Genomic DNA, 84,708 nt, shown 5'->3' with positions numbered 1-84,708 from the left:
TTGCTGCAGACGATTAAGAGGTAGTGTACGAAGGTCTTGCCGAGGTAGGTCGCTATGTCTTTCGGGTGCTGGCCGCTAATGTCGATCCCGATTTCCTGCATGGCTTTGAAGGCAAGAGGATGAACGGCATCGGCGGGCTGGGTGCCGGCACTGAGGACCTCGAAACGGTCTCCTGCCATGTTGCGGAGGAGCCCTTCAGCCATCTGGCTGCGGGCAGTGTTTTCAGTGCAAAGGATGAGAACGGTCTTCTTCTTGTCCATGCTCGTCGGTAGGTTGGTTTCAAGGAAATTTTGAAAAAAATAAGATACCGCTCCCGTTCAACACCATCTGCTGATCTTGCAAGAATGTAACAATTGCTTCGGTTCAGGGATGCAAGCCAGCGGAGCTCCTGCGGCTTCATGGCAGGCCCTGGTGCGTAGTATCAGCAATGGCAACCGATATGCAGCTTTTTGAACGATGGCGCTGGTTCCCCCACTGTATCTGCACCCTTCCGGTTATCTCTCCCCCTGATCAAAACCACATCTGATCAGCGTGGCAGCTCGGTGCCTTCATTCATAATTCGGATGTATTCCACATAGGAATAGATGCGGTTTCTCTTCTGCCCGGTCACCTCTTTGACAATGCCAAGCTGCTCCAATTCACGCAGGCACGCATTGACAGTTGCCGGTGAGAGCCGGGTCTTTTCCTGTATCCAGTTTGGCGAAGCCATCGGTCGTTCCAGCATCGCTTTGTGAATCAGGTGTGCCGAGCCGGAAATACGCTTCAGCCTGTTGATACGCTGACCATCCTCGGCAGAAAGCTTCATCAATTGTTGAGCTGTATCCACAGCCTGTGTCGCGGTGTGAATCACTGCATCGGCAAAGAAATGCAGCCATGCTTCCCAGTCGCCGGTCAGGCGTACTTCATTCAGCAGTTCGTAGTACCGTTGCCGATGAGTCTTGAAATATAAACTCAGGTAGAGCATCGGTTCCTTCAATACCTTCTCAGAACAAAGCAGCAAGGTAATGACCAGACGACCAAGACGCCCGTTGCCATCGAGAAACGGGTGGATCGTTTCAAATTGCACATGCGCCAGCGCCGCTTTGATCAGAACCGAGGTCTTTTCCGGCTGGTCGTGTAAAAACAGCTCCAGCTTGCCCATGCACTCCTGAACATTTTCCGGAGGCGGAGGGACGAACGCCGCCATACCGGGACGGCTGCCACCAATCCAGTTCTGGCTTCTGCGAAACTCCCCCGGATCACATTCCTTGCCGCGACCCGTTGAGAGCAGCACGCTGTGAATCTCTTTCAGCAAGCGAAGTGAAAGCGGAAAATCCTCATTCAACCGGTTCAAACCATGATTCAACGCTGCTACATAATTGCTAACCTCCTGCACATCATCAAGCGGCACTCCGGGTTGATGTTCAAATTCAAACAGCAGCAGATCAGAAAGGGAGGACTGAGTTCCCTCGATCATTGAGGAAAGCACCGCTTCTTTGCGCACATACATGTAAAGGAAGAGCGAAGTGTCCGGCAGCAATACCGAAACGCTGTCCAGACGACCAAGAGCCAACAATGCCTGATCAAACTTTTCCCGAAGTTCTGATGACCACTCAATTGGCGGCGTAGGTGGTAACGGTGCGGGAACAAAGGCTTTCGCCTTTTCCCCGACGGTCGAAATGGTTATGTAATGGCCTTGTAGATTCCGGTTCATGCTCTTATTTCACTTTTTGAATTAACAGTTTTTTTATTTCAATTTATAGCGTAAAGCAAAATAACACTATGGCGCAAAACTGTCAAGGCCGTGTTCAGGAATGCTCTTCAGACTCGGGTTGAAAAAAGATGTAGAATAAAGGTGGGGAGAATGGAGAGAATCAGGTGGCTGGAGAGAGGTTCCGGAACGATGTCAAAACAGCCGAAACCCTTTAAAAACAAGGGGAAAAAGAAAACCCGCCTAACCAGAGAATCACTCTGGAGAGACGGGTTTTCATTTTCAAAATGGTGGAGATGTCATCCAGATCCGGGTACTGCTCTTTCAACCAGTCTTCGACCTGTGCCGCGCTGCAGTCCGGGCACTGCCTGATACGACCCCGGAAAAACTCCTCGTAGTCTTCCAGCTTCCGGTGACGACAAGTCATACTGGAGAGATGATCCTGGAACTCCTGGCTGTTCATTTGAAGGTACTTGCGCACCGTTTTGCGATCAAGACCGGTGCTGCGGCTGATCTGATTGATACGCAACCCTTTTTCGAAAAGATTCTTAACTTTATTGTACATGGTTAAGCGCTTTAACTGTGATTCCATAGCTCTTCCTGTTTGATTGGGTGGAACCTTCAAACATAGGGCTATGGGTGTTTTTTTACGCCAACCCGGGGAATCTTATTTTCCGAAAAATGGGGATTGTTAATTTCCGATTACAGATGTATACATGGGTTCCTCAACAATCATGGGATCACGAGTGGACGGATGAACAGCTCTATAAGAAGTACAAGCTCACCAAGGAAGAGATCGATTACATTGAAACGGTGATGCGCCCGATGGAGATACAGGGGAGTTTTTTAGATGAGTAAGCCCATCGAGCAAATTCTGAAATTGAAGCCATAGAGAGGGACTGCCCATGCCGAAAAAAAAATCACCGAACAGCGTGCGCCTCCGCAACAGCACGGCGGAGTTTTTGACCTTTGCTTATCAGACCGGCGGCGACGGGGTGGAGGTGCGGGTGCAGGACGCGACGATCTGGCTGTCGCAGAAAAACATGGGGTTTCTTTTTGAGACAACGCCGGAAAACGTGTTGATGCACCTGAAGAACATTTACGCCGAACACGAACTGACCGAGGATGCAACTGCTAAGGATTTCTTAGCAGTTCAAACCGAAGGGAAACGCCAGGTTCAGCGCAATATCCTGCACTACAATCTGGATGCGATCATCGCGGTGGGCTACCGGGTGAACTCCAATCGCGCTACGGCCTTCCGGCAGTGGGCCACGGGGGTTTTGCGGGACTATACGCTCCGGGGCTATGTGATGGATCGGAAGCGCATGGAAAACGGGGCATTCCTTGATGAGGACTACTTTGAACGCCTGTTGGAGGAAATCCGGGAAATCCGCCTGTCCGAACGGCGTTTTTATCAAAAGATCGCCGACATCTATGCTACAGCGATGGATTACGACAAGGACGCATCGATCACTCAGGAGTTTTTTGCCAAGGTGCAGAATAAGATGCATTACGCCGTTCACGGTCATACCGCTGCCGAGTTGATCTTCAGGCGGGCAGACCACACGAAAGAACGGATGGGCTTGACCACCAGGGCCAAAGCCCCCGCCGGCAAGATTCTGAAAAGCGATGTCGTGTGGCAAAGAACTACCTTTCAGCGGCGGAACTGGAAGATTTGGGGCGCATCGCAAACTTATTTTCTCTCGATAGCTGCCCTATAGATGGGGAGTACTTCACACGAAGAGAAAAGGTGGCACACGGAGGAAAGAGCAGGAACGAGAAAAACCCCAAGACGCCTATTAAATAAGGTGTCTTGGGGGTTTGTCGGTAAAGCCAGGGACATGTAACGGGTGGAGATGCCGGGAGTCGAACCCGGGTCCAGAACAATGCTTGATACAATCACCACACTCATCTCCGGTGCTCATGGTTTCGTGGTCCGGAACTGCACCGGTAAAGGCCGTGCCACTAGCCCGAATGAATACCCGCCTGCCCCTTCGGGCGAAAGCAGACGGGGCTTACTTGCGCGAACCGAAGCTCAAGCGCGAATTATGCCATCCTGCGGTTTTTGAGTAAGCGCATCCGCCTCAGGACGATGGCTGATTAATTAACTTGTGCTAATCAGGCAGCCATTGCATACGAATAATCGTCTGCATCTATTGTTTGCATAGACTTCTTTAACGAGTCCATCCATGCTGAAACTCGGAGTGCAATCATATCTCACACCTGCCCTGTCGAAAGCCTGTCATCCCCAGTAAAATCAAAGAACCTTTGTTGCCTCAATGCAATTGTATATATACTTTTCAACAGTAAAGAACAACAACATTCATTATTGAACCGTTCCCCATGCTGAAAAACCTCAGTACCAGAAAAGTCCTCATATGGGGCGTCATTTCATGGCTTGCGCTTATCGTCCTGCTGATGGTGATTGGCTGAAAAAGAGATCAGTTCAAACCCGGCAGTTCGGGTGAATTGGCTATGAGCTGGTACTCTCCTCCCTTGGAGCGCACGGTCCTGCTCCACATCCATTCATAGGCGTCGCTGAAAACAAGCTCGCGGGTTGCGTCGGTGGTGTACCAGGAGCCAACTTCAAACTCTTCCTCAAGCTGGCCTGCGTTCCAACCGGAATAGCCGAGAAAAAAGCGCACCTCCGAAGGTGGTAGAACGCCGGTGTTGAGCAGGTAACTCAGTTCTTCCTGCTCTCCCCCCCAGAAAAGTCCCGGAAGAATCTCTTCAGAGGCCTCAACAAGATCTCCACGCGTGTGCATAAAGTATACCCTGTCTGCCTGAACGGGACCGCCCATGAGAAGTGGCTCTTCAACATCACCAAATCCGGCAATGGCCTCACTGACCTTGAACTCCATGGGTCTGTTGAGAATGAATGCAACTGAACCCTCACTGCTGTGTTCACACATCAAAAGAACCGTTCTCTTGAAGGTTCCCTCCATGAGGTTTGCTGAAGCTATCAGAAGTTTGCCGGCCGCAAGCCGCTCGAATTCATTAACCATACTGTTGCGTCATTTGTTGTCCTGCAGCCATCCGAGAACCTCTTCGGGATGTACTGCGGGTTTTACTTTCGGCCATACTTTGGCTATAAGGCCGTCCTCGTCTATCATATAGGAAACGCGGCTGGTTCCCATATACTCCTTTCCCATGAATTTTTTAGGGCCCCATACACCGTAGGCCTGAACAATCACTTTATCGCTGTCCGCCACAAGCCTGAACGGCAGGCTGTACTTGTCGGCGAACTTCCGATGCTTCGCTTCAGGGTCTGTGCTGACGCCCAGCACGGTAACACCCAGTTTGTTGAAGTTAGGTAAATTGTCGCGAAAAGCACAAGCTTCCGCCGTACATCCGGGAGTATCGTCCTTGGGATAAAAATAAATGAGTACCTTGCTTCCGCGGTACTCTGAAAGTGATACACTCTTGCCGTCCTGATCGATTCCGGTAAAGTCTGGTGCAGTTCCGCCCTCTTTAAGCAATGCCATGGCTATGATGAAATAAGTGGTAAAAACAATTACAGCTTTCTACCTTTTAATAATATGACAGCAGCGCAAAAAGTTTCGCTGTCCATTGATGAACCCTGACTGATGAAGCCTTTTATATTCTGCCCGATATGCTCCCAAAAACTTGAACCCGCTGTTCTTGAAGAACGGAACAGGATGCTCTGCCCGAAATGCGGATGGGTGCACTATAGCAATCCTCTTCCGGTAGCCATCGCCTTCACTCGAAACACCAATGGCGAAGTTCTGCTGATACGGCGGGCACATGAACCGGCGTTCAATCAGTGGGCGCTTCCGGGAGGTTTTATTGAGTCAAGCGAAGAGCCTCATGAAGGATGCCTGCGTGAACTCTGGGAGGAGACCTCGATAGAAGGAAGCATTGAGAGCCTCGTCGGGGTCTACCACCGTGAAAGCACCATGTATGGATCGCTGATTGCCATAGCTTACAGGGTGCTTGCCTGCCACGAGAACATCTGCATCAACCATGAGGTCTTTGAAGCGGGATTCTACCCTGCCGACAGCCTGCCTGAGGTCACCATTCCCCTGCACCGGCAGATTATTGAAGAGAGCCTCGCCAACAGCTGAAGAGGCCGGTTATTCCATCGGCACTGCCGAGTCCGTGCGGGTGGTGCGGCCACCGAGCGATTCAGCGAAATAGCGTCCGGCATGGTTTATGTCAAACCCGCCGGGGCTCTGGAACACGCGCAGATCAAACCATGGAAGAACGGAGAGGACATGGTCCATGATGTCTGCCTGCACCTGCTCATACTTCGCCCACTCGGTATCGCGGCTGAAGAGGTAGATTTCCAGAGGAATACCTTCCGCTGTTGGCTGCAGATGTCGGATGATGAGCGTCATGGAGGAATTGACTTTCGGGTGGCTGCCAAGATAGGCGGCCAGATAGGCACGGAATGTTCCGAAATTCGTCAGACGGCGGGCATTGACGGGAGAGTTTTCGCCTGCACCCATCTCTGCATTCCATTCCGCCAGTTCGCGCTCCTTCTGCGCCAGATACTCTTTGAGCAAACGAACCTCTCTGAGTTCAGCGAGCATCTTCTGGTCACAGAACCGGACGCTGGTCATGTCGATGTTGACCGATCTCTTCATGCGCCGCCCTCCGGCCTCACTCATCCCCCGCCAGTTTTTGAACCCTTCTGAAATCAGCGCATAGGCGGGAATGGTGCTGATGGTCTTGTCCCAGTTCTGGACAGAAACCGTCACCAGCGAAATATCAATCACATCTCCATCAGCTCCGTATTTGGGCATTTCAATCCAGTCGCCGACCCGGACAAGGTTGTTTGCGGAAAGCTGAATGCCGGCAACAAGACCGAGTATGGAATCTTTGAACACCAGAAGAAGCACTGCGGTAAAGGCGCCAAGTCCGCTGAGAAAGACAATGGGTGAAGTTCCCAGCAGTTTTGAAATCACCACAATGAGACCAATGCCGATTGCCAGGGACTTTATGACCTGAATAAAGCTCTTGACAGGAAGGCGGGAAAACGAGGGGTGAGTTGATGAGTATTCCAGAAGAGCATCAAGCGCTGAAAACGAAACCAGAATGACTCCTCCTGTCAACCAGAGAACCGATACATCTTTGACAATGGGAATAAGATCAGGGAAGAACTGCAGCACAGGATCTGAGAGCAGGTGAAGAAGAACAGGCGGAACAAGACGGGCAAGCCCTGAAAACACATTATGATGAACCAGTATGTCATCAAGACGGGTTGCAGTTTTTGCGGCGAAACGGCTGATGAAACCAAGGAGCACCCTTTTGGTGCTGACCTCAAGGGCAACAATGACAACAAGAGCCAGAAGTGCTGCGAAAATGGTGGCCAGAAGGGAGGCGTTGGCTGAAGAGAACCCGTAGGAGAGAAAAAAATCCAGCAGTGTTTTCATAATACTCTATGTTTTATTGTCCAGGGGATGCTGATCAGCCACCGGAAGCGTGAGGGTGAATGCTGTTCCCCGGTTCAAACGGGACCGCACTTTGATGTCGCCCTTGTGGGCAAGAACAATGTGCTTGACAATCGAGAGACCCAGACCGGTTCCGCCCAGCTGTCGGGAGCGGGCCTTGTCAACCCGGTAAAATCGTTCAAAGATACGATCAAGATCTTTCTGCGCAATACCGATGCCGTTGTCTTCGACCTCAAGCCTCACAAAGCCATCTCCTTTTGCCGCACTCAGCCGTATCCGGCCATTGTGCTCATCAACATATTTAACAGCGTTGTCAAGCAGGTTGCGGACAACAATTTCAAGATATGAAGCATCGCCCTTCACCAGAGGAAGGTCTGCGGGAATGCTGACATCAAGCTTCACATCTTTTTTTGCAAACTGGGGAGCAAGCGTGCTCATTGAACGCCTCACCACCTCCGTAAGGGAAACCGGCGCAAACGAATACTCAATGCGACCTGATTCAATTTTGGAAAGATCAAGCACATCATTGACAAGGGCTGTCAACTGTTCGCTTTCCTGATGAATGATGCGGAGAAACGCTTCGGTATGTTCAGCGTCGTGCATTGCCCCGTCCAACAGGGTTTCCGTGTAACCCCTTATGCTTGTAAGCGGTGTTCGCAGTTCATGGGAAACACTTGAGACAAAGTCTCTTCGAATCCGCTCAAGATTACGCAGACGGGTAATGTCATTGAGAACGAACACCGTCCCGTCGAACACCCCCTCCCGCATGACTGGCATGGAACTGATCTGGAGAATTCGCTTTCCCTTCAGGGTTGTCACCAGCATTTCATCCTTCACAATTGCCTTCTTTGAGCCATGCACCCTGTCCAAAAGAACCCGGAGCCCCTCATCGCTGACAAGCGCTGTTGAGCGGGACTGGAACATGGCTCCTTCAAGGCGGAAAAGCCTTGAAGCTGAAGGGTTGACAAGAATAATGTCGCCGGCGGCGTCAGTCACAAGAATAGCCTCGCGGATACCTGAAAAAACCGCCCGGTACCACTCCTCACTCCGTCTTTTTTTCTTTATCTCTTCCGACATATAATTGCAGGCGCGCGCAAGCAGGCCTATTTCATCACCGCGATTTGTTGGAATAGAGCCGGAAAAGTCCCCATGAGTCCGCCTCAGGGCGGTATCTGCAATTCGCTTAAGAGGCCGGGAGATCAGATATGCACTCACCACGCCTACGCCGAGAGAAAAGAGAAGAGCAAAAAACAGCCCCTGCTCTATACCCTTGCGAACGCCGGCCTCAAAAACGGAAATATCATACAGAGGTTTGGCAAAACGAAGAACGGCGAAGGGCTGTGGCGACCCTAACGGAACTGCCATATAGAGCATCTGTTCCTTGACGGTCTGGCTGTACCGGGAATTTTCACCGAAACTTGCCGACAGAGCTGCTTTCACTTCCGGCCTATCAGCATGGTTTTCAACAGAGGAAAGCCGGTTGCGCTCAATATAACTGTCGCCTGTTACCCGGCCGTCAGGAGCAATTACTGTCACCCTGACTTCAAGAATCCCTCCGATTCTGTCGGCCCATCCATCAGGATCCTGCAGAAAAGCTTTTCGCCCCATGCTCGTCTCAAGCAGCTCCCTGTTGAGCATGAGTTCACGGCGAAGTTCATGGGTAATGCTTTTCATGAGGAGCAGCTGGAGCTGGTGACCCAGCGACAGGTAACTGGCAAGAACTGTCAGGAAAACAATCAGGCCGAAAACAGCACCAAGCCGGAAGGAAACCCTAGACTGCATGAACATCCTCTCCCTCTTCATCAAACTTGTAGCCAAGTCCGCGAACAGTCTTTATCTGCCTGCCGGATTCGCCTAATTTTTCGCGGAGCCTTGTAATGTGGGTATCAATGGTTCGGGTATTGATGCTGCGGTCAACATCCCATACATCACTCAAAAGCATTTCGCGCGACTGGGCCTGCCCTTTTCTCTTGAGAAGCGCAACCAGAAGTTTGAACTCCATCAGGGTCAGCACCAGCTCCTGCCCATCAAGCGTCACGCTGTGTCGAGCTATATCAACCTCCAGGCCTCCAGCCTTGAGCGCCTCACGGAACACACCGCCCTGCCGACGGTCGCGCTTGAGAACCGCCCGTATTCTCAAAGTCAGCTCCCGGGGACTGAAAGGCTTGACCACATAGTCATCGATGCCGAGCTCAAAACCAAGAATCTTGTCGATCTCTTCGCCTTTGGCGGTGAGCATGATAATGGGAATATCCTTGTAAATCTGATGCTGGCGAATCTTGCGGCAGACCTCAAAGCCGTCAATGCCGGGAAGCATCACATCAAGCAGAACAAGATCAAAACTGCGTCGTGAAAGCTGGTCGAAAGCATCTTCTCCATTTTCTGAAAACAGGCACTTATAACCGGCCTTCTCAAGATTGAACCCTACAAGTTTTGCAAGGTTCCGGTCATCCTCAACAACAAGAAGTAATGGATCTGACATATGCGCTGGGGGGGATAGTTTTAGACAATTTTATCCTAACTGGAAATGTAACGCAATATTTCAGGGTTTCCGCAAAAAGGGGTCATTCGTCACAGAACTGTCACAAACCGGCGAATTCAGCCGGCTTTCCAGCAGGCTGCCTCATGCCCCGCTTCATAGGCCACAAGTTCCGGTTCGATGCTGCGGCACCGCGAGTCTGCAAGCGGGCAGCGATCGCTGAACCGGCATCCCACAGGCTCTCTCAGCGCACTGGGAACACTACCCTCAATAACATGGAGCCGCTCTTTTGGGACACCCATTCTCGGGATGGACTCCAAGAGACCACGGGTATAGGGATGGAGAGGGTTGCTGAAAATCTGGCGGACCTCCCCTTTTTCCACAACTCTTGAGGCATACATCACCAGCACCTCTTCACACAGCTCGGCAACAACACCAAAATCATGCGTTATCAGGAGCACGCTCATACCGGTATCGGCCTGAAGCGTCCCTATCAGGTCAAGAATCTGTGCCTGAACAGTCACATCAAGCGCAGTGGTCGGTTCATCAGCAATCAACAGGGCCGGGTTGCAGGAAAGTGCCATGGCAATCATGACCCTTTGGCGCATGCCCCCTGAAAGCTCATGCGGCCAGGCTGAAAAACGCTCGCCGGGATTGGCAATGCCGACAAGGTGAAGCAACTCCACAGAGCGCTCTCTGGCTTCAACAGCAGCCATCTCAGGGTGATGAACCCGAATCTGCTCCATAATCTGGCTGCCACAGGTAAAGACCGGGTTCAGCGAGCTCATAGGCTCCTGAAAAATCATTGCAATATCATTGCCCCGCAACCGCCGCATCTCATCATCTTGTAATGAGAGAAGATTCCGCCCCTTCCAGAAAATCTCACCCCCGGCAAAATAGCCCGGCGGCATCGGAAGCAGACGCATAATACTCAGAGCAGTCACCGATTTGCCACTACCCGACTCCCCAACAACTCCGACCGTCCGGTTCCGGCCAAGCGAAAAACTCACCCCATCAACAGCTCTGGCAACGCCACCATCAGTAGCAAAGTAGGTTTTGAGATTTTTCAGTTCAAGAATTTTTTCCATATAGTAAGGGACTTATTCCACTGGTGCAGGTTTCGCGCCACACTGCCGGCAGTCTCTGACTGGCCGCGGATGCATGCATGAAAATATAGTTTACCGCCCTCTTATGAAAACAATATCGGATACGGACCTTCACAGTGCCCCGCTGAAAAGAAAGAATGCGGGATTCCTTATTGAAACCCTCCGTCAGTCAGAGCCCTTCAGGAAACTTCTTTCAGCACTCAAGACCCCTGCCTCTCCCCGACAGAAAGCAATAGATATTGCCGGCATCCACGGCTCGCTTGCGCCACTCCTCTCAGCTGCCATTCATGCAGCCACCGATGAAGTTGTTGTGATACTGGCGGCGCAGAGCAGCTTTGAGCTCTATCTTCACGACCTGCCCTCACTTGTTTCAGGCAACGCAACCTTCAATACATCCGATGAACTCCCGGCTGCCATTGAGGCCCTCCGGAAAAAAAGCCGCCCCCTCATCCTGTCGCTGCAGAGCGAACTCCTGGCGCCACTCTGCAGCCCACCCGAATCAGAAAACCGCATGTTCCCCATTGCTGTTGACATGGAGTGCGGATATGAGCGTATCAGGCAGTTCCTTACAGCGAACAGTTTCGAGCAGAGAGACTTTGTTGAGAATGAAGGCGAGTTTTCACTGCGCGGCGCAATCATGGATATATTTTCCTTCGGAGCATCCGAGCCGCTGAGGGTTGAGTTTTTTGGCGACACAATCACCTCTCTGCGCCAGTTCGACATCAACAGCCAGCTCTCAGGCAAAACCCTTTCATCCGCCACCATCACTGCCGCATTCACACCCGGCGAAACAGACGCAGCCGAAACAGCAACAATTCTTGACTATCTGCCCCCCTCGGCCATCATTCTCATTGACGACCATACGGAATTTCTTGCAATGGAAAACCACGAGGAACTTGCCGGGGCGCTTAAAGAGTTCACCACTGTTCGCCGCGGCGCCGCCTCAGGAGAAGCCATTGATTTTCATGCAGCCAGCCAGCAGAAAATCAACGCGAATTTCCGCCTCTTCGCCACCCTGCTGCACCAGAAAGCAGCAACTGCGGGCACTCCAGTCTTTGCTGCCTCGTCTCAGCGGGAAATCAGGGAGCTGAATGACTTTCTTGCCGAAGAGATGGCTGAAACCGGCAAAGGAAGTGCAGCCGAACCGATCTGGGTTCCCCTCAACCTCCACAGCGGGTTCAGCTTCGGACCGCTCGACCTCTATACCGAATCCGACATCTTCGGAAAACTCCACTCCCACAGAAGCAGCCGGAAACGCAAAATCAGGGGCATTTCCCTGGGAGACCTGCAGAAGCTCAAAGTCGGCGACTTCGTGGTACATGAAGACTACGGCATAGGCCGCTTCAAGGCACTTGAAACCATAACTGCAGGAAACTCCGAACAGGAGTGTGTACTGGTGGAATATGAGGGCGGCGACCAGCTTTTTGTCAATGTCCAGAACATCAACCTCCTCTCAAAGTATGCCGCTTCAGAAAGCTCCACACCGGTGCTCTCCAAGCTCGGCAGCTCAAAATGGGCGGCACGGAAAGAGAAAGTCCGCAACAAACTGCGCGACATAGCCATCAACCTCATAAAGCTCTACGCCCAGAGAAAAATGCAGCCGGGATTTGCTTTCGGCCCCGACTCCATTTTCATGCGTGAATTCGAGGCTTCCTTCATTTTTGATGAGACCCCCGACCAGCACAAGGCGATTGAAGAGCTGAAAAAAGACATGCAGGCACCCCACCCGATGGATCGGCTCATCTGCGGCGACGCCGGGTTCGGGAAAACGGAAATTGCCATGCGGGCAGCCTTCAAGGCGGTGGAATCAAAAAAACAGGCGGCAATTCTCACCCCCACAACCATTCTTGCCCACCAGCATGCCGAAACCTTTGCCCGAAGGTTTGAAAACTTCCCCATCACCATAGCAGTACTGAGCCGGTTTGTGCCAAGGGCGGAGCAAAAAGAAACCCTTAAAAAAATTGCGGCCGGAACGGTGGATATTGTCATCGGCACCCACCGGCTCGTCTCAAAAGATGTGCACTTCAATGACCTCGGCCTTCTCGTCATTGACGAAGAGCAGCACTTCGGGGTTGAAGTCAAGGAGAAGCTGCGCGAACAGTTCCCCGGAGTCGACACCCTCACCATGTCGGCCACACCCATTCCCAGAACCCTCCAGTTCTCGATGCTCGGCGCCCGCGACCTTTCCATTGTCTCCACACCTCCAAAAAACCGTCAGCCTGTCGAAACCCTCATCACCGACTACGACGCAGAGCTTATTGAAACCGCTATCCGCAGGGAAATCAACCGTGACGGGCAGGTTTTTTTCCTCCACAACCGGGTTGCCGGCCTTGAGGAGATGCAGCGAACCATCAGAGAGCTGGTACCTTCAGCACGCATTGTCTACGCCCATGGGCAGATGCCCGCGCGCGAACTTGAAAAAATAATGATGGATGTCATGCAGAAAGAGGTCGATGTTCTGATTTCAACCACCATCATCGGCTCAGGGCTCGACATATCAAACGCCAACACCATCATCATCAACCGCGCCGACATGTTCGGCCTGTCGGACCTTTATCAGCTTCGCGGGCGGGTAGGAAGAAGCGAGAGAAAGGCATACTGCTACCTCATCACCCCACCCCTTCACACCCTCAAGCGGGAAGCAGTCCAGCGCCTTGCAGTCATAGAAAGCTTCACCGAACTCGGCTCAGGCTTCAGCATAGCGCTTCGCGACCTCGACATCCGTGGCGCAGGCAACCTTTTAGGAGCAGAACAGTCCGGCTACATTCATGAGCTCGGATTCGACCTCTACCAGAAAATGCTTGAAGAAACAGTTGCCGGTCTGAAATCAACAGAGTTCAGCCACCTGTTTTCCGGTGACGCCAAACCTCCAGCCCCTACCGGCACCTGTGACCTTGTTTTCTTCTGTGATGCCCTCATCCCCGAACACTTCATTACAGCAACCCATGAGCGGTTCGGCTTCTATGAAAAAATATCGAAAGCACGCAAGGCAGAGAACCTCGACACCCTCCACAAAGAGCTCAGAGACCGGTTCGGCCCACTTCCCGAAGAGGTAGAACACCTGCTGCTGCTCGCAAAACTGAAAATAACCGCCTCACCGCTCGGCATTGAAAAAATAGAACTGCAGGCAAAAACCATCACCTTCGTCCTGCCGGGAGAAGAAAGCGGGGAACCCCTGAACCGGGAATTCCTGCAGCACCTGTTCACCGCAGTACAGCAGCCTGAAATGCAGCCATACAACCCCGGGTTCAGCTTTGATAAAAAAATGAAACTCACCCTTCACCACCCCAAATCCGACGCATCCTCTTCCCCCTCAGCGCTCATTGAGCACTACACCAACCTTCTTCATCAGCTTGCAGATTCCGCAAAGGAAGAGCAGGCCGAAGCTCTTTGATTTTGTGTTCATGCACATCTATCCGGCAACTATTTACCCCCCGTCGGCGGTTACACGGATATGAGAAAAAACAACTGCATGAACACAAAACCATAAAACGATGAAGGTCACAATAAATTCTATAGAATACAACGCCAACGAGGGCGACAGGCTTCTTGACATTGCACGCCGGAACCATGCACATATTGGCTACTTCTGCGGCGGAAACGCACTCTGTCAGACCTGTTATTCCAGAATAACCGAAGGGGCCGAACTTCTCAGCCCCCTTAATGAGATTGAGCTGGAGATTCTTTCACCCAACCTCATTCAGGCAGGCACCCGGCTTGCATGTCAGGCAACCATTGAAAAACCCGGAACCATAGCAATGGTTTCAGCAATTGAAGAGGTCAAACAGATGACACAAACCACGCCACTGCAGCTTCCTCTCTACATGGGCATCATGGGCTGGGAAGCGGCAGTCATGCTGCCCCGGACCATAGCCATGCAGATAGGCAGAATCTTTGAAGGAAAACTCAATCTCGAGGAACTCGGCAGGGATATGACAGAAGCGCTCACGGAGGTGGTTGCATCAGTATTCCAGCTCCTACTCCCCGGACCGGAGGAAAGCCCTGAAGAGAAGAAATCAGAGGCTCAACAGTAAGACGCGGACAATGCAATTTTATCTATATTCATAGGAGCAGTGATACGAAAGCAAGCGATCCGACATTTACATAATGACATCCGGAGACAACCATGATCATCTACATCAACGACAAAGCGTGCGAAGCTCAAAAAGGCGACATACTCCTTGAGGTGGCACGCCGCAACAAATGCCATATCGGATACATCTGCGGTGGAAACGGCATATGCCAAAGCTGTTTTGTGACAGTATCGGAAGGAATGGAGCATCTTTCCAAACCGGGAAGCGATGAAAAAGCCTTCATTTCCGACAGACTGTTCGAGGCGGGTGGACGGCTTGCCTGCCGAACCCGGGTCACCGGAGAAAAAGGCACCATCAGACTGCTTTCGCGAACAGAAAACCTCAAAAGGATTGTTCTCGGCCTGAATGTACCCGGCTTCATCACTTACGCCCAGACCATTGGATACAATGTTCTCAAAAAACTCCCGGAAGGAGCAGGCAGCGTCGTTGAAAGAGTACGGGACGGAAGAATCAACCCGGGAGAGGCCCTCTCAAAAATCGGCAGCGGAATAGGAGACGCATCACAGCTGGCCGCCTCAAACTTCATGGAAGCCTTCTCATTCCTTCAGTACCCGGTTTCCATGGTAACCGAAGGAGCAAAAACAGTCTATGGCGGGGCATCGGGTGCGCTCTGCAGCATTTCAGGCGGCGCTCTTCATCTGCCGGGAACACAATGCACCCTCCACAGACCTCAAGAACCCGAGAGCAGACAGAATGTCACCATTACATCCAGGTAACAGGACCCTTTTCCCGATGAAGGGAAAGGGACAAAAGAGAAGGGGCTGCTGATGGGGTATGCGTCGGATATAGACAGTCTGGAGTTTGAGCTCGGAGCCAAAACGCTTGAACGGTGGCTTATCAAGCCAGGGAAAAACCTCAATATAGTCCTGGGCATTCCCAAGGAGCGTGCTCAGGACGAAAGACGGGTAGCTCTTTCACCTGCCGGGGTGCAGATTCTCGTTGAAAACGGCATAAAGGTTGTGGTGGAAACCGCTGCCGGAAGGTTCTGCAATTTCTCCGATACCGACTATGCCGAAGCTGGCGCTGCCATTGCTGAATCCCCCGAAGAGCTCTTCAGTCAGTCAAGCATCATTGTCAAGGTTTCTCCTCCTCAACCCGAAGAACACCAGCTGTTCAAACCCGGACAGATTCTTCTCTCAGCCCTGCATCTTGCATCACTCAGCGCCAGCCTTCTGAAAACGCTGCTCGAAAAAAACATCACGGCGCTTGGCTTCGAGTTCATTGAAACCCGTGACGGCGAACTGCCAATCGTCAGAACCCTCAGCGAAATAGCCGGTTCACTGGCCATTCAGACCGCCGCAAAATACCTTGAAACAGGATACGGAGGGAGCGGCATTCTCCTGGGAGGAATAGCCGGAGTTCCACCGGCCCATGTCACCATCATCGGGGCAGGAACCGTAGGGCTCTTTGCCGCACAGGACGCGCTGGGACTTGGCGCACAGGTTACAGTCATCGACAGGGAAATCAACAGGCTCCGCCGGTTCGAAGCATTCTTCAACCGCCATCTGGTAACGGCGATAGCAAACGACCATTACATTGCCGAAATCGCCAAAACATCGGATGTCATGATAGGGGCGCTGAGTCCGAAACAGAAAATCAACAAACCGCTTGTAACTGAACAGGTTGTCAGAACCATGAAGCCCGGCTCGGTCATTATCGATGTGTCGATAGACCAGGGGGCTTGTTTCGCCACCAGCCGCAGGACATCGCACACCAACCCAATTTATGTCACCCACGGGGTCACCCACTACTGCGTACCCAACATCCCTTCGGCCGTTGCCAAAACCGCATCGTTCGCACTGACCAATACGCTTCTCCCCTTTCTCCTGAAAATCAACGCACACGAAACCATTCAGGAGATGCTCTGGAAAAGCCACAGCCTCAGAAAAGGAACCTATGTCTACCGGGGCTATGTCACAAAAAAAATTCTTTCGGAAATAACCGACTGCCCCTACCGCGAAATTGACATGCTGCTGGCTGCATCCTGACCTTCCGGGGCTGAGCCCAGAGGCTCCATCGGCCTGCCGAATTTTGCCGCAATGAAGGATGCGCAGGAGACGCCCGAATAGGTAACCGCAATAACCCCCTGACCGGGGAAAGTACTGTCTCCGGTCGCAAACAGGTTCTTGACCGGTGTTGTATTCTGCGGCTTCAAGAGAATATTCTGACCGGGCCTCAGAAGAGGGCCATAGGAACCATTATGCCGGTTCAAATAGCGCTGGTGGGTAAGAGGAGTGGCTGAAATCGTCAGCTCACACCCCGCGGAAATCCCCGGCATCAGAGACTCAAGGCGCTCCAGCAGTTCACGGGTACGCTCATCCTTCCTGGCCCTGTACTCAGCGCTGCCCGGCTCCAACCCGGCCCACTCATCAGCCCTGTCGGTCACAAACGCATGCACGCAGTGCCGGCCGGAAGGGGCAAGCGATGGGTCAAGCAGAGAAGGCACCGAACAGTAAAGGGTTCCGCCCGAATCACTGAACCTGCTCCAGTCATCAACAAGGACATGGTGCACATCCATCCCCTCCGGAACAACAGAACCCTCAACACCGAGATAGAGCTGGAACCAACTTGGCGCCTCAATGAACCGATCCATTGGAATCCGGTAACGGTTGTCATCAACGAGACGGTTGAAAGTATCCCAGACAGTCGCATTGCTTACAACCGCCCGGGCACGAACAACCGAACCATCAGCCAGCCTCACGCCCATTGCCGAACCCTTGTCTACCAGTATTTCAGAAACCTCCGTCCCATACCGCATTTCTCCTCCGCACGCCTGAAACCCCTCAACAAGACCTCTGGCAATAGAACCCGATCCCCCGAGAGGATAATTGATTCCACCGTGATGACGGTCGGCAAGACAAATCCCGGCATTGACAAGAGGGGTTGAAACCGCGTCCTGCAGCGCCCATGAATAGGCCTCGATGTCAATAAAATGGAGAAGCGCAGGATCACTGATATGCTGACGGGCCCTCTTTCCCATAGACTGAAATGTTTTCACGGCAAGCGCTGCCGTTTTCAGTGGAAAAGAACCGCCCACCCTCAGCAGATGGCGGATATCCTCAAGTGAACCGGCAGGCAGTGAGCTGAGAATGTCATACACATCTTCAAGCTCGGCATAAAATTTCAGGATTCCCTCCCGTTCATGGGGAAAAGCCGCCTGAAGGCGTTCAAGAAACAGAGTGCGGTCATAACATGCCGCAAGACTGAACCCTCCGGGAAGATGATAGTGTATCTGCACAGGATCAGGCACCGTTGGAACAGTGACCCCGAGTTTCCTGAAAATCTTTTCATGAAGGTTCAGGGTGCCGCTTTGCCCATCCCCGGCAAACCCGTAAAAGACAGATGCTCCGGCATCAAAGGTATATCCCGAACGGCTGAATGACGAACAACTCCCCCCCGGAAACCGATTCTTCTCAAAAACAGCGACTCGAAACCCCTGCTGCTGCAGAAGAGCGGCTGTAGTCAGTCCACCGATTCCAGACCCGACAACAAGAACATCAAGCAATTCATCCTGAATGGGCATTGCACTACTGTTTTTAGCATTGTATTGAAACTCATGAATAAGAATAAAACCATTTAATTCCTTATTTTATAATGAAGCTGTTCCGCATGACGACCGAACCTACATCTGAACCACGACGCACCAAATCTCATGAGCAGACCCGATCCGATTCGCAAAAGCTCCCCTGACACAAAAAAAAACCCACTCTCAACTGAAGAGCAGCTGAAACAGCGAGAATTTCAGGACGAAGCGATAGTCCACATCAACGCCCTCTATAATTACGCCCTGCATCTGACCCTTAACCCGCACGACGCCAACGACCTGGTTCAGGAGACCTATCTGAAAGCCTATAAATTCTTCGGCTCATTTGAAAAGGGAACAAACTGCAAGGCATGGCTGTTCAAAATCCTGAAGAACAATTATATCAATCGGTACAGAAAAAACGCCAGAGAACCAGGCAAGGTTGATTACGACCTCATCAAGGACTTTTATCATACCATAAAGGACACAAGACGCGACAGCACTGAAACTGAAACTGATTACTTTCATTCACTGTTGCATGAAGAGGTGTATATGGCCATGCAGTCCCTTCCAGAAGAGTTCAGAGAGGTCATTCAGCTTTGTGACATTGAAGGGTTTACCTATGAAGAGATTGCCAATATGGTTGAAAGCCCTATAGGAACTGTTCGTTCAAGGCTGTACCGCGGACGGAAGCTGCTACGGGTGCAGCTGGAAGAGTATGCAAAGAAATTCGGATTCAATACCGAAAAAGACCGGTAACAGGACGACGAACAAATCTTTTTAGTTTATGAAGTGCGATAAAGCCCGCGAACTTATGAGTGCCGCTGTTGATGGCGAGCTGACCAACCGTGAAAATCAGGCGTTTACGCTGCATCTGCAGGAATGCCCGGCGTGCACGGCGGAATTTGAAGAGGCTAAAAAAACAAAACAGATCATACAGGAAAAGATTGTCCGCTTCAAAGCCCCCCAGTCTCTGATCAACTCCATCATGGAACTCTCCCTGTCCGGCACGAAAGAGCCCTCAGACTCACCGATGATAGACTGAATCCCTTCAAGGGCACTTCCAGATACCCAAGCAAGGAACAGCTGATTCCGCGGCAGGTATTTGGGGTTTGAATTGTATGAATTTATAGCTATATAAGCTAAACAATGGACTCATCTCCACAAGTGGCAATGAGGGTGAAACAAAAAGGTTGACATGGGTAAAACGGTTATCATAGCAGAAGAAGAGGTCAAGAAGTGGAATCTCAACATGCCTGATGAAATGCTTGAAGCTGTATCCAGCCGCTTCAAGCTTTTGAGCGAACCCATGCGCCTGAAGATTCTCCGCGTCCTCTGCGAACAGGAACGGACGGTACAGGAAATTGTCAATGCCGTACAGGCAAGCCAGGCAAACATCTCCAAGCACCTTGCCCTCATGCACGACAACGGCATTGTCAACAGAAGAAAAGAGGGGCTGAAATGTTACTACAGCATTGCTGACGACAGCATCATTTATGCATGCTACCTCATTTCAAAAAGCGTCGTTGAAAATCTTCAGGATCGGCTCAGCTGGGTACAGAAAGTAAACAGCGACCTCTCCTCAAGCTGAAATTTCCCCCCGCCCCGCCAGAAGCATCACTTCCCTGACACTCTCCTGACGACTGACAGAATCGCCACAGCATCACCAACCCAATGACAGAAATGTCAGCAAAGGTGACAAAATGTCGCGATTCCGGCGGACAGACCCACCGTTTCCGCTTTGGCACGCTTGTTGCAGAATATAAGTGTGACAACTATCACGAATCACGATGGAAAGTCACAATAAAGATTGGAAGCGTAAACTGAAAAAGGAGAAAACGATGCTGGTACAATTGGCAAAAGATCCCCTGAAAATTTTTGATGATATATGGTCAGGAAACCAGATGAATGCTGCGCCTGCATTCAAGGTTGATATTTCTGAAGATGCGCGGGCATTCCACCTTGATGCGGAACTGCCGGGAATTGACAAAGAGAATATAGCCCTGAACATAGAAGACGATGTTCTGACCATCAAGGCAGAAAGAAAAAAAGAGACGGAAGAGAACAGCAAGGACTACCACAGGGTAGAAAGAACCTATGGCGGCTTTTCGAGAAGCTTTAATCTTGGTGAGATGATTGACAGAGACAACATTGCTGCAGACTTCAGCAATGGAGTTCTCCATGTGACGCTGACCAAGGCGGAGCCGGTCAGAAAAACCAAAGAGATAGCCATCAACTAGACCTGATTTCAGACACTGCCCTCCTCTTTTCTGGGAGGGCAGGATTTATTTTATCACATATCAAGAAAAGGAAAACAACACAATGGGAAAGATTATCGGCATTGACCTCGGCACCACAAACTCATGCGTAGCGGTCATGCAGGGTACACAGCCGACTGTCATAGAGAACTCGGAAGGAAACCGCACAACCCCTTCAATGGTGGCATTCACCAAAAACGGCGACCGGCTGGTGGGACAGGCCGCAAAACGCCAGGCAATCACCAATCCGACAAACACCATTTTCTCAATCAAGCGATTTGTAGGCCGCAAGTTTGACGAGGTGCCCAACGAGAAAAAGATTGCCCCTTATGCGGTTGTCAACGAAGGCGGTGAAGCCAGGGTAAAAATCAACGACAAAACCTACTCCCCTCAGGAAATTTCGGCAATGATTCTGCAGAAAATGAAGCAGACTGCCGAAGATTTTCTTGGCGAGAAAGTAACCGAAGCCGTCATTACCGTTCCGGCATACTTCAACGATGCACAGCGCCAGGCAACAAAGGATGCGGGACGCATTGCAGGACTTGAAGTCAAACGCATCATCAACGAACCGACAGCCGCAGCACTTGCCTACGGTCTCGACAAAAAAACCTCAAGCGAAAAGGTTGCCGTATTTGACCTTGGCGGCGGAACATTCGACATTTCAATCCTTGAACTGGGCGACGGTGTCTTCGAGGTAAAATCAACAGATGGCGACACCCATCTCGGCGGTGACGACTTTGACCAGAAAATCATTGACTTTCTTGCAGACGAATTCAAAAAGCAGGAAGGCATCGACCTTCGCAATGACCCCATTGCCCTGCAGCGTCTGAAAGAAGCCGGTGAAAAAGCAAAAATCGAACTGTCATCAAGAACCGATACTGAAATCAACCTGCCCTTCATTACCGCAACACAGGAAGGGCCGAAACATCTGGTCATCAACCTGACACGCGCAAAATTTGAAGGCATCTGTGCAGACCTCTTCGCAAAAATTCTTGAGCCCTGCCAGCGCGCAGTCAAAAACTCGAAGGTTCCGATGAAAGAGATCGACGAGATTGTTCTTGTCGGTGGGTCAACCCGCATACCTAAAGTACAGGCTCTGGTCAAGGACTTTTTCGGCAAAGAGCCCAACAAAAGCGTCAACCCCGATGAGGTTGTGGCAGTTGGAGCAGCAATTCAGGGCGGCGTACTCAAAGGAGATGTCACCGATGTGCTCCTGCTTGATGTTACCCCGCTTTCACTGGGCATTGAGACCCTTGGCGGCGTCATGACCAAGCTGATTGATGCAAACACAACCATTCCCACAAAGAAGCAGGAAGTGTTTTCTACAGCCGGCGACAATCAGACCTCGGTTGAAGTGCATGTACTACAGGGGGAACGCTCAATGGCAACCGACAATAAAACACTCGGACGCTTCCACCTTGGCGATATTCCTCCCGCACCCAGAGGACTGCCTCAAATTGAAGTTGCGTTCGACATTGACTCCAACGGCATTCTTCATGTATCGGCAAAAGACAAGGCTACCGGAAAGGAGCAGAGCATCAAAATTGAGGCGTCAAGCAAACTGACCGATGCTGAAATCGAAAAAATGAAGGAGGACGCAAAAGCTCACGCAGAAGAGGACAAGAAACTCAAAGAGGAGATTGACATCAAGAACTCCGCTGACGCTCTTATCTTCAGCACCGAGAAACAGCTGGAAGAACTTGGCGACAAAATTCCCGCTGACAAAAGGCCTGCTATCGACGGCGCACTTGAAAAGCTCAAGGATGCCCATAAAAATGGCACAACTGAAACCATCCAGTCCGGAATGGAAGAGCTCAGCAAAGTGTGGAGCGAAGTAGCCGCAGACCTTTACAAAGAAGAGCCGCAGGGCAACCCCGAAGGCGGCAGCGCACCTGAAGGCGAGAAAAAGGGCGATGACGGCTCAGTTGAAAATGCCGAGTACGAAGTTATTGACGGCGACGATAAAAAATAAGCCGCCAATAGCACCATCGTAAGCAGACAAAGGGGTTCCTCGTGAATCCCTTTGTTATTTACGACCGTTTTAGTAATTTAAATCATCTTCTCAATCCTAACCGTGAACAGCAATGCAACAGCAGCTCAGCCGGCCATTCACAGCAGAGAACCAGGTCAGGACCAGCACATCGGGTCCATGGTCGGGAAATGCTGTCCACAAAGCGGAAAAATATTTCATCACTTCCGCGAAAAGGGATCAATACAACAAACTGCAGCTCCAGATATGCCCCGCGGCCGGACGCAGGAAACTGCAGCCCACAGAGGAGATGATCAACAAGGTCATGAGAGGGGAAATTGAGCTCACAGTGCTGACAACGCAGCCCGACATAGCCATTAATCTTGAACAGAAGGTACTTGACAACGAGAACCGCTATGTCATTGATTTTGACAACCGCGGAGTCAAGTGGACCATGCGCGACATTCCCGTTTTCTACAGCTCCATGACCCGTCAGCTCTCAGTGGAGATAGACAGAAAAACCTATACACTCAACGAGTTCTTCAAGTAGGACTCCAGTTGAAGCAGTTCAGAAATCCACAGAAAGCCATCGTTTCAACGATGGCTTTCTGTATTATGGCAGAAAACGCCATCCAACGAGAAGCCGCCAGGCCCGTCCAGACACTCTGCGCTGTGTTCCTTCAGAAAAATGTGGTTTATTAGAATACGAAAGCAAGCGGCAGTTGATGAACAGCCGTAATGAATACATTCAGAAAAACTTACGAATACCTGAACTGCAAGAGCAATGGAAAACCTCACGGATTTCACTGAAATCGGCCGCATCTTACTGGAAAACATAAAAAAAACACGACAGGAAAAGGGACTGACTGAAGAAACTGCTGCTCTGAAATCAGGGATTGACCGGGAACAGCTCGAAAAGCTTGAATCCGGCAATCTTACATTCCTCCCGCCGCCATATGTTATTGCACTGCTCAGGAAATATGCTCTTGCGCTCGGCATTTATGACGAAACCCTCTTCAAGCAGCTGAAAGAGTCGGCCGACATTCCGGCACCGAAATCTCCCCGAAAACGCACCGCTCAATCACAGAAATCAGCGGATCGGACTGAAAACAAAAACAGGAACCTCTATGCATCCATAACGGCAATCATCGTCATTGCGGCTGCAGCTCTCTGGATGATTTTCGGCCGGCCCATTCAGCAACCTCCCCCGATGGAGGCATCCCTGCCCGATGTATCGGAACTGCCAGCCGCATATACTTCACCTACTGCTCCACCGCCGCCCTCCACTCAGGCCGCTGCCGAAGCGAAAGAGACCATCTCCCCCGCTCCTGCTGAACCTGAAAAAACCGCTGTAGCGGCAGAAGACGAAGAACAGGCAGCTTCTCTCAGCAAGAGTGAACAGGAACACTCCAACGAAACAACGGTACAGAAGGGATGCTTCACCCTGTCAATTGACAGAGCTGCCATGGAGCCCGGCAAAGAGATTGACATCCTCACTCCCGCCACCGGTTCCATTTACTACTTCAGCGACATCACCATGCCCTCGGGTGAGCCGATATGGCATGAGTGGGAGCTCAACGGCAAACCGGTCGACAGAATATCCGTCGGCACGCCGACGGGCAATCGGTGGAGATGCTGGTCAAGGAAATCGACAGGCAACAGACAAGAGGGGAAATGGAGAGTACGGGTCGTACAGGGAGAGGGAGTTGAAATCCATTCCGACAGCATTGCCGTTACAATACCGCCGGAAGAGGGACAATAGAGATCAACCGTCAGTTCATTTTCTTGCGTGCAAGGTCGGCTTCGGGAGATTTCGGATACACATTAACAAGATCACGGTACCGGGTTTTGGCATTGGCTCCATCACCCAGCAACTCAAAAGCTCGCGCCTGTTTGAACAGGGCTGCCGGCCGTTTATTGCTTTTGGTATATTTGGCAATCACCACCTGATAATCAAGAATAGCCTTGTCGTAAACCTTTTCAGCGAACCAGCTTTCAGCTATGAAAAACTGGGCATCGTCTGCAAGTTCCGACTGAGGCGACTCCTTAAGAAGCACACTGAATTTTTCCCTTGCAGGAGCATATCTACCGTTGCTGAACAGCTGAGCACCTTCATTGAAAAGCGTTGACCCTCCTGCTGCCGGAGGAGCGGAAAGCGAGGGTTCTGCAGCAGCCGCAGGTGTTGCAGAAGAATCAGCAACAGCCTTTGGCTCTGGCGCAGGTAAGGCAACCGGCTGCTTGGGTACAGAAATCCCCAGGTACCGTTCAATATTCTGCAACCGTGTTTCAAGCTCATCTGCTTTGTGCACCAGAAGAGAGTCCTCCATTGCAAGGCGGCTCATCTGCTGGTGGTTGCGATACTCAATTTCACCAAGCTTACCCTTCAGTGCGCCCATCTGGTCACGCATCTTCTGAAGATCGGAATACGAACCTGCCGACTGGCTTCGAATGGTTTCCGACTGGTTTTTAAGCTGCTGCAGATCATCTTTAACGACAACAATATCTTTTTGAGACGCACAGGCCGAAAGCAGTATCATCGGAATGGTAACGAGAAATCTGGTCTTGACAGTCATTGGTATCATCAGCTTTGGCCTCTCTGCTCCCCCTTTGCCGCCAGCGTAAGCGGCCGGCGGCAAACAAGAAAGAACAGTCAGGTCGTTTGAATAGGGTCTTCGGTTACTTCAGAACAAAGTGGGCACGACGGTTCTTCGACCATGCCGACTCATCATGTCCGGGAGCAAAAGGCTTTTCTTCGCCATAGCTCATGGTCTCAATGCTTGCAGCAGGAACACCGAGGCGGACCATGTACTCTTTTGCATTGCCGGCACGGCGCTCACCAAGAGCAATATTGTACTCTGAGGTGCCGCGCTCATCGCAGTGGCCCTCAACAAGAGTGGCCGCAGCAGCATTGGCGCCCATCCATGCAGCGTTCTGCTTCAGCTGATCCTCTGCATCCGCGCTGAGTTCAGAGCTGTCAAATTCGTAAAACACATCTCCGAGAGGCCCTGTCTGATACTCGTCAAAACCATATCCGCTTGGAGTACTGACAACTGCGGCGGGAGGTGCTGCAGGAGGAGTGTAGGTATCTGCAGTGTCGGTTGGAGCCACTGCGCTCTTCGAAGAGCATCCGGCAGTAATCATCAGCAGGAGGGCTAAAAGTCCTTTCATAGTGTGTTTCATGGGATCGTCCGGTTTATTGATTGATATGAATACACAGGGACGGCATCAATGCCACCCCTGCGGGTACTGCAAAACTATTCTTCAACAAAATGAGCACGCCTGTTCAACGCCCATGCCTCTTCGTTGCTTCCGGCAGCAAACGGCCGTTCTTCACCATAGCTCACGGTTGTCATGCGCTCGGGCTCAACACCAAGATTGACCATATACTCCTTGGCCATGCTCGCCCTGCGTTCGCCAAGCGCCATATTGTACTCACTGGTGCCCCGCTCATCGCAATGGCCCTCAATCACAACGCGTTTTGAGCTTTTTTCCTGCATCCATGCCGCATTCTGGCTCAGCTGTTCAGCTGCATCCATGCGGATCGATGCCTGGTCAAAGTCATAAAACACATCACCCAAAGCTGGCGCAGCAGCCGGAGCTGGAGCGGGCTGTACCGGCTCGGGCGCAACAACATCAGTCCTGCATCCGCACGCTCCGAGAACCAGCATTGCGGGCACACAGAGCCCTTTCAGCAAAAACATTGATCGTTTCATTTTTCCCCCTTTTCTTATGGTTAGCACTGCAAAAAACCGCACTGGCACATCACACCCTCTTACTTGAGCCTCAAAGACCATGACGGCTGCATCTGCTCACCCTCAAGCTGCAGAAGCCGCCTCTGGCCGCCACCGGCCGCATTCATGACAAAAAGTTTCTTCTGCCCCTGACGGCTTGAAGTAAACACAATCATATCCCCTCCCGGAGACCACGACGGCGACTCATTCTGCCGTGAACCCGAAGTCAGCTGTCGTAGCGAAGAACCATCCGTATTTATGGTAAATATATTTATTTCACCGTTTTTTTCCATTGTCGAGTAAGCAATTTTATCTCCCTGTGGCGACCATGAAGGCTGGGTGTTGTAACTGCCGTTATAGGTCAACCGCTTTGTTTGACCGGTCTGAAGATCAAGAATGAAGATCTGTGGAGCTGAAGTTCGTGATGAAACAAACGCCATTTTATTTCCATCGGGAGAAAAAGAAGGAGAAAGGTCAATGCCGCGGCTGTTTGTGACCCGCCGGGCCAGAGAGCCATCCGGCCGTACAAGGTAAATTTCCTGGTCTCCCTGGAAAGAGAGCGTTGTAGCTACCTCCGCATTGCTTCTCCAGCCGGGATCAATACTGTTGCCTGATCGGGCAACTGAACGGCGTTTTCCGCCAGCCAGATCAAGAATGGAAAGACGGGGACGGCCGGAAGCATAGTCAGTATAGGCAAGGTGTTGGCCATCGGGCGAAAGAACCGGCGTCAGGGCCAGTGAGCGGGTGTTTGTCATCTGACGCATGCCGTGACCGTCATAATCACACATGTATATCTCCTTGAACCCGCTTCTGTTCGACACAAACACCACCTTGCTGCCGAACACGGAAGGCCGGCCTGTAAGCAGCTCCACAAGATCGGCACAGAACGCATGGGCAATGGAACGAAGGTCGCTCTCTTTTCCCGTGTAGGTTTTTCTGAGAATCGGACGACCTCCCAGAGTATCGTATACCTCCATGGAGAGAACAACATTTCCGGATTTCTGTACCACTGCACCTCCGGCATAAAATTCTGCGCCCACCGAATTCAGTGCCCCGAAATTGATGCTCTGACTGCTGCTGCCTCTCGGCCCCGCAACATTCAACGGAGGCGGAATCAGGGAAAACAGACCGGTAAAATCCAGACCTGAACGAGACTCAACATCCAACCGCTCCGCCCAGCCAGACTCCTTTCCTCCTGAAGCCGCCGGTTTACTGAGAACAAGGGCTATTTTCCCCGACCCCTCTTTTCGTATGGCGATATAATCATCACCGTTTGCCTGAACCTGCCCGGGCAACAGGAGAAGAGCCATAACAAGAAAAACACCGGAAAAAATCTCTTTGCAATACCTCATAGCCACACAATGCATCATTATGGATTTTCATATAATCAAAACCAGCTCTTCATCATCAGAATATATATGAAATATAGTGATAATACGAGAGCCACAAGAACATTCAGATGACCGGACCTATCCTCAGTTACCCCTGCAATTACTGCTCAATACCGGACGGAGTAAACACAAAGCCTATCCACTCCTGAGGTGAACCGTATTCCGGCGGAAACGGAGGCAATGGAGAGGATTTCTCCAGTGCCTTCTTTACTGAGTTATTAAGATATTCACTTGGCGACCTTTGGTCAAAAACTATCTGCGCTATCGTCCCGTTTGCCTGCACACGAATCCGGACAAATACCTCCATTCCGCTGGTATTGCGAAGAAGTGAACCTGAAAACTCCCAATTCTCCTGTATGATGCCGGCAACAGCGGCTTTATAGGGGTCGGCCAATCCGCCGGTGCCTGAACCCGCACCCTTTGTACCAGTGCCCGCAGCCTCTCCTCCAGTTCCCGATGCCGATGTTGCCGCACCCGCCTTGAGTCGGGAAAGCGCGCTTTTGAGATTGTCATCAGCAGAAGGGCTTTTTTTCTGCTCCACCCCTTTTTTCAACCGGTCAAGAGCACTGGCAAGTGCATCCTCTTTCTTTGGCTTTACCGGCTTTGGTTTACTCGCAGGCTCAACCGGCACTTTTTTGGCTGCCTTAGGCTTCGGAACCGGTGCCGGAGCAGGCTCAGGAACCTTCTTTGCTGCTGGCTTTCGGGGCGCAGGTTTCGCCGCCGCAGGCACCTTTTTCCCCGCCTTCTCCGATGAACCGCCCGTCCCGGGAAGTGACAGCAGGCTCACACTGACAACCCGGGGCTTGAAGCTCTGCACACGATTGAGTGACTGAAGTCCAACAAGCCCGAAAAGCACGACCACATGGATGCCCGCCGCAACAGCAAGCCAGAAGGAGAATGTTTTATCCTGTCCACCCGGAGCACCGCTTTTTCTCATAAACCAGAGCCCTTTTCGTCTTTTCCTGCCAGAGAAACGGGCTCAGTCACCATACCGATGTTTTCTATTCCCGCATCCCTGATCTGCGCCATGACATCCATCACCAGACCGTAGGGAAGGCTCTTGTCAGCCTTGAGATACACCTCACGGGTTTCACCAACATCCAGCAATGTCGGGAGCTTCTCGCGGACTTCAGAAGCACGAAGTTCATACTGGTTCACAAACACCCGCCGGGATGCGTCAATACTGATCATCAGCCCCTTCGGGTCAACATCAAGTTTTTCATGGGTTGTCTCCGGGGTTTCAACCTTGACACCATGCGTCATCATTGGCGCCGTCACCATGAAAATAATCAGCAGCACCAGCATCACATCAACCAGCGGAGTGACATTGATGTCGCTCATGAGGCTGCCTTTTCCGGAAGTCATCATTGCCATGGCCGCGCTCAGGATTGATTATGAAGACAGACTGCAACAAACTCCGGAGCAAACTCTTCCAGGTCCCGTTCAATAATGCCGATCTGCTGCGAAAAATAGTTATACCCCATAACAGCCGGAATGGCCGCCGCAAGACCTGCTGCCGTAGCAACAAGAGCCTCGGAAATGCCGGGAGCCACAACCGCCAGGGAAGCCGACTGCACCAGCCCGATGTTCTGGAAAGCACTCATGATTCCCCAGACTGTCCCGAAAAGTCCAATGAAAGGGGCCGTATTTCCCACTGTTGCAAGAAACGGCACGAGAGAGGAGAGTCGCTTCGCCTCAAGATTTGCCTCTCTTTTCACCGCACGGGCAATACGAAGCCTGTCATCAACAGCGCCGGGCGAAGCGGCAACTGCCCTGTTTTCAATATAGGCGGCACGAAAAACCTTTGAGAGAGAGCCGTTTCTGAACTTTTCGCTCTCACTGAATATCCGGTCTGCACTGCCCGACTCAAAGAAACAATCAAGAAACGCCTTCGACTCGTTCATTGAGCTGCGCACGGCACCGAACTTATAGAGAATGATGGCCCAGGAACCAACTGAAAAAAGCAGAAGCACAACAAGAACAAAAAGAACAACTGGACCCGCCTGGAACAGCAGGTCGATAATCCCGATTTGAGAATCAGACATGGGAATCAAGAATGGTTAAATGTTGTGCTCAAAAGAGCTGATAACTGCTTATGACAAAATATGCAAGCATTGATCCGGAAAGGGCACAGAGTGTATTGACAAGATCATTGTTCACAAGAGCGTAGCCTTTGAGAAGCCTGTTTTCAACCTGAGATCCGTCCGGTGCGGTACTATGGGTTCTCTCTGTCACCTTTTCCCGGATGGGATCGTAATACTGCGCCTGAAGTGTGGCTCCGAAAAAGCTGTCGACAAGACTGGCAAGAAGCCCGGAAAACCCTATGAGCAGGAGCGACTCAACAACACCAAACTGGTGGATCCAGGGCACACCAACGGCAAGTGCGCTGGAGCAGATGAACAAGGAACCGATGAATGCTCCGGAAGTTCCGGGTACTGAAACCCCCCCTGAAGTACCTACCGGCACAGGCTTGAGGGTTGTCACAAGCCATGCTTTCGGGTTTGGCCACATTGTCCCTATCTCCGTTGCCCAGGTGTCGGCCTGGACGGCCGCAAGCGTACCGAGATAAGCAAAGAAAATTGCCGGACTTCCATTCAGCGAGTAAATGATCATCAGAATCCAGGCAATCCCGCCATTTGCATACACCTGCCCCGCATCTCTCTGGGACCCCTTCTCAAAAACCAGATCAAACTTTGCCTTCCGTTTGCCTCCAAGCTTTGAAAGCACCGACGAGAGCAGATAGAAGGTAAGAAGCGGAACCGTCCAGGCTATGCCGCCAATTCCGAAAATGGTGGTTCCGAGCAGAAATGTAGCAGCCGCTCCACTGTTGTTGAGAAATTTAACCTTCAGAGAAAAAACAGCAAGCAGAAAAGCAAAAAGACCGCCAAGAAGAAAATTCTCAAGCTGAACGGTATGGTTCACCTCAAGCAGGTAAAGGATGTAGGCAACTGAAACAGGAATGAAAAAATTGTCGAGTCCGTGTGAAAGAAGAGCCTCCACAACCGTAACCACCAAAGCAATCAGCAAGGCAAGCAGAAGCAGCATGGTAAAGCCCTCACCGGCAAGACCTCCGGTAAAATCATCACGAAAAGAGAAGAGCGAAGTGGCAACAAGGAAAAATGAAACGAAAAACATGGTCAATGAACCCTCAACCGTTTTCCTGTTCCGCGTCAGCGATTCAATGCGGTGAGTGCCGTATGCCCCGCCAACAAGCGCTGCCAGCGAGTCGCCCACAGCCATGACAAGAAGCGCCGTCTGCAGAATCCATGGATGCGAATACCAGAACAGGAGAACACCGAGCATATAGACAAGAGGAAACAGAACGGAGCCGTAACTGGGAACAGCGGGCGCTGTCTCCTCGCCCTCAACCGGACGGGAGAGCAGGGAACGGAACCACCCCATCATGAGGTTGAGAGTGTTCAGGAAGAGAAACATGACCCCCAGCATCAACGGGAAATAGTTCTCTTTAAAAAGGTAAGGAACAAAGAACAGCACAACCCCTACAGAAAGATGAAGCACTTTGCGGGCAACAAGAGAGGGGAGACGGAATTTTCTGGTGAGAAGTTCCGCAAGAACAACAAGGACCATGATGAGTCCGAACATAAGGAGATAAGCCGGAGCCTCCTGTGTTGAGGGTACTTGCACATGCATCATACTGCTTCCTTTTTTTACAGCCATTTTGTGATAAAACAGGTCAATAAAAGTACTCAAAAAACAGATGCCACCAAAAACAGCAGCGAGGAGCTCGCCCCCGCGGGATTACCGATTATTTGTATTAATGCATGGGGTGATGTAACTTAAACCCCATTTTTCATTTCATTGGTGCCGCCATGCGCAACTCTCGCCTTACCATTCATGCATAACCATGCCAGGGCTCTCTTGACCACGGGCCGGCAGCAGACAGATACCTCCACCTCTTCCACTCTTCAACTCTGATACACTTCAGGCAATGAGATCCGACACAATAAAAACCGGTTTTGAAAAAGCCCCTCACCGAAGCCTCCTGAAAGCGACGGGCACCATCAAAGAAAAAGGTGATTACAGAAAGCCCTTCATCGGCATATGCAACTCCTTCAATGAACTCATTCCTGGACATGCCCACCTGCAGGAGCTTGGAAGAATAGCCAAAGAGGAAGTCAGAAAAGCAGGCGGCGTTCCCTTTGAATTCAATACCATCGGTGTCTGTGACGGCATTGCCATGGGTCATATCGGCATGCGCTACTCCCTTGCCAGCCGCGAACTGATTGCCGACAGCGTTGAAACCGTTGCCGAAGCGCACCGTCTTGACGGGCTTGTCTGCATACCAAACTGCGACAAAATCACCCCCGGCATGATGATGGCGGCTCTTCGCATCAATATTCCGGTCATCTTCGTTTCCGGCGGCCCGATGAAAGCCGGATGCACCCCGTCAGGAAAAACAGTTGACCTCATATCAGTCTTTGAAGCTGTCGGGCAGCACAGCACCGGGGAAATCAGCGAGCAGGAACTTGAAAGCATAGAAGAGAACGCATGCCCCGGATGCGGTTCATGCTCGGGAATGTTCACGGCAAACTCCATGAACTGCCTGTCTGAAGCACTTGGCTTCGCCCTGCCCGGAAACGGAACCATTCTTGCCGTCGACCCCCGCCGCAATGAACTGGTACGGGAAGCTTCACGCCAGATCATCACACTCGTCAAAAACAATGTGCGCCCGCGCGACATCCTTTCACGGGAAGCACTCTTGAACGCCTTTGCTCTCGACTTCGCCATGGGAGGCAGCACCAACACCATCCTCCACACTCTGGCCATAGCCAATGAGGCTGAACTTGATTTCGACTTTTCAGAACTCAATGCGCTTTCAGCCCGAACCCCGTATATCTGCAAAGTGAGCCCGGCAACCATGGCCGTGCATATAGAAGATGTTGACCGCGCAGGAGGCATTTCAGCCATTCTCCATGAACTTTCCAAAGTTGAGGGTCTGCTTGACCTCTCTGTTCCAACCGTTACCGGCCACACCCTCGGAGAAAACATAGCAGATGCTGAAGTCAAAGACCGCTCAGTCATCCGCAGCGTGGAAGACCCCTACTCCGCAACCGGCGGCCTCTGCGTCCTCTACGGCAACCTTGCCCCCCAGGGCTCAGTCATCAAAACCGGTGCAGTCAGCGCACCCATGATGAAGCACACCGGCCCGGCCAAGGTGTACGACTGCCAGGACGATGCAATAAAAGGCATTATGGAAGGAGAGGTCAAATCCGGCGATGTCGTCGTCATCCGTTACGAAGGACCAAAAGGAGGCCCCGGCATGCCCGAAATGCTCTCCCCCACCAGCGTCATCATGGGCCGCGGACTCGGCGACTCAGTTGCCCTCATTACCGACGGAAGGTTTTCTGGAGGCTCAAGAGGAGCCTGCATCGGTCACATTTCACCCGAAGCAGCTGAAAAAGGACCCATTGCCGCGCTTCAGAATGGCGACACCATCACTATAGATATACCCGGCAGAACCATTTCGGTGGACTTGACAGATGAAGACATTGCCAGTCGGATTGCAGCGCTTCCGGATTTTCAGCCAAAAATCAAAAAGGGCTATCTTGCCCGATACTCCCAGATGGTCACCTCGGCAAGCACAGGTGCCATACTGAAAACCCCAGTTTCCTGTGAACCCAAATAAAACAACCCAACAGATGCATACGACAGCCCAAAAGCTGAATGGTTCTGAAATATTCTTTGAATGCCTCCGGCGTGAAAAAGTCGACACCATTTTCGGCTATCCCGGTGGAGCACTCCTGAAAGTTTACGAAACACTCTACGATGTCACCGACATCAAGCATATTCTTGTCCGTCACGAACAAGGCGCAACCCATATGGCCGAAGGGTACGCCCGCGCCACCGGCAAACCCGGCGTGGTTCTGGTAACTTCAGGCCCAGGTGCAACAAACACGGTCACCGGCATCACCAATGCCTACATGGACTCCTCCCCCATGGTTATCTTCACCGGTCAGGTTCCAAGCAGCCTGATAGGAAACGACGCATTTCAGGAGGCGGACATTGTCGGCATCACCCGGCCCATCACCAAACACAACTTTCTGGTAAAGGATGTCCGCGACCTTGCCACAACCATACGCAAGGCGTTTTTCCTGGCAACCAACGGCAGGCCCGGCCCGGTACTGGTCGACATGCCCAAAGACATCCTCAACGCTACCTGCGAATTCATCTGGCCCGACAGCGTCGACATCCGGGGATTCAAGCCCACCATCACCTGCCACGCCAACCAGATAGAAAAAGCGGCAAAAAAAATTGCAGCGGCCAAACGCCCCCTGCTCTATATCGGGGGTGGAGTCATCAGCTCCAATGCCTCAAAGGAGCTGACTCTCCTTGCCAAAGCCTTGAACATTCCCGTCACCATGACCCTCCAGGGACTTGGCGCATTTCCAGCCAGCGAGCCTCTCAACATGGGCATGCTCGGCATGCACGGCACCTACTGGGCCAACCAGGCAGTCAACAAATGCGACCTGCTCATAGCCGTCGGCGCACGCTTTGACGACCGCGTCACCGGCAAAGTGGACACCTTTGCCCCGCAGGCATATAAAATCCACAACGACATCGACCCGACCAATGTCGACAAAAACATCAAGGTTGACCTGCCCGTCGTCGGCGACTCAAAGGATTTCCTTTCCCAGCTCATCAAAGCCCTGCCGGAAAAATCAGAAAACCACGACACCTGGCTTGCCGAAATCGATGTATGGAAAAAGCAGTGCCCCCTCACCTTCACCGTTGAAAATGACTCACTGAAAACAGAGTTCGTCATCAGCACGGTTTCAGAAGAAACAGAAGGCAACGCCGTTGTTGTAACCGATGTAGGACAGCACCAGATGTGGACCTCGCAGTACTACCACTTCAACAACCCCCGCTCCATCATTACCAGCGGCGGCCTTGGAACCATGGGCTACGGCCTTCCTGCAGCAATAGGAGCCGCATTCGGCATCCAGGACCGCCCGGTTGTCCTTTTCTGCGGAGACGGAGGGTTCATGATGAACATACAGGAGCTGGTAACCGCCGTCCACTACAAGGTGCCAATCAAGATTTTCCTCCTCAACAACAGCTTCCTCGGCATGGTGCGCCAGTGGCAGGAACTGTTCCATCAGGAAAAATACTCATTCACCGACCTTGACGACAGCAACCCCGACTTTTTGAAGGTAGTAGAAGCCTTTGGCTGCAAAAGCATGCGGGCAGAAAACCCAGCCCAGGCCGAAGCCGCAATCAAAGAAGCCCTTGCCTACAATGAAGGCCCTGTCTTCGTTGAATTCCGCGTCATCAAAAAAGACATGGTCTTCCCCATGGTTCCCGCCGGCGGCTCCATCTCCGACATGCTGCTCGAGCGGCTGAATCCGAAAACAATGGTTTAATCCAACACCAATGAAACATCTCATATCAGTCCTTGTCGAAAACAAGTTCGGCACCCTCAACCGGGTTGCCTCAATGTTCAGCGCCCGTGGCTTCAATCTTCAAAGCATCTCGATCGGCGAGACTGAAGATCCTGAAATCTCCCGCATGACCATTGTCACCCGTGGGGACGACCAGATTGTCAGCCAGGTTCTGAAGCAGCTGAACCGGCTCATCGACACCATAAAGGTGACCGACCTCACCCACCAGCCGCATGTTGAGCGCGAGCTGCTGCTGATGACACTGAAACTCAGCAAGGCTACGCAGCACGAGATTTTTGAGCTGATCAATGTTTTTAAAGGCAAAGTCGTGGATATAAAACAAAAATCCATTACTATTGAGGTCATTGGTTCCCCCGATAAAATCAATACCACCATTGATATTTTCAGGCCTTACGGCATAAGGGAGCTTGCCCGTTCAGGCGCTGTGGCCATACATCGGGGAGAATAAAATCCATTGTTACACTGTCAATCGTCAATCAAAATCTATTCTACAGATGAATGTTTATTATGAGCAGGATGCCGATCTTGGGTATCTGCAGGGTAAAAATATCGCAGTGCTCGGTTATGGCAGCCAGGGCCATGCCCATGCGCTGAACCTGAAAGAGAGCGGACTGAATGTTCGCGTTGGTCTTCGCGCCGACAGCTCTTCCTGCCAGAAAGCCCGTGAAGCCGGACTGCAGGTTGACACCATTGCAGATGCCGTCAAATGGGCTGATGTTGTCATGGTCCTGCTCCCCGACCAGTACCAGAAAGCCATCTATGATTCTGAAATTGCTCCCAACATGGAACCGGGCAACACACTTGCCTTCGCACACGGGTTCAATATCCATTACAAACAGATTGTTCCGCCCGACACCATCAATGTTATCATGATTGCCCCGAAAAGCCCGGGACATCTTGTTCGGCGCACATTCACCGAAGGCAATGGCGTACCCTGCCTCATCGCAATCCATCACGATGCAACCGGAGATGCAAAACAGCAGGCGCTTGCATGGGCAAAGGGTCTTGGCGGTGCAAAAGCCGGCGTTATTGAAACCACCATCAAGAATGAGACCGAAACCGATCTGTTCGGCGAACAGGCTGTACTTTGCGGCGGCTCTGCCGAGCTTATCAAGGCCGGCTTTGAAACCCTTGTTGAAGCTGGATACCCTGAAGAGCTTGCCTACTTTGAGTGCATGCATGAGCTGAAACTCATTGTCGACCTTTTCTATGAAGGCGGTCTTTCCAGAATGAACTACTCGGTCAGTGATACGGCCGAATATGGCGGCATGACCCGTGGACCACGCCTCATTACGCCTGCAGTGAAGGCTGAAATGAAGAAAATCCTCGAAGAGGTTCAGGACGGACGGTTTGCCAAAGAGTTCATTGACGAGTGCAACGGGGGATACAAGAACCTCAACAGGCTCCGTAAAGAGAACAGCAACCACCCGATTGAAACCGTTGGCGCCAAACTGCGCAACATGATGAGCTGGCTGATTAAAAAATAAATTCCCGCGAGGGTCGGACTATGTATAAGATTGTTTCTATTCCCGGTGACGGTATCGGCCCCGAAGTGGTGGCTGGTGCTGTTGATGTTCTCAGGCATCTGTCGAAAAAGCATGGCTTTGAAATCGTGATTGAGGAGCACCCGTTCGGTGGAGCCTCATACGACCTCCACGGAAGTATGCTGACAGATGAAACGCTTGCCGCATGCAAAGAGTGCGATGCGGTGCTGCTTGGTGCAGTAGGTGGCCCGAAATGGGAAAACCTGCCCCATGAGCACAAACCGGAAGCTGCCCTGCTGAAAATCCGCAGGGAACTGGGACTCTTCGCAAATCTCCGGCCCGCAAAGGTCTATGACGCTCTTATTGACGCGTCCAGCCTGAAAGCTGATGTGGTTCGAGGAACCGATTTCATCGTTTTCAGGGAGCTGACCGGAGGAATATACTTCGGCGAGCCCCGCGGTTACGACGAAGGGAAGGGCTGGAACACCATGGTCTACGAAAAACACGAGGTCGAGCGCATTGCCCGCCTTGCGTTTGAAGCTGCACAGAAAAGAGGAAGCAAAAAAGTCATGTCCATCGACAAGGCAAATGTGCTTGAAGTTTCGCAGTTCTGGCGCAATGAAGTGCACCGCGTGCACCGCGACTTCGGGGATATTGAACTTGGCGACATGTATGTGGACAATGCCGCCATGCAGATAGTGCGCAACCCGAAACAGTTTGATGTTATTGTCACAGGAAACCTTTTCGGCGACATTCTCAGTGACATCGCAGGCATGATTACCGGAAGCCTCGGCATGCTCCCCTCGGCAAGCATTGGAAGGATTCATGCAATGTATGAACCCATTCACGGCAGCGCTCCTGATATTGCAGGGAAGAACATAGCAAACCCGATTGCCACCATTGCCTCCGTTGCAATGATGTTCGAGCACAGTTTCTGTATGCCCGAAATGTCTGCACAGATACACGAAGCAATTGAGGCCGCACTGGCTGAAGGCATGAGAACTGCAGACATTGCCGCGCCTGGTGAGAAAACAGTCTCAACAACAGAAATGACAGCAGCAATCATCAGGCACCTTGGCGCCTGAGCAAACAGACTCGGAAAAAAACGGTGAAAGAAAACATCCTGGTATTTGACACAACCCTCCGTGATGGTGAACAGTCGCCCGGTGCATCCCTTAATGTCCAGGAAAAGGTTGAAATAGCCCGTCAGCTGGAAAAACTCGGTGTCGACATCATCGAGGCCGGCTTCCCCGCTTCCTCCCCTCTCCAGCTTGAAGCAGTACAGAGAATCAGCGACGAGTCGGGTACGGTAATAGCCGCCTTGTCGAGAGCCGTTGAAAACGACATCAAGGCTTCATGGACGGCGCTTAAGGGAGCGAAAAAGCCGCGTATCCACACCTTCATCAGCACCTCCGACATACACATTGCAGGCAAATTTGCCGGCGACCGGTATGGCCGTACGCTTGAAGAAAAACGACGGACCATTCTTAAAATGGCCGTGGATGCGGTTGCCTTTGCAAAAACCTTCACCTCCGACATTGAGTTTTCAGCTGAAGATGCCGGCCGGACCGATCCCGGATATCTTGCTGAAATAACCGAAGCGGTTATTTCAGCCGGCGCCACAACGGTCAACATCCCCGACACAACAGGATACACCTGGCCCTCGGAGTTCGGCCGCAAAATTGCCGACCTCATAAGCCGCGTTCCCAATTCCGGGAATGCCATCATCAGCGTCCACTGCCACAACGACCTTGGCCTTGCGGTTGCCAACTCCCTCAGCGCTCTTGAGAACGGTGCACGGCAGGTGGAGTGTTCAATCAACGGCATCGGGGAACGGGCGGGCAATGCTTCGCTTGAGGAGATTGTCATGGCCTTGAAAGTGCGCAGTGACCTGCATAATTTTCAGACCGGCATTGTTACCGAAGAGATTTACAGGACCAGCCGTATGGTATCGGGCTTTACGGGAATCATCGTCCAGCCGAACAAGGCGATTGTGGGCGAAAACGCTTTTTCACATGAATCCGGAATCCATCAGGACGGCATGCTGAAAAACCGTCAGACTTACGAGGTCATGACCCCCGAATCGGTCGGCGTTCCAAAAACCAGTATTGTGCTCGGCCGCCATTCCGGGAAGCACGGACTGAAGGCCCGCCTTGAAGCCCTTGGGTACACCCTTGCTGACGCAGAACTTGAATCGGTCTATCGCCGCTTCATGGAGATAGCTGACAAGAAAAAAGAGGTGTATGATGATGACCTCAGGGTACTGATGGGCGATGAACTCGGAAAACCCTCAACCGCTTTCGTTCTCGACTACCTGCATATCAACAGCGGAACCGCGTCCATTCCTACCGCCACCGTCCGCATCCGGCACCGCGAGAAGGTCTTTGAAGAGTCTGCCACGGGTGACGGCCCCATTGATGCCTGCTTCAGGGCGATTGAGAGAGCTCTTGGCATAGAGTCCATGGTCTCAACCTACTCGGTGCGTTCAGCAACCGCGGGACGCGAGGCGCTCGGAGAGGCTCTGGTAAGAATCAGCGACGGGAGCGTCTCCTTCAACGGAAGGGGAATCTCTACAGACATCATAGAGGCAAGCGCCCGGGCCTACATTCAGGCTCTGGGTCTTCGACTCGAACATTTTGAAAACAACACACCTGAAACAATCGATCACGGGGTTTAACGACACTATGGAACAAACAATTACCCAGAAAATCCTTGCACGGGCGGCAAACAGAAAATTTGTCAATACTGGTGAAAATGTCTGGCTGAATGTCGATGTCCTTCTCACGCATGATGTGTGCGGACCACCGACTTTTGACATTTTCAACCAGGAGTTCGGCGAAGGTGCCCGCGTATGGGACCCGGAAAAAGTTGTTGTTCTGCCAGACCATTACATCTTTACGGCAAACGAACACGCACACAGAAATATTGACCTGCTCCGGAAGTTCGCCAAAGAGCAGAACCTTCCCAACTATTACGATGTTGGAACAGACCGCTACCGCGGGGTATGCCATGTGGCGCTTGCCGAAGAGGGATTCAACCTCCCCGGCACCGTGCTCTTCGGCACAGATTCGCATACCTGCACCTCGGGCGCGTTCGGCATGTTCGGTTCAGGCATCGGCAACACCGATGCAGCCTTCATTCTCGGCACAGGAAAACTCTGGGAAAAAGTGCCCGAATCGATGCTTTTCACCTTTGATGGAGAAATGCCCGAATACCTTTCCGCCAAAGATCTCATTCTGCAGATTCTCGGAGATATCGGCACCGACGGAGCCACCTACCGGGCTATGGAATTCAACGGCGAAGCTATCCACTCGCTGCCAATGGAGGAACGCATGACCCTCACCAACATGGCAATAGAGGGCGGCGGGATGAACGGCATCATTGCAGTCGATGAAATCACTGAAGCATTCGTGAAGTCAAAAACTTCAAAGCCCTACGAAATCTTCACCAGCGACCCCGGTGCAGCCTATTTCAGCAAAACCCGCTACAACGCTTCAGAAATGGAGCCCGTTGTTGCCAAGCCACACAGCCCCGACAACCGGGCAACAGTACAGAGCATGAAGGGCACGAAAATAACGAAGTCCTATATCGGCTCCTGCACCGGTGGAAAGCTGGCCGACTTCAAACTGGCAGCAAAAATACTCAGCGGACAGAGGGTATCGGTACCGACAAACATTGTACCCGCAACGGTAAAAGTGGCGCGCGACCTTGAAACAGAGCTCTACAACGGCAAAAGCCTGAAGTCCATATTTGAGGATGCAGGATGTTCCATAGCACTGCCCTCCTGCGCAGCCTGCCTTGGTGGCCCAACAGATACCGTCGGGCGTTCGGTTGACCGCGATGTTGTGGTATCAACCACCAACAGGAACTTCCCCGGCCGCATGGGCAGCAAACAGGCAGAGGTCTATCTGGCTTCACCGCTGACTGCGGCAGCATCGGCCATAACGGGAAAACTCACTGATCCGAGGAATTACCTCTGAACGAACCAGAACAGAAACACGATACATACCATGGAAAGCATCATTCAGGGAAAAGCCTTTGTACTGGGCAGAAACATAGACACAGACCAGATCATTCCGGCCGAGCATCTCGTCTACAGCCTCTCCGACCCCGAAGAGGTCAAGCTGTATGGCAAATTTGCCCTTTCCGGCGTTCCTCTTGCCCAGAGCGGTCTGCCTGCGGGTAACATACCCTTTGTACAGGAAGGCAGCTTCGCCTCCGACTACACCATCATTATAGCAGGCCAGAACTTCGGCTGCGGCTCTTCACGCGAACACGCCCCGTTTGCATTGCAGGTGGCTGGCGTCAAGGCAATCATTGCTGAATCCTATGCCAGAATTTTCTACCGCAACTGTGTTGACGGCGGTTTTGTCATACCATACGAAACAGCCATCCAGCTCGCTGAAACGGTAAAAACCGGTGATGAGCTGAAAATCGACATAAAAGCCAACACGGTAGAAAACCTCACATCAGGCGAAACCTACCAGCTCAATGCGCTGGGCGATGTGTTCAATATTGTTGAAGCAGGCGGAATTTTCGCCTATGCCCGCAAAGAAAACCTTATGGCCCAGAGCTGAAGAATATGACCCGATCAGGAAACATGGTAGAGCTATACGATACCACACTGCGCGACGGAACACAGGGCGAACACATCAACCTTTCCGTACAGGACAAGCTGCTGATTGCAGCCCGTCTTGACGAGTTCGGCATGGACTACATTGAGGGAGGATGGCCGAGCAGCAACCCGAAAGATGAGGAATTTTTCAGGCGGGCGGCCTCTCTGTCTTTTCGGCATGCAAAACTCTGCGCATTCGGTTCCACCGCCCGTTACCCCGACTCAGTTGAGAAAGATTCCAACCTGCTCGGCCTTCTTGCTTCCGGTGTGCCCGTCATCACCATATTCGGCAAAACATGGAAAGCACACTCTTCGAAGGGACTGGGCATTTCAGACGAAGAGAACCGGCTCCTTATCCGGCGCTCGGTGGCATTCCTCCGCAGTGAAGGCCGTGAGGTCTTTTTTGATGCCGAACATTTCTTTGACGGCTACAGGGACAACCCCCGCTTTGCCCTTGAAATGCTTATGGCTGCTGCAGAAGGGGGAGCGACACGAATGGTTCTCTGCGACACCAACGGAGGCACTCTCCCCCATGAAGTCGCCGAAACAGTCCGCGTGGTTCTGGAAAAAACCGGCGTCCCGGTAGGCATTCACTGCCACAACGACAGCGACCTTGCCGTCGCCAACTCAATTGCCGCCGTCATGGCCGGTGCCACTCATGTTCAGGGCACCGTCAACGGCATAGGAGAACGATGCGGCAACGCCAACCTCATCAGCATCATAGCCAATCTCATGCTGAAACTTCCCGACACCAGAACATCCGTTGTCGATCTGGCTCAGCTGACCTCGCTTTCAAAGTTCGTTTTTGAAATACTCAACCTCCCCTCCGACACAAAAGCACCCTTTGTCGGCAAATCGGCATTCGCCCACAAGGGAGGCATCCATGTAAGTGCCGTCATGAAGGAGAGCTCGCTGTATGAGCACATTGATCCTGCCCTGGTCGGAAACCGTCAGAGGGTTCTGGTCTCGGAACTGGCTGGTCAGAGCAACATCCGCTACAAAGCGCAGGAACTCGGCATTGCCATTCCTGAAACAGGCGACCAGATCAGAACTCTTGTCAAACATGTCAAAGAGCTGGAGCATAAAGGCTTCCAGTTTGACGGTGCCGAAGCCTCTTTTGAGCTGATTCTGCAGAAGGAACTGGGTTCGTTCACACCATACTTCACCATTCAGGAAAGCAAGGTCTCTATAGAATCCGCTCAGAATGGCCGTAAAGTTGACCAGGCGGTACTGAAAGTTGAGGTGGGCGGAGAAATAGAGCATACCGCAGCTGAAGGGGACGGACCTGTCAATGCCCTCGACAAGGCACTTCGAAAGGCGCTCATACGATTCTATCCCGAAATCAGGAGCATCAAGCTGGTCGACTACAAGGTACGGGTACTGGAAGAAAAAAAGGGGACAAGCGCCAAGGTACGGGTACTCATTGAAACTGCCAACGGAGGCAGTACATGGGGAACCGTTGGAGTCTCCACCAATATCATTGAGGCCAGCCTGCAGGCCCTTGAAGACAGCATGAACTACCATCTCTTCACCCTCAAGGCATCAGTACCGAAACCTGAAGGGGCTGAAAGCTGAGGTCAGTGCACCCCGCACGACCTTCATAGAGAACTTGCCAGTTACTTTTTTTTCCTTTATTATCCTACATAAACCCACGGCATCACAATAGCGTATGTCGTGGTACAGGGCTGGCATGCCCGCCGGCATTGCACAACTCACTGCCCCTCTTTCCCTATGCAGTGCGGTGCATAAACCATAGCAATAACCTTACCCCCATGAGGATTGCAGATTTCGACCCCGAAAACAGGCCAAGGGAGCGCTTCATTACCCATGGCCCGGCAGCATTGAGCTCAGCAGAACTTCTTGCTATTGTATTGCGCACAGGCACACGGAAAAACAATATCCTCGACACCTGCAATACACTTCTCTCCCTGCATGGGCTTGAAGCACTTGCAAACATGAATCTTAAGGAACTGCAAAAAACAAGCGGCATCGGACCATCAAAGGCCATGCAGATCACAGCCATCTTCGAGCTCAATAAACGGCTCCACTACAAGCGCAACACCAACAGAAAAATACAGGGTGCGCGCGATGTGTACGAGTATATGCAGGGAAGAGTGCCGGATGAAACAAAAGAGCACCTCTTTGTGCTCCACCTCAACACCAAAAATCAGATAACAAAGTGTGAAGAGGTAACCATAGGAACCCTCAACGCATCACTCATCCACCCCAGAGAAGTATTCAAAGCGGCAATCAGGGAAAGCGCAAACGCCATCATTCTGGTGCACAACCACCCATCGGGCGATACGGAACCAAGCAATGCCGACCGTCAGGTCACCAATCTCCTCAAACAGGCAAGCGCCGTCATTCAGATTGATCTGCTTGACCATGTCATCATCGGAAAAACAGGATGGTACAGCTTCAGGGAAAACAACCAGCTATCCTGACATTGTTCACCTCACTGCCCAGGCAACATCACACGCCAGGAGCAACCTCGGCAAGCTGTTCCCCGTTCTGACTGCCTTCTGTCAACTCACGGACATTTTTAGCCTGGAGCCCTTTCTGGGTGGTATCGAACTCAAATTCGACTTCAGCATCCTGATTCAGCACCTTGAAAGGCTGCTCTGAATTAATGGCGGAAAAATGAACGAAAATATCCTCTCCCCCCTCGGGATGCAGAATGAAACCATACCCTTTCTTCCCGTCAAACCACTTCACCTTACTTTTTGCCATGACTTCCAAAAAAATTTATATCATTAATCAGACCTCAGCACCATACAGGTGGCAGGGGGTGTTGCCGCGAGTATTATATTTTAAATATATGCCATAAAATGTTTTCTGCATAAAAAGCAGATTTTTTAAAGACCTTTTACAACAAAAACTGCTCATCCGAACAAAAGAATTCAGATGTAACATGAATGCAACAGTTCACGCCATCAAAAAAACACAATGAAACAGACCATCATCATTACAGGAGCAGGGAAAGGGATCGGCCGCGCCATCGCCCTTGATTTTTCGAGAGCAGCCTCCCTCGATCCATCATTTGAGCCGGTGCTTGTGCTGATATCGAGAACCGCCGGCGATCTTGAAAGCCTTGCCGCAGAGTGCGCTTCACCGGGAGTTCAGACAGAATGCATCGAGGCAGACATTGCCGATACCCAAAGCCTGGGCTCTCTGGTAGATGGCATTATGGGGCGCCATGGAACCATTGACTGCCTCATCAACAATGCAGGAGTCGGAAGGTTCGGTCCTTTCACTGAGCTGACAGAGGAGGACTATCACTACACCATGGACATCAATCTGAAAGGGACTTTTTTCCTGACACAGAAGGTTTTCCCGATAATGGAAGCACAGCGGTCAGGCCACATCTTCTTCATCACCTCTGTTGCTGCCGAAAAAGCCTATCCATCCTCTTCCCTCTATTCAATGTCGAAGTTCGCGCAGAAGGGCCTCGTAGAAGCAATGCGGCTTTACGCCGTCAAATGCGGAGTCCGAATCACCAATGTGATGCCGGGCGCTGCTGTGACCCCGATGTGGGGAGAACTGGACGAGGCCACGAAAAGCCTCATGATGATGCCAGAAGACATCTCCCGACCAATCGTCGAAGCCTACCTTCTTCCCCGAAGAACCTCTATTGAGGAAATCGTCATCAGGCCCATAGGAGGCGACATCAACGAATAATCCGACGGCACTAAGCCCTCCCCCTGTGGGAAAGCTTCTTTTTTTCCTGTATTTTCCATCTCTTCGCCCACCTGCGACTTATATAATACCAGAACCCAAGCCAATGAGCCTCAAGGAGACAATAGATATCGACATGAAAGCCGCCATGAAAAGCGGCGACAAAAACCGGCTGACCACAATACGGGCCATTCGTGCTGCCCTGCTTGAAAAAGAGGTATCCATACGGGTGGGAGGAAAAGCCGAGCTCAGTGATGAACAGGAAACAGAGGTTCTCGTCAGCATGGCAAAACGCCGTCGTGATTCAATCATGCAGTTCACAGAAGGAAACCGGCCTGACCTTGCCGCCAATGAAGAGGCTGAACTTTCAGTCATTGAAGAGTATCTTCCCGAACCGGCATCAGACGAGGAAATCACCACTGTGGTAAAAGAAATCATAGCAGCAACGGGAGCCTCATCCATGAAGGATATGGGTAAAGTCATGGGACAGGCCATGAAATCCCTCAAAGGAAAAGCCGACGGAACAAAAGTTCAGAACACCGTCAAAACACTGCTCAATCCATAACCATCCTCCTTTCCAGACCATGCTTGACATCACCCTGCTCCGCGACTCCCCTGATGAAATAGTCACTATGCTGCATAACCGGCAGCAACCTGAAGACGAACCAAAACTTCGCCAGCTCCTTGAAGAGGACGCGGAACGAAGAAAACTTGTTCAGGAAAGCGATGAACTCAAATCACTCAGGAACCGGAAGTCGAAGGAAATTGCGGAAATCAAAAAAAGCGGCTCCGGCTCCGCTGATGCCCTTATCCTTGAAATGCAGTCGGTCGGCACAGCCATTGCCGAGATGGACAGCCGCCTTACTGCCCTTGAAACCTCAATGGAGGATATTCTCCTTGCACTTCCCAACCGTCTGCACCCTTCGGTTCCGGTTGGTCGCTCTGCTGAAGAGAACGAAATATTCGGCGAACCTGTCAGCTTTACCCACCCGCTTGATTTTCCGCTGAAAAACCATCTTGAACTGGGAAAGTCGCTGGGCATCCTTGATTTTGAACGCGGAGCAAAGGTCAGCGGCGCCGGGTTCCCTGTCTATGTAGGGAAAGGAGCCCGCCTTGAACGGGCCCTCATCAACTTCATGCTCGACAGCCATACAGAAAAGCATGGCTACAAAGAGGTTTTCCCTCCCTTTATGGTCAACCGCGAGTCATTGAGGGGAACGGGGCAATGGCCGAAATTCGCCGGCGAAGTGTACCACGCGCCCGAAGATGAGCTCTACCTTATACCGACTGCTGAAGTCCCCGTCACCAACCTGCATCGCGGCGAACTTCTTGAAACAGAATCTCTCCCCATCTCCTATGCAGCCTATTCGGCCTGCTTCAGAAGAGAGGCCGGAAGCTATGGAAAAGAGACCCGGGGCTTTCTCAGAGTGCACCAGTTCAACAAGGTTGAAATGGTCAAATTCACCAAGCCGGAAGACTCATACCAGGCACTTGAAGATATCAGGGGCCACGCAGAAGCAATACTCAGAGCCCTTGAGATTCCCTACCGGGTGCTCCTGCTCTGCAGCGGAGACATCAGCGCGAACGCTGCAAAATGTTATGATATAGAGGTATGGTCGCCTGCTGAAGAGAAGTACCTGGAGGCGTCAAGCTGCTCAAACTTCGAGGATTATCAGGCAAGAAGGGCAAATATCCGGTTCCGCAGGGATGGGAAATCAAAACCCGAATTTGTCCATACCCTGAACGGATCAGGACTTGCCACCTCGCGCCTCATGGTCTCACTGATGGAGCACTATCAGACCCCTGAAGGAGGAATTCTCGTACCTGAAGCCCTCAAACCCTATACCGGGTTCAGCGAAATCACTCCTTCCGCATAATAGCGTCAAGAAACTCGCGAACCATACGGCTCACGCTGTCCACATCAATCAGAAAAGCATCGTGGCCGTATGGTTCATCAAGATAGAGGATTCTTGCATTCGGCAGCTTCTGCTGCAGCTCCTCCTGCTCCTCTTTCGGGTAGAGCAGGTCGGTTGTGATGGAGAGGATTTCCACAGGAAGCGTCATGCCGCCCAGCACCTCTTCATAGCTTGTCCGCCCCCGTCCAAGATCATGCATATCCATCGCCCGGGTCAGGGTTATGTAGGTGTTGGCGTCAAACCTGTCAACCAGCTTCATCCCCTGGTAGCGCATATAGCTTTCAGCATTGAAGAGTCCATCTTTACCCACCCTGCGGCCAAACCGGTCCTGAAAGTTCTCAAAACTGCGATAGGTACACATGGCCATCATTCTGGCTGCCGACAGTCCGGCAGCAGGGGGAGAAGACGATTCATACCAGCCATTGTTCCAGTTGCGATCTGCGGCAATTGCCTGGCGCTGTGCCTCACTCTGGGCAATACACCAGGCCGAATGGCGGCCTGAAACTCCCATAGGCATAAGTCCCCGGACCATATCGGGATAGAGAGCTCCCCATTCAAGCACCTGCATACCTCCAAGAGAAGCCCCCACCACCAGCTTGATGCGTCTGATGCCGAGATGACAAAGAAGCCGATGTTGGAGATGCACCATATCCCTGATGGTGATCGGAGGAAAATCAGGCCCGTAATGCCTCCCTGTTTCGGGGTTGAGGGAGAGCGGGCCGGTTGTACCGTAACAGCTTCCGAGTACATTGCTGCAGATAATGAAGTCCACTGAAGCGTCAAATGCGCCGCCCGCCGAAAAAAGCCCCGGCCACCAGGCATCAACATCCGCCGACCCTGTCAGGGCATGGCAGACAAGTACCACATTGTCGCATTCAGCATTCAAAGTACCCCAGGTTCTGTATGCAATCTCAACTTCCGGAAGCACACTGCCCTGCTCTGTGGAAAAAGGTTCAGTCGAGGTGAAACGGAGGGTGTCAGGGGAAATAAGTTCGTTGATAGCTCTCATGCCTTGTTTTCGGAGTGTTCGAATGCCTGCTGAAAATCTGCCTTGATATCGTCAATATGCTCCAGACCGACCGATACCCGTATCAGGTCGGAACTGACGCCGGCTGAAGCCTGCTCCCCGGCACTCAGCTGCTGATGTGTTGTGGAGGCCGGGTGAATCACCAGAGTTTTGGCATCACCCACATTGGCAAGATGGCTTGCAAGCCGGACGCTGTTGATGAAAGAGACCGCCTCCGGGTAACCGCCCTTTATACCAAAAGAGAGCACACCACCAAAGCCATTCTGGAGATATCGCTTCCCGAGTTCATGCGAAGGATGACTTTCAAGACCCGGATAATTCACCCATGCTACAGCAGGGTGGGAATCGAGCCACCTGGCCAGTTCCATTGTGTTGGATGCGTGCCGGTCGACGCGAAGCGAAAGGGTTTCAAGGCCTTGAAGAAGAAGAAATGAGTTGAAGGGGCTGATTGCCGGGCCAAAATCACGAAGCCCTTCCACCCGAGCCTTGACAATAAAGGCAAGCTCACCGAACGATTCAGTGAAACGCAGGCCGTGATAGCCTTCCGACGGTTCACTGAGAAGAGGAAATCGGCCATTATCCCAGTTGAACGAGCCACCGTCAACAATAATCCCGCCCATGGAGGTTCCGTGACCACCAATCCATTTTGTGGCCGACTCAACCACAATGGAGGCGCCATGCTCAAGCGGACGGCAGAGGTACCCGCCACAGCCGAAAGTGTTATCAACAATAAGGGGAATATCATGTGCATCGGCAATGGCCGCAATAGCCTCAAAGTCGGGCACATGGAACGCCGGATTACCTATAGACTCAAGATAGAGGGCCTTCGTATGCTCGTTTATCGCCCTCCTGAACGATTCAGGATCCGTCATATCAACAAAGCTCACCCCAATGCCGAACCGGGCAAACGAGACCTTGAACTGATTATAGGTTCCGCCATACAGATAGCTGGAGGAAACAATGTTGTCCCCTGCCTGACAAAGACTGGAAATGGCAATGAACTGCGCGGAATGTCCGCTGGCAACCGCAAGCGCTGCTTTACCTCCTTCAAGTGCCGCAACCCGCTGCTCAAAAACATCTGTGGTCGGGTTCATGAGGCGGGTATAGATATTTCCCGGCGCTTTGAGTGCAAACAGGTCGGCACCGTGTTCCGCGCTGTCAAAAGTATACGCTGTGGTCTGGTAAATCGGAACAGCGCGCGATTTCGTTACCGGATCGGGTTGCTGTCCGGCATGGACCTGCAGGGTTTCAAACCTGTATGGAGATGGATTCTCTGTCATGGTGGCACAATGCCTTGCGGCGTTGATTGCCATCATCTTCGGGCGGGATACTCATATCAGCGAAAAACCCTCTTCTGAAATAAAGGGGGCGTTCCGTCATCTTTCCCGGCGTCCCTGCCAGGATGGAATTGGCACCAATCATTACAGGAATGACGGTTGCCAAGGCTTCTCAGGGCCAGTCCCTCCACCTTTCTCGATGATAGCGTAAAATTTTGAAAAGAACTTTAGTTCAATGAATCTACAACAGCAAAGAGTATTTTACAAACAGCCCGCAACTCCTCCGCACCATGAACCCCGTTATCATCGCCCATGAATTCAGCCAGAGAACTCGCATTCACTCTCCTTCAGGCACTTGAAACCGGCAACCGCCATTCCGACTCTCTCCTGCACGATATGCTCCAGGAGTCGTCTCTCAGCCGCACCGACAGGGCATTTGCCACCTCGCTGGTCAACGGTGTACTCCGCTACCGCCTGCAGCTGGATTTCGTCATCGGACATTTCTACAGCCATAACCTCCAAAAAGCCTCCCCGGCCATACGAAACATCCTCCGCCTTGGTGCATGGCAGCTGCTCTTTCTTGACCGGGTCCCCGCCTGGGCAGTTGTGAACGAATCAGTCCGGCTTGCCCGCCGCTTCAAAGGAGAACGAATGGCCAAGCTTGTCAATGCCGTTCTGAGAAAAATCAGTCCTGAAACCATCCATCTTGAGGAGTGGACCCGGGCCATGGAACCAGCAGCCCGCCTTGCCCTGCGCTACTCCCACCCGGAAGAACTCGTCAAGGAGTGGATTGCTGCATACGGAACCCAACGGGCTGAATCAATGCTCCGCTACGACAATGAGAGTCCCTGGTTCGGGTTCCGCATCAACAGCCTGAAAACGGATTCAGACCGTTTTTTCACCCAAACCGGCACCACAGAGGTCGCCCGTCTTGATTCAGGCCTCCGTAAGCTCCTTCTTTCTCAGGACTTCAGCCCGTTTGAAGTCCCGCTCCAAAGCGGACTCGTGAGTGTACAGAATCCGACACAGCTCCTGGCGTGCCTTCTTTTGAACCCAACGCCCGGAAGCGAGGTACTCGACATGTGCGCAGCACCTGGAGGCAAAACCGCCGCACTTGCCGAACTGATGGGCAACGAAGGCCACATCACCGCACTTGACATCTATGAACAGAAAACCAATAAAATCCGGCGGCTTGCCGAAACCCTCGGCATTTCAATCATTACTGCCCTTACAGATGACGCCCGCAGCTTCATTCCCCCAACCCCTCCCGATGCCATTCTGCTTGATGCACCATGCACCGGCACAGGCGTTCTTGGCCGACGGACGGAACTGAGATGGAAGCTTGACTCAGAAAAACTTGACGGGCTCCTGAAGCTTCAGGCGGAACTGCTTGAGCACGCTGCACACATTCTCAAAGAGGGCGGTGTTCTGGTATACGCAACCTGTTCAGTCGACCACCGCGAAAACAATCTGCAGACAGAGGCTTTTCTGCAAAGGCACCCTGAATTCAGTCCGGATGCAAACCCGGGATCCCTTCCTCCTGCATTTTCATCAGTCTTACGGCCGGACGGATCGCTCCTCACCCTTCCAGGAGAACAGCAGGGTTTTGATGGCGGGTTCTGCCACAGGATGGTGAAAAATCAACAGTAACGATGGCAATGGAACCACTGCAGAAACCCTTCGGTGCCGTGCTGGAGAACTTTCTCAACTACCTCTTGATTGAGCGGAACTTCTCCCCGAACACGCGAGACTCATATCGCAACGACCTGCAGCGATACCTTCAGGCAATGCAGGAGGGGTGTGGTTCCCTTGAAGCAATCAACCCTGATTCCATCAACCGTTTTCTTGATGAACTGCACAAAACCGGCCTGGAAGCCAGCTCAATAGCAAGAAATGTATCGGCTATCCGCTCACTTCACCGTTTTCTCATCAACGACAGGGTGCTTGAGAGCAACCCTGCAGAAAATCTCCACCAGCCGAAACTGCCAAAATACCTCCCATCAGTTTTGACACTCGACGAAACGATGCGGATTCTCCAGGCTCCCGCACAACAGGTTCCCCCCGGGAAACTCTACCTGCGCGATCAGGCAATTCTTGAGCTGCTCTATGCAACAGGCATGCGGGTGAGTGAATTGGTCAACCTCAAACAGCAGAACCTGTATCTTCCGGAACAATTTATACGGGTATTTGGAAAAGGATCAAAAGAGCGGTTGGTGCCGGTAGGAAGCTCTGCTGTAAACAGCCTCACCCTCTACCGGCAGAAACTTCGCATTCAGCTTGCGGGAGCACAGTCTGAAGACTGCCTGTTTCTCAATGCCAGGGGGAAAAAGATGAGCCGAATGGCTGTATTCACTATTGTCAAGGAGTACGCCATGCTGGCAGGCATACCCAAAACCGTCAGCCCGCACACCTTTCGTCACACCTTCGCAACCCATCTACTGGAAGGTGGTGCCGACTTGCGCGCTGTGCAGGAAATGCTTGGCCACAGCTCTATTGTTGCAACACAGATTTACACCCACATCGACCGCTCTTTTGTCAAAGAGGTCCATAGAAGCTTTCACCCCAGAGGATAAAGGAGCTGCTCCCCCTCTACCCTACCAGGACCTTGCGTGGCTATCCTGTTCAATTTTCAGGGCTGCAAGTGTAAGATTGACATCAAGCAGGAAAAACACCAGAGAGAGGCAGAGGGAAACCATGCCGCCGATAAAGAGCGATGCGATGACCAGGGAGGTGTCGAGCGTGATGAGCACCGAGATAAACAGCAGGATGATCAGCACCGATGCGCCAAGGCAGGTCAGGGTTGCCAGAAGAATGGACATGCGGATATAGCGGGCCCGTTTCCAGAGAACCGCCAGTTCCCTGTTGATGGTTGCCGCAGAGGCCTCTTCCGATGCATCAAGTCCTGTAAGAAGGGCTCGCGACCGGTCGATAATCCGCCCCATGCGGTTTGTCATGGTAAGCAGAAGCAGGCCGATTCCAGATATGAGAATGACGGGACCGATTGCGGTCTGTAGAACCGGAACAAACTCCCCTATGGACGATGAAGACATGGTTGTATAATCGAGGATAACATGAATAAAAATCAGAGCGTGAATGAATAGGAATCACCAGGAGCAGGAATACCTGCCCTCACGCCAAGGCGCTCCCGCAAAAGGTCACAAAACGAAGTTTTGGCAGGAGGGTCACCATGCACAACAAAAAACTCAGGACTTCCGCTGAAACCCGAAGCCCAGCGAAGCATGTCGTCACGGTCACCATGTGCAGACAATCCTCCGATGGTATGGACATGAGCCTCAACAGTGTACTTGCGACCATGCATATAAACCTCCCGGGCCCCGTCCACAAGAGTTCTGCCCAATGTACCATCAGCCTGATAACCGGTAAAGAGAATATGGCATTCAGGTCGATGGATAGTGTGCTTCAGATGATGCAGTATTCTACCCCCATTGCACATGCCGCTGCCGGCAATGATTATGGCCCCGCTATGAATAGAGTTGATTGCCTGCGACTGCTCAACCCTCGGGGTGAAATGGAGATTGTGCAGCGGGGGGAGTGAAACCGGATTGTTCCTGTAGACCGAAGCTTCCGCATCAAACAGCTCCGGATGATTCCAGTAAATACCGCTTGCCTCAATAGCCATGGGACTGTCAAGAAATACCTGCCAGTTCTTCATCCCCCATGCCTCATAATGCTCGGCAAAAAGATAGAGAAGTTCCTGACTCCTGCCCACTGCAAACGCCGGAATAACAATATTTCCTCCATCCCGCCCGGCCACGCTGATGAGTTCCCCTATCTCGGCAATTGTCTCTTCCATTTTCCGGTGAACCCTATCACCATAAGTGCTCTCAATCAGAACCACATCAGCGCTCTCAATGGTTTCGGGGTCATTGAGAACAGGGCTTCCGTATTGACCGAGATCTCCACTGAAAACAAGCTTCTTTTCCCTCTCACCCTCCTGCAGCCAAAGCTCAACCAATGCGGAACCAAGAATGTGCCCTGCATCCTGAAAGCGAACCGTGACTCCGGGGAAAATTTCATGCTGCTCACCATAAGAAAACCCTTGGAAAAGATTGAGCGCCAGAACAGCGTCATCGCGGCTGTAGAGGGGCTCAGCATGGTAATCGGAAGCGGAATGAGGATGCTTCTGACGGTACAGGGCGTCCCTCTCCGACAGCACCGCCGAATCAAGCAGAAGAACGCTGCAAAGGTCGCGGGTTGCATGCTGTGCATACACCGGACCCTTGAAACCTTGCCTGACAAGAAGTGGAATACGGCCTGAATGGTCGATATGGGCGTGACTCAGAATGACGGCATCAATGGATGATGCATCAAAGGGAAATGGTTTCCGGTTCAGTGCCTCATCGGCGTCCGATCCCTGAACAAGTCCGCAGTCAAGCAGGAGGGTTCTCCCGGCCGCATGCACAATATGGCATGAACCGGTAACCCTTTCTGTTGCTCCGTAGAAGGCAATATCCATAGCACAACCTTACGATCTCATTCAATCAGTTGACCTTCAGATCTTGCGTCGCTTTTTAGGACCCGTAAAGAACCCGGCATCTTTTGATGATGATTTTCCCGGGAACCTTGATGGGCGCTTTGCACCTTTGCCAACACCTGCATATGCTCCGGCAGAGTCGCGCGACTCCATTTTGGAAACCCTGAGCTGACGGCCGCACACCCGTACCTTGCGCAGATCATGCATCACATCATTGGGCATCCCGGAAGGAAGCTCGACGGTACTGTAATCATCACCGATTGAAATGCGGCCTATGGCTTCAGGATCAAGACCGATTTCATTGATGATGGCACCAAGAATATTGCCAGCCTGAACTCCATGTCCGCTGCCTACCTCAATCCGATAGACCTCTCTCCGTTCATCGCCATACATGTCGTCCCGCCGGGCCTTTTTGCGGAAAGGAGCATCATCTCTCGACCGCTCACCCATCTCGCGACGGACAGGCCTCTCAGCCTTTGCCGGTTTGGCGGTAAACAACAGAGGGGTATCACCCTGAACCATGGACGCAAGTGCTGCAGCAGCCTCAACCTCAGCTACATCATGTTCGTGGCAGTACTGCTCCACAAGACGGGTAAAAAATGCAAGATCCTCGGCAGCAATGGTATCAGTAATGCGCTGTTTGAATTTTGCTATCCGCTTGTCGTTGATGATCTCTGTGGAAGGAAGCTCCATCAGCTCTATCTTCTTGCGGGTAGCTCTTTCAATGGAGGAAAGCATGTTCCTCTCTCTGGGAGAAACGAACAGAATTGCCTCACCGCTTCTACCTGCACGACCCGTCCGGCCAATCCGGTGGACATATGATTCCGTATCGGAAGGAATGTCATAGTTGATGACATGACTGATTCGCTCAACATCAAGACCACGGGCAGCAACATCAGTAGCAATAACAATATTAAGCGCCCCCGACTTCAGCTGATCAATTGTCCGCTCACGCTGCTGCTGAACCATATCGCCGTTGAGAGCCGCGGCACTGTAACCTCTTGCCTGCAGTTTTTCAGCAATCTCAAGCGTCATGGTTTTGGTTCTGACAAAAATAATCATCCCATCAAAAGGCTCTACCTCCAGAATCCTTGTCAAAATGTCAATCTTATGACTGCCACCAACAATCCAGTAGCGCTGGCGTATAGTGTCGACTGTTGTCGTTTTAGCCTGAATAGTGACTTCCGCAGGATCATTCAGGTATTTCTGCGCTATGCGCCGGATGGGAGCAGGCATGGTTGCAGAAAAAAGCGCTACCTGGCGATCAGAAGGCGTCTGCTCAAGTATCCACTCAACATCATCAATGAAACCCATGCGAAGCATTTCATCAGCCTCGTCAAGAACCAGGCACTTCAGCGAGTGCAGATTGAGCGAACCTTTGCGCATATGATCCATCACTCTGCCGGGGGTACCAACAACAACATGGACGCCGCGTTTCAGCATGCGAAGCTGACTGCCATACTCCTGGCCACCATAGATAGGAAGCACATGGAACCCCTTAAGGTGTTCAGCATACTTGTGAAAAGCCTCGGCCACCTGAATGGCAAGCTCCCGGGTAGGAGCAAGTACCAGCACCTGCGGTTCCGTAGCTGAAAAGTCAATATTGGAAAGTATCGGCAAAGCGAAAGCGGCTGTCTTGCCGGTTCCGGTCTGTGCCTGCCCAAGCACATCACGACCCTCAATGAGCAGTGGTATGGTTCGGGCCTGTATAGGGGTAGGGGTCTCATAACCGACATCGGCCAAGGCCCGAAGGACGGGCTCTGCCAGATTCAGGTCAGTAAAACTGCTGATGGATGTATTTTTTTCGTCACTCATGCTTTTTCTTCCTGTATGGATAAAATTGTTTGCAATACCTCGTTCATTGAGGTGGCAACAATGCAGGAAAGCAATGATATGGAGGAAGAAGTTCTGCCTGTTGCAAAAAAAATCCCCACAGACAGGCAACGATCATCATAAAAACGAAAGCACACAGCACCTGCTCTTTCTTAGCATATTCACCACGCGGTCAATGCGATTGCAAAGGTACGCATTATTTCTGCCAAAAGCGAAAAGTATTTCACCGCCTCATCCGCCTGTTTTTTTGTACTTTACGCTCTCAGGACGGGAGAGGCACGACAGTCAGAATGAAAGCGCCAAAGAGAGGAACAACAGCACCAATGCAGAATACCGGAATCACCTTATACAACCTGCTTCTTCCAGCGGCCCTTTTTATTCTCAAACAGCTCGGCAAAGTGCAGTCAAAAGCCAGGCTGTTTTTTGCGCTTCGCCACACAGTCTTCCCCGAGCTCGAAAACGCCACCAGCGCCATTCCTCCCGGAAAGTTCCGGATATGGATCCACGCCTCATCAGTTGGAGAGTTTGAGCAGGCGCGCCCCGTCATTTCAACCATCAAAGCAAGCCGCCCCGACCTTGCCGTTTTTGTCTCATTCCTCTCCGATTCCGGATACAACGCAAGAAAAGACTACCCTGACGCCGACATTGTATTCTATCTTCCGGCAGACACCCCCGACAATGCCGAAAAAACAGCATCGCTCCTGCATGCCGACCTCTTCATGTTGATGCGTTACGACTTTTGGCCCAACCACCTCCTTGCTGCAAAACGGCACGGTGCCACAATGGTTCTTGCCGCCGCCGTGCTCCGGCCTGGTTCCGCCTACTTCAACCCGCTTCTAAAAGGCTTTTACCGCACCCTTTTCAATCTTTTCGACCGGATTTTCACCGTATCCGAGAGCAATACCCGTGCATTCAGGGAGCAGTTTGGATGCCTTCAGGCTCAAACCGCAGGAGAGCCAAGAATTGACCAGGTCATTCTACGCAGCAAAAACACGGAGCGTGTCGCCCGCCTCAAACCCCTCTTCATGAACCGCACTGTTCTTGTGGCGGGCAGTGTCTGGGAAAAAGACGAAGAAACGATACTGGAGGCAATGCGCACCCTTCACAATCCACCCTCACTCATTCTGGTTCCGCACAAGGTTGGCACAGAAACCATTGAGCGTCTTGAAAAGCGCCTTCAGAAGAAGAATTTAGGCTTCATGCGGGTATCTGCCCTTGATGAACGCTTTGATGCCGGAAAGCAGGTGCTCATCATAGACCAGACCGGCTACCTGCTGGAGCTCTATTCGGTTGCCTCAATAGCCTTCGTGGGAGGAGGATTCGGCATCAATGTTCACAACACCCTTGAACCTGCGGTCTACTCAATACCCGTCATTTTCGGGCCCCGATACCACAACTCACCCGAAGCCGAAACTCTTCTGGAAACAGGGGGTGCATCAACAGTCCAAACCCCCGATGAACTCCGCCGGATCCTTGACAGACTCATCAACAGGGAAGGGGAAAGAGAAAAACAGGGAAAGGCTGCCGGAGAGTTCATCCGGAAAGGAGCAGGAGCAACAGCCATGATTTCAGGATTGATAGAAAATGCCATTGATGCAAAAGTCGCCTATCGGATAAGCTCAGATACAACGAGTCCGGCGAAATAATTCTTCAATGACTGATGACTGCGAAGTCCGATTTTTTTATGGAGACGATACCTGATATTCTCTACCCCCCTGACCGATACTCCCAGAATCCGCGACATTTCTCTGGAGGAATAATTCATCTTGATAAAAAGGCTGACACGCCTCTCCCGTTCAGTCAAAACAGGATGGAGTGACTCCAATGTCGACATAAATCCGGCATCCGCCTCGGTCAGCTCACAGCCCAGCGCCTTTCCTGCCTGCTCCCGCTCTGAAAGGTCCGAACACACCCCAACCAGAGCCTGCTGCAGCTTCGGCTCAATGCCTGCCTCGCCAATCTGACGGCAAAGCGATGAGAGCACATGAATGGTATCATCATAGCGATGCGCCACACCGGCAAGCTCCCTCTCTTTGAGGGCAAGAATTTGCTTAAGCGAATCTCTTTCCGCCTCAAAATGCCTGCGGCTTTTTCGGGACTCCTCGGTAAGGAGGTTAAGTTGCATGCCATACTGCGCTTCTCGCCCGGCATACTCCTGCTTCATTGCTCCAACCTGCAGTTTATGGCGTTCTTCGCGCTCCAGCAGGTCCATGCGCAAGGCTTCAAGTGCCTGAAAATAACTCTCACGCCCGCTGCCTGCCGGAGGAATATCAATAGGATGGTTAACAAGATCAAGCCACGAAAGCCGCGCAACAGCAGCGAGAAAACGGTTTTTGAGATCCTCCTCAGAATCCGCTGCAACAGCATCAAGAACATCATCTCGTCCACACTGCTCTTTTGCCTCAAGAACGCTCCGCATGGCATCAGCATAAGTATCAACAATCATCGCCCGTGACTTCAGGGGACACAGAGCACCAAGCCCCTCCATGTCGGTTGTAATATCAGGATGAACATTGTAGACAACAAGAAGCGCTATCCACGGTCCCCAGTTATAGAACAGGTCTGCATAATCCTGTTTGTAGTTCAGACTGACTTCGCGGATGGGATCATAATCGATGACGACATACACTTTTGTCTTCTCAACCTTCAGTTCAGCGCATACCGAGAGAAAGAGTTCGTTGTCAATGAAATCAAGATAGGTTCCCCGATCAGCCGATACAATGGCATGGATGATGTCCGTACCTATGGTTTCAAACACCACACGGTAATCCGGTCCGGGATGGAACACCTCCCATTCCGGCTTCCGTACAATCGGCAGTCCGGTGACGGGGCACTTTTTCTCTTTCATGGCAGGGTACGATATGAGGGTTATCAACAAAATATGATTTCCGGAGATGAGTAACAAAAGAGCCCCCTCAGGAACAAGAACACTCTTACATAAGAATTGTTCTTTCCAAATACTTTCACTATATTAAAAAAAGATTATTTTTATCCAATTCAGCGCTTTCCCGCAAGTGGCTTCATCACTCCAAAACAACGGGGGCATCATGGAAAACAAACCCGCCGTACTGCAGACTGAACAGTTCATGAAGCGATGCAGGGAAAACCACCTGAAAGTCACCCCGCAGCGGCTCGCCATATATCATGCGCTGGCCGGGAACAGGGAGCACCCTTCGGCAGAACGGATATACCGAAACATTGTCCGAACCAACCCCACAATTTCCTTTGACACAGTCAACCGGACGCTGCTTACCTTTGCGGAAATAGGCGTCATAGACACCGTTGAATCCCATTCAGGAGTAAGGCGATTCGACATGGACCTGAAGCCCCATCATCACCTTCACTGCGTTCAGTGTGGCGGAATCACAGACTTTTCCGATAAGACGCTTGACGCCATTCCGCTTCCCGAAGCGGTAAACAACAGTCAATTCAAGGTTCTCGGTAAGCGGGTCATCATCAGCGGAATTTGTGAGGCATGCAGAAAATCCGCCCGAAAGGAATAAGACCGACCCGACTTTTTTCTGCAATAAAAAAGCCCCCGGCTTACAATAGGGGGCTTTTTTTACTCATGAGTCCCGAGCAGCTTCTTCAGGCAACCTGCACATACTTCTCAGCCTTCACTTTGCAGATGGGGCAGAATTCAGGAGGAGCGTTCAGCTCAATATGGCCGCATACAGGGCAAAGCCATACAGCCGTCGCAGCAATATCCTTGCCACTCTTCACTGCCTCAAGCGCAAAACGGTACAGTGCGGCGTGCACCTTCTCGGCCTCTACTGCATAACCGAACATCCGCTTCGCCTTGTGCCCTTCTGCCACAGCCTGCTCATACATGGGCGGGTACATCTCATTATGCTCATATGTCTCGCCACCGATAGCCGTCTCCAGATTCTCGGCAGTTGAACCGATGGCATCGTCAGCTCCAAGATGACCCTCTGCATGAATTCTTTCAGCCTCGGCAGTTGTCCGGAACAGTTTTGCAATATTGGCAAATCCATCCTTATCCGCCTTTTTGGCAAAAGTCACATACTTCATATAGGCCTGGCTCTCGCCGGCAAAAGCGTTTTTCAGATTCTCATGTGTTGATGGCATACCTATGCGTCCTCCTTCTTGATTTACAGGGTGATTGATAAAAACATCTTTTAAGAGGCATCCTCAGCGTTTGATGAACACCCCAAGATCCTCCAGAAGAGACTGGAGATCCTCCTCATGCTCCACCTCGTCCTGCATGATCTGCACGGCAAGGTTGAATGTGATCGGATCTTTCATTCCTATCTCCTCAATAATACTGTTGTATGTTGAAATAGCGCACTGCTCCCCAGAAATATTCTGTTCGAGAATGTTCTTCACAAACGGCTCATCGGGCGCGTCATAGCCGCAGTTCGTCCAGTCGAACCACTGCTTCGGACTTGTCAGCGGAGTACCGCCAAGCTGTATGATTCTGGTACTCACCAAATCCGCATGCCGCAACTCATCAGCAGCATGCTGCAGCAGCTCCGCCATAACGGCATCCTTCATCGGCCCTTGCACAATTTTGGAACCTATCCAGTATTGATAATAAGCCAGCCACTCATCAGCATAAGCCTTGTTGAGCAACTCAAGCACCCGGTCAAGATGTTCCCCCACAATTTGACGACCTCTTGTTCCCATAGCTGAATCCTCCCTGATTTAAAGACATAATTGACAAAACAATACAGCGACTGCACTCATACCAAAGAGCCACCATAGGGGTCAGTATTCACGCCTGACCCCTGTTGATGGTCAACAATGAAATCTACTTATCAAGCGGCTTGTGGCAGAACCACCAATCGTAGCACTCATACTGCTGCGGACGCTTGTCGGCATCATCCACATTGGTAGCAGGCGGAATAATGACGCGGTCCTTCAGAAGCGTATTGTTCGGCCAGTCTGCAGGCATGGCAACTTTATGTTTGTCAGAAATCTGCAGCGCCTGGACAGCACGCAGAATCTCATCCATGTTCCGGCCTATCTCCTGAGGGTAGTAGAGTACAAGACGAACCTTGCCATGCGTGTCGCCTACAAAAACGGCACGGACGGTATTGCTTCCTTTGCCCGGATGCAGCATGCCGAGTTTGTTTGCAATACGATCATTTGCCGCAACAATCGGGAATGTGATGTCAACATCAAGCTCCTCCTTGATCCACTGCACCCACTTGATGTGCGAGAAAACCTGATCAACGCTCATGCCAATCAACTTGCAGCCGATTTTATCAAACTCCTGCACCCGCTCCTGGAAAGCCACAAACTCAGTCGTGCATACCGGCGTGAAATCTGCAGGATGGCTGAACAGCACAAACCATGAACCCTTCAAATCACCAGGAATATTCATTGGGCCATGCGTCGTCTGAACTTCAAGCTCAGGGAATTCATCTCCAAGCAGCGGCATGGAGATATCATAATACATTTCCTCTTCAAGATGCTGTGACATTGTTCACTGTCTCCTTTCTTTATTGTTTGGTTTACGGTTTTTTTGGGGCTCAACTTCTTTCTGCTCCAAGATACAACATAATCATTCAATTAAGCAAGAACAATTACTAAATAATAGCAAAAACTATTTGAAAGCTTGAACACCTCTTGCCCTGCCTCCATATCACAACTTTATGTTGATGGGTTTGACCTATAGTCAAGGCATTGTATCTTGTTGAAGATTCTGATAACAAAACATATGGTTGGCCATGATAGCCCGAATCCAAACTCTTTACCTTTTTCTTGCAGCTCTGCTTGCAGCCGGAAGCATGTTTTTGCCTTTCTGGAGTGTAACAGCAGAACAGCAGTATCTTTTTTCGGATTTTTCTCTCTACCCGGGAGCCGGGGCATTCTTCGTAACAGGCAGCTATGCGGCCGGCATATTTTCTCCTCTGACTGCACTGGCTGCCATTGCCGGCATATTCCTCTACAAAAAAAGGGAACTCCAGAGAAGCGTCATTTTTCTCGCCATTCTCCTCTTTCTTGGCGACCTTCTCACAGGGCTCACGGCCGCACACTTCATGAACCAGCATTTTCAGGCACTCGCACCAGAAGTTACCCATCGGCCTGAAGCCGGATTTTTCATCCTTCTTCCTGAACCGGTACTCTTCTGGCTGGCAATGAAAGGGGTGGTCAAGGATGAAAAAATTGCCAACGCTTACAAAAGGCTCTAAGCATGCGCATTGTCTGCTCTCTGGGAGATCCGCACGGGATAGGACCGGAAGTCATATTGAAAAGTTTCCTGAAAATGCAGCGGTGCGGCCACAGCATGGTTGTTGCCGGCTCTCTGCAGGTCATGAAATTCTACCGCCACTTGCTTGGCCTGCCGATTGAGCTCGAAAGAATTGACGCTCCGGCTCTATCACAAAACCTTCCCCCATGCAGCTGCGGAGTGCTTCCCGTCATCTCGGTTGCTGAACCCGAAACAATACTCCCCGGCACCCTTTCAGCTGAAGCCGGTGCACTGGCAATACAGTCATTACAGTGTGCTGCGGAACTCTGCCGGGACGGCATTTGCGACGCTCTTGTCACTGCCCCGATACACAAGGAAGCGCTGGCACTCGCAGGGTGCAAGGACACCGGCCACACGGGATTTCTGGGCCGCATGTTCGGTGTTCCCTCTCCAATCATGATGTTTGCCGACGCCCGAACAGGACTGAAGGTTGCGCTGGCCACAATCCATGAACCGATTTCCCGGGTACCCTCCCTCATAAGCTCAATGGACCTTGAGGGTTTTCTCAGGCAGCTTTCCGGAGCACTCAAGAGGGATTTCGCTATAAACGAACCATCTCTGGCGGTTCTTGGTCTTAACCCTCATGCCTCCGACGGCGGAGTGATGGGCAGCGAAGAGGGCGCAGTCATAAGCCCCGCGATAGAACGGCTTCACAATGCAGGAATGCATATTGAGGGCCCTTTTCCTGCAGACGGTTTTTTTGGTTCCAGCCGGTGGAAACACTATGATGGGGTGGTTGCCATGTATCATGACCAGGGGCTGCTCCCCTTCAAGGTCATGGCGTTTGAGAGCGGAGTGAATGTCACCCTTGGCCTTCCCATAGTCCGCACTTCACCCGACCATGGCACTGGATTCGATAGAGCCGGTACTGGAACTGCCTCTGAAGAGAGCTTTTATGAAGCCGCCATGCTTGCCATCAGTATTGCCCAACACAGAAACCCAACTGGACCCGTACAATGATTTCTTTCATCAATGTTGACCTGGAACTGAACAAAAAGCCTGTATTCACCAATCTGAACCTGACCGTTCAGCATGGCGAACTGCTCTATATTGTGGGCCGGAGCGGCAGCGGAAAGTCAACGCTTCTGAAGTCGATGTATATGGACATCAGGCCGAAAAAAGGTGAGATCCATATTGCCGGATACAATTCCCGTACCATAAAAAACCGCGAGATTCCCCTGCTCCGCAGAAAACTCGGGATTGTATTCCAGGACTTCAGGCTTCTTGAGGACCGCTCGGTATATGACAACCTGGCCTTTGTCCTGAAGGTCACGGGAACAAAAGAAAAACTGATAAAAAACTCCGTCATGCAGGCGCTTGAAAGTGTAGGGCTTCAGGATGCGGCAAGAGAAATGCCATTTCGCCTTTCAGGAGGGGAACAACAGAGGGTTGCCATTGCCCGGGCGCTGGTGCGTGAGCCACTGGTCATCCTGGCTGATGAGCCAACAGGAAACCTCGACCCCGACACATCACTGGAAATTCTTGAGTACCTGAAGAAAATCAACCAGAAAGGCATTATCGTGGTTGTCGGCACCCACGATTACGAACTGGTCCGCCACTCCCCTTCCCGCACTCTGCTGATAGAGGGGCTCAACATACACGAAACATCTATTGAGCCCTCTCTGACCGGGTTCCGGCCTACCGGTAAAACTGCTTAGGAGCAGCCGGTCGTCATGCCGCAATCCTCACAGACCTTGCAGGTTCCATTCTGCTTGACGCGCATGGAACCGCAGTTTTCACACTGTTCTCCGGTATAGCCCTGTACTTTTGCCTGAACAATCTGGCTCTTCAGGGTATTGGAATATTCTGACTGGGCATGATGAACTGCCATAACAGGCTCAACCGCAGACTGTTTTTCCTGCGCGCTCTGTTTCTGCTTGCCTGCAGTACCGTTTTCGGCAACTTCATCAACCGCCTTTACATGGACAAAATCCTTGCGGCCGAGATAGTCGTAACCGATGGAGCGGAACACATAGTCAAGAATTGAGGTGGAGTTCTTGATGGCATTGTGCCCCTGAACTGCACCGGCCGGCTCGAACCGGGTGAAGGTGAAGCTGTCAACCAGCTCTTCAAGCGGCATACCATACTGCAGCGCCTTTGAGGCAAGCACAGCGAAGCAGTTCAGAAGACCCTTGAAGGAAGCACCCTCCTTGTACATGTCAATAAACACCTCGCCAAGGGCACCATCTTCATACTCCCCTGTCCGGAGGAAGACCTTGTGTCCACCCACATAGGCTTCACGAATAAAACCCTTCCGGCGCTTCGGCAGCATTCTGCGTTCCGAACGGTGGTAGACCTTTTCAATGATGCGCTCCTGAACCTCACGGGGTCCCTTGGTTTCATCAAGATCTTCCTCATTGCCAAGCATGATGACCTCGTCAAGATCCTGATAGCTGGAAATGTTCAGTGGCTGTGAGAGCTTTGAACCGTCACGATAGACGGTAATAGCCTTGATCATGTGATGCCATCCCGACAGGTATACCTCGCTGATTTCATCAACGGTGGCCGTGGAGGGCATATTGACTGTTTTGGATATGGCACCAGAAACAAAGGGCTGCACCGCCGACATCATGTGAACATGTGCCATGTGGTTGATGAAGCGCTGTCCCTTGCGTCCACAGCGGCTTGCACAGTCAAATATAGGCAGATGCTCAAGCTTGAGGTGCGGAGCCCCCTCAATGGTCATGGTGCCGCAGATATAGTCATTGGCTGCTTCAGCATCCTCCTCCGTGGCACCAAGTGCCTCCAGCATATTGAAATCAGGGTCATTGAGCTGAGCATCGGTAAAGCCCAGAGACTCGCAGAACTCCTCTCCGAGAATCCACTTGTTGAAAGCGAAACGGATATCAAAAACCGTTGCAAGCTGTTCCTCAACCGCCTTAATCCGCTCATCGGTAAAACCTCTGGTTATCAGCCACTGACGGTTGATGGTCGGGCATCCCGAAAGGGTTCCACTACCCTTGCAATAGCGCTCAATCTCCTCAATCTGCTTAGGGCTGTAGCCAACCCTGCCAAGAGCCTTGTGGACGGACTGGTTGACAATCTTGAAATAACCACCGCCTGCAAGCTTCTTGAATTTGACAATGGCGAACTCAGGCTCAATACCCGTGGTGTCGCAGTCCATAACCAGACCGATTGTGCCGGTAGGGGCAATGACGCTGACCTGCGCATTGCGGAATCCATGTTTTTTACCCTTCTGAAGCGCCTCATCCCACACCTTGCCAACAGCCGCAAACAACTCATTTGAACAGTACTCGGAATCAATGCCGCGCGGCTTGACAGAGAGCCCTTCATACTCCTCCTGCGACTTATTGTGTGCTGCTCTCTGATGGTTGCGGATTACACGAAGCATCTCTTTTGAGTTTGCTGCGTAGCCGTCAAAGGGGCCAAGGTCTCGCGCCAGCTCGGCGGAAGTAATATAGGCCTGTCCGGTAATGAGGGCTGAAATCGAGCCTGCCAGGGCGAGTGCTTTGGGCGAATCGTAAGGAATGCCGAGCACCATCAGCACGGTTCCAAGGTTGGCGAAACCAAGACCGAGAGTACGGAACTCATAGCTCAGACGGGCAATTTCCTTTGAGGGGAAGTGAGCCATCAGAACGGAAATTTCAAGCGCAATCGTCCAGAGGCCTGCAGCGTGACGGAGCTCATCAACCTTGATGGTTCCGCTCTTTTCATCAAGAAAGTGAATCAGGTTCAAACTGGCCAGATTGCAGGCCGTATCGTCAAGGAACATATACTCGGAGCATGGGTTGCTCGCATTGATGCGGCCACTCTTCGGGCATGTATGCCACTCGTTGATGGTTGTGTCGAACTGCAGACCCGGATCAGCACATTTCCATGCGCTCAGAAGAATTTTCTGCCAGAGATCACGGGCATTGACCGCTCTGGCACCTTTCCCTGTCGTGCGCTCTTTAAGGGTCCAGATATCGTCGTTCTCAACCGCCTTCATGAACTCGTTGGTCACCCTGACGGTATTGTTTGAGTTCTGGCCGCCTACCGTCTGGTATGCCTCCGATTCGTAATTGGTATCGTACTCATCAAAATCAAGGGAGGTAAAGCCCTGCTCAACAAGAGCAAGCACCCTGATGATATAGTTCATGGGAACGGCCCGCTGCAGCGCATTTTCAATCAACCGCTGAAGTTTCGGGTTCCGGGTCCGGTCCGCACCGTTTTCAAGAGCCTCGGCAACAATGGCCTGAAGAAAGCGGGAACAGATGCGCGAACCCGCAACCAGCGAGGCAACCTTGTCCTCTTCACGGGCTTTCCACTCAATGAACTTTTCAACATCGGGATGATCAATATCAATAATGACCATCTTGGCCGCCCTGCGAGTGGTACCGCCAGACTTTATTGCGCCCGCGGATGAATCAAAAATCTTGAGGAAACTCATCAGTCCGGATGAACTTCCACCACCGCTGAGTTTTTCCCCCGATGAACGGAGATTGGAATAGTTTGTACCCGAGCCACTGCCGAACTTGAAAACCCTTGCCTCACGGATGGCAAGGTCAAAAATACCCCCCTCGTTGACAAGGTCGTCATTGACCGACTGAATGAAGCAGGCATGAGCCTGAGGCCTGCTGTAGGCATCCTCCGACTCACATACCTCTTTTGTTGCAGGATCAACATGGTAGTGACCCTGAGCCGGTCCGGTGATTCCATATGCATAATTCAGGCCGGTATTAAACCACTGGGGAGAGTTGGGTGCACCCATCTGCGCCAGCAGCATGTAGATCATTTCATCGTAAAACGACTCGCCATCCTCCGGAGTGTCGAAATATCCATGCGTCTCGCCCCACTCACGCCAGCATCCTGCAAGACGGTGAACAACCTGTTTTACGGAATTCTCGCTTCCCGTCACAACATTGCCCGACTCATCGCGAAGAAGTTCGCCTGAGCCATCCCGCTGAGGCACGCCGGCCTTCCTGAAATATTTCTGGGCAAGAATATCCGCCGCCATCTGCGACCAATGCTTTGGAACCTCAACCTCGTTCATCTCAAAGACCTTTGAACCATCGGGATTGCGAAGAACGGATGTTTTCAGGCTGTATTCAAACCGGTCGCATACAGACTCGCCGGGACGGGTAAAAAGGCGGGAAACTTTCATGAAAACTCTCCGGGATCAGGGGTTAAGATTGGAACTAAAATATTTAAATACATAACTATAGCCACCCACTCACTCAACACGGGGAAACCGGGCGACCAGCGTAATTTTCAATATAAAAAGGAATATGACATTTCTCCGAAAACTTAAATTCCCGTCACCTTTCCGCCTTTTCTGCGCCCGGGAAAAGACCGTCCTCTTCCATGAGCGGCCGGCCGGCATAGAGCAGAACAGCGCGGAACAGTGACGCACTATGCACCGCCTGACTCAAAGCCTCCCGGCTGCTCATATTTCTTTCTTCACGCTTCATCTTCAGGGCAAGCTGTCGGGAGATCTCCCCGATCCGCGCAATCTCTCTTGACAGATCGTCATCATTTTCAATTTCAATAGTGTAGCAACGACTGCGGATCTCTGCGGCATCACGAAAAGCAGTTGATTCAATGATTCCGTCATTGGCATGATGGCGCGCTTTGTTGAACGCATCATAGGGAACATTGTGCAGCGGCATGGAGAGATCACCGATATAGTGAGCACAGTAGACCAGATGATAATCGGCAAATTTCCCCGCCGCCTCAAGCTTGCGGTATCCGGCAAGAGAGGCTATGATTGCACCATACAGATGGCCTTCAAGGTCATCGGCGCGGTCGTACTGCTTCACCTGAGAGCTGACGAGTTCCGGGGTCACCGGCTCTCCCGCCGAATTGTGGCTATAGTGATTTTTGCCCTCATAGGCGCCGCAGGGATATTTGAGCTTTGCCACATCAGGCGCCGCCGCACTGTACCATCGGTCAAAACCTGCCGCCCAGGCAATGGCAACATGGGTTCTGTCATGCCAGGCCGAGGCCGCCCGGGGCAAGCACAGCACAGCCAGAAAAGCCAGCATAAGCACCGGCACTACCCTTCGTCTTTCTGTCATGCTCTCTGTCTGGAATTGGTGGAGGTTTCCTCTTAAGCCGACATTTCAAGCATCCGCCGGACAGGCTTCAGCGCCTCGCTCCGCAACGGTTCGGGAACGGTGATTTCGGGTGAACGGTCAAGCATGCACCGGTATAACTTTTCGAGCGTATTCTGCTTCATCTGCGTACAGATGCTTCCCCCTGGTCGGGAGTCGCGGGGTGCAGGAATAAATGTTTTTCCGGGAGAACGGCGCTGCATCTCATAGAGAATGCCCGGCTCTGTGGCAACAATGAAGGAGGTTGCCCCGGAGGCAACGGTATGGTCAAGCAGTGCCTGGGTGGAGCCCACGAATGAAGCAAGACGGAGCACCTCCTCACGGCATTCAGGATGAGCAATCAGCTCCGCTTCCGGATTCATTGCACAGGCATTCTCTATCACAGAGGCCGAATAGGCATCGTGCACATAGCAGAACCCCTGCCAGAGAAGTATCTCCCGGTTCAGTTTTCGGGCAATATAGCCACCAAGATTCCTGTCGGGACCGAAAATAATCGGCGTTTCCTCCGGAATCATTCCCACAATGCGTTCAGCATTTGACGAGGTGCAGGTAATATCAGACAGGGCTTTGAGCTCCGCCGTTGAATTGATATAGGTGATTGCAACCGCTCCGGGATGCTCTGCACGGAATTTCCTGAAATCTTCAGGCGGGCAGCTGTCGGCAAGAGGGCAGCCCGCATTGCGGTCGGGCATGAGCACAAGCTTGCCGGGATTGAGGATTTTGGCCGTTTCCCCCATAAAATAGACACCGGCAAACACAATGACATCTGCATCAATCTGCTCGGCCGCACGGGCAAGAGCAAGACTGTCGCCCACAACATCGGCCACCTGCTGAATTTCCGGCAAGGTATAGTAATGGGCAAGAATGACAGCGTTCATCTCCTTTTTAAGGACAGCAATACGCCGGGAAAGTTCATCCATAGACAAGGAAACAGAGGAATTGGTCATGATCACTTCAAATAATATTCAATATCGTCATCCTCCCGAACGAGGAGGAGTATGGCTGAATTGGGCACAATAATATATCGCTCGCCGTCATAGTCAATTTCATGGGCACTGCTCTGCAGAAAAATCGCAAGATCGCCGACTTGTGCCTGCAGAGGGATGTACTGCGGGGTAGCTGCACTCTCCTTCCATGGCTCGTCCGATTCAGGCGGAGGGCCAACAGGATATCCGGGACCGGTTTTAATGATGTACCCGCTCTGTATCTTTTCCTTTTCCTGCACTCCGGGAGGCAGATAAATGCCAGATTTGGTGCGTTCATCCAGAGATTTCGGCTTGATGAGAACCCTGTCGCCAACAACAATGAATTTGGCTGTAATTTTGATATTTTGATTCATTGGTTTTCTCCTGGAGGATTATAACTGAAAAAGGCTGCCATAACCCTCTTTCAGGTTTCATTGTACTAAAAAGTTTTCTATACGGTGAAGAAGTTTTTCGGCTTTTTTTTCAGAAACAACTCATGGCTTCTGCTGATAGCCCTTTCAGCCATCTCGCTGGGCTTTATAAAAATGGAACAGGAGAATGTTGTACAGCGTCTCAACAATGCCGGAACCGGCTTCAGAGCTGCCATTGCCAGCAAAATTGCGAGCTACAGCTACCTCATCGGCCTGAAAAACGAAAACGACAGACTTCTTGAAACGAACATTGCGCTTATCGGGCGGATACTCTCCACTGAAAACGCCATTCGAAATGAAGCCGACCGTACCCGAATCCTCAGCCAGAAAGCAGAAAGTCTGAAAAGTTTTACACTGGCGCGGGTAGTGGACCGCCAGTTCAGCAGCCGCGAAAACATGCTTCTCATTGACGGGGGGCGCAGCCGGGGCATCAGAACGGACATGACGGTCATGACGCCACGGGGGCTTGTGGGAAGGGTGGTGGCCGTTTCCGAGCACTATGCAAAAGTAATGCCACTCATCCACATTGATTTCAGGGCCAGCGTTGTTTCTTCAGAGAGCGGCACCATGGGAGTCCTGGCATGGAAAGGCGGTCGTGAAGATATGGCAACTGTTGACCATGTACCCATCAGCAGCAGCCTGAAAACGGGCGAGGAGATGCTCACAACAAACTTCAGCACCTTTGCTGTTCCCGGACTCCCTGTAGGACGCGTGGTCTCAATTAAACAGGGGGCGCTGTTCAGCACCGTCACCATTCGACTTGCTGTTGATTTTGCCTCTCTGAACCATGTTGTCGTGGTCTCTCTCAACAGGGATCCTGAAAAACTCAGGCTTCTGGAAGGAAAGATCGAATCCGGAACCGGCCGCTAACTATTCTGAAGAACCTCTTTATCGTGAAAGCAACAACATTTCGCATTGCTGCCCTGCTTGTTCCCGTAACCCTCATGCAGGTCTTCCTGATGCCCAATCTCTCCATTCTGCATGTTTCCCCTGATGCCCTGGCGGTTCTTGTCGGATTTACCGCCATTTCAGCCGGTAGAAACACCTCCATGCTGACAGGCTTTATTGGCGGAATGCTCATGGGAATTCTGACCGGGCAGATGGGTCTGTTGATGCTTGCCGGCACCATCGGCGGATTTATGGCGGCTCTCTTCCAGATTCCCGAAGAGTGCCACGCCACCCAAAGTCTCAAAACCCGAAGATTTTTTCTGGCATCAACCCTCTGCAGCTTCACCAGCTCCACCATCATGACGGCAGGCTTAAACCCGCTCGCTCTCTCACCTGCGTACAGAATAGCAGTTTTAGGCGGCATTGGAGCCATACTCACCCTGCTGCTGGCCATTGCCGCCCGCGTTCTCTTCATGAAAAAATCCTTTGCTGACTGAACCGAATGATGGATACCTATCAGCGAAGTACCTCAACAGCCATTCTTTTCGTCGTGGCCATCTTCAGCCTTCTGCTGGGAAGACTTTTCTGGCTTCAGGTTCTTGACTTCCAGCAGCTCGGTTCAGTCGGCGCCTCAGCAAGCATCAGACGAATCTGGGAGCTGCCGCCCCGTGGACGGATGAAGGACCGGAACGGGAAGATCATGATCGACAACCGGCCTCTTTATTCGGTCAAGCTCATCCCCTCCGAATTCGACAGCTCCCGAACAGCCGCACTCGCCTGGCTCATCAAAATGCCTGAGAGTGACATTGCAGAACACATTGCCGAAGGCACCAGATACAACCGGTTTTCCGCACTCACCCTCAAAAGGGATCTCAGTACGGAAGATGCCGCACGACTGAGTGAAAATATCTGGAAACTGCCGGGTGTCATCATTGCCGCCGAAAACAAACGCAAGTATGCCGACTCGCTTTACGGAGCACATATGTTCGGATACCTGCGTTCCATCTCCCCGGCACAGTTTAAAGCGCTGAAAGAAGAGGGCTACGCCAGGGACGACAAAATAGGCTTCAGCGGACTGGAACGGCAGTATGAATCCCATCTCAGAGGCATCAAAGGCACCCGTTTCGTCATGGTCACCCCGCTTGGCAGAAATGCGGGCAGATATGATGAGGGCAGAAGCGACATTCCGGCCATCAGAGGCAACGACCTCTCACTTTCCATCGACATGGAACTGCAGAAACTCGCAGGAAAACTTCTTGCCGAAACAGGCAAATCAGGAGCTGTTGTTGCCATTGATCCCCGAACAGGTGGCATTCTTGCCCTCCAGAGTGCCCCGGATTTCAACCTTGAGGTGTTCAATGGTGCAACCGACCCCGCCGGATGGGAGAACATCCGCTCCGACCCCCAGAAACCCCTCTTCAACCGCACGGTGCAGGCTGTCTACCCTCCCGGCTCCATTTACAAGATGGTTCTGGCAACAGCCGCCCTTGAAGAAAAGACCATCGACCCCGATAAAAAGGTGCTCGACAATGGGGTATTCAGATTTGGAAACCGTCAATACCTGAGCCACAGAGGAGAGGGCCATGGAATGGTGGATATGCGGGAAGCCATTGCCGTATCATCCAATGTATACTTCTACAGTCTGATTTTTGATGTCGGCTTCACCGCCTGGACGAACTACGGAGCACTGTTCGGATTTGGAAAAAGAACAGGGATAGACCTTCCCGGGGAGCGAAGCGGACTGATTCCCTCAAGCGACTATTACAACCGTCGTTATGGCAAAGGCCGATGGACAAAAGGCAATCTTGTCAGCCTTGCAATCGGCCAGGGGGAGCTCGGAACCACCCCGATTCAGCTTGCCACCTATGCCGCCGCCATCGCAAATCGCGGAACCCTCCACCAGCCTCATATCGTTGAGGGTTATCGCGACACCCGAACAGGCACCTATGTCCCCTTCCGCTACCGGCAGCACCGCCTGCCCCTCAAGCCGGAAACCCTTGAGCTTATCCGGGGAAGCATGGCCGATGTTGTCCAGACAGGAACCGGCAGACTGGCACAGGTGCCGGGAATTGCCGTATGCGGCAAAACCGGAACAGCCCAGAATCCTCATGGCAAAGATCATGCATGGTTCATAGCCTATGCCCCCGCCGACAACCCTGAAATCGCGCTGACTGTTCTGGTTGAAAACGCCGGTTACGGCGGAAGTGTGTCCGCCCCGATTGCAGGCAAACTGATCCGCCAATACCTCAAGCATATGATTCCCGTCCCATCAGTGCCGGTTGGCGCCTCCACCCCCGACACTTTTATTGAAGCCAATCCCCTCACGCCAGCCATTGTGCCGGCCCTGAAAGACAGCAGCATCAGCTTAACAGTCCCTTCGCCACCCGAAAAAGAAACGAATGATCAGTAAAACCGATCAGGAATCAATACGCGGATTTCTTGAAGACACCAGCAACCTGAAAAGCGGCCACACCCCTGGCGTTTTTTTTCCTGAAACCATTGCAGAAATCGGGCTGCTCCTGAAAAATGCGCCAGTTGAGAACCGCCGTTTTACCATAGCAGGCAACGGCACTGGAACAACAGGAGGAAGAATTCCCTTTGGTGACTTCGTCCTTGCAATGGAGAAACTGGATGCCATAGGCGAACCCGTCGTTCTCTCTCCAGACAAGGCAATCATTACCGTTCAGGGCGGAGCCATCCTGCAGGAGATACAGAAAAAAGTTCAGGCGGCAGGATGGCTCTACCCCCCCGACCCGACTGAAGCACTCTGTTTCATAGGAGGGACCATTGCCAACAACTCGTCCGGAGCGCGAACACTTAAATACGGCCCCACAAGAAACCATATAGCCAGGCTTCTTGTGGTTCTTTCGGAAGGAGAACTGCTGGAAATCCGGCGAGGGGAACAGATTGCCGACAGCAACGGCGACATCCACCTCACCCTTCCGGGAGGGAGCAGAAAAACGATCCACCTGCCCCGCTACACAATGCCGGCAACCAGCAAACACAATGCCGGATACTTTTCAAAGGAAGGGATGGACCTCATAGACCTCTTCATAGGATCGGAAGGGACGCTCGGAGTCATTGCAGAGGCGGATCTCATGCTCATTCCCCTTCCCCAATCCATTATTTCCTGCCTGATCTACTTCCAATCAATGGAAGAACTGCTCGGCTTCATCAACACATGTAAAAACAACCAAACCGACTCCACGCCCCGGGCGCTGGAATTTTTTGACCGTAACGCACTCACTTTTCTCAGGGAACAATACCCCGAAGTTCCCACAACCGCTGATGGAGCAGTTTTTCTTGAACTGGAAACCACAGAGGAGAAAATGGACGAAGCCCTTGACCGCCTGTTTGAGGCCATTGAAGCATCAAACGGGATGGCAGATGAATCGTGGATGGCTCTGGACCGTTCAGAACAGGAAAAAATCCGTGAGTTCCGCCACGCCCTGCCCCTCATTGTCAACGAGTGGCTCAGTCGGCAGAAAGAGAGCAAAATAAGTACAGACATGGCAGTTCCCGACCATGCGTTCCGTGAACTCTTTGATTTTTACCGCAGCTCTTGTGAACAGCACGGCTTTGTCTATATTATTTTCGGTCATATCGGCAATGCCCATGTACACCTGAACATCCTCCCCCGCAACAGGGAGGAGTTTGTTGAGGCAAAAGCGCTCTACAGAACATTTGTCAAAAAGGCCATAGCTCTGGGAGGAACCCTTTCAGCTGAACACGGCATCGGAAAACTCAAAAGCGAATACCTTGCCGAACTGTATGGAGAGGACGCCATACGAGAGATGGCGGCAATAAAGAAATGCCTTGACCCCTTTCTCGTGCTCAACATCGGAAACATTATTCCGCTCTCATTTCTCGAACCCGACAACCACTGAACGGACTGGTGGCAAAAAAACAGCAGACAAAAACATACACCCAGGCCATCCAGAACAGGAAGGCCCGATTTGAGTTTGAAATTCTTGATACCGTTGTTGCCGGCATAGAACTGCTTGGCAGCGAGGTTAAATCGGTGCGTCTGGGTAAAGCCAGCCTGAACGAGAGCTTTGCCATCATCCATCACGGAGAGGTCTGGCTTGAGAATATGCAGATTACCCCCTATGAGTTCAACCACCTTGACAGCCTTGAACCGAAACGGAGCAGAAAACTTCTTCTGCACAAAGCCGAAATAGCAAAACTGCAATCCCAAATCAGCGAAAAAGGGCTGGCCCTGATTCCACTGAAAGCTTTTTTCAACCCGAAAGGGGTGCTGAAGCTTGAGCTGGCCGTCGCCAAAGGGAAAAAACTATTCGACAAACGAGAAACAATCAAAAACAGAGACAACGAACGCCAGCTGCAGCAGATTAAAAAACAGTACTGAACACCAAAGAGATCTTTCCATTATGCCTTTTCCGCCACCCAAGGAACAGCTTGACCTTATCACCGCAAATACGGTTGAAATCATTACCGAAAAGGAACTTGAAGCAAAAATCAGCCACAGTCTGAAAACCCGCACACCGCTCAAAGTCAAGCTTGGTGCCGACCCCTCCCGCCCCGACCTGCACCTCGGACACTCAGTGGTTCTGCGCAAACTCCGTGATTTTCAGGACCTCGGCCACGAAGCCATTTTGATAATCGGCGACTTCACCGCCATGATTGGCGATCCATCCGGAAAAAGCAAAACCAGGCCGCAGCTGACTGCCGAAGAAGCCCGCCGGAACGGGGAAAGCTACTTCGAACAGGCCTCAAAAATCCTTGACCCGAAGAAAACCACCATCTGCTGGAACTCCGACTGGCTCGGCGCAATGACCTTTGCCGATGTCATCCGGCTCTCAAGCCACTGCACGGTCGCAAGAATGCTGGAACGGGACGACTTTGAAAGACGCTACCGCTCCGGAGAACCAATCTCCATCCATGAATTTCTCTACCCCCTTGCCCAGGCCATGGACTCAGTCCATCTGAAAAACGACATAGAGCTCGGCGGAACAGACCAGAAATTCAACCTGCTTGTAGGTCGCGACCTGCAGCGGGAATACGGCATCGCCCCGCAGGTATGCATTACCATGCCGCTTCTTGTGGGCACAGGAGGGGTGGAAAAAATGTCCAAATCACTCGGCAACGCCATCTGCTTCAATGATCCGCCGACAGATATGTATGGAAGAATGCTTTCCATTCCCGACACCCTCATCACCAACTACTGCTCTCTGCTGCTGCCGCCCGGAACAGCCGACATCGGCAGCATCACCGAAGAGAGCGCAACTGACCCGAGATCGGCCAAAAGAATGCTTGCCCGCAACATTGTGGCACTCTACTACTCCCCGGAAGCCGCTGAAGAGGCTCAGTCACATTTTGACCGGGTGTTCGTCCAGAAAAAAGCCCCCGAAAACATAGAGCTCTTTGAGCTGTCACACTCGGAAATAACTGTTGTGGACCTTCTGGTTGAACTTGGAGCGGCCTCCTCAAAAACAGATGCACGGCGAATGATTCAGCAGAAAGCAATTCTCATTGATGAAGAGCGGATAGAAGAAATCAACGCAAGCATAACGCTTTCCATAGAACCAAAAACCCTGCGTGCAGGAAAGCGGAAATTTTTCAGGATTGCAACAGGAAAACAGGGCTGAATACCGCTAGTCACGGGGGTTTCAGCAAAAAAATATTTCGAATACCACAGCTTTTTCCTATACTTGCTCACTTTCGGTTCTGTAACTATTTCTGCAACAATTTATCTGGAGGAACGGCATTGTCATTTGTCCCGACAAAAGTTTTCTTTACCAAAGGGGTAGGAAGACACAAGGAGTATCTCTCTTCGTTTGAGCTTGCGCTGAGAGACGCCAAAATCGAAAAATGCAATCTGGTTACCGTCTCGAGTATCTTTCCCCCGAAATGCGAACGCATCAGCGTAGAAGAGGGAATCAAACTCCTCACTCCGGGCCAGATCACTTTTGCGGTCATGGCCAGAAACTCCACCAATGAGTACAACAGGCTCATGGCTGCGTCCATCGGAGTCGCAATTCCGGCCGATGACACACAGTACGGATATCTTTCAGAGCATCATCCGTTCGGTGAAGATGAAGAACAGTCCGGCGAATATGCCGAGGATCTTGCCGCAACCATGCTGGCAACAACACTGGGTATCGAGTTCGATCCGAACAAAGACTGGGATGAACGCGAAGGTATCTACAAGATGAGCGGTAAAATCATCAACTCCTACAACATCACCCAGTCAGCTGAGGGCGAAAACGGTCTCTGGACTACTGTTATTTCCTGCGCCGTGCTGCTGCCCTGAGCCACAACAACCCTCACTGCAAAGTGAGTCTTTTACCTTTGAAGGGGACCAGAGAACGATCGCTCTTGGTCCCCTTACAAAGCCCGCCGTCCCAAGCTTTTTCTTCGCCCGACTGAGAGGAAATTCAGCGCCGTCATGCTATTTTTAATCCGTCCCTCTGTTCCTCCTGACCACCGCACCAATGACCCTCTATACACAACACGCCCATGACTGAAGAGATAACAACAGATGTCCTTGTAATAGGCAGCGGCATCGGAGGACTGTATTTCGCCATTCATATGGCCGAGAAAGCCAATGTCACAATCATCACCAAAAAGGAGAGTTCCACCTCCAACACAAACTGGGCGCAGGGAGGCATTGCCGCCACCATGGACAGCGGAGACAGCGCCGACCTTCACATCAACGACACGCTTGACGCCGGAGCAGGGCTCTGCAACCGGGAGATGGTTTCCACCATGGTACATGAAGGGCCCGAACACATCAGGCGCCTCATCAGGCTCGGAGTCAACTTCACCACCTCCGACCATGATCACCTCCACCTCGGCAAAGAGGGGGGGCACTCAAGAAGCCGCATTGTCCATGCGCAGGACCTCACTGGACGCGAAGTTGAGAACGCTCTGCTCAGGAGTGTCGAGAACCACCCCAACATCACCCTTCTCGAACACCACTTTGCCATTGAACTTCTCACCCAGCACCATCTGGGCATCAAAACCAATGACATCACCTGCTACGGAGCCTATGTTCTCGACTCACGACAGCGACGCGCAAAAAAAATTCTGGCAAAAATAACCATGATTGCCTCAGGCGGGCTTGGCCATGTATACCCTCACACCACCAACCCCGATATTGCAACCGGCGACGGAGTTGCAATGGCCTACAGAGCTGGAGCTGAAATCGCAAACATGGAGTTCATTCAGTTTCACCCCACATCGCTCTACCACCCGAAAGCAAAATCATTCCTTATTTCTGAAGCAGTCCGTGGATTCGGCGGTATTCTCAGATTGAAAAACGGCCAGGAATTCATGCACAAATACGACAAGCGCCAGAACCTTGCCCCGCGCGACATTGTGGCACGCGCCATTGACTCTGAAATCAAGAAAAGCGGCGAAGAGTGCGTGTATTTAGATGTCACCCACATTGACGCCAATAAAACTCGAGAGCACTTCCCGAACATCTATGAAACCTGTCTTGAATTCGGCATAGACATGACACAGGAAATGATTCCCGTAGTACCGGCCGCGCACTACTCATGCGGAGGAGTTCGTACCGACAGCCGCGGCAGAACCACCCTGAACCGCCTCTACGCATGCGGCGAAACAAGTTGTACGGGCGTACACGGGGCAAACCGCCTTGCAAGCAACTCGCTGCTTGAGGCACTGGTCTTTGCATGGCGTTCATGCAACGACATTGAACAGGAACTCCCCTTGATTGAAAACAATGTCAAATTCCCCGACTGGGACGACAGCGGCACCGTCAACCCTGAAGAGCGGATACTCGTAGCCCACAATAAACGAGAAGCCCAGCAGGTCATGAACGACTATGTGGGAATCGTACGAAGCGACCTCCGTCTGGAGCGGGCAAAACGGCGGATCGACTTTCTCAAGGAAGAGACGGAATCATTCTACAAGAAAACCAAAATCACCACGCAGACGCTTGAACTCCGCAACATCATCAAGGTGGCAAGCATGATTATTGAAGGCGCAATAAAACGCCGTGAATCACGAGGTCTGCACTATACAACTGACTACCCGGAAACCGACGACAAGCACTTTCACCAGGACACCATACTTCGCTCGTTTTAAATCAGCTGATTTCCTGCCAGTCACGGGCATACCGGAAATCAATACCGGGCGTGCGGCCTGATATTTTAGCAATCACAGGCATCAACCGCTTGTACTGGTTGCGCACAACCATCTGGCGGACCCGTGCGTAAAAAGGTTCCGGCACACCTTCAGCAAGAATCGACTCCTTGTCCATCCGCAGCTCCAGCATCTGGTAAAGAAGTATGTCCACCTCTTCATAGGTAAAACCCAGATCTGCCTCATCACTCTGCCCCTGCCACAAGTCGGCAGAAGGGGCCTTTTCTATAAGAGCTGCGGGAATGCCCAGATGACGGGCAAGGCCGCGAACCTGACTCTTGTAGAGATCCCCTATGGGGTTGACGGCCGAAGCCATATCGCCGAACATTGTTCCATATCCGAGAAGCAGTTCTGTTTTATTGCTGGTACCGGCCACCAGGCAGCCGTCACGGGCCGACACATCATAGAGAACAATCATTCTGGCTCGCGCCATGATGTTCCCCCTTCGAAGGCGGCTCTCCTCAGGAATTCCGGTAAAAAAAGCATCAACCGGCGGCGAAATATCGTGCTCCTCGGAACGGATGGAAAGCCTTTCCACCATCAACTCAGCATGTTCCAGACTCTCACGGCTGCTCGCCCTGTAGGGCATCTTCACCGCCAGCACATTCTCGGCGCCAAGGGCCCGGACGGCCAATTCACAGACCACCGCAGAATCAATACCTCCCGAAAGGCCCAGCACAAGAGACTGAAAGCCGAATTTCCGGATTTCATTGCGAAGGAAAGACGAAAGAATCTCCTCCACAAGCTGATAATTAAGATCAAGATCCTGAACCTTCATGATAATGGCTGAACACTAAAAATTAAACAGGCGCATAAGCGACATGGAGAGCATAAACACAACGCTCTCTACTCCGGCAAGAAAAAAACCGGCACGAAGCATCGGCCTTCCCGAAACCCCGAGCAACAGAGAAAATCCATACCAGCAAATCAAAAGAGTGTGGCCAAGCGCAAGCAAAGCAACCACCCAGCTCCAGAGCGGCGAAAAATAAAACAGCTCAAACAGCCAGACAGGAGTGAGGCCATAGGCGAGAACAGTCACAACCTTCCCCTCCATTCCGGCAGGCTCAAGAGGGAAAAGCAGTTTAAGCATCCCGCCAGAGAGAAGATACAGAGCAGTAACATCAAGCAGAAACGACGCGATGGAATAAAACATCGCAGGACGGGGCTCACCAATAAGCGGGAATTTCAGCAACTGCACCACAGCAATAACCGGAACAGCATAGCTTCGCAGAAGATCAACCCCCTCAGGAAATTCTCCCGTCTCAACCCGGTTCCAGAAATTCCTGTAACGGAACATAACCGCCATCATGGCGGAAAACAGCTGTTTCAGAGGCATTGGCCAGGTAATTTCGGCTACTTTCTGAGCCAGGTTTCAGGGTTCTGCTTCAGGCGTCCTTTCCAGATTTCAAAATGGACAATGGAGCCTCCATCAAGATTTTTGCCAGAAGCGCCTATCACCTGCTGCGACGAAAGAAGCTCGTTCTGGGCAACCCGAATGGAGCCAAGATTCGCATACACGGTAAGATACGACTTCGGGTGACGGATAATGACAATGTGGCCGAATGTCGGCATAAAAGCAATCCTGGCAACCTTGCCACCTGAAACCGCCTTAACAATCGTGTTGGCAGGCACTGAAATATCTATACCATTGTTTGTAGTGACAATATTGAGCTCTTTGTCTTTGAAAGGCCCAAACCGCTGCGACACCCTCCCATTACTGACAGGCCAGGGCAGCTGACCGACAGCCTTGTCAAAGTCAGCGGAAATCCGGAGCAGTTCGGGGGAATCGGGAGGAGGAGGAACAACCCTGCCACCCACTGCCTTACCTGCCGAAGGGGCCGGTCTGCCCGCCGGAGCCATTCGGGCTGCCCGTCGTGCATTTTCAGCCTCAATGGCTTTCTGCTCAGCAAGAATCAGCCCCTCAATCCGCTTCTGAAGCAGCCGTCTCTTGCGGCGTGCTTCCAGAACCCGGGCAGTATCGGCCTTCCTCTGTTTCTTCAATTTTGCCAGAGCCCGCTCTTCAGCTGTCCGGCTGGCAGCCATATTTCTCAACTGACGCTCCTGATCCTTCACCGCAGCCGCTTTTGCCCGATAGCTTTTCTCAAGCTCCGCACGGGAACTCTCAAGCTTCACGGCAGCCTCCTGCAGCTCATCAACATGATGGTGAACCGCACGGGAGAAATATCCGATATAACCAACACGCACAAGCGCATCATTGACAGAACCAGAAGAAAACAACTGCTCAACATCCCTCTGTCGACCATACTTATAAACGGAAACCGCCGTTCGTCTGAACCCGTCAGAAACCGTTCCATATACCCGCCTGTTGGACTGCAGCTCCCCCTGGAGACGGCCGATATCGCGATCAAGCACCTTCAGATATCGCTGATTTTCACTGATCAGCTTACCAAGAACCTTGATTTTCTTTCGTATGCTCTCCACCTGGCGCTGCGTCTGCTTTTGCTTTCGAGCGGTGGAATTCAATTTCGACTGGTACTCCTGAAGCTGTTTTTTCAGGCTGTTGAGATTGGCCTCAACTGCACGACGCTCCTTTTTGATTTTCAGGAGTTCACTGCTCTCAGCAGCCACAGCAGAACGCACCGGTGTAACCCCTGGCAGGCATACAGGGAGGACCACAAAAAGAATCAACAGACTGACAAGTCGCCCGAAAAAACGGGACAGCAGAATACTTCTCAGAGAGAAGCCATGGAAAGCCAAATCGTTCACTGTGCGGGAAAACGGTTATAGGGTGCGCATAACTGTTTCAAGGTACAGCATTAAATCTTTTCTTCGCAAAGAGCCCGTCAAAAAAATTAATTTGTTATACATTCCCTTTTTGCATCGGCGGAAAACAGCATACATATCCATGGACAAACTTGTCATACAGGGCGGGACCCGACTTGAAGGAACCATTGCCGCTTCGGGCTCAAAAAACTCTTCACTTCCCATAATAGCAGCAACGCTTCTTGCAGGCACCGGCCTCTTCCGGCTGCACCGGATTCCCGACCTGAAAGACATCGCAACCTTCCGCTCTCTGCTTCACCATCTGGGAGCCGAAAGCCACCTTGAAGACGGCATTCTTGAAATCTCAACCAGCAAGGTAAAAAGCGCACGGGCACCTTACGAACTGGTAAAGAAAATGAGAGCCTCCATCTATGTACTCGGTCCCCTTCTTGCCCGTTTCGGCCATGCAGAAGTTTCACTCCCGGGAGGCTGCGCCTTCGGGCCGCGACCGATTGACCTGCACCTCATGGCCATGGAAAAACTCGGAGCCACCATCACCATTAAAACCGGATTTATTGAAGCCACAACGAACAAAGGACGCCTGCAGGGAGGGCAGATAGACTTCCCCGTCTCTTCCGTAGGAGCAACCGGCAACGCCCTCATGGCCGCCGCACTGGCAGAAGGGACAACAACCATCACCAACGCCGCCGCCGAACCCGAAATAGAGGCACTCTGTCATTTTCTGGCCGCAATGGGCTCCCCCATCACCGGCATCGGCACAACAACCCTGACCATAGAAGGCCGACCCACACTCCAGCCGATTGAATTCAACAATGTTTTTGACCGCATTGAAGCAGGAACCCTGCTTGCCGCCGCAGCAATCACCGGAGGCTCCATAACCCTCACCGACACTGACCCCGAACAGATGCAGTCGGTTCTTGAAGCCTTCACCCGATCAGGCTGCACAGTAACAACAAACGGGCACAGCATCTCACTCAAAAGCCCCGGAGCCCTCCAGCCAGTCAACATTACCGCTGAACCCTATCCCGCCTTTCCCACCGACATGCAGGCCCAATGGATGGCACTCATGACACAGGCCGAAGGAACCAGCCTCATCACCGACCGCATCTACCATGAACGGTTCAACCATATTCCCGAACTGAACAGGCTTGGCGCACATATAGACATAACCGACAACCAGGCAGTTGTTCACGGCCCCCAGCGCCTTTCAGGAACAAAAGTCATGTCCACAGATTTGAGAGCATCGGCAAGCCTTGTTCTTGCAGGTCTTGTGGCCGAAGGAACAACAGAGGTACTCCGCGTCTACCACCTCGATCGGGGGTATGAACGCATAGAAGAAAAGCTCCGCCGACTGGGAGCCAGGATAAAACGGCAGAAATACGATGAATTTTCATGATCAGAAAATTAAGCAAAAAAAACAGACCAAAGCTTTGCATTTAATCGTTCAGGCATTATATTAACTCCCTCTAAAGCCAAGCATTGAGGGCCCTTAGCTCAGTTGGTCAGAGCAAGCGACTCATAATCGCTGGGTCGTAGGTTCAAGTCCTACAGGGCCCACTGGTTATCTGGCTTGAAAGAATGCATTTACTACCTGGCGTGTTCGTCTAGTGGCCCAGGACATCGCCCTCTCACGGCGAAGATCACGGGTTCGAATCCCGTACACGCTACAACCAGCCAAAGGCCCGGCAACCAGGTCGCCGGGCCTTTGAGCAATGCACCCGTAGCTCAACTGGATAGAGTATCTGACTACGAATCAGACGGTTAGAGGTTCGAATCCTCTCGGGTGCACAAACAGTTCTTTTGAGGAGTGGCCAAATGGTAAGGCTCCTGATTCTGGATCAGGCAACTGCAGGTTCGAGTCCTGCCTCCTCAGCACCAAAAAAGTCCCGCAGCACAATGTGCAGCGGGACTTTTTGCGTTTCCCCCATCTCTCGTCAATCCAGCATAAAAAAAAGCGGCACCGGTTCCCCGATGCCGCTTTTCACACAACCAAACGAACAGTTTAGAAGCTGTAACGCATGCCGAGCAGGATTTTGCTGGTCGAAAAGCCGATTGAATCATAAACAGTTGAATCAATATCGACATCTGCTGTCGAGAAGTAGCGATAACCGAGATCAACAGTAATGTTATCTGTCGCAGGAACGCCTACACCGGCTCCGAGCTGCCATGCAAATGGTGTCACATCGGCAGAAACACTACTATCAGATACATCAACTGTAGCAAAACCTAAACCGCCCATAAGATAGGGAGAAATTCCTCCGTCCATCTTAAAGTCGGCATAACCGTTGGCCATAAATGAAAGCAGGGATACTTCTAAGCCATCCCATTTAGTGTCAAAGACCTTATTTGCATCTTGCACTTGATATCCAATGGCGAGTTCTGCTCGGAACATGTCTTTTTTGACACCAAAAGCACCCTCGAGTGCGTATCCAGAGTCATATTCTACGTCATGGTCAGAAGCACTCCATATTGCACCGCTTTCCAAATCAACATCAGAGTTATTCATCATCCCGATACCCGCAGAAAGGCTGACATAAGGAGTAGTCTCTGCCGATGCGAGAGAAGGAGCTGCAATTAGGCCTGCAGCCATAAGCGTCATTACGATTTTTTTCATTGTAGTGTGTGTTGTGTTTGGGGGAAATTCCCATCCTACTTCCTGCATTGACGCATATACAAAAACTAGGGGACGTTGTTGAATATCGTGAATAAAAAGCATATTGATGTATTGGGGAAACAAGACGCGGCTTACATAGCAATACAATGGATTTACTATGCCAAGAGGTCCGAGACTTGATGCACCGGGAACATTCCACCATGTGATGATCCGTGGGATAGAACGCAGTTCCATCTTTCTTGATGAGGCGGACAGATCCGAGTTTCTGGAACGCATGGGCCGATTGGCCATGGCATCCGGGACGGGCATTTATGCGTTTGCCCTGATGAGCAATCATGTCCATGCGCTGGTGAAAAGCGGTGCCGATGGCCTGTCATCCTTCATGCGGAGATTGCTGTCAGGCTATGCTCAGTATTTCAACCGTCGTCACAATCGAGTCGGTTATCTGTTCCAGAATCGTTACAAATCGATTATCTGCGAAGAGGATGCATACTTCGACAAGCTTGTGGCATACATCCATCTCAATCCTCTCCGTGCTGGCCTGGCAGGAACACTTCAGGAGCTGTCGTTCTATCCATGGAGCGGGCATGCCGTGATGATGAATGAGGTTGTTTATGAATGGATGGATCGGGAGTATGTGCTCCGTTTTTTCGGGGACACTGAAGGGGCGGCCAGAAAAGCGTATCTCGCATTTGTTGAACAGGAGTTGGGTATTGACCGGGAGCAGGAGCTGTCAGGGGGTGGCTTGTTGCGATCACAGGGCGGATGGTCGGAAGTGTTGTCGCTACGCAAGAGAGGAGAGCAGGCTCAGGGAGATGAGCGGATTCTGGGTGGCGATGAGTTTGTTCGTGAAATCATGAACGAGGCAGAAAACCGAACGGATGTTCAACTCCCGGAAACAAAACTTCAGGAGCTTCTGAACGAAACGGTCAAGCAGGCTTGCGCTGAAGCGGGAATATCAATGGCATATCTGCAATCGGGAAGTCGGAGCGGAGGACTTCCCTTGTTGAGAAAAGCATTGGCCAGAAAGGCTGTCTGGGAGTATGGCGTCTCACTGGCCGCAACTGCGCGTCAACTCGGGGTAACGACGAGCGCCGTCAGCCATATGCTGAAACAAGTCACGGATGGGGGCGCCTTGAATGGGGCGAATTCATGATAGCTGATGTGCTGCTGTCTGCTATTTGCGTTATTCAACAACGTTATATAGTGCTTGTACTCAAATGGGCACGATTCATAATATCCTGTTGTAATATTAAAGGGAGTC

General features: G+C 51.8%; 80 protein-coding genes, 4 tRNA genes, 1 other RNA gene and 1 riboswitch. Of the genes, 48 read left to right on the top strand and 37 right to left on the bottom strand.

Translation table 11 applies throughout. From position 1 onward, the window contains the following. From EKD02_RS07035 to EKD02_RS07025, 3 genes are all read right to left on the bottom strand, one after another. Positions 1–260, bottom strand: a 260-nt coding sequence (locus tag EKD02_RS07035) for an arsenate reductase ArsC (RefSeq protein ID WP_148102967.1), incomplete at its 3' end; no start/stop codon positions are given. Between the two features lie 266 nt (positions 261–526). After that, entirely contained in the window at positions 527–1,693 is a 1,167-nt protein-coding gene (locus EKD02_RS07030) for a Fic family protein (RefSeq protein WP_126384702.1), read from the bottom strand. Positions 1,694–1,904: 211 nt separating this feature from the next. Then, positions 1,905–2,282, bottom strand: a complete 378-nt coding sequence (locus EKD02_RS07025; protein WP_126384700.1) for a hypothetical protein — start codon at positions 2,280–2,282, stop codon at positions 1,905–1,907. Between the two features lie 116 nt (positions 2,283–2,398). On the opposite strand from EKD02_RS07025, the gene EKD02_RS10015 reads away from it, so the two are divergent. Together EKD02_RS10015 and rhuM are read left to right on the top strand one after the other, a co-directional pair. Beyond that, positions 2,399–2,548 (top strand): hypothetical protein, encoded by a 150-nt coding sequence (locus tag EKD02_RS10015; RefSeq protein ID WP_185805714.1) that lies wholly within the window; start codon positions 2,399–2,401, stop codon positions 2,546–2,548. Between the two features lie 47 nt (positions 2,549–2,595). Continuing rightward, the gene (gene rhuM, locus EKD02_RS07020) at positions 2,596–3,411 is read left to right on the top strand and encodes a RhuM family protein (RefSeq protein ID WP_244924417.1); all 816 of its coding nucleotides are present in this window, start codon (positions 2,596–2,598) and stop codon (positions 3,409–3,411) included. A 127-nt stretch (positions 3,412–3,538) separates the two neighbouring features. On the opposite strand, the gene ssrA is transcribed toward rhuM, so the two are convergent. From ssrA to bcp, 3 genes are all read right to left on the bottom strand, one after another. Then, positions 3,539–3,940: a transfer-messenger RNA gene (gene ssrA, locus EKD02_RS07015) on the bottom strand. A gap of 191 nt (positions 3,941–4,131) precedes the next feature. Then, entirely contained in the window at positions 4,132–4,695 is a 564-nt protein-coding gene (locus EKD02_RS07010; protein WP_126384698.1) for a YqgE/AlgH family protein, read from the bottom strand. Positions 4,696–4,704: 9 nt separating this feature from the next. Beyond that, positions 4,705–5,175, bottom strand: coding sequence for a thioredoxin-dependent thiol peroxidase (gene bcp / locus EKD02_RS07005; RefSeq protein WP_126384696.1), 471 nt, complete (start codon positions 5,173–5,175; stop codon positions 4,705–4,707). 102 nt (positions 5,176–5,277) lie between these two features. On the opposite strand from bcp, the gene EKD02_RS07000 reads away from it, so the two are divergent. After that, positions 5,278–5,775, top strand: a complete 498-nt coding sequence (locus EKD02_RS07000) for an NUDIX hydrolase (protein ID WP_011890379.1) — start codon at positions 5,278–5,280, stop codon at positions 5,773–5,775. Positions 5,776–5,784: 9 nt separating this feature from the next. Here EKD02_RS07000 and EKD02_RS06995 read toward each other — a convergent pair whose 3' ends face one another. The 4 genes from EKD02_RS06995 to EKD02_RS06980 all read right to left on the bottom strand — a co-directional run bounded on the left by EKD02_RS06995 (position 5,785) and on the right by EKD02_RS06980 (position 10,671). Next, entirely contained in the window at positions 5,785–7,086 is a 1,302-nt protein-coding gene (locus EKD02_RS06995; RefSeq protein WP_011890380.1) for a mechanosensitive ion channel family protein, read from the bottom strand. A gap of 6 nt (positions 7,087–7,092) precedes the next feature. Next, the gene (locus tag EKD02_RS06990; protein WP_126384694.1) at positions 7,093–8,886 is read right to left on the bottom strand and encodes an ATP-binding protein; all 1,794 of its coding nucleotides are present in this window, start codon (positions 8,884–8,886) and stop codon (positions 7,093–7,095) included. Continuing rightward, positions 8,876–9,586, bottom strand: a complete 711-nt coding sequence (locus EKD02_RS06985) for a response regulator transcription factor (protein WP_126341333.1) — start codon at positions 9,584–9,586, stop codon at positions 8,876–8,878. Before EKD02_RS06985 ends, EKD02_RS06990 begins: the two co-directional genes overlap by 11 nt. Before the next feature lie 116 nt (positions 9,587–9,702). Continuing rightward, positions 9,703–10,671 carry an ABC transporter ATP-binding protein gene (locus EKD02_RS06980; RefSeq protein ID WP_126384692.1) on the bottom strand — a complete coding sequence of 323 codons (969 nt, stop codon included), beginning with the start codon at positions 10,669–10,671 and terminating at the stop codon, positions 9,703–9,705. A 103-nt stretch (positions 10,672–10,774) separates the two neighbouring features. On the opposite strand from EKD02_RS06980, the gene mfd reads away from it, so the two are divergent. The 4 genes from mfd (at position 10,775) to EKD02_RS06960 (ending at position 16,771) form a co-directional block, all read left to right on the top strand. Next, positions 10,775–14,083, top strand: coding sequence for a transcription-repair coupling factor (gene mfd, locus EKD02_RS06975; RefSeq protein WP_244924416.1), 3,309 nt, complete (start codon positions 10,775–10,777; stop codon positions 14,081–14,083). Between the two features lie 100 nt (positions 14,084–14,183). Continuing rightward, positions 14,184–14,723, top strand: a complete 540-nt coding sequence (locus EKD02_RS06970; RefSeq protein ID WP_126341330.1) for a 2Fe-2S iron-sulfur cluster-binding protein — start codon at positions 14,184–14,186, stop codon at positions 14,721–14,723. A gap of 92 nt (positions 14,724–14,815) precedes the next feature. Then, positions 14,816–15,499 carry a 2Fe-2S iron-sulfur cluster-binding protein gene (locus EKD02_RS06965; protein WP_126341329.1) on the top strand — a complete coding sequence of 228 codons (684 nt, stop codon included), beginning with the start codon at positions 14,816–14,818 and terminating at the stop codon, positions 15,497–15,499. A gap of 51 nt (positions 15,500–15,550) precedes the next feature. Next, positions 15,551–16,771: an alanine dehydrogenase gene (locus EKD02_RS06960; RefSeq protein ID WP_011890387.1), complete on the top strand. Its 1,221-nt coding sequence runs from the start codon at positions 15,551–15,553 to the stop codon at positions 16,769–16,771. Here EKD02_RS06960 and EKD02_RS06955 read toward each other — a convergent pair. After that, on the bottom strand, positions 16,735–18,306 hold the full coding sequence (locus tag EKD02_RS06955) for an FAD-dependent oxidoreductase (RefSeq protein ID WP_126384688.1): 1,572 nt from the start codon (positions 18,304–18,306) through the stop codon (positions 16,735–16,737). The genes EKD02_RS06960 and EKD02_RS06955 overlap by 37 nt on opposite strands. 129 nt (positions 18,307–18,435) lie before the next feature. Here EKD02_RS06955 and EKD02_RS06950 point away from each other — a divergent pair, with 129 nt between their 5' ends. The 7 genes from EKD02_RS06950 to EKD02_RS06920 all read left to right on the top strand — a co-directional run bounded on the left by EKD02_RS06950 (position 18,436) and on the right by EKD02_RS06920 (position 24,295). Continuing rightward, complete coding sequence (locus tag EKD02_RS06950; RefSeq protein ID WP_011890389.1) at positions 18,436–19,065, top strand: sigma-70 family RNA polymerase sigma factor; 630 nt, start codon at positions 18,436–18,438, stop codon at positions 19,063–19,065. Between the two features lie 28 nt (positions 19,066–19,093). Next, positions 19,094–19,351, top strand: coding sequence for an anti-sigma factor family protein (locus EKD02_RS06945; RefSeq protein WP_126384686.1), 258 nt, complete (start codon positions 19,094–19,096; stop codon positions 19,349–19,351). A 153-nt stretch (positions 19,352–19,504) separates the two neighbouring features. Beyond that, positions 19,505–19,897: an ArsR/SmtB family transcription factor gene (locus EKD02_RS06940; protein ID WP_011890391.1), complete on the top strand. Its 393-nt coding sequence runs from the start codon at positions 19,505–19,507 to the stop codon at positions 19,895–19,897. Between the two features lie 250 nt (positions 19,898–20,147). Further along, a complete protein-coding gene (locus EKD02_RS06935) occupies positions 20,148–20,546 on the top strand; it encodes an Hsp20/alpha crystallin family protein (protein WP_011890392.1) in 399 nt (132 codons plus the stop codon). An 82-nt stretch (positions 20,547–20,628) separates the two neighbouring features. After that, a complete protein-coding gene (gene dnaK, locus EKD02_RS06930) occupies positions 20,629–22,536 on the top strand; it encodes a molecular chaperone DnaK (protein ID WP_011890393.1) in 1,908 nt (635 codons plus the stop codon). A 112-nt stretch (positions 22,537–22,648) separates the two neighbouring features. Next, positions 22,649–23,083 (top strand): photosystem P840 reaction center protein PscD, encoded by a 435-nt coding sequence (gene pscD / locus EKD02_RS06925; protein ID WP_011890394.1) that lies wholly within the window; start codon positions 22,649–22,651, stop codon positions 23,081–23,083. Positions 23,084–23,317: 234 nt separating this feature from the next. Then, positions 23,318–24,295, top strand: coding sequence for a DUF2914 domain-containing protein (locus tag EKD02_RS06920; RefSeq protein ID WP_126384684.1), 978 nt, complete (start codon positions 23,318–23,320; stop codon positions 24,293–24,295). 10 nt (positions 24,296–24,305) lie between these two features. On the opposite strand, the gene ybgF is transcribed toward EKD02_RS06920, so the two are convergent. The 8 genes from ybgF to EKD02_RS06880 form a co-directional block, all read right to left on the bottom strand. Beyond that, positions 24,306–25,115 carry a tol-pal system protein YbgF gene (gene ybgF / locus EKD02_RS06915; protein WP_011890396.1) on the bottom strand — a complete coding sequence of 270 codons (810 nt, stop codon included), beginning with the start codon at positions 25,113–25,115 and terminating at the stop codon, positions 24,306–24,308. Positions 25,116–25,209: 94 nt separating this feature from the next. After that, positions 25,210–25,713: a peptidoglycan-associated lipoprotein Pal gene (gene pal / locus EKD02_RS06910; RefSeq protein ID WP_126384682.1), complete on the bottom strand. Its 504-nt coding sequence runs from the start codon at positions 25,711–25,713 to the stop codon at positions 25,210–25,212. Positions 25,714–25,787: 74 nt separating this feature from the next. Next, on the bottom strand, positions 25,788–26,246 hold the full coding sequence (gene pal / locus EKD02_RS06905) for a peptidoglycan-associated lipoprotein Pal (RefSeq protein ID WP_126384680.1): 459 nt from the start codon (positions 26,244–26,246) through the stop codon (positions 25,788–25,790). A 59-nt stretch (positions 26,247–26,305) separates the two neighbouring features. Further along, the gene (gene tolB, locus EKD02_RS06900) at positions 26,306–27,616 is read right to left on the bottom strand and encodes a Tol-Pal system beta propeller repeat protein TolB (protein ID WP_223267081.1); all 1,311 of its coding nucleotides are present in this window, start codon (positions 27,614–27,616) and stop codon (positions 26,306–26,308) included. A gap of 139 nt (positions 27,617–27,755) precedes the next feature. After that, positions 27,756–28,592, bottom strand: a complete 837-nt coding sequence (locus tag EKD02_RS06895) for an energy transducer TonB (RefSeq protein ID WP_126384678.1) — start codon at positions 28,590–28,592, stop codon at positions 27,756–27,758. After that, positions 28,589–29,020 (bottom strand): ExbD/TolR family protein, encoded by a 432-nt coding sequence (locus tag EKD02_RS06890; protein ID WP_041470172.1) that lies wholly within the window; start codon positions 29,018–29,020, stop codon positions 28,589–28,591. Before EKD02_RS06890 ends, EKD02_RS06895 begins: the two co-directional genes overlap by 4 nt. 17 nt (positions 29,021–29,037) lie before the next feature. Further along, complete coding sequence (tolQ, locus tag EKD02_RS06885; RefSeq protein ID WP_011890402.1) at positions 29,038–29,700, bottom strand: protein TolQ; 663 nt, start codon at positions 29,698–29,700, stop codon at positions 29,038–29,040. A gap of 28 nt (positions 29,701–29,728) precedes the next feature. After that, positions 29,729–31,309 carry a DUF92 domain-containing protein gene (locus EKD02_RS06880; RefSeq protein WP_011890403.1) on the bottom strand — a complete coding sequence of 527 codons (1,581 nt, stop codon included), beginning with the start codon at positions 31,307–31,309 and terminating at the stop codon, positions 29,729–29,731. 295 nt (positions 31,310–31,604) lie between these two features. Here EKD02_RS06880 and ilvD point away from each other — a divergent pair, with 295 nt between their 5' ends. The 10 genes from ilvD to radC all read left to right on the top strand — a co-directional run bounded on the left by ilvD (position 31,605) and on the right by radC (position 43,619). Beyond that, the gene (gene ilvD / locus EKD02_RS06875) at positions 31,605–33,302 is read left to right on the top strand and encodes a dihydroxy-acid dehydratase (protein ID WP_011890404.1); all 1,698 of its coding nucleotides are present in this window, start codon (positions 31,605–31,607) and stop codon (positions 33,300–33,302) included. 13 nt (positions 33,303–33,315) lie between these two features. Then, positions 33,316–35,037, top strand: coding sequence for a biosynthetic-type acetolactate synthase large subunit (gene ilvB, locus EKD02_RS06870; RefSeq protein WP_126384676.1), 1,722 nt, complete (start codon positions 33,316–33,318; stop codon positions 35,035–35,037). A 10-nt stretch (positions 35,038–35,047) separates the two neighbouring features. Continuing rightward, positions 35,048–35,524: an acetolactate synthase small subunit gene (gene ilvN, locus EKD02_RS06865; protein ID WP_126384674.1), complete on the top strand. Its 477-nt coding sequence runs from the start codon at positions 35,048–35,050 to the stop codon at positions 35,522–35,524. A gap of 46 nt (positions 35,525–35,570) precedes the next feature. Next, entirely contained in the window at positions 35,571–36,563 is a 993-nt protein-coding gene (ilvC, locus tag EKD02_RS06860; RefSeq protein WP_126384672.1) for a ketol-acid reductoisomerase, read from the top strand. A 20-nt stretch (positions 36,564–36,583) separates the two neighbouring features. Then, a complete protein-coding gene (leuB, locus tag EKD02_RS06855; protein ID WP_126341320.1) occupies positions 36,584–37,645 on the top strand; it encodes a 3-isopropylmalate dehydrogenase in 1,062 nt (353 codons plus the stop codon). Between the two features lie 23 nt (positions 37,646–37,668). Continuing rightward, a complete protein-coding gene (locus EKD02_RS06850) occupies positions 37,669–39,237 on the top strand; it encodes a 2-isopropylmalate synthase (protein WP_126341319.1) in 1,569 nt (522 codons plus the stop codon). 7 nt (positions 39,238–39,244) lie between these two features. Beyond that, complete coding sequence (locus EKD02_RS06845; protein WP_126341318.1) at positions 39,245–40,540, top strand: 3-isopropylmalate dehydratase large subunit; 1,296 nt, start codon at positions 39,245–39,247, stop codon at positions 40,538–40,540. A 30-nt stretch (positions 40,541–40,570) separates the two neighbouring features. Then, positions 40,571–41,137: a LeuD/DmdB family oxidoreductase small subunit gene (locus tag EKD02_RS06840; RefSeq protein ID WP_011890411.1), complete on the top strand. Its 567-nt coding sequence runs from the start codon at positions 40,571–40,573 to the stop codon at positions 41,135–41,137. A 5-nt stretch (positions 41,138–41,142) separates the two neighbouring features. Next, a complete protein-coding gene (gene cimA, locus EKD02_RS06835; protein WP_011890412.1) occupies positions 41,143–42,750 on the top strand; it encodes a citramalate synthase in 1,608 nt (535 codons plus the stop codon). 197 nt (positions 42,751–42,947) lie between these two features. Then, positions 42,948–43,619, top strand: a complete 672-nt coding sequence (gene radC, locus EKD02_RS06830; RefSeq protein ID WP_126341317.1) for a RadC family protein — start codon at positions 42,948–42,950, stop codon at positions 43,617–43,619. Positions 43,620–43,647: 28 nt separating this feature from the next. On the opposite strand, the gene EKD02_RS06825 is transcribed toward radC, so the two are convergent. Beyond that, positions 43,648–43,905: a cold-shock protein gene (locus EKD02_RS06825; protein WP_126384670.1), complete on the bottom strand. Its 258-nt coding sequence runs from the start codon at positions 43,903–43,905 to the stop codon at positions 43,648–43,650. Positions 43,906–44,121: 216 nt separating this feature from the next. On the opposite strand from EKD02_RS06825, the gene EKD02_RS06820 reads away from it, so the two are divergent. From EKD02_RS06820 to serS, 3 genes are all read left to right on the top strand, one after another. Next, positions 44,122–44,853, top strand: coding sequence for an SDR family oxidoreductase (locus EKD02_RS06820; protein ID WP_011890415.1), 732 nt, complete (start codon positions 44,122–44,124; stop codon positions 44,851–44,853). A gap of 103 nt (positions 44,854–44,956) precedes the next feature. Continuing rightward, positions 44,957–45,415 carry a GatB/YqeY domain-containing protein gene (locus tag EKD02_RS06815; protein ID WP_126384668.1) on the top strand — a complete coding sequence of 153 codons (459 nt, stop codon included), beginning with the start codon at positions 44,957–44,959 and terminating at the stop codon, positions 45,413–45,415. Positions 45,416–45,434: 19 nt separating this feature from the next. Further along, positions 45,435–46,727: a serine--tRNA ligase gene (serS, locus tag EKD02_RS06810; RefSeq protein WP_126384666.1), complete on the top strand. Its 1,293-nt coding sequence runs from the start codon at positions 45,435–45,437 to the stop codon at positions 46,725–46,727. On the opposite strand, the gene metX is transcribed toward serS, so the two are convergent. Then, a complete protein-coding gene (gene metX, locus EKD02_RS06805) occupies positions 46,711–47,775 on the bottom strand; it encodes a homoserine O-acetyltransferase MetX (RefSeq protein ID WP_126384664.1) in 1,065 nt (354 codons plus the stop codon). The genes serS and metX overlap by 17 nt on opposite strands. Then, complete coding sequence (locus EKD02_RS06800) at positions 47,772–49,109, bottom strand: O-acetylhomoserine aminocarboxypropyltransferase/cysteine synthase family protein (RefSeq protein ID WP_439329068.1); 1,338 nt, start codon at positions 49,107–49,109, stop codon at positions 47,772–47,774. Before EKD02_RS06800 ends, metX begins: the two co-directional genes overlap by 4 nt. A gap of 57 nt (positions 49,110–49,166) precedes the next feature. Next, positions 49,167–49,276, bottom strand: a riboswitch (SAM riboswitch). 106 nt (positions 49,277–49,382) lie between these two features. On the opposite strand from EKD02_RS06800, the gene rsmB reads away from it, so the two are divergent. Both rsmB and xerD read left to right on the top strand, forming a co-directional pair. Beyond that, the gene (gene rsmB, locus EKD02_RS06795; RefSeq protein ID WP_126384662.1) at positions 49,383–50,720 is read left to right on the top strand and encodes a 16S rRNA (cytosine(967)-C(5))-methyltransferase RsmB; all 1,338 of its coding nucleotides are present in this window, start codon (positions 49,383–49,385) and stop codon (positions 50,718–50,720) included. 8 nt (positions 50,721–50,728) lie between these two features. Beyond that, positions 50,729–51,643, top strand: coding sequence for a site-specific tyrosine recombinase XerD (gene xerD / locus EKD02_RS06790; protein WP_439329070.1), 915 nt, complete (start codon positions 50,729–50,731; stop codon positions 51,641–51,643). A 21-nt stretch (positions 51,644–51,664) separates the two neighbouring features. On the opposite strand, the gene EKD02_RS06785 is transcribed toward xerD, so the two are convergent. The 3 genes from EKD02_RS06785 to EKD02_RS06775 are packed head-to-tail and all read right to left on the bottom strand — an operon-like array spanning position 51,665 to position 55,380. Further along, positions 51,665–52,120, bottom strand: a complete 456-nt coding sequence (locus tag EKD02_RS06785) for a DUF2721 domain-containing protein (RefSeq protein ID WP_126341310.1) — start codon at positions 52,118–52,120, stop codon at positions 51,665–51,667. Positions 52,121–52,152: 32 nt separating this feature from the next. After that, entirely contained in the window at positions 52,153–53,547 is a 1,395-nt protein-coding gene (locus EKD02_RS06780) for an MBL fold metallo-hydrolase RNA specificity domain-containing protein (protein ID WP_011890423.1), read from the bottom strand. A 36-nt stretch (positions 53,548–53,583) separates the two neighbouring features. Further along, positions 53,584–55,380, bottom strand: a complete 1,797-nt coding sequence (locus EKD02_RS06775) for a DEAD/DEAH box helicase (RefSeq protein ID WP_126341309.1) — start codon at positions 55,378–55,380, stop codon at positions 53,584–53,586. A 341-nt stretch (positions 55,381–55,721) separates the two neighbouring features. Here EKD02_RS06775 and EKD02_RS06770 point away from each other — a divergent pair, with 341 nt between their 5' ends. Then, positions 55,722–57,044, top strand: coding sequence for a 3-deoxy-D-manno-octulosonic acid transferase (locus tag EKD02_RS06770; protein ID WP_011890425.1), 1,323 nt, complete (start codon positions 55,722–55,724; stop codon positions 57,042–57,044). Here the strand turns inward: EKD02_RS06770 and EKD02_RS06765 are convergent. Continuing rightward, positions 57,005–58,246 (bottom strand): helix-turn-helix transcriptional regulator, encoded by a 1,242-nt coding sequence (locus tag EKD02_RS06765; protein WP_126384658.1) that lies wholly within the window; start codon positions 58,244–58,246, stop codon positions 57,005–57,007. The genes EKD02_RS06770 and EKD02_RS06765 overlap by 40 nt on opposite strands. Before the next feature lie 199 nt (positions 58,247–58,445). Between EKD02_RS06765 and EKD02_RS06760 the strand changes: the two genes are divergently transcribed. Continuing rightward, positions 58,446–58,901, top strand: coding sequence for a Fur family transcriptional regulator (locus tag EKD02_RS06760; RefSeq protein ID WP_126384656.1), 456 nt, complete (start codon positions 58,446–58,448; stop codon positions 58,899–58,901). Between the two features lie 85 nt (positions 58,902–58,986). On the opposite strand, the gene EKD02_RS06755 is transcribed toward EKD02_RS06760, so the two are convergent. From EKD02_RS06755 to EKD02_RS06745, 3 genes are all read right to left on the bottom strand, one after another. After that, positions 58,987–59,487 carry a rubrerythrin family protein gene (locus EKD02_RS06755; protein ID WP_011890428.1) on the bottom strand — a complete coding sequence of 167 codons (501 nt, stop codon included), beginning with the start codon at positions 59,485–59,487 and terminating at the stop codon, positions 58,987–58,989. A 63-nt stretch (positions 59,488–59,550) separates the two neighbouring features. Further along, positions 59,551–60,045: a ferritin-like domain-containing protein gene (locus tag EKD02_RS06750; protein ID WP_011890429.1), complete on the bottom strand. Its 495-nt coding sequence runs from the start codon at positions 60,043–60,045 to the stop codon at positions 59,551–59,553. A 124-nt stretch (positions 60,046–60,169) separates the two neighbouring features. Beyond that, positions 60,170–60,844, bottom strand: a complete 675-nt coding sequence (locus tag EKD02_RS06745; RefSeq protein ID WP_126384654.1) for a peroxiredoxin — start codon at positions 60,842–60,844, stop codon at positions 60,170–60,172. A 247-nt stretch (positions 60,845–61,091) separates the two neighbouring features. On the opposite strand from EKD02_RS06745, the gene EKD02_RS06740 reads away from it, so the two are divergent. From EKD02_RS06740 to EKD02_RS06730, 3 genes are read left to right on the top strand one after another with little or no spacing between them, the layout of a single operon-like run. Then, positions 61,092–61,556, top strand: coding sequence for a DUF4293 domain-containing protein (locus tag EKD02_RS06740; protein ID WP_126384652.1), 465 nt, complete (start codon positions 61,092–61,094; stop codon positions 61,554–61,556). Between the two features lie 2 nt (positions 61,557–61,558). Beyond that, positions 61,559–62,575, top strand: a complete 1,017-nt coding sequence (pdxA, locus tag EKD02_RS06735) for a 4-hydroxythreonine-4-phosphate dehydrogenase PdxA (protein ID WP_126384650.1) — start codon at positions 61,559–61,561, stop codon at positions 62,573–62,575. Then, positions 62,572–63,273, top strand: coding sequence for a cell division ATP-binding protein FtsE (locus EKD02_RS06730; RefSeq protein ID WP_011890433.1), 702 nt, complete (start codon positions 62,572–62,574; stop codon positions 63,271–63,273). The genes pdxA and EKD02_RS06730 overlap by 4 nt, the downstream gene beginning before the upstream one ends. Here the strand turns inward: EKD02_RS06730 and EKD02_RS06725 are convergent. The 4 genes from EKD02_RS06725 to EKD02_RS06710 form a co-directional block, all read right to left on the bottom strand. Beyond that, the gene (locus tag EKD02_RS06725) at positions 63,270–66,719 is read right to left on the bottom strand and encodes a vitamin B12-dependent ribonucleotide reductase (RefSeq protein WP_126384648.1); all 3,450 of its coding nucleotides are present in this window, start codon (positions 66,717–66,719) and stop codon (positions 63,270–63,272) included. The two genes, EKD02_RS06730 and EKD02_RS06725, sit on opposite strands and share 4 nt — an antisense overlap. A gap of 154 nt (positions 66,720–66,873) precedes the next feature. After that, the gene (locus EKD02_RS06720) at positions 66,874–67,632 is read right to left on the bottom strand and encodes a hypothetical protein (RefSeq protein WP_126384646.1); all 759 of its coding nucleotides are present in this window, start codon (positions 67,630–67,632) and stop codon (positions 66,874–66,876) included. Between the two features lie 32 nt (positions 67,633–67,664). Further along, a complete protein-coding gene (nadA, locus tag EKD02_RS06715) occupies positions 67,665–68,615 on the bottom strand; it encodes a quinolinate synthase NadA (protein WP_011890436.1) in 951 nt (316 codons plus the stop codon). A 2-nt stretch (positions 68,616–68,617) separates the two neighbouring features. After that, entirely contained in the window at positions 68,618–69,007 is a 390-nt protein-coding gene (locus tag EKD02_RS06710; protein ID WP_011890437.1) for a co-chaperone GroES, read from the bottom strand. An 84-nt stretch (positions 69,008–69,091) separates the two neighbouring features. Between EKD02_RS06710 and mreC the strand changes: the two genes are divergently transcribed. The 8 genes from mreC (at position 69,092) to nadB (ending at position 78,028) form a co-directional block, all read left to right on the top strand. Continuing rightward, on the top strand, positions 69,092–69,934 hold the full coding sequence (gene mreC / locus EKD02_RS06705) for a rod shape-determining protein MreC (protein WP_011890438.1): 843 nt from the start codon (positions 69,092–69,094) through the stop codon (positions 69,932–69,934). Positions 69,935–69,957: 23 nt separating this feature from the next. Next, on the top strand, positions 69,958–70,449 hold the full coding sequence (locus tag EKD02_RS06700; RefSeq protein WP_126384644.1) for a rod shape-determining protein MreD: 492 nt from the start codon (positions 69,958–69,960) through the stop codon (positions 70,447–70,449). 8 nt (positions 70,450–70,457) lie between these two features. Beyond that, positions 70,458–72,362: a penicillin-binding protein 2 gene (gene mrdA / locus EKD02_RS06695; protein ID WP_439329069.1), complete on the top strand. Its 1,905-nt coding sequence runs from the start codon at positions 70,458–70,460 to the stop codon at positions 72,360–72,362. After that, positions 72,352–73,839 (top strand): FAD-binding oxidoreductase, encoded by a 1,488-nt coding sequence (locus EKD02_RS06690; protein ID WP_126384635.1) that lies wholly within the window; start codon positions 72,352–72,354, stop codon positions 73,837–73,839. Before mrdA ends, EKD02_RS06690 begins: the two co-directional genes overlap by 11 nt. 8 nt (positions 73,840–73,847) lie before the next feature. After that, a complete protein-coding gene (gene smpB / locus EKD02_RS06685) occupies positions 73,848–74,321 on the top strand; it encodes an SsrA-binding protein (protein WP_011890442.1) in 474 nt (157 codons plus the stop codon). A gap of 22 nt (positions 74,322–74,343) precedes the next feature. Next, entirely contained in the window at positions 74,344–75,561 is a 1,218-nt protein-coding gene (gene tyrS / locus EKD02_RS06680; protein ID WP_011890443.1) for a tyrosine--tRNA ligase, read from the top strand. Between the two features lie 119 nt (positions 75,562–75,680). Then, the gene (locus EKD02_RS06675; RefSeq protein ID WP_011890444.1) at positions 75,681–76,226 is read left to right on the top strand and encodes a pyruvoyl-dependent arginine decarboxylase; all 546 of its coding nucleotides are present in this window, start codon (positions 75,681–75,683) and stop codon (positions 76,224–76,226) included. 206 nt (positions 76,227–76,432) lie between these two features. Beyond that, positions 76,433–78,028 carry an L-aspartate oxidase gene (gene nadB / locus EKD02_RS06670; protein ID WP_126341298.1) on the top strand — a complete coding sequence of 532 codons (1,596 nt, stop codon included), beginning with the start codon at positions 76,433–76,435 and terminating at the stop codon, positions 78,026–78,028. Between the two features lies 1 nt (position 78,029). On the opposite strand, the gene EKD02_RS06665 is transcribed toward nadB, so the two are convergent. Genes EKD02_RS06665 through EKD02_RS06655 form a run of 3 tightly spaced genes read right to left on the bottom strand, consistent with a single transcriptional unit; the run spans position 78,030 to position 80,674 of the window. After that, positions 78,030–78,863 carry an NAD+ synthase gene (locus tag EKD02_RS06665; protein WP_126341297.1) on the bottom strand — a complete coding sequence of 278 codons (834 nt, stop codon included), beginning with the start codon at positions 78,861–78,863 and terminating at the stop codon, positions 78,030–78,032. A 15-nt stretch (positions 78,864–78,878) separates the two neighbouring features. After that, positions 78,879–79,421 (bottom strand): hypothetical protein, encoded by a 543-nt coding sequence (locus EKD02_RS06660; RefSeq protein WP_011890447.1) that lies wholly within the window; start codon positions 79,419–79,421, stop codon positions 78,879–78,881. Between the two features lie 17 nt (positions 79,422–79,438). Further along, on the bottom strand, positions 79,439–80,674 hold the full coding sequence (locus EKD02_RS06655) for a murein hydrolase activator EnvC family protein (protein ID WP_244924415.1): 1,236 nt from the start codon (positions 80,672–80,674) through the stop codon (positions 79,439–79,441). Between the two features lie 277 nt (positions 80,675–80,951). Here EKD02_RS06655 and murA point away from each other — a divergent pair, with 277 nt between their 5' ends. The 5 genes from murA to EKD02_RS06630 all read left to right on the top strand — a co-directional run bounded on the left by murA (position 80,952) and on the right by EKD02_RS06630 (position 82,703). After that, entirely contained in the window at positions 80,952–82,226 is a 1,275-nt protein-coding gene (murA, locus tag EKD02_RS06650; protein ID WP_126384631.1) for a UDP-N-acetylglucosamine 1-carboxyvinyltransferase, read from the top strand. An 87-nt stretch (positions 82,227–82,313) separates the two neighbouring features. Next, a tRNA-Ile gene (locus EKD02_RS06645) sits at positions 82,314–82,387 on the top strand. A gap of 36 nt (positions 82,388–82,423) precedes the next feature. After that, positions 82,424–82,497, top strand: a tRNA-Glu gene (locus tag EKD02_RS06640). A gap of 47 nt (positions 82,498–82,544) precedes the next feature. Next, positions 82,545–82,618, top strand: a tRNA-Arg gene (locus EKD02_RS06635). A 13-nt stretch (positions 82,619–82,631) separates the two neighbouring features. Further along, positions 82,632–82,703: transfer RNA gene (locus tag EKD02_RS06630), tRNA-Gln, on the top strand. A 129-nt stretch (positions 82,704–82,832) separates the two neighbouring features. Here the strand turns inward: EKD02_RS06630 and EKD02_RS06625 are convergent. Next, on the bottom strand, positions 82,833–83,444 hold the full coding sequence (locus EKD02_RS06625; RefSeq protein WP_185805713.1) for an outer membrane protein: 612 nt from the start codon (positions 83,442–83,444) through the stop codon (positions 82,833–82,835). 157 nt (positions 83,445–83,601) lie between these two features. Here EKD02_RS06625 and EKD02_RS06620 point away from each other — a divergent pair, with 157 nt between their 5' ends. Then, a complete protein-coding gene (locus tag EKD02_RS06620) occupies positions 83,602–84,600 on the top strand; it encodes a transposase (RefSeq protein WP_126384627.1) in 999 nt (332 codons plus the stop codon). Positions 84,601–84,708: the final 108 nt, after the last annotated feature.

The organism is Chlorobium phaeovibrioides (assembly GCF_003968655.1).
Classification (GTDB): Bacteria; Bacteroidota; Chlorobiia; order Chlorobiales; family Chlorobiaceae; genus Chlorobium; species Chlorobium phaeovibrioides.
The sequence above is the reverse complement of the archived record's forward strand: the minus strand, read 5'-3'. Positions and strand labels throughout refer to the sequence as shown.

What these genes read in the sequence shown, in the direction of transcription:
- EKD02_RS07030 (WP_126384702.1), bottom strand. Translation starts at nt 1,693, where the DNA reads ATGAACCGGAATCTACAAGGCCATTACATAACCATTTCGACCGTCGGG.
- EKD02_RS07025 (WP_126384700.1), bottom strand. Translation starts at nt 2,282, where the DNA reads ATGGAATCACAGTTAAAGCGCTTAACCATGTACAATAAAGTTAAGAAT.
- EKD02_RS10015 (WP_185805714.1), top strand. Translation starts at nt 2,399, where the DNA reads ATGTATACATGGGTTCCTCAACAATCATGGGATCACGAGTGGACGGAT.
- rhuM (WP_244924417.1), top strand. Translation starts at nt 2,596, where the DNA reads ATGCCGAAAAAAAAATCACCGAACAGCGTGCGCCTCCGCAACAGCACG.
- EKD02_RS07010 (WP_126384698.1), bottom strand. Translation starts at nt 4,695, where the DNA reads ATGGTTAATGAATTCGAGCGGCTTGCGGCCGGCAAACTTCTGATAGCT.
- bcp (WP_126384696.1), bottom strand. Translation starts at nt 5,175, where the DNA reads ATGGCATTGCTTAAAGAGGGCGGAACTGCACCAGACTTTACCGGAATC.
- EKD02_RS07000 (WP_011890379.1), top strand. Translation starts at nt 5,278, where the DNA reads ATGAAGCCTTTTATATTCTGCCCGATATGCTCCCAAAAACTTGAACCC.
- EKD02_RS06995 (WP_011890380.1), bottom strand. Translation starts at nt 7,086, where the DNA reads ATGAAAACACTGCTGGATTTTTTTCTCTCCTACGGGTTCTCTTCAGCC.
- EKD02_RS06990 (WP_126384694.1), bottom strand. Translation starts at nt 8,886, where the DNA reads ATGCAGTCTAGGGTTTCCTTCCGGCTTGGTGCTGTTTTCGGCCTGATT.
- EKD02_RS06985 (WP_126341333.1), bottom strand. Translation starts at nt 9,586, where the DNA reads ATGTCAGATCCATTACTTCTTGTTGTTGAGGATGACCGGAACCTTGCA.
- EKD02_RS06980 (WP_126384692.1), bottom strand. Translation starts at nt 10,671, where the DNA reads ATGGAAAAAATTCTTGAACTGAAAAATCTCAAAACCTACTTTGCTACT.
- mfd (WP_244924416.1), top strand. Translation starts at nt 10,775, where the DNA reads ATGAAAACAATATCGGATACGGACCTTCACAGTGCCCCGCTGAAAAGA.
- EKD02_RS06970 (WP_126341330.1), top strand. Translation starts at nt 14,184, where the DNA reads ATGAAGGTCACAATAAATTCTATAGAATACAACGCCAACGAGGGCGAC.
- EKD02_RS06965 (WP_126341329.1), top strand. Translation starts at nt 14,816, where the DNA reads ATGATCATCTACATCAACGACAAAGCGTGCGAAGCTCAAAAAGGCGAC.
- EKD02_RS06960 (WP_011890387.1), top strand. Translation starts at nt 15,551, where the DNA reads ATGGGGTATGCGTCGGATATAGACAGTCTGGAGTTTGAGCTCGGAGCC.
- EKD02_RS06955 (WP_126384688.1), bottom strand. Translation starts at nt 18,306, where the DNA reads ATGCCCATTCAGGATGAATTGCTTGATGTTCTTGTTGTCGGGTCTGGA.
- EKD02_RS06950 (WP_011890389.1), top strand. Translation starts at nt 18,436, where the DNA reads ATGAGCAGACCCGATCCGATTCGCAAAAGCTCCCCTGACACAAAAAAA.
- EKD02_RS06945 (WP_126384686.1), top strand. Translation starts at nt 19,094, where the DNA reads ATGAAGTGCGATAAAGCCCGCGAACTTATGAGTGCCGCTGTTGATGGC.
- EKD02_RS06940 (WP_011890391.1), top strand. Translation starts at nt 19,505, where the DNA reads ATGGGTAAAACGGTTATCATAGCAGAAGAAGAGGTCAAGAAGTGGAAT.
- EKD02_RS06935 (WP_011890392.1), top strand. Translation starts at nt 20,148, where the DNA reads ATGCTGGTACAATTGGCAAAAGATCCCCTGAAAATTTTTGATGATATA.
- dnaK (WP_011890393.1), top strand. Translation starts at nt 20,629, where the DNA reads ATGGGAAAGATTATCGGCATTGACCTCGGCACCACAAACTCATGCGTA.
- pscD (WP_011890394.1), top strand. Translation starts at nt 22,649, where the DNA reads ATGCAACAGCAGCTCAGCCGGCCATTCACAGCAGAGAACCAGGTCAGG.
- EKD02_RS06920 (WP_126384684.1), top strand. Translation starts at nt 23,318, where the DNA reads ATGGAAAACCTCACGGATTTCACTGAAATCGGCCGCATCTTACTGGAA.
- ybgF (WP_011890396.1), bottom strand. Translation starts at nt 25,115, where the DNA reads ATGATACCAATGACTGTCAAGACCAGATTTCTCGTTACCATTCCGATG.
- pal (WP_126384682.1), bottom strand. Translation starts at nt 25,713, where the DNA reads ATGAAACACACTATGAAAGGACTTTTAGCCCTCCTGCTGATGATTACT.
- pal (WP_126384680.1), bottom strand. Translation starts at nt 26,246, where the DNA reads ATGAAACGATCAATGTTTTTGCTGAAAGGGCTCTGTGTGCCCGCAATG.
- tolB (WP_223267081.1), bottom strand. Translation starts at nt 27,616, where the DNA reads ATGAGGTATTGCAAAGAGATTTTTTCCGGTGTTTTTCTTGTTATGGCT.
- EKD02_RS06895 (WP_126384678.1), bottom strand. Translation starts at nt 28,592, where the DNA reads ATGAGAAAAAGCGGTGCTCCGGGTGGACAGGATAAAACATTCTCCTTC.
- EKD02_RS06890 (WP_041470172.1), bottom strand. Translation starts at nt 29,020, where the DNA reads ATGACTTCCGGAAAAGGCAGCCTCATGAGCGACATCAATGTCACTCCG.
- tolQ (WP_011890402.1), bottom strand. Translation starts at nt 29,700, where the DNA reads ATGTCTGATTCTCAAATCGGGATTATCGACCTGCTGTTCCAGGCGGGT.
- EKD02_RS06880 (WP_011890403.1), bottom strand. Translation starts at nt 31,309, where the DNA reads ATGATGCATGTGCAAGTACCCTCAACACAGGAGGCTCCGGCTTATCTC.
- ilvD (WP_011890404.1), top strand. Translation starts at nt 31,605, where the DNA reads ATGAGATCCGACACAATAAAAACCGGTTTTGAAAAAGCCCCTCACCGA.
- ilvB (WP_126384676.1), top strand. Translation starts at nt 33,316, where the DNA reads ATGCATACGACAGCCCAAAAGCTGAATGGTTCTGAAATATTCTTTGAA.
- ilvN (WP_126384674.1), top strand. Translation starts at nt 35,048, where the DNA reads ATGAAACATCTCATATCAGTCCTTGTCGAAAACAAGTTCGGCACCCTC.
- ilvC (WP_126384672.1), top strand. Translation starts at nt 35,571, where the DNA reads ATGAATGTTTATTATGAGCAGGATGCCGATCTTGGGTATCTGCAGGGT.
- leuB (WP_126341320.1), top strand. Translation starts at nt 36,584, where the DNA reads ATGTATAAGATTGTTTCTATTCCCGGTGACGGTATCGGCCCCGAAGTG.
- EKD02_RS06845 (WP_126341318.1), top strand. Translation starts at nt 39,245, where the DNA reads ATGGAACAAACAATTACCCAGAAAATCCTTGCACGGGCGGCAAACAGA.
- EKD02_RS06840 (WP_011890411.1), top strand. Translation starts at nt 40,571, where the DNA reads ATGGAAAGCATCATTCAGGGAAAAGCCTTTGTACTGGGCAGAAACATA.
- cimA (WP_011890412.1), top strand. Translation starts at nt 41,143, where the DNA reads ATGACCCGATCAGGAAACATGGTAGAGCTATACGATACCACACTGCGC.
- radC (WP_126341317.1), top strand. Translation starts at nt 42,948, where the DNA reads ATGAGGATTGCAGATTTCGACCCCGAAAACAGGCCAAGGGAGCGCTTC.
- EKD02_RS06825 (WP_126384670.1), bottom strand. Translation starts at nt 43,905, where the DNA reads ATGGCAAAAAGTAAGGTGAAGTGGTTTGACGGGAAGAAAGGGTATGGT.
- EKD02_RS06820 (WP_011890415.1), top strand. Translation starts at nt 44,122, where the DNA reads ATGAAACAGACCATCATCATTACAGGAGCAGGGAAAGGGATCGGCCGC.
- EKD02_RS06815 (WP_126384668.1), top strand. Translation starts at nt 44,957, where the DNA reads ATGAGCCTCAAGGAGACAATAGATATCGACATGAAAGCCGCCATGAAA.
- serS (WP_126384666.1), top strand. Translation starts at nt 45,435, where the DNA reads ATGCTTGACATCACCCTGCTCCGCGACTCCCCTGATGAAATAGTCACT.
- metX (WP_126384664.1), bottom strand. Translation starts at nt 47,775, where the DNA reads ATGAGAGCTATCAACGAACTTATTTCCCCTGACACCCTCCGTTTCACC.
- EKD02_RS06800 (WP_439329068.1), bottom strand. Translation starts at nt 49,109, where the DNA reads ATGATGGCAATCAACGCCGCAAGGCATTGTGCCACCATGACAGAGAAT.
- rsmB (WP_126384662.1), top strand. Translation starts at nt 49,383, where the DNA reads ATGAATTCAGCCAGAGAACTCGCATTCACTCTCCTTCAGGCACTTGAA.
- xerD (WP_439329070.1), top strand. Translation starts at nt 50,729, where the DNA reads ATGGAACCACTGCAGAAACCCTTCGGTGCCGTGCTGGAGAACTTTCTC.
- EKD02_RS06785 (WP_126341310.1), bottom strand. Translation starts at nt 52,120, where the DNA reads ATGTCTTCATCGTCCATAGGGGAGTTTGTTCCGGTTCTACAGACCGCA.
- EKD02_RS06780 (WP_011890423.1), bottom strand. Translation starts at nt 53,547, where the DNA reads ATGGATATTGCCTTCTACGGAGCAACAGAAAGGGTTACCGGTTCATGC.
- EKD02_RS06775 (WP_126341309.1), bottom strand. Translation starts at nt 55,380, where the DNA reads ATGAGTGACGAAAAAAATACATCCATCAGCAGTTTTACTGACCTGAAT.
- EKD02_RS06770 (WP_011890425.1), top strand. Translation starts at nt 55,722, where the DNA reads ATGCAGAATACCGGAATCACCTTATACAACCTGCTTCTTCCAGCGGCC.
- EKD02_RS06765 (WP_126384658.1), bottom strand. Translation starts at nt 58,246, where the DNA reads ATGAAAGAGAAAAAGTGCCCCGTCACCGGACTGCCGATTGTACGGAAG.
- EKD02_RS06760 (WP_126384656.1), top strand. Translation starts at nt 58,446, where the DNA reads ATGGAAAACAAACCCGCCGTACTGCAGACTGAACAGTTCATGAAGCGA.
- EKD02_RS06755 (WP_011890428.1), bottom strand. Translation starts at nt 59,487, where the DNA reads ATGCCATCAACACATGAGAATCTGAAAAACGCTTTTGCCGGCGAGAGC.
- EKD02_RS06750 (WP_011890429.1), bottom strand. Translation starts at nt 60,045, where the DNA reads ATGGGAACAAGAGGTCGTCAAATTGTGGGGGAACATCTTGACCGGGTG.
- EKD02_RS06745 (WP_126384654.1), bottom strand. Translation starts at nt 60,844, where the DNA reads ATGTCACAGCATCTTGAAGAGGAAATGTATTATGATATCTCCATGCCG.
- EKD02_RS06740 (WP_126384652.1), top strand. Translation starts at nt 61,092, where the DNA reads ATGATAGCCCGAATCCAAACTCTTTACCTTTTTCTTGCAGCTCTGCTT.
- pdxA (WP_126384650.1), top strand. Translation starts at nt 61,559, where the DNA reads ATGCGCATTGTCTGCTCTCTGGGAGATCCGCACGGGATAGGACCGGAA.
- EKD02_RS06730 (WP_011890433.1), top strand. Translation starts at nt 62,572, where the DNA reads ATGATTTCTTTCATCAATGTTGACCTGGAACTGAACAAAAAGCCTGTA.
- EKD02_RS06725 (WP_126384648.1), bottom strand. Translation starts at nt 66,719, where the DNA reads ATGAAAGTTTCCCGCCTTTTTACCCGTCCCGGCGAGTCTGTATGCGAC.
- EKD02_RS06720 (WP_126384646.1), bottom strand. Translation starts at nt 67,632, where the DNA reads ATGACAGAAAGACGAAGGGTAGTGCCGGTGCTTATGCTGGCTTTTCTG.
- nadA (WP_011890436.1), bottom strand. Translation starts at nt 68,615, where the DNA reads ATGACCAATTCCTCTGTTTCCTTGTCTATGGATGAACTTTCCCGGCGT.
- EKD02_RS06710 (WP_011890437.1), bottom strand. Translation starts at nt 69,007, where the DNA reads ATGAATCAAAATATCAAAATTACAGCCAAATTCATTGTTGTTGGCGAC.
- mrdA (WP_439329069.1), top strand. Translation starts at nt 70,458, where the DNA reads ATGGATACCTATCAGCGAAGTACCTCAACAGCCATTCTTTTCGTCGTG.
- EKD02_RS06690 (WP_126384635.1), top strand. Translation starts at nt 72,352, where the DNA reads ATGATCAGTAAAACCGATCAGGAATCAATACGCGGATTTCTTGAAGAC.
- tyrS (WP_011890443.1), top strand. Translation starts at nt 74,344, where the DNA reads ATGCCTTTTCCGCCACCCAAGGAACAGCTTGACCTTATCACCGCAAAT.
- nadB (WP_126341298.1), top strand. Translation starts at nt 76,433, where the DNA reads ATGACTGAAGAGATAACAACAGATGTCCTTGTAATAGGCAGCGGCATC.
- EKD02_RS06665 (WP_126341297.1), bottom strand. Translation starts at nt 78,863, where the DNA reads ATGAAGGTTCAGGATCTTGATCTTAATTATCAGCTTGTGGAGGAGATT.
- EKD02_RS06660 (WP_011890447.1), bottom strand. Translation starts at nt 79,421, where the DNA reads ATGCCTCTGAAACAGCTGTTTTCCGCCATGATGGCGGTTATGTTCCGT.
- murA (WP_126384631.1), top strand. Translation starts at nt 80,952, where the DNA reads ATGGACAAACTTGTCATACAGGGCGGGACCCGACTTGAAGGAACCATT.
- EKD02_RS06625 (WP_185805713.1), bottom strand. Translation starts at nt 83,444, where the DNA reads ATGAAAAAAATCGTAATGACGCTTATGGCTGCAGGCCTAATTGCAGCT.
- EKD02_RS06620 (WP_126384627.1), top strand. Translation starts at nt 83,602, where the DNA reads ATGCCAAGAGGTCCGAGACTTGATGCACCGGGAACATTCCACCATGTG.